The 114483-nt window shown below is 67.8% G+C and carries 100 protein-coding genes, 3 tRNA genes, 3 rRNA genes and 7 pseudogenes (2 of these 113 running past the window's edge); 26 read left to right on the plus strand and 87 right to left on the minus strand.

What is annotated here, in order from left to right; genetic code table 11:
- The 3 genes from JOE64_RS12445 to JOE64_RS12455 all read left to right on the plus strand — a co-directional run.
- On the plus strand, positions 1-129 hold the 3' end of the coding sequence (locus JOE64_RS12445; RefSeq protein ID WP_204964552.1) for a CobW C-terminal domain-containing protein. Its footprint begins 894 nt before the window's first position; 129 of the gene's 1023 nt are visible here — the last part of the coding sequence; its start codon lies off the left edge, out of view; the stop codon is at positions 127-129.
- 99 nt (positions 130-228) lie between these two features.
- Positions 229-399, plus strand: a complete 171-nt coding sequence (locus tag JOE64_RS12450) for a CsbD family protein (RefSeq protein ID WP_204964553.1) — start codon at positions 229-231, stop codon at positions 397-399.
- Between the two features lie 153 nt (positions 400-552).
- A complete protein-coding gene (locus tag JOE64_RS12455; RefSeq protein WP_271202482.1) occupies positions 553-999 on the plus strand; it encodes a DUF1622 domain-containing protein in 447 nt (148 codons plus the stop codon).
- On the opposite strand, the gene JOE64_RS12460 is transcribed toward JOE64_RS12455, so the two are convergent.
- The 11 genes from JOE64_RS12460 to JOE64_RS12510 all read right to left on the minus strand — a co-directional run bounded on the left by JOE64_RS12460 (position 996) and on the right by JOE64_RS12510 (position 12554).
- The gene (locus tag JOE64_RS12460; RefSeq protein WP_204964554.1) at positions 996-1283 is read right to left on the minus strand and encodes a PTS sugar transporter subunit IIA; all 288 of its coding nucleotides are present in this window, start codon (positions 1281-1283) and stop codon (positions 996-998) included. The two genes, JOE64_RS12455 and JOE64_RS12460, sit on opposite strands and share 4 nt — an antisense overlap.
- Positions 1280-1810 carry a hypothetical protein gene (locus tag JOE64_RS12465; RefSeq protein WP_204964555.1) on the minus strand — a complete coding sequence of 177 codons (531 nt, stop codon included), beginning with the start codon at positions 1808-1810 and terminating at the stop codon, positions 1280-1282. The genes JOE64_RS12460 and JOE64_RS12465 overlap by 4 nt, the downstream gene beginning before the upstream one ends.
- 73 nt (positions 1811-1883) lie before the next feature.
- Positions 1884-2840, minus strand: coding sequence for an NAD kinase (locus JOE64_RS12470; protein WP_204964556.1), 957 nt, complete (start codon positions 2838-2840; stop codon positions 1884-1886).
- A complete protein-coding gene (locus JOE64_RS12475; protein WP_204964557.1) occupies positions 2837-3676 on the minus strand; it encodes a TlyA family RNA methyltransferase in 840 nt (279 codons plus the stop codon). Before JOE64_RS12475 ends, JOE64_RS12470 begins: the two co-directional genes overlap by 4 nt.
- Positions 3673-3837, minus strand: a complete 165-nt coding sequence (locus JOE64_RS12480; RefSeq protein ID WP_204965121.1) for a hypothetical protein — start codon at positions 3835-3837, stop codon at positions 3673-3675. The genes JOE64_RS12475 and JOE64_RS12480 overlap by 4 nt, the downstream gene beginning before the upstream one ends.
- Before the next feature lie 69 nt (positions 3838-3906).
- On the minus strand, positions 3907-4947 hold the full coding sequence (locus JOE64_RS12485) for an HAD-IIA family hydrolase (protein WP_204964558.1): 1041 nt from the start codon (positions 4945-4947) through the stop codon (positions 3907-3909).
- Between the two features lie 3 nt (positions 4948-4950).
- Positions 4951-5793 (minus strand): hypothetical protein, encoded by an 843-nt coding sequence (locus tag JOE64_RS12490; RefSeq protein ID WP_271202483.1) that lies wholly within the window; start codon positions 5791-5793, stop codon positions 4951-4953.
- A gap of 689 nt (positions 5794-6482) precedes the next feature.
- Positions 6483-6599, minus strand: a 5S ribosomal RNA gene (gene rrf / locus JOE64_RS12495).
- A 107-nt stretch (positions 6600-6706) separates the two neighbouring features.
- Positions 6707-9810 (minus strand): 23S ribosomal RNA (locus JOE64_RS12500).
- A 376-nt stretch (positions 9811-10186) separates the two neighbouring features.
- Positions 10187-11709, minus strand: a 16S ribosomal RNA gene (locus JOE64_RS12505).
- Together the 16S, 23S and 5S rRNA genes form the textbook arrangement of a ribosomal RNA operon.
- A gap of 476 nt (positions 11710-12185) precedes the next feature.
- The gene (locus tag JOE64_RS12510) at positions 12186-12554 is read right to left on the minus strand and encodes a hypothetical protein (RefSeq protein ID WP_204964559.1); all 369 of its coding nucleotides are present in this window, start codon (positions 12552-12554) and stop codon (positions 12186-12188) included.
- 452 nt (positions 12555-13006) lie between these two features.
- On the opposite strand from JOE64_RS12510, the gene JOE64_RS12515 reads away from it, so the two are divergent.
- Positions 13007-13327 carry a hypothetical protein gene (locus JOE64_RS12515; protein WP_204964560.1) on the plus strand — a complete coding sequence of 107 codons (321 nt, stop codon included), beginning with the start codon at positions 13007-13009 and terminating at the stop codon, positions 13325-13327.
- Between the two features lie 39 nt (positions 13328-13366).
- Here JOE64_RS12515 and JOE64_RS12520 read toward each other — a convergent pair whose 3' ends face one another.
- Entirely contained in the window at positions 13367-15250 is a 1884-nt protein-coding gene (locus JOE64_RS12520; RefSeq protein WP_204964561.1) for a DUF2207 family protein, read from the minus strand.
- A 122-nt stretch (positions 15251-15372) separates the two neighbouring features.
- On the opposite strand from JOE64_RS12520, the gene JOE64_RS12525 reads away from it, so the two are divergent.
- Entirely contained in the window at positions 15373-15804 is a 432-nt protein-coding gene (locus tag JOE64_RS12525; RefSeq protein WP_204964562.1) for a MarR family winged helix-turn-helix transcriptional regulator, read from the plus strand.
- A 19-nt stretch (positions 15805-15823) separates the two neighbouring features.
- On the opposite strand, the gene JOE64_RS12530 is transcribed toward JOE64_RS12525, so the two are convergent.
- Positions 15824-17341 (minus strand): L-serine ammonia-lyase, iron-sulfur-dependent, subunit alpha, encoded by a 1518-nt coding sequence (locus JOE64_RS12530; protein ID WP_204964563.1) that lies wholly within the window; start codon positions 17339-17341, stop codon positions 15824-15826.
- Between the two features lie 115 nt (positions 17342-17456).
- On the opposite strand from JOE64_RS12530, the gene JOE64_RS12535 reads away from it, so the two are divergent.
- Complete coding sequence (locus JOE64_RS12535; protein WP_204964564.1) at positions 17457-19355, plus strand: amylosucrase; 1899 nt, start codon at positions 17457-17459, stop codon at positions 19353-19355.
- 96 nt (positions 19356-19451) lie between these two features.
- Here the strand turns inward: JOE64_RS12535 and JOE64_RS12540 are convergent, their stop codons facing one another.
- From JOE64_RS12540 to JOE64_RS12560, 5 genes are all read right to left on the minus strand, one after another.
- Positions 19452-20582 (minus strand): Gfo/Idh/MocA family protein, encoded by a 1131-nt coding sequence (locus JOE64_RS12540; protein WP_204964565.1) that lies wholly within the window; start codon positions 20580-20582, stop codon positions 19452-19454.
- Positions 20579-21403: a sugar phosphate isomerase/epimerase family protein gene (locus tag JOE64_RS12545; RefSeq protein ID WP_204964566.1), complete on the minus strand. Its 825-nt coding sequence runs from the start codon at positions 21401-21403 to the stop codon at positions 20579-20581. The genes JOE64_RS12540 and JOE64_RS12545 overlap by 4 nt, the downstream gene beginning before the upstream one ends.
- A 163-nt stretch (positions 21404-21566) precedes the next feature.
- A tRNA-Arg gene (locus JOE64_RS12550) sits at positions 21567-21639 on the minus strand.
- Between the two features lie 71 nt (positions 21640-21710).
- A complete protein-coding gene (locus tag JOE64_RS12555; protein ID WP_204964567.1) occupies positions 21711-22343 on the minus strand; it encodes an asparagine synthase in 633 nt (210 codons plus the stop codon).
- A gap of 99 nt (positions 22344-22442) precedes the next feature.
- Positions 22443-22826, minus strand: coding sequence for a DUF5684 domain-containing protein (locus JOE64_RS12560; protein WP_204964568.1), 384 nt, complete (start codon positions 22824-22826; stop codon positions 22443-22445).
- 158 nt (positions 22827-22984) lie between these two features.
- Between JOE64_RS12560 and JOE64_RS12565 the strand changes: the two genes are divergently transcribed.
- On the plus strand, positions 22985-23188 hold the full coding sequence (locus JOE64_RS12565; protein ID WP_204964569.1) for a hypothetical protein: 204 nt from the start codon (positions 22985-22987) through the stop codon (positions 23186-23188).
- Positions 23189-23266: 78 nt separating this feature from the next.
- Here JOE64_RS12565 and JOE64_RS12570 read toward each other — a convergent pair whose 3' ends face one another.
- From JOE64_RS12570 to JOE64_RS12645, 16 genes are all read right to left on the minus strand, one after another.
- The gene (locus JOE64_RS12570; RefSeq protein WP_204964570.1) at positions 23267-24217 is read right to left on the minus strand and encodes an aldose 1-epimerase family protein; all 951 of its coding nucleotides are present in this window, start codon (positions 24215-24217) and stop codon (positions 23267-23269) included.
- Between the two features lie 5 nt (positions 24218-24222).
- On the minus strand, positions 24223-25725 hold the full coding sequence (araA, locus tag JOE64_RS12575; protein WP_204964571.1) for an L-arabinose isomerase: 1503 nt from the start codon (positions 25723-25725) through the stop codon (positions 24223-24225).
- 20 nt (positions 25726-25745) lie between these two features.
- Positions 25746-27377: a xylulokinase gene (locus JOE64_RS12580; RefSeq protein WP_204964572.1), complete on the minus strand. Its 1632-nt coding sequence runs from the start codon at positions 27375-27377 to the stop codon at positions 25746-25748.
- Positions 27374-28096, minus strand: coding sequence for an L-ribulose-5-phosphate 4-epimerase (locus JOE64_RS12585; RefSeq protein ID WP_204964573.1), 723 nt, complete (start codon positions 28094-28096; stop codon positions 27374-27376). Before JOE64_RS12585 ends, JOE64_RS12580 begins: the two co-directional genes overlap by 4 nt.
- Complete coding sequence (locus JOE64_RS12590) at positions 28093-29166, minus strand: ABC transporter permease (protein ID WP_204964574.1); 1074 nt, start codon at positions 29164-29166, stop codon at positions 28093-28095. Before JOE64_RS12590 ends, JOE64_RS12585 begins: the two co-directional genes overlap by 4 nt.
- Positions 29163-30230, minus strand: coding sequence for an ABC transporter permease (locus tag JOE64_RS12595; RefSeq protein ID WP_204964575.1), 1068 nt, complete (start codon positions 30228-30230; stop codon positions 29163-29165). Before JOE64_RS12595 ends, JOE64_RS12590 begins: the two co-directional genes overlap by 4 nt.
- Positions 30227-31810 carry a sugar ABC transporter ATP-binding protein gene (locus tag JOE64_RS12600; RefSeq protein ID WP_204964576.1) on the minus strand — a complete coding sequence of 528 codons (1584 nt, stop codon included), beginning with the start codon at positions 31808-31810 and terminating at the stop codon, positions 30227-30229. Before JOE64_RS12600 ends, JOE64_RS12595 begins: the two co-directional genes overlap by 4 nt.
- A 113-nt stretch (positions 31811-31923) precedes the next feature.
- Positions 31924-32931, minus strand: a complete 1008-nt coding sequence (locus JOE64_RS12605) for an ABC transporter substrate-binding protein (protein WP_204964577.1) — start codon at positions 32929-32931, stop codon at positions 31924-31926.
- A 192-nt stretch (positions 32932-33123) separates the two neighbouring features.
- Positions 33124-34143 (minus strand): LacI family DNA-binding transcriptional regulator, encoded by a 1020-nt coding sequence (locus JOE64_RS12610; RefSeq protein ID WP_204964578.1) that lies wholly within the window; start codon positions 34141-34143, stop codon positions 33124-33126.
- The gene (locus JOE64_RS12615) at positions 34140-34367 is read right to left on the minus strand and encodes an LPXTG cell wall anchor domain-containing protein (RefSeq protein WP_204964579.1); all 228 of its coding nucleotides are present in this window, start codon (positions 34365-34367) and stop codon (positions 34140-34142) included. The genes JOE64_RS12610 and JOE64_RS12615 overlap by 4 nt, the downstream gene beginning before the upstream one ends.
- Positions 34364-35425 carry a DUF916 domain-containing protein gene (locus JOE64_RS12620; RefSeq protein WP_204964580.1) on the minus strand — a complete coding sequence of 354 codons (1062 nt, stop codon included), beginning with the start codon at positions 35423-35425 and terminating at the stop codon, positions 34364-34366. Before JOE64_RS12620 ends, JOE64_RS12615 begins: the two co-directional genes overlap by 4 nt.
- A gap of 74 nt (positions 35426-35499) precedes the next feature.
- On the minus strand, positions 35500-36141 hold the full coding sequence (locus JOE64_RS12625; RefSeq protein WP_204964581.1) for a hypothetical protein: 642 nt from the start codon (positions 36139-36141) through the stop codon (positions 35500-35502).
- A 225-nt stretch (positions 36142-36366) separates the two neighbouring features.
- Positions 36367-39309, minus strand: coding sequence for a beta-xylosidase family glycoside hydrolase (locus JOE64_RS12630; protein WP_204964582.1), 2943 nt, complete (start codon positions 39307-39309; stop codon positions 36367-36369).
- A 116-nt stretch (positions 39310-39425) separates the two neighbouring features.
- Positions 39426-41798: a family 43 glycosylhydrolase gene (locus JOE64_RS12635; protein ID WP_204964583.1), complete on the minus strand. Its 2373-nt coding sequence runs from the start codon at positions 41796-41798 to the stop codon at positions 39426-39428.
- Between the two features lie 631 nt (positions 41799-42429).
- A complete protein-coding gene (locus JOE64_RS12640; RefSeq protein ID WP_204964584.1) occupies positions 42430-43464 on the minus strand; it encodes a zinc-binding dehydrogenase in 1035 nt (344 codons plus the stop codon).
- 55 nt (positions 43465-43519) lie between these two features.
- The gene (locus JOE64_RS12645) at positions 43520-44359 is read right to left on the minus strand and encodes a sulfurtransferase (RefSeq protein ID WP_204964585.1); all 840 of its coding nucleotides are present in this window, start codon (positions 44357-44359) and stop codon (positions 43520-43522) included.
- A 139-nt stretch (positions 44360-44498) separates the two neighbouring features.
- Here JOE64_RS12645 and JOE64_RS12650 point away from each other — a divergent pair, with 139 nt between their 5' ends.
- Positions 44499-46151 carry an MFS transporter gene (locus tag JOE64_RS12650; RefSeq protein ID WP_204965078.1) on the plus strand — a complete coding sequence of 551 codons (1653 nt, stop codon included), beginning with the start codon at positions 44499-44501 and terminating at the stop codon, positions 46149-46151.
- Here JOE64_RS12650 and JOE64_RS12655 read toward each other — a convergent pair.
- Together JOE64_RS12655 and JOE64_RS14840 are read right to left on the minus strand one after the other, a co-directional pair.
- A complete protein-coding gene (locus JOE64_RS12655; protein ID WP_204964586.1) occupies positions 46126-46725 on the minus strand; it encodes a PadR family transcriptional regulator in 600 nt (199 codons plus the stop codon). The genes JOE64_RS12650 and JOE64_RS12655 overlap by 26 nt on opposite strands.
- Positions 46726-46804: 79 nt before the next feature.
- Positions 46805-47878 (minus strand): FUSC family protein, encoded by a 1074-nt coding sequence (locus tag JOE64_RS14840; RefSeq protein ID WP_204964587.1) that lies wholly within the window; start codon positions 47876-47878, stop codon positions 46805-46807.
- Between the two features lie 80 nt (positions 47879-47958).
- Between JOE64_RS14840 and JOE64_RS12665 the strand changes: the two genes are divergently transcribed.
- Complete coding sequence (locus tag JOE64_RS12665; RefSeq protein WP_204964588.1) at positions 47959-48657, plus strand: GTP pyrophosphokinase; 699 nt, start codon at positions 47959-47961, stop codon at positions 48655-48657.
- A 59-nt stretch (positions 48658-48716) separates the two neighbouring features.
- Here JOE64_RS12665 and JOE64_RS12670 read toward each other — a convergent pair whose 3' ends face one another.
- The 3 genes from JOE64_RS12670 to JOE64_RS12680 all read right to left on the minus strand — a co-directional run bounded on the left by JOE64_RS12670 (position 48717) and on the right by JOE64_RS12680 (position 52608).
- Entirely contained in the window at positions 48717-49757 is a 1041-nt protein-coding gene (locus JOE64_RS12670) for a Gfo/Idh/MocA family protein (RefSeq protein ID WP_204964589.1), read from the minus strand.
- Positions 49758-49783: 26 nt separating this feature from the next.
- Positions 49784-51058, minus strand: coding sequence for an L-lactate MFS transporter (locus JOE64_RS12675; protein WP_204964590.1), 1275 nt, complete (start codon positions 51056-51058; stop codon positions 49784-49786).
- A 185-nt stretch (positions 51059-51243) separates the two neighbouring features.
- A complete protein-coding gene (locus JOE64_RS12680) occupies positions 51244-52608 on the minus strand; it encodes an O-acetylhomoserine aminocarboxypropyltransferase/cysteine synthase family protein (RefSeq protein WP_204964591.1) in 1365 nt (454 codons plus the stop codon).
- A gap of 100 nt (positions 52609-52708) precedes the next feature.
- Between JOE64_RS12680 and JOE64_RS12685 the strand changes: the two genes are divergently transcribed.
- The 3 genes from JOE64_RS12685 to JOE64_RS12695 are packed head-to-tail and all read left to right on the plus strand — an operon-like array spanning position 52709 to position 54915.
- Positions 52709-53296, plus strand: coding sequence for a flavin reductase family protein (locus tag JOE64_RS12685; RefSeq protein WP_239531769.1), 588 nt, complete (start codon positions 52709-52711; stop codon positions 53294-53296).
- Between the two features lie 9 nt (positions 53297-53305).
- A complete protein-coding gene (locus tag JOE64_RS12690) occupies positions 53306-54508 on the plus strand; it encodes a trans-sulfuration enzyme family protein (RefSeq protein ID WP_204964592.1) in 1203 nt (400 codons plus the stop codon).
- A 50-nt stretch (positions 54509-54558) separates the two neighbouring features.
- On the plus strand, positions 54559-54915 hold the full coding sequence (locus tag JOE64_RS12695) for a DUF7882 family protein (RefSeq protein ID WP_204964593.1): 357 nt from the start codon (positions 54559-54561) through the stop codon (positions 54913-54915).
- Positions 54916-54924: 9 nt separating this feature from the next.
- Here JOE64_RS12695 and JOE64_RS12700 read toward each other — a convergent pair whose 3' ends face one another.
- On the minus strand, positions 54925-55242 hold the full coding sequence (locus JOE64_RS12700; protein WP_204965122.1) for a hypothetical protein: 318 nt from the start codon (positions 55240-55242) through the stop codon (positions 54925-54927).
- Between JOE64_RS12700 and JOE64_RS12705 the strand changes: the two genes are divergently transcribed.
- Positions 55237-55521, plus strand: coding sequence for a DeoR/GlpR family DNA-binding transcription regulator (locus tag JOE64_RS12705; protein WP_271202595.1), 285 nt, complete (start codon positions 55237-55239; stop codon positions 55519-55521). The two genes, JOE64_RS12700 and JOE64_RS12705, sit on opposite strands and share 6 nt — an antisense overlap.
- Before the next feature lie 36 nt (positions 55522-55557).
- On the opposite strand, the gene JOE64_RS12710 is transcribed toward JOE64_RS12705, so the two are convergent.
- Positions 55558-55884, minus strand: a complete 327-nt coding sequence (locus JOE64_RS12710) for a DUF7882 family protein (protein WP_204964595.1) — start codon at positions 55882-55884, stop codon at positions 55558-55560.
- A gap of 4 nt (positions 55885-55888) precedes the next feature.
- Complete coding sequence (locus JOE64_RS12715) at positions 55889-56164, minus strand: hypothetical protein (protein ID WP_204964596.1); 276 nt, start codon at positions 56162-56164, stop codon at positions 55889-55891.
- A gap of 137 nt (positions 56165-56301) precedes the next feature.
- Between JOE64_RS12715 and JOE64_RS12720 the strand changes: the two genes are divergently transcribed.
- The gene (locus tag JOE64_RS12720; protein ID WP_204964597.1) at positions 56302-56457 is read left to right on the plus strand and encodes a hypothetical protein; all 156 of its coding nucleotides are present in this window, start codon (positions 56302-56304) and stop codon (positions 56455-56457) included.
- Between the two features lie 30 nt (positions 56458-56487).
- On the opposite strand, the gene JOE64_RS12725 is transcribed toward JOE64_RS12720, so the two are convergent.
- Positions 56488-57597, minus strand: a complete 1110-nt coding sequence (locus tag JOE64_RS12725) for a fatty acid desaturase family protein (protein WP_204964598.1) — start codon at positions 57595-57597, stop codon at positions 56488-56490.
- A 135-nt stretch (positions 57598-57732) separates the two neighbouring features.
- Between JOE64_RS12725 and JOE64_RS12730 the strand changes: the two genes are divergently transcribed.
- Genes JOE64_RS12730 through JOE64_RS12740 form a run of 3 tightly spaced genes read left to right on the plus strand, consistent with a single transcriptional unit; the run spans position 57733 to position 60131 of the window.
- Positions 57733-58653: an ROK family protein gene (locus JOE64_RS12730; RefSeq protein WP_204964599.1), complete on the plus strand. Its 921-nt coding sequence runs from the start codon at positions 57733-57735 to the stop codon at positions 58651-58653.
- A 21-nt stretch (positions 58654-58674) separates the two neighbouring features.
- Complete coding sequence (locus JOE64_RS12735; protein WP_204964600.1) at positions 58675-59274, plus strand: short chain dehydrogenase; 600 nt, start codon at positions 58675-58677, stop codon at positions 59272-59274.
- Positions 59275-59279: 5 nt separating this feature from the next.
- A complete protein-coding gene (locus tag JOE64_RS12740) occupies positions 59280-60131 on the plus strand; it encodes a PhzF family phenazine biosynthesis protein (protein WP_204964601.1) in 852 nt (283 codons plus the stop codon).
- A gap of 36 nt (positions 60132-60167) precedes the next feature.
- On the opposite strand, the gene JOE64_RS12745 is transcribed toward JOE64_RS12740, so the two are convergent.
- Positions 60168-60740 carry a TetR/AcrR family transcriptional regulator gene (locus tag JOE64_RS12745; protein ID WP_204964602.1) on the minus strand — a complete coding sequence of 191 codons (573 nt, stop codon included), beginning with the start codon at positions 60738-60740 and terminating at the stop codon, positions 60168-60170.
- A 110-nt stretch (positions 60741-60850) separates the two neighbouring features.
- Here JOE64_RS12745 and JOE64_RS12750 point away from each other — a divergent pair, with 110 nt between their 5' ends.
- A complete protein-coding gene (locus JOE64_RS12750) occupies positions 60851-63367 on the plus strand; it encodes an MMPL family transporter (RefSeq protein WP_204964603.1) in 2517 nt (838 codons plus the stop codon).
- A 56-nt stretch (positions 63368-63423) separates the two neighbouring features.
- On the opposite strand, the gene JOE64_RS12755 is transcribed toward JOE64_RS12750, so the two are convergent.
- From JOE64_RS12755 to JOE64_RS12770, 4 genes are read right to left on the minus strand one after another with little or no spacing between them, the layout of a single operon-like run.
- Positions 63424-65100, minus strand: coding sequence for a glycoside hydrolase family 13 protein (locus JOE64_RS12755; RefSeq protein WP_204964604.1), 1677 nt, complete (start codon positions 65098-65100; stop codon positions 63424-63426).
- Between the two features lie 58 nt (positions 65101-65158).
- Positions 65159-66067, minus strand: coding sequence for a carbohydrate ABC transporter permease (locus JOE64_RS12760; RefSeq protein ID WP_204964605.1), 909 nt, complete (start codon positions 66065-66067; stop codon positions 65159-65161).
- A complete protein-coding gene (locus JOE64_RS12765) occupies positions 66067-66969 on the minus strand; it encodes a carbohydrate ABC transporter permease (RefSeq protein WP_204964606.1) in 903 nt (300 codons plus the stop codon). The genes JOE64_RS12760 and JOE64_RS12765 overlap by 1 nt, the downstream gene beginning before the upstream one ends.
- The gene (locus JOE64_RS12770; RefSeq protein ID WP_204964607.1) at positions 66966-68282 is read right to left on the minus strand and encodes an ABC transporter substrate-binding protein; all 1317 of its coding nucleotides are present in this window, start codon (positions 68280-68282) and stop codon (positions 66966-66968) included. The genes JOE64_RS12765 and JOE64_RS12770 overlap by 4 nt, the downstream gene beginning before the upstream one ends.
- 151 nt (positions 68283-68433) lie before the next feature.
- Here JOE64_RS12770 and JOE64_RS12775 point away from each other — a divergent pair, with 151 nt between their 5' ends.
- Both JOE64_RS12775 and JOE64_RS12780 read left to right on the plus strand, forming a co-directional pair.
- Positions 68434-69576 (plus strand): ROK family protein, encoded by a 1143-nt coding sequence (locus tag JOE64_RS12775; RefSeq protein WP_307821667.1) that lies wholly within the window; start codon positions 68434-68436, stop codon positions 69574-69576.
- 120 nt (positions 69577-69696) lie between these two features.
- Positions 69697-70038, plus strand: coding sequence for a hypothetical protein (locus tag JOE64_RS12780; RefSeq protein WP_204964608.1), 342 nt, complete (start codon positions 69697-69699; stop codon positions 70036-70038).
- A gap of 24 nt (positions 70039-70062) precedes the next feature.
- On the opposite strand, the gene JOE64_RS12785 is transcribed toward JOE64_RS12780, so the two are convergent.
- The 19 genes from JOE64_RS12785 to JOE64_RS12875 all read right to left on the minus strand — a co-directional run bounded on the left by JOE64_RS12785 (position 70063) and on the right by JOE64_RS12875 (position 90168).
- On the minus strand, positions 70063-70281 hold the full coding sequence (locus tag JOE64_RS12785) for a hypothetical protein (protein WP_204964609.1): 219 nt from the start codon (positions 70279-70281) through the stop codon (positions 70063-70065).
- Positions 70268-70612, minus strand: a complete 345-nt coding sequence (locus tag JOE64_RS12790; protein ID WP_204964610.1) for a DUF7882 family protein — start codon at positions 70610-70612, stop codon at positions 70268-70270. The genes JOE64_RS12785 and JOE64_RS12790 overlap by 14 nt, the downstream gene beginning before the upstream one ends.
- A 161-nt stretch (positions 70613-70773) precedes the next feature.
- Positions 70774-71874: a DUF998 domain-containing protein gene (locus JOE64_RS12795; protein ID WP_271202593.1), complete on the minus strand. Its 1101-nt coding sequence runs from the start codon at positions 71872-71874 to the stop codon at positions 70774-70776.
- A gap of 88 nt (positions 71875-71962) precedes the next feature.
- Positions 71963-72712, minus strand: a complete 750-nt coding sequence (locus tag JOE64_RS12800) for a YidC/Oxa1 family membrane protein insertase (RefSeq protein WP_204964611.1) — start codon at positions 72710-72712, stop codon at positions 71963-71965.
- A gap of 84 nt (positions 72713-72796) precedes the next feature.
- The gene (locus JOE64_RS12805) at positions 72797-73087 is read right to left on the minus strand and encodes a hypothetical protein (protein ID WP_239531770.1); all 291 of its coding nucleotides are present in this window, start codon (positions 73085-73087) and stop codon (positions 72797-72799) included.
- Between the two features lie 280 nt (positions 73088-73367).
- The gene (locus JOE64_RS12810) at positions 73368-76109 is read right to left on the minus strand and encodes a beta strand repeat-containing protein (protein ID WP_204964612.1); all 2742 of its coding nucleotides are present in this window, start codon (positions 76107-76109) and stop codon (positions 73368-73370) included.
- A gap of 588 nt (positions 76110-76697) precedes the next feature.
- Positions 76698-77249 (minus strand): PIN domain-containing protein, encoded by a 552-nt coding sequence (locus JOE64_RS12815; RefSeq protein ID WP_271202592.1) that lies wholly within the window; start codon positions 77247-77249, stop codon positions 76698-76700.
- A 57-nt stretch (positions 77250-77306) separates the two neighbouring features.
- Complete coding sequence (locus JOE64_RS14845) at positions 77307-77831, minus strand: helix-turn-helix domain-containing protein (protein WP_204964613.1); 525 nt, start codon at positions 77829-77831, stop codon at positions 77307-77309.
- Positions 77832-77943: 112 nt separating this feature from the next.
- Positions 77944-79065: a DUF3322 domain-containing protein gene (locus JOE64_RS12825; RefSeq protein WP_204964614.1), complete on the minus strand. Its 1122-nt coding sequence runs from the start codon at positions 79063-79065 to the stop codon at positions 77944-77946.
- A complete protein-coding gene (locus JOE64_RS12830; RefSeq protein ID WP_204964615.1) occupies positions 79062-82415 on the minus strand; it encodes an ATP-binding protein in 3354 nt (1117 codons plus the stop codon). Before JOE64_RS12830 ends, JOE64_RS12825 begins: the two co-directional genes overlap by 4 nt.
- Positions 82412-83071 carry a DUF4194 domain-containing protein gene (locus tag JOE64_RS12835; protein ID WP_005052813.1) on the minus strand — a complete coding sequence of 220 codons (660 nt, stop codon included), beginning with the start codon at positions 83069-83071 and terminating at the stop codon, positions 82412-82414. The genes JOE64_RS12830 and JOE64_RS12835 overlap by 4 nt, the downstream gene beginning before the upstream one ends.
- Positions 83068-84519: a DUF3375 domain-containing protein gene (locus tag JOE64_RS12840; RefSeq protein WP_204964616.1), complete on the minus strand. Its 1452-nt coding sequence runs from the start codon at positions 84517-84519 to the stop codon at positions 83068-83070. The genes JOE64_RS12835 and JOE64_RS12840 overlap by 4 nt, the downstream gene beginning before the upstream one ends.
- Before the next feature lie 65 nt (positions 84520-84584).
- The gene (locus JOE64_RS12845) at positions 84585-85106 is read right to left on the minus strand and encodes a DUF1877 family protein (RefSeq protein ID WP_204964617.1); all 522 of its coding nucleotides are present in this window, start codon (positions 85104-85106) and stop codon (positions 84585-84587) included.
- 478 nt (positions 85107-85584) lie between these two features.
- On the minus strand, positions 85585-86811 hold the full coding sequence (locus JOE64_RS12850) for a Dyp-type peroxidase (RefSeq protein WP_204964618.1): 1227 nt from the start codon (positions 86809-86811) through the stop codon (positions 85585-85587).
- Entirely contained in the window at positions 86811-87365 is a 555-nt protein-coding gene (locus JOE64_RS12855; protein WP_005052829.1) for a copper chaperone PCu(A)C, read from the minus strand. Before JOE64_RS12855 ends, JOE64_RS12850 begins: the two co-directional genes overlap by 1 nt.
- Positions 87362-87937: a copper resistance CopC family protein gene (locus JOE64_RS12860; RefSeq protein ID WP_239531771.1), complete on the minus strand. Its 576-nt coding sequence runs from the start codon at positions 87935-87937 to the stop codon at positions 87362-87364. Before JOE64_RS12860 ends, JOE64_RS12855 begins: the two co-directional genes overlap by 4 nt.
- Before the next feature lie 74 nt (positions 87938-88011).
- Entirely contained in the window at positions 88012-88548 is a 537-nt protein-coding gene (locus JOE64_RS12865; RefSeq protein ID WP_204964619.1) for a hypothetical protein, read from the minus strand.
- 548 nt (positions 88549-89096) lie between these two features.
- On the minus strand, positions 89097-89681 hold the full coding sequence (locus JOE64_RS12870; protein WP_204964620.1) for a PIN domain-containing protein: 585 nt from the start codon (positions 89679-89681) through the stop codon (positions 89097-89099).
- Between the two features lie 25 nt (positions 89682-89706).
- Positions 89707-90168, minus strand: coding sequence for a helix-turn-helix domain-containing protein (locus tag JOE64_RS12875; protein ID WP_271202591.1), 462 nt, complete (start codon positions 90166-90168; stop codon positions 89707-89709).
- Between the two features lie 339 nt (positions 90169-90507).
- On the opposite strand from JOE64_RS12875, the gene JOE64_RS12880 reads away from it, so the two are divergent.
- A complete protein-coding gene (locus JOE64_RS12880) occupies positions 90508-91761 on the plus strand; it encodes a hypothetical protein (RefSeq protein ID WP_204964621.1) in 1254 nt (417 codons plus the stop codon).
- Positions 91762-92175: 414 nt separating this feature from the next.
- Here JOE64_RS12880 and JOE64_RS12885 read toward each other — a convergent pair.
- Positions 92176-93365, minus strand: a protein-coding gene (locus JOE64_RS12885; protein WP_204963088.1) for an IS3 family transposase whose coding sequence is annotated in 2 segments (ribosomal slippage) — positions 92176-93084 and positions 93087-93365 — 1188 coding nt in all. Because the reading frame shifts where the segments join, the coding sequence is not laid out codon by codon here.
- Positions 93366-93424: 59 nt separating this feature from the next.
- Positions 93425-93634, minus strand: a pseudogene (locus tag JOE64_RS12890) (transposase); the annotation flags it as partial.
- Between the two features lie 253 nt (positions 93635-93887).
- Between JOE64_RS12890 and JOE64_RS12895 the strand changes: the two are divergent.
- A pseudogene (locus JOE64_RS12895) lies at positions 93888-94827 on the plus strand (DDE-type integrase/transposase/recombinase); the annotation flags it as partial.
- A 186-nt stretch (positions 94828-95013) separates the two neighbouring features.
- Here JOE64_RS12895 and JOE64_RS12900 read toward each other — a convergent pair.
- Positions 95014-95145, minus strand: a pseudogene (locus tag JOE64_RS12900) (IS3-like element ISPfr13 family transposase); the annotation flags it as partial.
- A gap of 419 nt (positions 95146-95564) precedes the next feature.
- Here JOE64_RS12900 and dld point away from each other — a divergent pair.
- Positions 95565-97280: a D-lactate dehydrogenase gene (gene dld, locus JOE64_RS12905; protein WP_204964622.1), complete on the plus strand. Its 1716-nt coding sequence runs from the start codon at positions 95565-95567 to the stop codon at positions 97278-97280.
- A 182-nt stretch (positions 97281-97462) separates the two neighbouring features.
- Here the strand turns inward: dld and JOE64_RS12910 are convergent, their stop codons facing one another.
- The 5 genes and pseudogenes from JOE64_RS12910 to istA form a co-directional block, all read right to left on the minus strand.
- Positions 97463-97609 (minus strand): hypothetical protein, encoded by a 147-nt coding sequence (locus JOE64_RS12910; protein WP_006822818.1) that lies wholly within the window; start codon positions 97607-97609, stop codon positions 97463-97465.
- Between the two features lie 94 nt (positions 97610-97703).
- Positions 97704-97904 (minus strand): annotated as a pseudogene (locus JOE64_RS12915) (ATP-binding protein); the annotation flags it as partial.
- 36 nt (positions 97905-97940) lie between these two features.
- A protein-coding gene (locus JOE64_RS12920) for an IS3 family transposase (protein ID WP_204964087.1) occupies positions 97941-99193 on the minus strand; the annotation gives its coding sequence in 2 pieces (ribosomal slippage) (positions 97941-98911 and positions 98911-99193; 1254 coding nt in all).
- Between the two features lie 51 nt (positions 99194-99244).
- Positions 99245-99847: pseudogene (gene istB, locus JOE64_RS12925) on the minus strand (IS21-like element helper ATPase IstB); the annotation flags it as partial.
- Positions 99847-101049 carry an IS21 family transposase gene (gene istA, locus JOE64_RS12930; protein ID WP_204964623.1) on the minus strand — a complete coding sequence of 401 codons (1203 nt, stop codon included), beginning with the start codon at positions 101047-101049 and terminating at the stop codon, positions 99847-99849. The gene istA and the pseudogene istB, both read right to left, overlap by 1 nt.
- Positions 101050-101354: 305 nt before the next feature.
- Between istA and JOE64_RS12935 the strand changes: the two genes are divergently transcribed.
- Positions 101355-102245 carry an NAD(P)/FAD-dependent oxidoreductase gene (locus JOE64_RS12935; protein ID WP_204964624.1) on the plus strand — a complete coding sequence of 297 codons (891 nt, stop codon included), beginning with the start codon at positions 101355-101357 and terminating at the stop codon, positions 102243-102245.
- Between the two features lie 315 nt (positions 102246-102560).
- On the opposite strand, the pseudogene JOE64_RS14935 reads toward JOE64_RS12935, so the two are convergent.
- From JOE64_RS14935 to JOE64_RS12965, 7 genes and pseudogenes are all read right to left on the minus strand, one after another.
- Positions 102561-102741 (minus strand): annotated as a pseudogene (locus tag JOE64_RS14935) (IS256 family transposase); the annotation flags it as partial.
- Positions 102742-103006: 265 nt separating this feature from the next.
- Positions 103007-103732, minus strand: a complete 726-nt coding sequence (locus JOE64_RS12940; protein ID WP_271202486.1) for a GntR family transcriptional regulator — start codon at positions 103730-103732, stop codon at positions 103007-103009.
- A 39-nt stretch (positions 103733-103771) separates the two neighbouring features.
- Positions 103772-104689 carry a PfkB family carbohydrate kinase gene (locus JOE64_RS12945; RefSeq protein ID WP_204964626.1) on the minus strand — a complete coding sequence of 306 codons (918 nt, stop codon included), beginning with the start codon at positions 104687-104689 and terminating at the stop codon, positions 103772-103774.
- Entirely contained in the window at positions 104686-105528 is an 843-nt protein-coding gene (locus JOE64_RS12950) for a carbohydrate ABC transporter permease (RefSeq protein WP_204964627.1), read from the minus strand. Before JOE64_RS12950 ends, JOE64_RS12945 begins: the two co-directional genes overlap by 4 nt.
- Position 105529: 1 nt before the next feature.
- Positions 105530-106411, minus strand: coding sequence for a carbohydrate ABC transporter permease (locus tag JOE64_RS12955; protein ID WP_204964628.1), 882 nt, complete (start codon positions 106409-106411; stop codon positions 105530-105532).
- 62 nt (positions 106412-106473) lie between these two features.
- On the minus strand, positions 106474-107760 hold the full coding sequence (locus JOE64_RS12960; RefSeq protein WP_204964629.1) for an ABC transporter substrate-binding protein: 1287 nt from the start codon (positions 107758-107760) through the stop codon (positions 106474-106476).
- 35 nt (positions 107761-107795) lie between these two features.
- Positions 107796-108800, minus strand: coding sequence for an SIS domain-containing protein (locus JOE64_RS12965; RefSeq protein ID WP_204964630.1), 1005 nt, complete (start codon positions 108798-108800; stop codon positions 107796-107798).
- A gap of 273 nt (positions 108801-109073) precedes the next feature.
- On the opposite strand from JOE64_RS12965, the pseudogene JOE64_RS12970 reads away from it, so the two are divergent.
- A pseudogene (locus JOE64_RS12970) lies at positions 109074-109460 on the plus strand (transposase); the annotation flags it as partial.
- Positions 109461-109793: 333 nt separating this feature from the next.
- On the opposite strand, the gene JOE64_RS12980 reads toward JOE64_RS12970, so the two are convergent.
- The 5 genes from JOE64_RS12980 to serS form a co-directional block, all read right to left on the minus strand.
- Positions 109794-109885 (minus strand) — tRNA-Ser (locus JOE64_RS12980).
- Positions 109886-109966: 81 nt separating this feature from the next.
- Complete coding sequence (locus JOE64_RS12985; RefSeq protein WP_271202487.1) at positions 109967-111268, minus strand: LCP family protein; 1302 nt, start codon at positions 111266-111268, stop codon at positions 109967-109969.
- A gap of 52 nt (positions 111269-111320) precedes the next feature.
- Positions 111321-111405 (minus strand) — tRNA-Ser (locus JOE64_RS12990).
- A 118-nt stretch (positions 111406-111523) separates the two neighbouring features.
- Entirely contained in the window at positions 111524-112435 is a 912-nt protein-coding gene (locus tag JOE64_RS12995; protein WP_204965086.1) for an HAD family hydrolase, read from the minus strand.
- Positions 112436-112479: 44 nt separating this feature from the next.
- The gene (gene serS / locus JOE64_RS13000) at positions 112480-113760 is read right to left on the minus strand and encodes a serine--tRNA ligase (RefSeq protein WP_204964632.1); all 1281 of its coding nucleotides are present in this window, start codon (positions 113758-113760) and stop codon (positions 112480-112482) included.
- A 79-nt stretch (positions 113761-113839) separates the two neighbouring features.
- Here serS and JOE64_RS13005 point away from each other — a divergent pair, with 79 nt between their 5' ends.
- On the plus strand, positions 113840-114483 hold the 5' portion of the coding sequence (locus JOE64_RS13005) for a diacylglycerol/lipid kinase family protein (RefSeq protein ID WP_204964633.1). 379 nt of this gene lie beyond the right edge of the window; the window shows 644 of its 1023 coding nt (coding positions 1-644); it begins with the start codon at positions 113840-113842; the stop codon falls past the right edge of the window.

A 114483-nucleotide genomic window follows, 5' to 3' on the forward strand; every position in this document is an offset into this window, starting at 1 on the left:
GCCACGCTCGACTCGGCGCTCGTCACCGACGCTGAGCTCGAGGAGGGCCCGGAGTGCTGGCGGAGGATGCCCGATCCACTGCCCGTGTGGCCGCCGTTGCCGCACGAGAGGTCGCCCCGCGAACGGTGACCGCCGCCGTAGCCCGTCGCCGTCGAATCGTCAACCCACTCACTCCCCACCGCGGAGCGACGTAACGTCGATCCCGCAGTCCAGAGAAAGGAAGATGCCATGGGTTTCGACGACAAGATCAAGAACGCGGCAGAGGATCTCGGCGGCAAGGTGAAGGAGGGCGTCGGCAAGGTGACGCACAACGAGCGCCTCGAGGCCGAGGGCGAGGCCGACCAGGCCAAGGCTCAGGTCAAGAAGGCCGGCGAGGACGTCAAGGACGCGTTCAAGTAACCGGCGGCAGACACAGCGAAGCGCCCCCATCCCGGCTCGGATGGGGGCGCTTCCGTGCGCGGCAACGCGCGCGCCGTAGAGTAATCGCATTCGCACACAGGAGACCCCATGACCCCGTCCGCACGAGCACACCGTCTTCTCGGACGCTGATCCGTGGCCGAGTCGATCGAGCCGATCTTCACGGCGATCGCCGTCGCCTTCGAGATGGTGGGGGCGCTCGCCATGGTCGCCGGCTTCGTCGTCGCCCTCGTGCTGGCGCTTCGATCGCTGCGCCGTAGCGGCGACGGGCACGCCGCCTACTCCCTGCTGCGCACCACGCTGGGCGCCGCCATCCTGCTCGGACTCGAGGTCCTCGTCGCGGCCGATCTCATCCGCACGATCACCTCGAAGCCCTCGATCGAGGATGCCCTCATCCTCGGCCTGATCGTCCTCATCCGGACAGTGCTGTCGATGTCGATCCAGATCGAGATCGACGGCGTCCTGCCGTGGCGGCGAGCGCTGCTGACCAGCGGCGGGCAGGTGCTCGCGCGCACGATCGCGCGTGAACGAGCGAGCGTGCGCAAGGACCCCGAGCGCGGCGCAGCGACCGCGCGCGACTAACCCGCCTGCGCTCCGGCGCTGTTGACGAGCACGACCGGCGTGATCGGGTCGAGTCCGGCCGCGCGGATGGCCGCGAGGTTGACGCTCACGAGAGGCGCTCCCGCCTCGACGCGGTCGCCGACGACCACGTGCGGCGTGAACGGCGCTCCACCGAGCGCGACGGTGTCGATGCCGATGTGCACGAGCACTTCCGCTCCCTGCGCCGAGGTGATGCCGAAGAAGTAGGCGCCGATCGCGATGGGAAGGGTCAGCAGGCCCGGCGCGCCGGTCGAGAAGACCTTCACACCGCCGGCGCCCACCACGGCGCCGGCGATCGCGCCGGAGATCGAGGCGACGAGGAAGGCGCGCTTGCGCGGCAGGGTGATGCCGTAGATCGCCGGTTCGGTGACGCCGAAGATCGCGGCGAGCCTGGCCGAGAACCCGAGAACCCGAGGGCCTTCGTCTTCTTCTCGCGCAGGCGCAGGGTCACACCGAGCGCGGCGCCGGCCTGGGCGAGGACGGCGGGGATCTGGCAGGTCGTCGAGGACGAGGCCAGCACGTGCGTCGTCGAGAGGATGATCAGCAGACCCTTGAGGATGCCCGTCGCCGCCAGCACCCCGAGGATGGGCGCGAAGATCGACGAGATGACGTCGATCACACGCGAGAGCGCGCTGACCTTCTGGCCGCTGCCCGCCGACGGGTCGGCGACACGGTCGCCGTCGGTGAGCGAGGTCGGAAGCCCCGCGTACACCTTCGAGACGTTGTTGCCGACGACCACCTGGAACTGCCCGCCGTTCTCCATGACCGTGATCACACCGGGAAGCGCGGTCACCGCATCCTTCTGCGCCTTCGATCGGTCGCGCAGGGTGAAGCCGACCGGTCCGTGGCTCTCCGGGCGCGCTGCCTCAGGCCGAGGGAACCTCGCCCGCGCGCAGGTCGCGAGGCTCGACGGGGCCGCGCCAGCCGGCGACGGGCAGCTGGAACTTGCGCACCAGCCGATCGGTGAACGGGGCGGGGTGCAGGCGCGCGAGCCGCACATGCTCCTCCGAGCGGCGGGCGATGACTCGGGCACCCGGCGGCAGGTCGTGAGAGCGGCGACCGTCGCACCAGAGGATGCCGGTGCCGTCCGTGCGGGCGAGCACATCGATCGCGACCGTCGCCTCGGGGCCGACGACGAGGGGGCGGGCGAACAGCGCGTGCGCCGACAGGGGAACGACGGCGATCGCTTCGACGGTGGGCCAGATGACGGGCCCACCCGCGGAGAAGTTGTAGGCGGTCGACCCGGTCGGGGTCGAGATCACGACCCCGTCGCAGCCGAAGCTCGACAGCGGACGGCTGTCGATCTCGAGGACGACCTCCATCATCCGCTCGCGAGCCGCCTTCTCGACGGTCGCCTCGTTCAGGGCCCACGTCGAGTAGATGACGGTATCGGCCTCGTCACGCACCTCGACGTCGAGCGTCATCCGCTCTTCGACGTCGTATTCGCGGTCGATGACCCGGCGCATGGCGTCGTCGATCACGTCCGCCTCGATCTCGGCGAGGAAGCCGACGTGGCCCATGTTGATCCCGAGGATCGGGGCCGTCCCGGTGCGCACGAGCTCCGCCGCGCGCAGGATCGTGCCGTCGCCGCCCAGGACGATGGCGATCTCCACGGCATCCACCGACACGTCCACTCCGAGCGTCGCCAGCGGTCCGACGTCGCCGAGCTCGTGCCGCAGCTCGTCGTCGCCGTCGGGCAGCACGGCGCGCGCTCCCGCCGATTGCACGGCGGCGATGACGCGCCGCGCGGCGAGGACCGTGTCCGTGCGCCGCGCATGCGCGACCACCAGGATCTCGCGCGGGTCGGTGCTCTCGATGGTCATCTCGCTCCCGCCACTAGGTTCACGGTCTCCAGGTATTCTGTCGGATTGCCGGCTTCCGCCGTGCTGTCGACGTCTGGAGATCGCCCGGGTCGCAGATGCACCAGGTATTCCTGGTTCCCATGCGTGCCCGCCAGCGGAGACGCGATCACGCCCCGTGTTCGAAGGCCCGCGTCCCACGCCGCCCAGAGCACACCGGCGACCGCGTCGGCGCGCGCCGCGGGGTCGGTAACGAGTCCCTCGCGCACTCCCGTGCGCCCCACCTCGAACTGGGGCTTCACGAGCAGCACGATGTCGCCGTCCGGTGCGACGACCCCGGCCACGGCGGGGAGCACGTGGGCGAGGGAGATGAAGGAGAGATCCCCGGTGACGACGGATGGAGCTTCCTCCACGGGCTGCGCGGGCCCCACAGCCTCGGCCAGGGCATCGCGGGTCATGTGACGCACGTTGAACCCTTCGACGACCGTGACGCCGGGGTCGGCGGCGATCTCGGGAGCGAGCTGGTCGTGGCCGACGTCCACCGCGAGAACGCGTACGGCTCCGCGCTCCCGCAGCACCTGGGTGAACCCGCCTGTGGAAGCCCCCATGTCGAGGCAGAGCCGTCCGGCGATCCGGACGTCGAATGCGTCGAGTGCAGCGATCAGCTTGTGCGCGGCGCGGCTCACGTAGTGATCGGATGCCGCGACGGTGATCTCCTGTATATCGGACACACGGGTCGACGGCTTCACGACCGGCGTGCCGTCGACCGAGACCAGGCCGGCCTCGATGAGCTGCGCGGCATGGGTGCGAGAGCGCGCGAGCGATCGGGCGGCGACCGCGGCGTCGAGTCGGGAGGTCACGCGGAAGCGTCCCGCGGTCCGGACTCCAGTCGACGCGCGAGTTCGTCGTGAAGTGCGGCATAGGCGTTCGCGCGCTCGGCGAGAGGCTGCTCCTCGATCACTTCGAGAGTCGAGAGCAGATCGTCCCGGCGCGCATCCGCATCAGCGGCATCCATCGACATGTCTCCACGATACGCGGCGCCGTCGACGCGCCGTGCCCGCGCGCCGAAGGGCGGCGTCGGCGGGCCTTCTCAGGGCCGGTGGAACGGATCGGCGTACAGCCGCTCGGGCACACGGAATCCGTAAATCGCGCGTCCGGTCGCCCAGATGGCGGCCGCTCCGGCACGGACCAGGTCGATCGGACGGTCCCCTTCGCGCACGATGTGGATGTCGGGTCCGTCGATGCGCACCGACGCGCCGCCCACGCTGGTGACGTCGCCGTCGACGATCGTCTCGGGGTAGGGCTCGTGGAGCTCGCGGAGATCGCCCACGATGAACGTCGGACGCGAGGTCGTCGGCGCGGCCAGCACGTGTTTGGGACGGTCGATGCCGGTGAGGACCAGGACCGAATCGATCCCTGCCCCCTGGGCGCCTGCGATGTCGGTGTCGAGGCGGTCGCCGATGAACAGCGGATGCCGCGCACCGAACCGCGCGACGGCTTCGTCGAAGATGGGTCGCTCCGGCTTGCCCGCCACGACCGCGAGCCGTCCGACGGCGGTGTGCACCGCCGAGACGAGCGTGCCGTTGCCCGGAGCGATCCCCCGCGCCTGCGGGATCGTCCAGTCGGTGTTGGTGGCGATCCAAGGAATGCCGCCCTCGTCCTCGGGCGTGGCGAGCGCATACGCGGCCTCGGCGAGATGCACCCAGCCGAGCTCGGGGGCGAAGCCCTGCACGACGGCCGCCGGCGCATCGTCGGCGCTGCGGGTGACGGCGTAGCCTGCCTTCTCGAGCTCGTCGACCAGGCCGTCGCCGCCGACGACGAGGATCGTCGCTCCCGGCGCGACCCGCTCGCGCAGCAGCCGCATCGCCGCCTGGGGGCTCGTGACGACGTCCTCCGGACGGGTCGACGACAGCCCGAGTTCGCGCAGGTGCGTCGCGACCGTGCTGTCACGACGTGACGCGTTGTTCGTGATGAATCCGAGCCGACGCGTCTCCCCCGCACGGTTCAGGCTCTCGACGGCGTGCGGGAGGGCGCCCGGGCCCGCATAGACGACGCCATCGAGGTCGGCCAGGACGACGTCGACGTCCTCGAGCGGGGTCACCGCAGCCGTGCGTCGGGAGAAGAGCGCCATCGGTCAGGCCTCGCTCTCGCCACCGGATGCGGGCGAGTCATCCACGCCCGTCTCGAGGAGGATCTCATCGACCTCGTCCTGGACGCTGGGCACCGCCGACGAGGTCGAGTCGTCCGAGAGGCGGGGCGCAGACGCGGGCATCGCCTCTGGGGCTGCTTCCCCGTCGGCCTCATCCTCGTCCTCGTCGTCGAGCGGGATCTCTTCGACCTCTTCGACGACGAGGGTCTCGAGATCGGCCTCGCTCATACCGAGTGCCTCTTCGGCGACGTCGGCACGGCGCTGCCACTGAACGGCCTCGTCGTGACGTCCGAGCTCTTCGAGCACGGCGGCACGGGCGGCGAACAGGCCGGGGCTCCAGCTGAAGGCGCGCTGCGGGTCCAGTTCGGGGATGTCGAGTTCCTGCAGCGCGCGTTCGTTCTCGCGAAGGTCGAGCCGAGCGCCCGACATCGCGATGGCGAGCTCGACACGCACGTCGACGGGGAGGCTCGCCCGATCCACCGCACGACCGACCTCGAGCGCGCGATCGGGGCGCCCCACGCCGCGTTCGCTGTCGACGAGCAAGGCGATCTGGTCATCCCGACCGGAGATGCGCCGGTAGGTTCGCAGTTCACGCACGGCGAGCGGGAAGTCACCGTTGGCGTAGGCGGTGATGGCGACGGTCTCCCGTACCACGGCGATCCGCCCGGCGCTGCGGGATGCCGCCAGCGCATGCTCGTGCGCCCGTGCCGGATCCTCGTCGATGAGGCGCGCGGCCATCGCCAGGTGGCGGGCCACCTGTTCGGCGTTCTCTTTACTGAGGGTCTTCAGCTCGTTCCGCGCTGCCGACGGCAGGTCCTGCGGCGTCACGTCATCGGGCAGCGCCGGCCCCGCCGGCCCACGGCGCTCGGATCCCTGAGGGGGTCGCGACGTGCGACGCTCGCCATCGCGCGGTGCGTACGCCTTTCGCTCACCGTCTCGAGGGGGATACGGCTTCCGTTCGCCGTCACGAGGCGCGTAGGGCTTCCGCTCACCGTCACGCTTCGGATACGGCTTCCGCTCGCCATCACGCGACGCATACGGCTTACGTTCACCGTCACGAGGCGCGTAGGGCTTCCGCTCACCGTCACGCTTCGGATACGGCTTCCGCTCGCCATCACGCGACGCATACGGCTTACGTTCACCGTCACGCTTCGGATACGGCTTCCGCTCGCCATCACGCGACGCATACGGCTTACGTTCACCGTCACGAGGCGCGTAGGGCTTCCGCTCACCGTCACGCTTCGGATACGGCTTCCGCTCGCCATCACGCGACGCATACGGTCTACGCTCGCCATCGCGCGGCGCGTACGGCTTACGGTCACCATCGCGCTTGGGCTGCGAGCGATCGCTGCTCCGCGATGACGGGGTGCGACGAGGAGAGCGCTCGGCATCGCCCCGTTCCGGTCGATCCTGCTCACCCATCACAACACTCCTTCGCATACCGTCAGAACGCATGCTGACAGACCCTGTTAACGAGAAATGGCCACCCATCGATGGGTGGCCATTTCACGAAAGAAGTCCGGCGGTGTCCTACTCTCCCACAGGGTCCCCCCTGCAGTACCATCGGCGCTGTGAGGCTTAGCTTCCGGGTTCGGAATGTAACCGGGCGTTTCCCTCACGCTATGGCCGCCGAAACACTATTGATGTTTCAATCATGCACACAACGATCATGTAGATCTGTTGCGTGGTTCTCGACCGTACATCGAGAACCACTCAGTGGACGCAAGCACCAAAACGGTGTGTTATCAAGTCATCGGCTTATTAGTACCGGTCAGCTTCACGCGTTACCGCGCTTCCACATCCGGCCTATCAACCCAGTAGTCTGGCTGGGAGCCTCTCGCCCGAAGGCATGGAAATCTCATCTTGAGGCCGGCTTCCCGCTTAGATGCTTTCAGCGGTTATCCATCCCGAACGTAGCTAATCAGCGGTGCTCTTGGCAGAACAACTGACACACCAGAGGTTCGTCCAACCCGGTCCTCTCGTACTAGGGTCAGATCCTCTCAAATTTCCTACGCGCGCAGCGGATAGGGACCGAACTGTCTCACGACGTTCTAAACCCAGCTCGCGTACCGCTTTAATGGGCGAACAGCCCAACCCTTGGGACCTACTCCAGCCCCAGGATGCGACGAGCCGACATCGAGGTGCCAAACCATGCCGTCGATATGGACTCTTGGGCAAGATCAGCCTGTTATCCCCGAGGTACCTTTTATCCGTTGAGCGACAGCGCTTCCACAAGCCACTGCCGGATCACTAGTCCCGACTTTCGTCCCTGCTCGACCTGTCAGTCTCACAGTCAAGCTCCCTTGTGCACTTACACTCGCCACCTGATTGCCAACCAGGTTGAGGGAACCTTTGGGCGCCTCCGTTACTTTTTGGGAGGCAACCGCCCCAGTTAAACTACCCACCAGGCACTGTCCCTGAACCGGATTACGGTTCGAAGTTAGATATCCAGAGTGACCAGAGTGGTATTTCAACAATGACTCCACAAGAACTAGCGTCCCTGCTTCACAGTCTCCCACCTATCCTACACAAGCCACACCGAACACCAATACCAAGCTGTAGTAAAGGTCACGGGGTCTTTCCGTCCTGCTGCGCGTAACGAGCATCTTTACTCGTAGTGCAATTTCGCCGAGTTCGCGGTTGAGACAGTTGGGAAGTCGTTACGCCATTCGTGCAGGTCGGAACTTACCCGACAAGGAATTTCGCTACCTTAGGATGGTTATAGTTACCACCGCCGTTTACTGGGGCTTAAATTCTCAGCTTCGCCTTGCGGCTAACCGGTCCTCTTAACCTTCCAGCACCGGGCAGGCGTCAGTCCGTATACATCGTCTTGCGACTTGGCACGGACCTGTGTTTTTAATAAACAGTCGCTACCCACTAGTCTCTGCGGCCTCCAAACGCTTTCGGAGCAAGTCCTAATACGCCGAAGGCCCCCCTTCTCCCGAAGTTACGGGGGCATTTTGCCGAGTTCCTTAACCACGATTCTCTCGATCTCCTTGGTATTCTCTACCTGACCACCTGAGTCGGTTTGGGGTACGGGCAGCTAGAACCTCGCGTCGATGCTTTTCTTGGCAGCATAGGATCACCCACTTTTTATCCGCATCGTGTCTCAGCCTGCATGAGTGACGGATTTGCCTATCACTCGGCCTACACACTTGCACCAGGACAACCATCGCCTGGCTTGGGCTACCTTCCTGCGTCACACCTGTTAATACGCTAACCGCACCAGAATGGGGTCGTGCGCTAGGCCCAGAGCTTCACCCCGAAGGGATCCATCACTGGGATTCAGACACTTAGCACTACTGGATTAGCTTGGGCGGTTCTTCGCCGGTACGGGAATATCAACCCGTTGTCCATCGACTACGCCTGTCGGCCTCGCCTTAGGTCCCGACTTACCCAGGGAAGATTAGCTTGACCCTGGAACCCTTGGTCTTTCGGAGGACGTGTTTCTCACACGTCTTTCGCTACTCATGCCTGCATTCTCACTCGTGTAGCCTCCACGGCTGGTTCACACCGCCGCTTCGCTGGCCACACGACGCTCTCCTACCCATCAACACGGCTGGACCACGAAGGCCTACCAAAAATGTCAATGCCACAACTTCGGTGGCGTGCTTGAGCCCCGTTACATTGTCGGCGCGGAATCACTTGACCAGTGAGCTATTACGCACTCTTTCAAGGGTGGCTGCTTCTAAGCCAACCTCCTGGTTGTCAAAGCAACTCCACATCCTTTCCCACTTAGCACGCGCTTTGGGACCTTAGTTGGTGGTCTGGGTTGTTTCCCTCTCGACTATGAAGCTTATCCCCCACAGTCTCACTGCTGCGCTCTCACTTACCGGCATTCGGAGTTTGGCTGACGTCAGTAACCTTGTAGGGCCCATCGGCCATCCAGTAGCTCTACCTCCGGCAAGAAACACGCAACGCTGCACCTAAATGCATTTCGGAGAGAACCAGCTATCACGAAGTTTGATTGGCCTTTCACCCCTATCCACAGCTCATCCCCTCAGTTTTCAACCTAAGTGGGTTCGGTCCTCCACGACGTCTTACCGTCGCTTCAACCTGGCCATGGATAGATCACTTCGCTTCGGGTCTAGGACACGCGACTGAATCGCCCTATTCAGACTCGCTTTCGCTACGGCTACCCCACACGGGTTAACCTCGCCACGTATCGCTAACTCGCAGGCTCATTCTTCAAAAGGCACGCTGTCACACCTACCAGGGGTGCTCCAACGGTTTGTAAGCAAACGGTTTCAGGTACTATTTCACTCCCCTCCCGGGGTACTTTTCACCTTTCCCTCACGGTACTTGTCCGCTATCGGTCATCTGGGAGTATTTAGGCTTATCAGGTGGTCCTGACAGATTCACACGGGATTTCTCGGGCCCCGTGCTACTTGGGATACTCTTCGCGCCAAGAGAAGCATTTCGACTACGGGGTTGGCACCCTCTATGACCTGGCTTTCAATCCAGTTCGTCTATACCTTCTTGTAACGCCGACATCTCGGCAGAAATGTCTGAAAAGTCCCACAACCCCGAATACGCAACTCCTGCCGGATATCACACGTACTCGGTTTAGCCTGTTCCGGTTTCGCTCGCCACTACTAACGGAATCGCGGTTGCTTTCTCTTCCTGTGGGTACTGAGATGTTTCACTTCCCCACGTTCCCTCTACCCGCCCTATATATTCAGGCGGGAGTCACTAGGTCGGCACGCCGCCCAGCGGGGTTTCCCCATTCGGACACCCTCGGATCACAGTGTGCTTATCCACTCCCCGAGGCTTATCGCAGATTGCTACGTCCTTCTTCGGCTCCAGATGCCAAGGCATCCACCGTTTGCTCTTAAAGACTTGAAATCACATGAGTTTGAATCGTCAAAAAATTGACTAATGATCTTTAAGATCATCTTCACGAGATGAAAAAATCATCTCGAAGATGCTCGCGTCCACTGTGTAGTTCTCAAAGTACGGGCGGTACCCTCCCCGCTGCCAGCCACTGCCGACACCAGAAAAGGCCCTGAGGTTGGTCACCGCTCAAAGCGGCATCCGGTCCCTCAGGACCCAACAGCGTGCATGTCCCGGATCACTCACCCCCAGCTTTCCAGACCCGAAGGCCGTACTAACTCGAAGATCACTCCCCGACACCTCGTCAAATGTTCCACCCATGAGCTCCCTGCAGAGACATTCGCTCTGATCAGGGCTCTGTCACTCCGAAGAGTGCAGTGCTCCTTAGAAAGGAGGTGATCCAGCCGCACCTTCCGGTACGGCTACCTTGTTACGACTTAGTCCTAATTACCGATCCCACCTTCGACGGCTCCCTCCACAAGGGTTGGGCCACCGGCTTCAGGTGTTACCGACTTTCATGACTTGACGGGCGGTGTGTACAAGACCCGGGAACGTATTCACCGCAGCGTTGCTGATCTGCGATTACTAGCGACTCCGACTTCATGAGGTCGAGTTGCAGACCTCAATCCGAACTGGGACCGGCTTTTTGGGATTCGCTCCACCTTACGGTATCGCAGCCCTTTGTACCGGCCATTGTAGCATGCGTGAAGCCCAAGACATAAGGGGCATGATGATTTGACGTCATCCCCACCTTCCTCCGAGTTGACCCCGGCAGTATCCCATGAGTTCCCACCATTACGTGCTGGCAACATAGAACGAGGGTTGCGCTCGTTGCGGGACTTAACCCAACATCTCACGACACGAGCTGACGACAACCATGCACCACCTGTTCACGAGTGTCCAAAGAGTTCTACATTTCTGCAGCGTTCTCGTGTATGTCAAGCCTTGGTAAGGTTCTTCGCGTTGCATCGAATTAATCCGCATGCTCCGCCGCTTGTGCGGGTCCCCGTCAATTCCTTTGAGTTTTAGCCTTGCGGCCGTACTCCCCAGGCGGGGAACTTAATGCGTTAGCTGCGTCACGGAATCCGTGGAATGGACCCCACAACTAGTTCCCAACGTTTACGGGGTGGACTACCAGGGTATCTAAGCCTGTTTGCTCCCCACCCTTTCGCTCCTCAGCGTCAGTTACGGCCCAGAGATCTGCCTTCGCCATCGGTGTTCCTCCTGATATCTGCGCATTCCACCGCTACACCAGGAATTCCAATCTCCCCTACCGCACTCTAGTCTGCCCGTACCCACTGCAGGCCCGAGGTTGAGCCTCGGGATTTCACAGCAGACGCGACAAACCGCCTACGAGCTCTTTACGCCCAATAATTCCGGATAACGCTTGCGCCCTACGTATTACCGCGGCTGCTGGCACGTAGTTAGCCGGCGCTTTTTCTGCAGGTACCGTCACTTTCGCTTCTTCCCTGCTAAAAGAGGTTTACAACCCGAAGGCCGTCGTCCCTCACGCGGCGTTGCTGCATCAGGCTTCCGCCCATTGTGCAATATTCCCCACTGCTGCCTCCCGTAGGAGTCTGGGCCGTGTCTCAGTCCCAGTGTGGCCGGTCACCCTCTCAGGCCGGCTACCCGTCGACGCCTTGGTGAGCCATTACCTCACCAACAAGCTGATAGGCCGCGAGCTCATCCCTGACCAAAAAATCTTTCCAACCGTTGAACATGCGATCACGGTTCGTATCCAGTATTAGACGCCGTTTCCAGCGCTTATCCCAGAGTCAGGGGCAGATTGCTCACGTGTTACTCACCCGTTCGCCACTGATCCACCCAGCAAGCTGGGCTTCACCGTTCGACTTGCATGTGTTAAGCACGCCGCCAGCGTTCATCCTGAGCCAGGATCAAACTCTCCATAAAGAAAAAATGCATACACCACCGGGAAAACGACGATGCAGCGAGTTTGAACTGACCAAAGAGATACTCATTGCTGACTATCCGTTGCCGACACCGAAGTGCCGGACTTTGATCCAAAGGAATCTCACCCAACCAAAAGGTCGAGTCGAGGTTATTTGGCATTTGACAAGTGCACGCTGTTGAGTTCTCAAGGATCGGATGCTCCTACCGTTCGGCCTCTCGGCCTCCCCTGCAGGGCAACTTCTCTATCTTATCTCATCTGTTCTGCTTGTCAAATCGGTGCTTTCGACTGAATGTCACACACACGATGACCTGCATTACATGAAGGAGATCGGCTGCCCAGCCTTTCGGCTCTGCGTCCGGCGCGCCGGGCAACTCGAATAGCTTATAACGACCGCGGCGGATGTCAAAACCGCGGTGCGCTTCGGCGTGTCGCGCACGTCGCGACGCCGTGACCGAGGCGACAAATCAGCGGTGTCTCAGCGGATCAGGAACCCCGCGCTGAAGGCGACGACGGCGTAGGTGACGAACGGCGCCATCACCAACACGACGACTCCCGCGATCACCAACGGTCGGGCGCGCGGCCCGCCCCAGAGCGCCAGGACGACGGCGAGCGCACCGACGATGACGACGCAGATCGTCGCGACCAGACCGGTACCCGCACGCCGCGCGGGAGAACAGTGCAGCGGCGGAGGATCGATCGCCGGGCAGACACCCGAGCCGAACGGCACCGCTGCCAACCAGATCAGGCATGCGGTGGCGCACGTCATGAGAACGCTGGCACTGATCAGCCCCCGCGCTCCGGCCGCCCTGCCCCGGCTCACTGTCGCGCCCTCGTCGAGTGCCATGCGACGACCGTACCGCGGCATCAGTGCCTCCCCCTCGGTGACGGCGACGCCAGCGAAGCGCGTGACCGCGGACAGCCGGATCCTCTCAGGGTGCCGCACGGCCGCGCTCGGCGTGCGCTCCTTCGCCATCGGACAGCAGGGATCGACGAAAGTATGAAGTCACGAAAAGGTAACGAAATCTCCTTGTGGACCGTTACCTGGCCGTTATAGAGTGCTCGCACGGTAGTTGTTTTGCTGTGGCAGCTACCGGCATGTGATTGCAGGACACTCTTGGTGCAGGGACAAGGGCCGGTCGGAAGCCTCTCCGACCGGCCCTTACTCTGTGCCCGCGCAGGAGCCCGGCCTCGACGTCCATCGGAACTCATCGACGAGATCACCGAGCCGCTGCGCGGCATCCTGGGAGAGAGGGCCGCGCCGCTCTCGGCCTGTGACCGCTGTGATGGAATGTCCCCATGCCCGACAACGCGCTCTCCCTTCAGCTCGACGGCACACCCGAACCACCGGCGGCTTTCCTGCAGGTGCTCTACCGACTCACGGGCCGATCCACGGTGGAGATGCGCCGCAGCATCCTCGCCGGCGAGCCGTTCTACACCGTGCCACTGTTCGGCCCCGAGCACATCACCGTCGTGCCGCGCCTCGAGAAGACGATCGACTACCTCACCGAACAGCGTGTCCCGTTCCGCCTCGTCGAATGGATCGACGGCGAACGCGACGAGATCTCGCTCGACACCCTGCGCGAGATCCTCGAGGTCACGAACGGCCCGCTCGCCTGACCACTCGGTGCGGGGGTCTGCGGGATCCCGACCGGCGGCTCAGACCCCGCCGCCGCCTCCGCCACCGCCGCCACCACCGGCAGAACCACCGCCTCCGGAGCCGCCCGACGTCGATGACGACGATGAGGCCGCCGATGACAGCGATCCGATACCCGACGAGAACGACGACGCGTCGAACGCACCCGTCCCGTAGTACCAGTACGGACCGGTCGCTCCGACGGCGGTGTAGAGCACGGCGAGCTGTGTCGACCACTCCTTCTCCTGGTCGAACACCACGGCGTACGGCAGCAGCTTCTCGTAGAGCGCCAGCTTCTGATGCGGGTCGTTCGCGTCGACGGGAACACGCTCGGCGCCGGAGGGCGACTGCAGCACGCGGATGCGGTCGGCTTCGGCCCAGCGGATGAATTCCTCGAGGCCCCGGAGGTGGTCCCGCGTCTCGGCGCCACGCGCGCTCAGCGGGCGCCGCATGAGCACGCCGATGACCATAGCCAACACCAGGAAGGACGCGATGATCGCGACGATCGGCAGCGCCTCTCGGGTGCCGACGGCGATGGACACCAGACCGAGCACCGTCGTCGCGACCGCGGCGAGCGCGGCGACGAGGATCGGCCACAGGCGCGTGCCGGGCCGGACCGGACGACGCAGCCCCCGGGCGGTGAGGTCCTTGTCCGCTGCCGCCAGGATCTTCTGCGCGGCGGCCGAGAAGCGCGTGTCCTGCCGGCCGAACTGGTACCGCGATCCGGGTGCGCCGCCGGGGAACAGCCCCTCGAGCAGCATGCGCCCGTCACCGTCGGCGCGGGTGGGGTCGACGAGCTCGGCGGTGAGCTTGGCCTTCCCGGTCCACGACCGTTCGCCTTCGACGATGCGGATCGAACCGACGACGGCCTGTTCGAGCACTTCGGCGGGGATCGCCTTCGATGGGCGCCGCAGCAGGACGGCGCTCTGCAGGGCATCCACGTCACGCGGCGGGTTGTACTCCGCGATGATCGTCGGTCGTCCCGGCTCATCCACGAGCCCGCGTCGGCGGGCGCGCACCGCAAGCGTGCCGGCTCCTGCGGCGCCCAGCGCGGCGACGAGTCCCTGAGCCCACCCGAACGGGGTCGCGAGATAGGACGAGTCGAACACCGCGAACGTCCCGGGCGCGAAACCGACCGCCATCGTGAGGGTCTCGTGCGGCCCCAGTGATCCTGCGCGTGCGGCGATGACGGTTCCGCCGTCGCTGTCCGTCGCGGAATCGATCGAGGCACAGGCATCCGTCGCCCCCTGCCCGCCCTGGTAGCACGACATGCGGCCGGTCACCGCGTCGGCGAGGTCGGCGGGAACGTGCAGGCGCGCGCTCACCGACCCGAATCGCTGCGCGAAGTCGACGCCGTTGACATCCCAGTAGAACTCGAGCCCGGTGTCCGGAAAGTCCCACGTCACGTTCTGCAGCGTGTAGGTGATCACGTACGTCTGCGGCCCGTGCACGTAGTGGTCGGCCCGCGAGACCACGGTGAAGTCGCCGTCGTCGTCGTCCGTCTCGGAGGGGCGGGGTACCCCGTTCTGATCGGTGAGCGAGACGAGCGTCGCGTGCAGCGGCTGACCGTTGTACCGACCGGGGATCGTCCGACGGATGCCGCGGTTCTGATCCGTCTCGGGGAACACCGCGACGATCGTCTCGACCACGCGCAGGTGACTGCGGCCGTCGGCGTCGCGGCTGAGCGTGTAGTCGGCGTCGAACGAGTCGAAGGAGAAGTCGTCGACGTCGCCCGACACAGCGTTCACCGCGGATGTCCCTGCGGCCCGCTCCCCCACGATCGCCGTGCCGATCGTGTGCGCGCGCTGCGAGACGGGCGCCGACGGCGCGGCGGCCGAACCGGTCAGCACGAGGACGGCGAGAAGGCCGGCGCCGATCAGCGCCGAGATCGACCGTATCCGGCTCATACTCCCAGACTAGGGTCCCGGCGGCGACCGGCACGCTGCGGCACCCGGTGTGGCTTGACGAGGTTCCCTGCACGCCCCGCAAGCCCCCGACCGGCACGTCGACGCGCGACTACAGTGGCCTGATGACCGATCGCCGTCTCGCCGTCGCCGCCTGGGAGAGCCTCTTCCGCGCGCAGCACGAGGTGCTGCACGACATCAGCGGCGACTTCCACGACGACGACCTCGCCCAGGCGGAGTACGACGTGCTGCTCACCGTCACCCGCGGCGAGGCGCGCTCGGCCCGGCTGCGCGATGTGACGGCCAACATGCTCATCAGCCAGCCGAGCGTCTCGCGTCTGGTCGAGCGGATGGTCGCGCGCGGCATGCTGACCAAGTGCCCCGACCCGCAGGACGGCCGGGGCTCGATCGTCACGGCGACCGACCAGGGCATCGCCGCCTTCCGGCGCGTCGCGACGGTGCACGGGCGGTCGATCGCGGAGCGCATGTCGGTGCTCTCCGACGACGAGCTCGCCCTGCTTCAGCAGCTCACCGCCAAGCTCCGCGGCACCCTCTGACCCACCCTCACCGGGGTGGTCAGCACTCGACGACGTTGACGGCGAGACCGCCTTCGCTGGTCTCCTTGTACTTCGTCGACATGTCGATGCCGGTCTGACGCATCGTCTCGACGACGGCGTCGAGCGACACGAAGTGCTCGCCGTCGCCACGGAGCGCGAGCCTCGCCGCAGTCACCGCCGTCGCCGCCGCGATCGCGTTGCGCTCGATGCACGGGATCTGGACGAGCCCACCGACCGGGTCGCACGTGAGGCCGAGGTGATGCTCCATCGCGATCTCGGCCGCGTTCTCGATCTGGCGATTGGTCCCGCCCATGACGGCGGTGAGCCCTCCGGCCGCCATCGCGCAGGCCGATCCCACCTCGGCCTGGCATCCGCCCTCGGCTCCCGAGATCGAGGCGTTCGCCGCGAACAGCGATCCCAGCGCCGTCGCCGTGAGGAGAAATCGTCGGATGCCGCGCCGCCGATTCGCCTCTGCGATCACCGCCTCCGACTCGCGTGCGTCGTCCGTCTCGAGACGCCCACCTCCCGACGCGGCGACCGCGCCGGGCTCGGGTGCATGCAGCCCCAGCAGAGCAGAGCCCACGAGCTCGCCGTACGGCGTCACCGCGGTCGCCGAGCCGAGGCCCGCGTCGGCGAGGAACCGCCACCAGTACATCGCGACGGCCGGCACGATTCCGGCGGCACCGTTCGTCGGTGCCGTCACGACGCGACCCCCCGACGCGTTCTCCTCGTTGACGGCGAGCGCGAAGGCGCCGAGCCACTCCTCCGGCAGCTCACGGGCACCGGCAGCCTCGGCCTGCTCCAGCTGTGCCCGGATGGCTCCGGCCCGGCGCCGCACCCTGAGCATTCCCGGAAGGGTGCCCTCCGCGTCGAGCCCCGCCTGTACGCAGGCGGCCATGGCATCCCAAATCGCGTCGAGTCCCTCGGCGACCTCGGTCTCGCTGCGCAGCGCCTCTTCATTGCGGCGCGCGGTCTCGGCGATCGTCAGCCCCTCCTCGTCGCATATCGCAATGAGCTCCGCTGCGCTGTCGAACGCCACGGGGAAGGCGAGCGAGGCGACGCTCGGGGCCTCACCTTCGCGTCGGATGAATCCGCCCCCGACGGAGTAGTAGGTCTCGACCGCGATCACCTCGTCGCCGCCGTCGAACGCGCGCAGCGTCAAGGCATTAGGATGCCCGGGCATCCGCGTGCGGGGAAGAAGAGCGATGTCCGAGCGACGGAACGGGACGCGCCGGCGGCCCGCGAGAAGAAGGCCGTCACCGTCGGTCCACCGCGTCCAGGCGTCGCGGACCTCGGCGGGGTCCACCGTCTCCGGATCCCGGCCCTGCAACCCCGCGACCACCGCATCGGGCGTCCCGTGCCCGATGCCGGTTGCGCCGAGCGAGCCGTACAGTTCGCAGGCCACACGTGCGAGAGCGGGGAGGTCCACGACCCGGCGCGCGAAGTCTGCCGCGGCCCGCAGCGGACCGACGGTGTGGGAGCTCGAGGGGCCCACACCGATGGAGAACAGCTCGAACGCCGAGACGTACGCACTCACCCCTGAAGCGTACGCCGCGCCCGATCGGCTGGCTCCGCACCGCGGTCGCGGAAACGGCGCATCCCCCGTGCGGACGCTTCCCGCTCTAGGCTGGCACGAGGCGGAAGGAGCCCCGATGACCGTGCTGACCACGCTCGAGACCGACCGTGCCGCCGCACTGTCGGCCGCCGACGCCGCCGGACGCGTCGACGACGCGTTTCTCACCCGATTCGAGGGAGAGTTCCCGCGTCTGCACGCGCTGTTCTCGCGTCTGTACGGGGACCGTGAGGACGGACAGGAACAGCTCGCCCGGACGATCGCCGAAGCCAGTGCCGCGTGGAACGCGCGCCCTCTCGAGCTCAGGGCCCGCGACGCGCAGCGAGCGGCCGATCCCGACTGGTTCCAGTCCGAGCGGATGCTCGGCGGCGTCTGCTACGTCGACCGGTTCGCGGGGAACCTCGCCGGCATCCACGATCAGATCCCGTACTTCCGCGAGCTGGGACTGACCTATCTGCACCTCATGCCGCTGTTCGCGAGCCCCGCTGACCACGGCGCCGATGCCGATGGCGGGTACGCCGTGTCGAGCTACCGCGAGGTCGCGCGCAGCCTCGGCACGATGGAGCAGCTGACCCGGCTGGCGGCGGACCTGCGGACGGCGGGGATCTCGCTGGTCGTCGACTTCATCTTCAACCACACCAGCAACGAGCACGAGTGGGCGCAGAAGGCGGTCGCCGGCGACCCCGACTTCGAGGACTTCTACCTGATCTTCGACGATCGCGAGATGCCTGACGCGTACGAGCGGACGACGCGGGAGATCTTCCCCGACGACCATCGCGGCTCATTCGTGCAGCTCGATGACGGCCGGTGGATCTGGTCGACCTTCTACCACTATCAGTGGGACCTCAACTACGCGAACCCGGCGGTGTTCCGCGCGATGGCCGGCGAGATGCTCTTCCTCGCGAACCGGGGCGTCGAGGTGCTGCGGATGGACGCCGTGGCCTTCATCTGGAAGCGCCTGGGCACCTCGTGCGAGTCGCTGCCCGAAGCGCATCTGCTGCTGCAGGCGTTCAATGCCGTCCTCGCGATGGCGGCCCCGGGCATGGTGTTCAAATCCGAGGCCATCGTCCACCCCGACGAGGTCGTCAGCTACATCTCCCGCGACGAGTGCGAGCTCTCGTACAACCCGCTGCAGATGGCTCTGACGTGGGAAGCCCTGGCCACCCGCGACGCGCGGTTGCTGCAGGATGCCCTGGAGCGTCGCCACGCTCTGCCCGCCGGAACCGCCTGGGTCAACTACGTGCGCAGCCACGACGACATCGGCTGGACGTTCGCCGATGAGGATGCCGCGGCGCTCGGCATCGACGGGTACGCGCACCGGCAGTTCCTGAACCGCTTCTACACCGGTCGACACGAGGGCGGGTTCGCCCGCGGCGTCGCCTTCCAGGAGAACCCCGAGACGGGCGATGCCCGGGTCACCGGCACCACCGCCTCGCTCGCGGGGGTCGAGGCGGGCGACTCCGGAGGCGAGGACCGCATCGTCTTGGCGCACGGCTTGGCGCTGTCCACAGGCGGCATCCCGCTCCTCTATCTCGGCGACGAAGTCGCGCAGCTGAACGACTACTCCTATGCCGACGACCCGGTGCGCCGTGGCGACACCCGATGGGTGCACCGCGGCAACCGTCCGCGCGACGCGTACGCGGACCGCGACGACCTCGGCACACCCGCCGGCCGCGTGTACCGACGCCTGACGAAGCTCGTCTCGGTGCGTCAGACGACGCCGGAACTCGCCGGGAACCACCTGATCGGGTTCCGCACGCCGCACGCCTCGGTCGTCGGCTACCAGCGACCCGGCGACGGTACCACCGTGCTCGCCCTCGCCAACGTGGGCGACGCCGCGGTGCAGATCGACCACGGCACCCTCGCGGGCTTCGAGCGCGTCGCGTTCGATCTGCTGAACGACATCGAGCGCGACCTCGAGCAAGGGATCGCGCTGGCGCCGCACGCGTTCGTCTGGCTGCGCGTCACCCCGCGCTGACACCGCCCCGGCGGACGGCCAGGACCGGGCGCCCTCGCCAGGCGGGGGTCGGCGCCCACCGGATGATGCGGCCCGGCAGGCACCGACCCGAGCGGATCAGCCGAGCGTCCGCGCGAACGGGTCGAAGCCATCCGGCAGCAGCGGCACGGGCGCGACGGTGCTCTCGATCTCGAAGTACCGGCCGCTCGCGGCGGAGTCCTGTGCGGAGAGCATGACGTCGAGCACGTGGTAGCCGAGCTCGCCCGTGGCGACGTGCGGCCGGTCCGCGGCGATCGCCCGCGCCATGTCGAGCACGCCGAGCCCGCGACCGACGACGGCGCCCTCGCGCTCGATCTCGATCCACTCCTGCTCGGTCTTCATGCCGTCGCGCAGCACGCCGAGCGGGCGCACGTAGGCGATGCGGCCGTCGAACTGGTTCGGGTCGGGCAGCACCATCGTGCCCTCCGAACCGTGGATCTCAACGATTCCATGACGCTCCAGCGCCGAGTCGAAGCTGAGCAGGTGCGTGCCGTGCTGACCGCCCGCGAAGCTCGTGAGCACCTGCACGGTCGAGGGAACCTCGACGGGGAAGGTCTCTCCGGCACGGGGCCCCGTACGGATCGTGCGCTCCAGGCGCGGGCGCGAGCCGCGCGCGTCGACGCCCGCGATCGGCCCGAGCAGGCTCACGAGCGCCGAGAAGTAGTACGGCCCCATGTCGAGCAGCGGGCCCGCACCGTGCGCGAACAGGAACGCCGGCTCCGGATGCCAGAGATCGGGCCCCTGGGTCTGGAACGCCGTCTGCACGAACAGCGGCTCACCGATGACGCCCGCCTGGATCGCTCGCTTGGCGGACTGGAAACCGGGCCCGAGCAGAGTGTCGGGCGCCGACCCGATGCGCACACCCGCGGCATCCGCCTGCGCGAGCAGTGCCCGCGTCGCATCCCGATCCAGCCCGATCGGCTTCTCGGTCCACACGTGCTTGCCGGCGGCGACCGCGGCCCGCGAGACGGCGACGTGCACCTGCGGGATCGTGAGGTTCACGACGAGGTCGACATCGGGGTTGCCGAGCACGTCCTCCGGCGTGCCCCAGGCGGGGACGCCGTGCTCCGCCGCCTTCGCCTGCGCCCGTTCGGGCAGCAGGTCGCCGACGGCGACGACGGAGACATCGGGGAACGACCCGAGGTTCTCGAGGTAGGTCTGGCTGATGACACCGGCACCGATGATGCCGACTCCGAGCGGACGGCTCATGCGACGAATCCGCCGTCCTTCAGGAAGGCCAGGCTCGCCGCGATGTCGGCGAAGACGTCGCCGGGCGCCCGGTCGTACTCGATCACCGCGTGACGGATCCCCGTGCCGGCCGACAGTGCGGCGGCGAGCGGCACGTCGCCGGTGCCGGCATGACGCTGGTCGAGGCTGTCCGAGCCGAAGGGCTCGGCGCCCGGAGCCCAGGGGTTCGAAGCCGGGACGACACCGTCCTTCACGTGCACGGCGGTGACACGGTCGCCCAGAGCAGAGACGAGCTTCGGCACGTCCTGACCGCCGGTGAGCGCCCAGAACAGGTCGAGCTCGAGCTGCACGCGCTCATCCGTGAGCGAGACGAAGCGCTCGTAGGCGCTCTGTCCGTCGAAAGAGGCGATGAACTCCTGCGCGTGGTTGTGGTAGCCGACCGTGAGGCCGAAGGTCGCCGCCTGGCCGGCCGCACGGTTCAGCCGCTCGGCGATGTCGGCGACGCCGTCCTCGGTGAGCCAGCGCTCCGGCGCGACGAAGGGGTCGAACACGGTCTGGATGCCGATACGTGCGGCCGCCTCGAAGACGACCTCCGGCGCGGGGGTCGGGATCGAACCGTCGGGCGTCCACAGCTCGTCGGTCAGCAGCGGCGCGTGGCCAGTGGGGGCGGCGAGCCCGCTCGCGTCGAGCGCGGCGCGGATCTGGTCGGGGCGGCCGACGAAGTCGAACGCCTCGACGTTGCGCAGGCCGAGCTCTGCCAGCCGGTCGAGCGAGCCCTGCATGTCTGCAGAGAAGTCCTTCGCCAGCGAGTAGAGCTGGATCGAGGCCTCGGGAAGGGTCATGATGCGTCCTCCGGGTACGTCGTCGTGGGGAAGCGCCGCCGCGCTGCGCCCGACGATACCGAAGAAAACCTCCAAGTGGAAGTTTTTGTGTCGAGGTATGACGAAACGACGAAAGCCCTCGGTTCTCACCGAGGGCTTTCGTCGCTACTGTCTCAACACAGTGTGCGCCCGAAGGGACTCGAACCCCTAACCTTCTGATCCGTAGTCAGATGCTCTATCCATTGAGCTACGGGCGCAGTCTGCACCTTCCTTCCGGAAGGCCGTGGATTAGCTTAGCGCACTCTGCGGCATCCGACGAATCGAGCAGCTATTCGAGCTCTCCCGGGTCGACGGCGCCGGGCGCGCGAGGGCCGCCGTCGACGATGTCGGGCAGCTCGCCGCGCTCGCGCAGCCGCTGCTGGGTGGCCGCCGAACGGCGGTGGGCACGCAGTTTCGGCAGATCGACGAGACGCAGTGCCTGCATCCGCGCCGTGCGCATGCGCGCATAGTCGGGTTCGAGATCCGGGCGCGATGCCTCGATGCGCAGCGTGCGGTCGATGTTCTTCGCGACCTCCGCCCACGCAGCGTCGCGAGCGTCCGCGATCAGCCGGTGCAGTTCGTCGTCGTCGGCCGCCCGAGCACGCAGTTCGTGGGCGACGTGCAGGGACTGCTTCTCCCGTCGGCGCAGATTGCGCACGTCTCGACTGCGGTAGTCGTGCGTGCCTCCGGAGTCGGAGTGCCGCGTGCGGGCTCTGCGACGCTCGTGCACCGTCCGCTCGGCGTCGGCTTCGGCCTCGAGTGCGAGCGCCTCCAGCGCCGAGCGGGCCTCGGGCAGGTAGCGCTCGGCGTCGAAATCCTCACCGTCGGCGAGGATGTGCACGAGGATCGTGTTCTTGAGGATCAGCCGAGTGGCCGCGGAGGCGATGTAGAGCCCCTCGGCGACGACGTCGCGCGTGCGCATACGCGGTCGCCTACCCGGTCGCTGATCGGCCACGACACCTCCTCATGTCGATCCTAGGCAACCAGATCGCCCAGGATCGAGGGGCAGCGTCAGGCCGTATCAGACCGGGCGCGTGTACCGATCCGAGCCGAGACCGATCACGAAGTAGCCGATCGGAGCGACCAGCCAGAGGAGCACGAACGAGAACAGCGCACCGTGCCCGAATCCGCGCCCGATGCGGATCGCGACGATGATCGAGAACACGACGTTGACGAGGGGGATCAGCGCGAGAAGCCCCAGCCAGGCGGAGAAGCCGGCGATCTTCACCTGGACGAACCAGTTGACCACCGGGATCAGCGCGAGGATACCCGCGTACCCGGCCTTCGAGAAGGCCTTCCACATCGCCACGGCGAGCAGCACATAGTAGGCGAGGAAGAGGACGAGGCCCGTCCCATGCCCGAAGGCCGCCTGCCAGCTCTCGATCGATCCCCAGGAATCCGTCACCGGGCCAGCATAGAGGTCCGGCGTCCGCCCGCACAGAGCCTCCGCAGCGGCGCTCAGGGCTACCACGGCCGGCGCCCGGGCGGCAACCCCTTGTCGCCCGGAGGGGCGCTGCGTAACGTCGAGAGCGATTCAGTCCCCGAACGTTGAAGGAGCGGACCATGGGTTTCATCGATGACGCGAAGGATGCCGCCGAGACGGCCGGTCGCAAGATCAAGGAGGCCTTCGAGGACACTGCCGACCGCATCGGCGACAAGGTCGACGAGGTGAAGGCCGATGCCGACGTCAAGAAGGCCGAAGCCGAGCGCGACTCCGTCGACAAGCGCAACGAGGTCAAGGCGGAGCTTCGCGGCGACGACAAGTAAGTCGTCGTCGCCACGCGACGGCACGACAGAAGGGCCCCGGAGATCGCTTCCGGGGCCCTTCCGTCATGTCCGCCGAGATCAGACGGCGCGAATGCGCCAGGAGGCCTCGGCAGAGGCTTCGGGCTGCAACACGATGAGGCCCGCATCGAACGAGTACCGCTCCGCGTTGAACGCGTCCGGAGCGCACGTCATCGGCTCCACGGCGAGGCCGACGCGGTGGGACGGGTCCGAGACGCCACCCGGGCGGTCGGCGGTGTGCACCTGCACCCACGGGCACGCGTCGTCCCAGATCATCTCGACCCCCGTGCCGGACGGGTCGGTCACGCGAACGGTCGCCAAACCCTCGCCATCGCGGACGAGTCCGGTGTAGGCATGATCGATCTCGACGGCACCGAGGGTGCGCGGCGCGCGCCAGTCGAAACGGTTCGCGTCGAAGGACGCGACCTCGTGCACGTCGATCGGCGACAGCCTGTCGGGTGTGACTTCGAGCACCGTCTCCGCCGGAAGCTCGAGCGTCCAGCTGTCGAGGGGCCCGGGCCCGGCCACCAGATACGGATGCGGGCCGGTGCCGAACGGCGCGGCATCCGCGCCGACGTTCACCCCGCGGACGGTCTGGGTCAGACCGTCCTCCCCCACCCGGTAGGTGGTCTCGACGCGCACACGCCACGGGTAGCTCGCCTGCGGCTCGATCGTCGCGGCGAGGGTCACTTCGTCGTCCGTGTGCGACAGCACGACGAAGTCGAGCCAGCCGGCGAAGCCGTGCAGCGCGTGGCCGCGATCGGGTTCCGTGAGCGCCAGCTGGAACGTCGCCCCGCCCGACGCGTAGAGTCCATCGACCACGCGGTTCGGCCACGGAGCGAGCAGCGCCCCCCGGAAGTTCGGGCGGACCTCGTCGGCCGCGAACGGCACGACGAGGTCACGCCCGTCATAGGTGAGGCTGCGCAACGATGCACCGATGCTCGCGATCTCGGCGCGGTAGGCGCCGGAGCGGATCGTGTACTGCGTGCCGGAGCGCGGGCGGTCGGTCATTGTCGTCAGAGTCCCTGTGCGAGTCGGTAGTACGCCTGGTTCCAGCGGATCTCGCGCTGGAAGTCGCGGACCGTCGTCTGCTCGTCGATGACGAGCAGCTCCGTGCGCGCGATCTCCGCGAAGTCACGGAAGACCTCAATGCCGACGGCCGTCGTCATCACCGTATGGTGAGCGGCGCCCGCCGTCAGCCAGCACGCCGCGCTCGTCGCGAAATCGGGTGCGGGCTTCCACACGGCGCGTCCCACGGGGAGGTTCGGCAGGTCGGGCGCCTCGACGGTCTCCACGACGTTCGCGACCAGCCGGAAGCGGTCGCGCATGTCGCTCATCGCGACGACGACGGCGGGGCCGGGGTCGGCGGTGAAGACGAGCCGCACCGGGTCGTCCTTTCCGCCGATGCCGAGCGGGTGGATCTCCAGCCGGGCCTTCGACGCGGTCAGGGTCGGGGCGACCTCCAGCATGTGCGCGCCCAGGATCTTCTCCTCGCCCGCGACGAGGTCGTAGGTGTAGTCCTCCATCAGGCTCGCGCCGCCGGGAAGACCCGCGCCCATGACGTTGGCGATGCGCACGAGGATCGCGGTCTTCCAGTCGCCCTCGGCGCCGAAACCGTAGCCTTCGGCCATGAGGCGCTGCACGGCGAGGCCGGGCAGCTGCTTCAGCGACCCGAGGTCTTCGAAGCTCGTGGTGAACGCGCCGAAGCCGCCCTCCTCGAGGAACGACCGCAGACCGAGCTCGATCGCCGCACCGTCGCGCAGCGACTGGTGGCGCTCTCCCCCGGGCAGGAGCTCCTCGACCACGTCGTACTCGGCGAGGTAGACCTCCACGAGCGCGTCGATGTCGGCCTCGGATGCCGCGGCGACGGCGTCGGCGAGCTCGTTCACGCCCCACGTGTTCACCTGCACGCCGAACCGCAGCTCCGCCTCGGTCTTGTCACCTTCGGTGACCGCCACGAAGCGCATGTTGTCGCCGAAGCGCGCCAGCTTCAGGGTGCGCGCCGCCTGCCATCCGGCGGCAGCACGCTGCCACTGCTCGATCTGGGTCAGCACCGCCGGGTTGGAGACGTGTCCGACGACGGTCTTGCGGGCGACCCCCAGACGCGTCTGGATGTAGCCGAACTCCCGATCGCCGTGGGCGGCCTGGTTGAGGTTCATGAAATCGAAGTCGATCTCTGCCCAGGGCAGCTCGACGTTCGCCTGCGTGTGCAGGTGCAGCAGCGGCTTCTGCAGCGCGTCGAGGCCGCCGATCCACATCTTGGCGGGGCTGAACGTGTGCATCCAGGCCATGACGCCGATGACGCTGTCGTCGGCGTTCGCCTCGAGCGCGAGGCGGCGGATGCTGTCGGCATCCGTCAGCACCGGCTTCCACTCCACACGCACCGGAAGGCCCTCGAGGCCGGCGACGACCTGTTGGGACTGCTCGGCGACCTGCCGGAGGGTTTCCTCGCCGTACAGCCCCTGGCTGCCGGTGACGAACCAGACGGTGTACCCGTCGAGAGAAGTGCGCAGAGTCATGGTGGTCCTTTCCACAGAGTTCAGAGAGCGGTGACGGCGGCGCGCTCGATCGCGAGGCCCGCGCGGTACCGGTCGAGGTACGCGGCGAAGCCCGCCGCGTCGGTGACGTCGGGCGCGACGACGGATGCCGCAGCATCCGCGAAGACGACGTCGTCGAGATATCGGTGCAGCTCGGGGACGAATGCCCGCTCGCCCGTGACAGCGACCGTGCGCCGGAAGGCGGCGAGCACGGCGACGCCCCAGGCGCCTCCCTCCGAGGCGGTGTCGCCGACGGCGACGGGCGCCTGCAGAGCGGCCGCGAGGAAGCGCTGCGCGACTCCCGCGGTGCGGAACATGCCGCCATGCGCATACATGCGATCGAGAGCGACGCCTTCGGCGGCGAGCACCTGCATGCCGAGGGCGAGCGTCCCGAAGACGCCGTAGACGTGGGCACGCATCACGTTCGCGAGGTCGAACACCGAGTCCGGCGTGCGGACGAACAGCGGCCTGCCCTCGGCGAGACCGGCGATCGGCTCACCGGCGAGGTGGTTGTAGGCCAGCAATCCCCCGGCATCGGCGGCGCCTTCGAGCGCCTCGCGCAGGAGCACGTCGAAGACGGCATCCGAGTCGAGCGGCGCTCCGGCGGCGGCGGCGAACCGCGAGAACAGCCCCGCCCACGCCGCAAGCTCGCTCGCACCGTTGTTGCAGTGCACCATCGCGACGGCATCGCCCGCGGGCGTCGTCACGAGATCGAGCTCGTGGTGGATGCCCTCGAGAGGACGCTCGAGCACGACCATCGCGAAGATGCTCGTGCCGGCGCTGACGTTGCCCGTGCGGGGAGCGACGGCGTTGGTCGCCACCATGCCCGTGCCCGCGTCGCCTTCCGGCGGGCAGGCGAGGGCTCCGGCGTGCAGAAGTCCCGTCGGGTCGAGCAGCAGCGCCCCCTCGTCGGTCAGCGCACCGGCGTCGCCGCCGGCCGGGAGCACCTCGGGCAGAAGCGCACGCAGCGGCGGGACCGACTCGGGCGCCAGAGCGTCGAACAGCGCAAGCAGACGCTCGTCGTAGTCGCTGCCGTCGGCCGCGATCGGGAACACCCCCGATGCGTCGCCGACGCCGAGCACGCGGCGGCCCGTGAGCCGCTCGTGGACGTAGCCGGCCAGCGTGGTCACCGACGCGATGCGGCCGATGTGCGGCTCCTCGTCGCGCACGGCCTGCCGCAGGTGCGCGACCGACCAGCGCAGCGGGATGTTGAGTCCGAACAGATCGGACAGCTCCGCCGCAGCCGGGCCCGTGTTGGTGTTGCGCCAGGTCCGGAACGGCACGAGGAGCTCTCCGTCGGCATCGAACGCGAGGTAGCCGTGCATCATCGCGGACACCCCGATCGCCCCGATCGTCTCGACGCGCACTCCGTGCCGGTGCTGCGCGTCGTCCACCAGAGCCGAGAACGCCGCCGCAGCACCCGCCCAGACCTCGTCGAGCGGATACGTCCACAGGCCGTCCTCGAGACGGTTCTCCCAGGAGTGCGCCCCGACCGCGAGCACGTGCGAGGGGTCGTCGGCATCGATCAGGCAGGCCTTGATGCGCGTCGAGCCGAACTCGATACCCAGCGCCGTCCGCCCGTCGCGGATCAGCTGCGCCGTCCGCGGGTCCGCGGCGCTCACCTCGCCCGTCATCGCCGGTCGTCCGTGTTCTGTCCGTAGACGTTCTGGTAGCGGTTGTAGAGCGCGTCGATCGATTCCTGCGGAATCGGAATCAGCTCGCCGGCCTGGCGTGCGAGGTGCACCGTGCGCGCGACGTCTTCGCACATCACGGCCGCCTTCACGGCATCCTTGGCGCTCGTGCCGATCGTGAACGGTCCGTGGTTCTGCATCAGGACCGCACGCGAGCGGTGCCCGCGCAGCGTCTCGACGATCCCACGACCGATCGAGTCGTCGCCGATGATCGCGAAGGGACCCACCGGGATGGGTCCGCCGAACTCGTCCGCCATCGCCGTGATGACGCAGGGAATCTCCTCGCCCCGCGCCGCCCATGCGACCGCGTAGTCCGAGTGCGTGTGCACGACTCCGCCGACCTCGGGCATGTTCCGGTAGACGTACGCGTGTGCCGCGGTGTCGCTGGACGGGCTGCGGTCACTTCCCGGCGTTCCCGGGACGACCGCGCCGTCCAGATCGCACAGGATCATGTTCTCGGGCGCGAGGTCGTCGTACGAGACACCCGACGGCTTGATGACGAACAGGTCGCTGCCGGGAACCCGACCGGAGACATTGCCTCCGGTCCAGACGACCAGGCCGTAGCGGACGAGTTCGCTGTGGAGGGCTGCCACATCGGCGCGGACGGCGTCGATGCGCTGCTGCAGGTCGGCGTCCGAGACGCTCGCCGTCGCGGCGGTCATTCTGCTCTCCGTCGCGTGAGGGCCCGCTGCAGGAGCACGAACACCAGCAGGATGCTGCCCGTGATGATCGTGAGGTACTCGGGCTTGATCGATCCGTCCTTCGTGATGATCATCCACAGCGCCGCGAGCACGAGCGATCCGACCACCGATCCGAGGACGTAGCCGACACCGCCGGTGAGGAGCGTGCCGCCGATCACGACGGCCGCGATCGCGTCGAGCTCCCAGCCGATGCCGGTGACGTTCTGCGCCTTGCCGCCGACCTGGGCGGTGTAGACGACGGCCGCGAGGCCGGCCAGCGCACCGCTGAGGATGTAGATCCACACGCGGGTGCGGGCGACGGGCAGACCCATCAGCTGAGCCGAGGACTCGGCGCCGCCGATCGCATAGACGGTTCGTCCTGCGCGGGTGCGGTGCATGAAGATCACCGCACCGATCACGACGAGAACGGCGATGAAGAATCCGGGGGTCAGGACCAGGTCGTTCGTCTTCGGGCCGTCGATCAGCTTCCAGTCCGTGGCGAACATGTGGATCGGCGCGTCGTCGGGAGCGTGCACCGGCACGGTCGAGAGCATCGAGGCCAGGCCTCGGGCGAGGAACATCATCGCCAGCGTGGCGATGAAGGGCTGCACGTTGAAGTACTGCACCAGCACGCCGGACACGAGTCCGAACAGGGCGCCGAACACGATCATCAGCACGATGGCGAGCCATCCGTTGACACCGGCATCCATGAGCATGACGCCGGATACCGAGGTGAAGGCCACGACCGCTCCGACCGAGAGGTCGATGCCGCCCGAGATGATGACGATCGTCATGGCGACGGCGAGGATGATCGTCGGCGCGAAGCTGACCAGCAGGCTCGACATGGTGCCGAGGTGGAACACCCGGCCGTACGCGATCTCCGCGTAGACGAGCATGCTGATGAACAGGACGACGGCGGCGAGCGTCGGGATCAGCGACTGGCTGCGCCCCCAGGCGCGAGTCCACCGGGAGCTCGTCGAGGTCAGGGCGGCGGTCGGCGCTCCGGAGAGGTCGGCTCCGCGACGTTCGCGGGTGGTGGATGTGCCGCTCATGCGACGACCTCCTTCGGCTGCATGTTCTCAGCCAGCGGAGCCGCGGGCTTCTGAGGTCGCTTGCGCCCGAGCGCCAGCGACCGGATGCGCTCGGACTGCAGGAGCACGAGCACCACGATGACGATCGCCTTGAAGGCGGGGGTGGCCGCGGCGGAGACTCCGAGGAAGAGCACCGTCTTGTTCAGCGTCGCGATGACCAGCGCACCGATCGTCGATCCGACAATCGAGAACTTGCCGCCGGCGAGGGATGTGCCGCCGATGACGACCGCCAGCACGGCATCCAGCTCCATCTGGTAGCCGGTGCCCGACACGTCCACCGTCATCACTTCCGACACCGTGAAGAGGCCGCCGATCGAGGCGAGACCCGCCGACAGGACGTACACGGTGATGAGGATCGGCCGGGGGCGGATGCCCGCCATGCGGCTGGCGTGCGGGTTGATGCCGATCGACTCGATCATCAGGCCGAGCGCGGTCTTGCGCATCAGCACTGCGATGAGGATGACGATCACCAGCGCCAGCACGAAGCTCAGCGGCAGACCGAGGAACTGACCGTTCGCGAGGGTGCGGAACGGCTCGTTCTCCGAGTTCGTGTTCTGACCCCCGGTGATGACGCGGGCGATGCCGCGACCGGCCATCATCATGACGAGGGTCGTGATGAACGGTTGCAATCCGATGACTGCCACCAGGAATCCATTGACGGCGCCGAGGACCAGTCCCAGCAGGATCGCCAGGCCGATCGCGGCGAACATCGCGCCAATCGAGTCAGGCTGACGAAGGCCCGAGAGGGTGACCATGGCGACGGCGCCTCCGACCGCCATCACCGAGCCGACCGACAGGTCGATACCGCTCGTGGCGATGACGAAGGTCATGCCGAGCGCGATCATCATGATCGGCGCGGAGACCCGGAGGATATCGAGCACGTTGCCCGACAGCTGTCCCGTCGCGGGGTTGACCCCGATTGCGAGGTACGAGGGGTCCTTGATGGAGTTGATGGCCAGCAGGAGCGCGATGCCGATCACGCCCCAGAACCAGGGGGTGCGCACGATGTTCCGCAGCGCGTTCATTCAAGTTCTCCTTCGACCTCGTCGACGAGCGCGTCCGTGCGCGCCTCCGCCTTCTCGCCCGAGTCGGCGGCGATGATCGAGACGATCCGCTCCGCCGTGACATCGGGTCCGTTGACGACCTCGCCGACCTTCTGGTGGTCCTTCATGATGAGGATGCGCTCGGACAGGCGCACGACCTCTTCGAGCTCGGACGAGATGAACACGACGCTCATCCCGCCTTCGGCGAGCTCGGCAACCGTCTCCTGGATGTCCGCCTTGGCGCCCACGTCGATTCCGCGGGTCGGCTCGTCCAGCAGCAGCAGCTCCGGGTCGGTGGCCAGCCAGCGACCGAGGAGCACCTTCTGCTGGTTACCGCCGGAGAGCAGCCGGATCGGCCGATCGGGGTCGTTGGGACGCACGCTGAAGCGCTCCATGTAGGTCTTGACCATGCGGTCGACGTCGCGCGCCGGCACGCGGCGCATCCACCCGCGCTGGGCCTGCACGGCCAGCATGATGTTCTCGCGGATGCTGAGGTCGCCGACGATGCCGTCTTCGCGGCGGTTCTCGGTCGAATACGCGATGTGGTTCGCCAGACCCGAGACCGGCGACGAAATAGTGGTCTTCTTGCCCTTGAGGCGCACGGTGCCCGCATCGGGCTTGTCGGCGCCGAAGATCAGGCGGGCGAGCTCCGTGCGTCCCGAGCCGAGCAGACCGGCGAAGCCGACCACCTCGCCCTTGTGGATCTCGATGTCGGTGGGAGTGAGCGAGCCCTTGCGGCCCAGCTCGTCGGCCGCGTAGACCGGTGTCTGGGTGCGGTCGCGCTCGTCGACCTGGCGGTTCGAGCCGAGAGCCCGCAGCGCATTGATGTCCTTGCCGATCATCTTCGAGATGAGCTCGGTGCGGTCGAGGTCGCGCTTGAGGTATTCGCCGACGAAGCCGCCGTTGCGCAGCACCGTGATGCGGTCGCTGATCGCGTACACCTGGTCGAGGAAGTGCGAGACGAACAGGATCGCAACGCCCTGGTCGCGCAGGCGCCGGATGACGCCGAAGAGCATCTCGACTTCGGCGGCGTCGAGGCTGGAGGTGGGCTCGTCGAGGATGAGCACCTTCGACTTCGTCACCATGGCGCGGCTGATCGCGACGAGCTGCTGCAGGGCGATCGAGATCGACGAGAGCGGCGCCCGCGTGTCGAGGTCGCCGAGGCCCATGTCCGCGAGCACCTCGTGTGCCCGCGCATGGGTCTTGCGCCAGTTGATGCCGACGAGACCGCGGGTCTCGTGCCCCAGCATGACGTTCTCACCGATGGTGAGGTTGGTGCACAGGTTCACTTCCTGATACACCGTGGAGATTCCGGCGGCCTGAGCGGATGCGGTTCCGGAGAACCGGCGCTCGGTGCCGAAGACCAGGATCGACCCGGAGTCGATCTGGTAGACGCCGGTGAGAGCTTTGATGAGCGTCGACTTACCGGCGCCGTTCTCACCCATGAGAGTGTGGACCTCGCCGGGCAGCAGGCGGAAATTCACTTCGTCGAGCGCTTTGACGCCCGGGAAAGTGATCGACGCACCGCGCACTTCGACGATCGGGAGAGGTTCGTTGGCCACGTGCTGACTTCCTCGATGATCGGTATCGGACGGGTCGGCAGCCAGTCGGAGGACGGGGGCGCCTCGAGGGCGCCCCCATCCGCCTTACCGTGAGCCGGCTCGGGTGGTGTGACTCAGAAGCCGAGTCCGCTGTCGAGGGCCTTCTTGGCAGCCTCGGGCGAGTCGAACGTGGCGCTCTTGACGATGATGGTGGAGTCGACCTTCTCGCCGGCGAGGGCCTTGTTGACGGCATCCACCGCGTCGGTTCCGAAGAACGGGTTGTACTGGGCGACGAAGCTCAGGTCACCCTTGGACAGCGCCTCGAGAGCACCCTTGGTGCCGTCGATGGTCGCGATCTTGACGTCCGTGCCAGGCTTGAGGCCGGCGGCGGAGACGGCCTGCGCCGCACCGATGCCCATCTCGTCGTTCTGCGCGAAGATGAACTGGATGCCGTTGTTGTTGGCCTTCAGCGCGGTCTCGACGACCGACTTGCCCTCGTCCGTCTTCCAGTTGGCGGTCTGCGCGCCGACCTTGTTCCAGCCCGCCTTGCCGGCGATGGCCGAGTCGAAGCCCTGGTTGCGCTCGTTGACGACCGACAGACCGGGGACACCCTCGAGCACGAAGTAGTTCGCGCCCTGCGGGAAGGTCGTGGCTGCCCACTGGCCGACCGAGGTGGCCACCTGGACGTTGTCGGGCGCGATGCGGGTGACGTAGAGGTCGCTGTCCGCGTCGACGCCGCGGTCGAGCAGGATCACGGGGATGTTGGCTTCCTTGGCCTTCTTCAGCTGGTCCTGCCAGCCCGAGGCCTCCGTGGCCGTGAGCAGGATGACGTCGACCTCGTCGTTGACGAAGGTCGAGAACGCGTCCAGCTGCGACTTCTGGTCGCTCGGGCTCGCGGCCGGAGCGTACTTGAGGTCGAAGCCGGCCTCCTTGGTGAACGCGTCCTTGATCGCCTGCTCGTTGGCGTTGCGCCAGCCGCCCTCGGGGCCGACCGCGACGAAGCCGACGGTGACCGTCTTGCCGTCCTTGCCGGCGTCGCCGGACGATGCCGGCTCGCCCGAACCCGACGAGCATGCCGTGAGCGTCAGGGCGCCGACCGCTGCGAGACCGACCAGTCCCAGGAACCTCTTGTTGTGTCCCATCTCTTCTCCTCCTTGAGATACTCCCGACGCCGTTCGTCGATGAGATCGAATTTCCGGTCGCCTACCGAGGCCACCGAAGGGTGCAGTTAGATTGTGCGCGCTAACACTTCAGATAGCAAGCAAAACTTTCCGACTCGTTACCATCTTGTTACCGCGCACATTTGTGACGGCGCGAGGCGTTCGCGCCATGGGTCAGCGGCGCGGCGGCGCCGTCGAGGCGCGCACGACCAGGACGGGCTCGATCACGTCGTGATGGACGTCACCGTCTCCCCCGATCGCCGCGAGAATCTGCCTCAGAGCGAGCTCGCCGAGCGCCGAGAAATCCTGCTGCACCGTCGTCAGCGGGGGCAGGAAGTGGCGCGAATCGGGCAGATCGTCGACGCCGATGACACTGATGTCCTGCGGAATGCGCAAGCCGCGCTCGGCGAGCCCGTGCATGAGGCCGAGCGCCATCTGGTCGTTCGCGGCGAAGACGGCGGTCGCATCGCCGAAATCATGCGTCCGCCCGTACTCGTAGCCGAAGTCCGAGGTCCAGTCCCCCACCACGGGAGCGATGACGTCGAGACCTGCCAGCGCGAGGGCATCCGCCCACCCCTGCTGACGCTCACGCGCGTCGTACCAGTCCTGGGGTCCCGCGAGATGAAGGATCCTGCGGTGGCCGATGCCGATCAGATAGGTGACCGCCTCGACAGCGCCGGCGCGCTGATCCACGGCGATCGTGTGCCACACGGGGTCGGGCTCGGCCTTGATCACGATGGTGGGCAGTCCTCGGTCGTGCTCGCGGAGGACCCGCAGCGAGGATGCCCGGGGCGCAATGACGCAGAGCGCCTCCACACCTTCGGTGGCGAGTTCCATCAGGCCGTCGTCCATCTGGGACTGGGCGCCGTCGGAGACCGAGAACGCGCTCACCCCGTAACCCTGATGACGGGCCGCGCTCTCGAGGGCGCGCAGAGTGCTGTTCGGTCCGTACTCCACAGGGCCGTCCACGAGCACACCGATGCGCATGGCGCGGCGGGTCGCGAGCGCCCGCGCGATCGAGCTGCGCGTGTAGTTCATGTCCTCGATCGCGCGGAGCACGCGCTCACGCGTCGAGTCTCGGATGTTGGGGTGACCGTTGAGCACACGGGAGACCGTCATGTGCGACACGCCCGCCTGCTTCGCGACGTCGTAAATGCTGGGCCTCTGCCAGCCTCGCGTCGCCTGATCGGTCATCCAACCCCGTTTCGTCGAGACCCATGGTAGCCCCGGACGACAGCGACACCCGCAATGACGAGCGCTGCACCCGCCGCCAACAGCATCCACGCCGGCTCGCCTCCGGTCACCGGAAGCGCCCCCGAGCAGCCGGTACCGCAGGGCACCGGCAGAATGTCGACGAAGACGCGGACGCCCTCGCTGTTGTACTCGGTGGTGTCCGCGGCAGCGGTGAGCCAGGTCATGATGATGTCTCCTGTTCGGCAGTGCGGCGCCCCTCTTCACGGGCGCGATCGAGCATGGCGGTCAATCGGCGTCGCGAGCGGCGACGCGATCCGACCAGTGCCCAGACGACGAGCGCGAGTCCGACGAGGACAGCGATCTGAGGCCAGGGCACCGCGATGACCGACGATGTCCAGCTCGCCGGGGCGACCTCGGGGCGCTGCCCGTCGAAGGTCACCGCCGTCGGCTGGAGCGTCACCGCGACCGGGACCGAGAACAACGGCCAGGCCCCGGGAACGGAGACGCTGAGAGTGCGGTGGTCGCCGGGGAGGAGTTCGGGCGCCGACTCCCCCTCGGCGGGGAAGGATATGGATTGCCCGCCCGCCTCGACCGTGCCGGCGACGAGGATCCGGGCGTTCCCGGTGTTCTGGACGTCGAACGACACCGTGACCGACCCTGGGCGGAAGGGGTTCCACGACATCTCGTAGGACGCCGAGCCGTTCGTCAGCGCCGCGGCGGGAGCCAGCTGGCCGTTCACCCGCGTGAGCACCCGGAAGCCGATGCGGCTTTCGACGCCGACGCTCGCTCCCCCGTCTGCGGTCTGGGTGGACGTGATAGAGGCGGTGATGCCGGCGGCATGGTCTCCCGGTTCGGCGCGTTCGGGAACGGAGATCGAGTAGGGGACGACGACGGTGGCACCGGCGGCGACCGTCACCGACGGTGGCAGCGAGATCCAGGTGCCCGAATCGACGGACTTCTTGTCGGACGAGAGGGTATCGAAGCGGCCAGACCGCGTGAAATAGCCGTCCGCGGCGGCGAGCGCGAAGCTCACCTCGTGATCGCTGGAGTTGCGGATGGCGAGGTGGTCATCCGCACTCGCTCCAGGATCGAGCTGATACTCCGCGAACCTCCGCCCGTCGGGCCCGTTCGCGTCCGACGGCGTGACCGACCAGCGCACCGGCGCATCGGCCGCGTCGTCCGCCAGCACGGCGGGTGCCGGCAGCACCAGGAGCCCGAGCGCGGCCGCGGCCAGCGCCGCCGTCAGACGTGCGGCGACGGCGCGAAGGGGGAGGTGGGGCATCGGAACTCCTGAGAGGGAACGGGCCGGAGCCGCCGCGAGGACGGCTCCGGCCCGAGGGGCATAGACCGACGGGCTTACTGCTGGGCGTCTTCCCAGAGCGTAAGCGTGATCTTGCCCGAGTACGCGCCCGGCGCGACCGTGGCCGGCGTCTTCAGGAAGAGGTCGGCGTCCGCCTTCCACTCGCCGGTCGGCCGCACCTGCTGCGAGTCGAGCGACAGCACGAACAGCTCGTCGCCGACGAGGCCGACGTTGTTCGGCGTGCTCGTCGATCCGCTCGTCGGGTCATCCAGCGTGGTCACGACCTCGTCGCCCTCGCTGACAGCACCGTCCGAGTTGTCGGAGAGGAGCTTCGGCGTCCAGCCCAGGTTCCCCGCAGCGATCTTCTGCGTGACGCCCGGAGCGCTGAACTCGGACGACTGACCGGTCACGTACCAGAAGACGCCGTCCGGCACCTGCTGGCGGTCGTCGGTCACCGTCACGACGGGCAGCTTGCCGTCGAACTGACGGAGCGTCGTGTCGGCCGACGCGACCTCGGTCAGCGTCGTCGAGGTCGCGGCCACCGACATCGTCAGCGCACCCTTCGCCTCGATGTTGACGTTGACGTTGACGTCGTCGTTCTGCACCTCGGCGGCCATCGCCGCGCCGGCGCAGCCGACCAGCATCGCTCCGCCGACCACGCCCGCCGCAACGCGGGTCCAGGTTGCCCTGTTCTTCATCGGATACTCCATTTCTTCGAGCGGCCTCAGCACCACCCGATTGGTTTCGGCGCGCAGGGTTCCGCCCGCCCGATCTGATCGACGTGCACGGGGGTGCACACGCCGGGTCGGCGGGAGAGAGGGGGCATCGTGCGTCGTCGCATCCTCTTGGTCCGCCGTCGGTCCTTGCCTGAGCAAAATGTTATCGTGAACTGTTAGCGCAAACAAGGCTGATTTTCCGGTCTTCTATCGTCCACAGGTGTGGGCTTCGTAGGGAGCCGTGACGGTCGTTTTGACCGCCTTGCCCCCGACCTCTCCGGAGGCCTCCACACTCGCGACTCCGGCCGGCACGGACACCTGCCGCGTCGACAGGGCGACCGAGCTCGCGGCACCCGCCGCGACCGAGACGGTGCGGTTTCCGACCGGAGTCGACACCGCCGCCGTGACCGGAACATCGGACGCGTTCTTCACCGTGACGGCGAGCACCGACTTGCCGGCCACGCACCGCGACGTCGTGGTCGCCGTGACGGTCAGTGCCGGCGGCGTGCTCTCGGCGATCACGGCGAGCTCGGCGAGGGATCGCTCCAGCGGTCGCGCCACCGCCTCGACCTGGTTGAGCGTCGAGAACGGGTGCTGCGCCGCGGCATCCCGAGCGGCGATCGCCTTGCCGTAGGTGTGCTGGAACGACGCCCAGGCGGCCGCGGGATAGTCGGACTCCTTAAGTCCCGCGGCGCGAGAGATCGCGGCATCCAGACGAGCGCCTGTGACGGCGACGCCGTCGGCGGTGAGCACCTTGCTGAGCGAGTAGTGGTCGAAGTCGACCCCGCCGCCGGTCTGCTGCGTCGCGTACGAGAAGAGCCCCATACGGTAGCCCATGAAGTGCGACAGACTCCAGTCCATCGAGAGCGGACCGGTCCGCTGGCCGAGCTGCTGCCACGTCTGACCGTCGAGGCTGTAGTAGTAGCGGATCCACATCTGGCCGCCGTTGGTCACCGAGTCGACGTCGGCCTTGAGGTGGACGACACGGCTGTCGCCGAGCGGGACCGTCGACCCGGAGACGAACGCCTCGGTCGCCGCGCGATCGAGCGTCGCCTGGAAGGGCTGGCCTCGGTAGACGATGCCGAGCGTGTACTGACCGTCGACCTTCTTCACCCCCGCGTAGGCGAAGCTGCGCGTGTAGGTCGCGAGACCCGCGACATCGCCGTCCTTCATGCGCGACACGTCGATCGTGGTCTCGACGGACTGCTTCGGGCCGAAGGTGCGCTGCGACAGGGTGTTGCGGGCCTCCTCGAACCAGGTCAGGTCGTCCTTGCCCGAGAGCTTGGCGTACTTGTACTGCCCCGTGACGACCTTGCCGTTGGTCAGGCTCAGCCATCCGGGACGCTCGGTCAACGACCAGTACCGGTTGTCGGGTGCGTGGTTCCACTCCCACGCCGGGTCGAGGTCGGAGCCGTTGTAGGCGATCTCGTCGGCCGACGGCGCCTCGGTGGTCAGCGGACGCCCCCGCAGCGACAGGTCGTCGACCAGGACATCCATGACGTGCGCGTCGGGCGAGGCCTGCACGTTCGTCGCGCTCGTCCACGGGGTCTCGAGGAAGATGCGCATCGAATCCAGAGGCTGCGAGGACGGCACGGTGAAGCTGCCCTTGATCTGCGCCCACTGGCCGTTGGTCGCGGTCACGTTGGCGAGGTTCGTGTACGTGCCGTTGCCGTACCGCGCGGTCAGGATGAACTGCTTCGTGGCGGGAGAAGTCGCCTTGTCGTACTTCACCCAGGCGGAGATGTCGTACGTGACATCGTGCTGGACCTTGCCGGACACGTCCTGCGCGATGCCCGACCCGGTGGTCTTGCGGTCGGAGATCAGGACGGCGGACGATCCGTTGTGCCCGTTCGGCGAGGCGGTCAGCGTCGCGTTGTCGTTGACGATCCAGCCCGTCGTGCCCGCGTCGAGGTTCGCGTTCGCGAACAGCTCGACGCCCAGCAGCGACTGATCGATCGCCGGCTGCGCCGGGATCTGCCACTTCTCATCCGACCATGCGCGATGCGGTGCGTCGTTGTCGAAGTCGTCCGACGCGACGACCGACCGCGAGCGCTCGAGCTCGGTCTGCGCCGGGGTGAGGGAGATGACCTTGTCGAAGGTGCCGTTGTAGGGCACGTTGCCGTTGTTGCCGAAGGTCGGCCAGCCGTCCTTCCAGGTCGCCGGGATCAGCGCGGGGATGCGGCCGACCGGGAATGTGTCGCGGAAGAAGAATCCGTACCAGTCGCTTTCCTGACCGGCGCGCGGGACCTCGAACAGACCGCCCTGCGCGAAGCCGTTGGAGTTCAACGCGCTGCGCGCCTCATACGTGTTGGCGCCACCGACCGACTGGTAGCGCCCGAGCAGGTCCTTGGAGCGGAAGACGGCTTCCTGGCGGCCCTGGCCGCTCGGCCACGTGATGATGAAGACGTAGTAGTAGTCGCCGATCTTGTAGACCTGCGCGCCCTCGAACAGTCCGCCGACGAAGGACTGGTCGGCGTAGTCGCTGGCCCGGAAGATGTTCGGGTACTCCGCGACGATGCTCGAGAGGTCTTCGCTGAGCTTGACCGCGCTCGTCCCGCCCGAGCCGTAGAAGATGTAGGGCGTGCCGCCGTTCGCGTCGTCGAAGAAGAGCGAGGGGTCGTGGAAGGCGCGACCGAACGCGTGCGACTCCCACACGCCGTTCTCGATGTCCTTGGTCGTATAGAGGTAGGCGCCACCGAGGTTGTTCGTGTTGAACAGCACGTAGAACGTGCCGTCGTGGTACCGCAGGGACGACGCCCACTGGCCCTGACCGTACGACTCCTTGCCGTTTCGCAGCGACGAGGCATCCGAGATGCTGATCCGGTTGAACACGTAGTTGACGGTCTCCCAGTTGACACCGTCGTAGGACTTCATGATGGGGGCACCGGGGCTGAGGTGCATCGTCGTGGACACCATGTAGTAGATGTCTCGGCCCTCGGCATTCTCTGCTGCGGGGACCATCGCGACGCTGACGTCGGGGACATCGGCGTTGATGACGGGGACGGTGTAGGTGCCATCACCCTTGTCCGTGGAGGTGTAGCCGGAATCGGGAGCGGTGCTGTCCGCCGCCGACGCGGCTGTCGTGGTGAGCATGCTCCCCGCGAGCGCGGCTACCACCGCGATCGCCGCGAGCGGGCGTTTCTTCGACATGTCGTCGCTTTCTTGTGGGGTCGTTGTGGGGTCGTTTGTCGGGTGTCGTTCGAGGCCGTGAGAGAGGAAGGCGCGAGGACCCGGGGCGACCGCGCGAGCGGCCGCCCCGGGTTCGCTCAGCCGCAGGACCGAGCGGTGTACGGAGCGCTCACGCTCACGCGCGAGCCGTCGGCCGCCGTGGCGACCACCTCGGCCTGTCCGGCATCGAACGATGCCGCGCGCGTCGACACGGCCGCCGTGGCGGTCTTGCCCGCGCCGACCGACAGCGTCCGCGTTCCCGCCGGCGTGGTGATGGCCGCGGTGACCGGCGTCGCCGGGTCGCCCGTGACGGAGACGGCCAGCACGACCTTGCCCGCGACGCAACGCGTCGTGGCCGTCGCCGTGACCGCGAGCTGCGGCTCGGGCTGGGCGGCGGCGAACGAGAACGTGTCGAGCTCGAACAGGTCGCCCGTTCCCCCGGTGTAGGTGAAGTAGACGTCGTGCGTTCCGGTGGCGCCGGTCAGCGTCGCCGTGCTCTCGGACCATTCACCGATCGGACCGTCGACGGAGATCGTGCCGAGGACGGTGCCCGTGGCGCTGCCCGAACGGACCTCGATCTTGCCCCCGGCCTGCAGCGGCTTGGCCTTGACCGTCACCGAGGCCGCGCCCTTCTCACCGAACGCCACCGACGACAGACCGGTCCAGTCACCGGCGTCGATGTCCTTGACGACGAGGTTGGGCGCGGTGGAGCCGAACTGCGTCGACCCACCCGCGATCTTCTCGGTCGCGATGCCCTTGCTCCAGCCGAAGGTTTCGGCTTCGAACACGCGGAACGGGTCGAAGTCGTGCACCTGCGCCACGCCGGCGTAGTCGCCGACGACCTGCTTGATCGTGCCGTCCGCGTTGAACGCCATCTCCTGGATGTGCGGGCTGCGGTAACCCTGCGTCGTGTTGCCGTTGATGCGCTTGTTCAGGGTCGGGGCGTGGTACGTGAAGTAGTACTTGCCGTTGAACTCGAACACCGACTGGTGGTTGTTTCCGCCCGTGCCGGCACCGAAGAACTGGCCCTGGTTCGGGAAGAGCACGCCCGCGTACGTCTCCTTCGGGAAGTTGGTCGGGCTGTCCGACATCAGGTAGCCGATCTCGCCGCCGCCCGGGTAGTTGGCCTGGGCCTTGGCCTGGTTGCCGCCGAAGTCGTTGCCGCCGAAGTGGGACGAGTAGGACAGGTAGTACTTGCCCTCGCGCTCGAACACCTGAGCGGCCTCGAACGACACCGGGGTGTCGACGACCTGGGCCGAACCCTTGGTGCTCACCATGTCGTCACCGAGCTCGATGACGCGGATGTTCTTCGGGTTGTTGAACCGCTCGGACGCCGGCATCGACGTCGACGCCGGACCGCCGCCGAAGTAGAGGTACGCCTTGCCGTCCTTGTCCACGAGAGGCGCGGGGTCGAACTTCCAGGCCACCGACTCGGCGCCGGGCGTCGAACCGTCGATCAGCGTCGAGCTGCGCTCACTGGTCCACGGCCCGAGCGGGCTGGCACCGGTGATGACGTTGGACGATCCGCCGCCGTTCGCGTAGTACAGGAAGTACTTGTCCTGACCGTTCACCTTCTTCTTGGCGAAGCCGGGCGCCCACGAGTTGTTCGTGAACGGGGCGACACCCGCCGAGCCGGCCACCTGGATCTCACCGTGGTCGGTCCAGTTGACCAGGTCCTCGGAGGAGATCAGCGTGATCTGGTTGATGCTGCCGTAGTTGATCTGCGGCGAGACCCCGGTCACCGGGTCGGGCGCGTAGCCCTGGGTGTCGTTGGTCATGAACATGTAGACGCGCCCGTTCTCGGCATACCCGAACCCGTCCGCACCGAACTTGTGTCCGATCAGCGGGTTGTGCTCGCCGGGAAGCTTGCCGACGACCTCGATCGTCTTGGACGGAGCAGCGGGCGGGGCGGCGCCCACCAGCGACACGTCGTCGAGCACGAAGTCCATCAGGTGCGTGTCGGGAGCGCTTGCCGGGTCGGACGTCCACGGCGTCTCGAAGAAGATGCGCGCGGTCGCCGTGCTCTGCGCCGACGGGATCGTGAAGTTGCCCTGGATGTGGCTCCACTGACCGCGGGTCGCCTGCACCGAGGCCAGGTTCGTGTAGGTGCCGCCGCCGTAGTGCATGGTGGCGAAGAACTGCTTGGTGGCCGGGCTCGCCGCGTTGTCGTATTTGACCCACGCGGACACGGTGTAGGTCTTCCCTGACTGCACCTTGCCGGACAGGTCCTGCATGGGACCTGTGCCGGTCGTCTTGCGACCGGTCGTCTGCACAGCCGACGCCCCTGCGTGGGGATCGGAGACGACGGCGAGCTGGCCGCCGTCGGTGGCGTTGCCGTTGTTGACGAACCACGAGCTGATGCCGCTCTCGAATCCGCCGTTCACGATCAGTTCGGTGTCCGCGGCCGTCGCGGGGGGTGTCACGGCGGACCACGCGAGAGCGACGCCGGCAATCGCCGCCGCGAACGTCATGGTCCTGCGCCTTCTCGTGCCGTCGGGACGGCTCTTGGTCGATGGGCTCATTGCTTCCTCTTCCTGTCTTTCCTGGGATGGGATGGGGTGGGGGACCCGGTGCGGACTCGGGGAGAGGGGGAACCGCACCGGGGCCGCGCCGTGGTCATCGGCAGGCGGCGGCGTCGTACGCGACCGGGGCCTGAGTCGTGGCGCCTCCTTCCGTCGTGCTCGTCGTGATCTCGACGTCGTCAGCGGGGATGCCCGGCGCGCCCGCGGCATCGCGCGGGCGAGACCGATATCGGTCTCGCCTCGCGGATGGCCCGGCGTCGCAGCCGGGCGTCGCGATCGGCCTCATGCGTCATCACTCCTTCGTGGGGTGAGCGCAGCGATGCGCTCGGTGTTGCGGCGAGGCCCGGGGAAACCTACGGGGGTGCAGCCAATCGAATCGCGGGGACCTCGACCGCGGTCGCGCGCTGCGACAGCGCCGCGGGGGCGGCGCAGGTACCTCCTTGACGTCAGCGATGGGGAGTTAGTTAGCGCTCACATTGCGCCCTGCGGCAAAGATACCAACAACACAACTCCGACACAAGAAACTCTCAGAAAAGTCCGGCGCGCCGATTTGCGCGGCGCGCCGACGAGAGGTCTCCCCTTAGGGGCGGAGCATCACCTTGAGCGCCTCGCGGCGATCCATCAGCTCGTAGCCGCGCGCCGCGTCGTCGAGGGAGAGTTCGACGTCGAAGACCCGACCTGGATCCACCTCGCCCGACAGCACGTCGGGAAGCAGCCGATCGATGTAGTGGCGCACCGGCGCGACACCGCCGGTGATCGTGACGTTGCGGGCGAACTGCTCGCGTCCGATCGGCCCCTCGCGGTACTGCGGCACCCCGACGCGCGCGATCCGCCCCCCGGCGCGGACGATCCCGAGCGCCTGCTCGAGCGCCGGGAGGTGCCCGACCGCCTCGAGCACGACGTGGCATCCGTCGCCGCCGGTGAGCTCTCGCACGGCCTCGACGCCCTCGTCTGCGCGGGTCGCCACGACATCCGTCGCGCCGAACTCGCGGCCGAGGTCGGTCCGAGCGGCATGCCGGCCCATGAGGATGATCCGCTCGGCACCCAGTCGCCGGGCCGAGAGGACCGCGAGCAGCCCGACCGCCCCATCACCGATGACCGCGACGGTGGTCTCGGGGCCCGCCCCGCCGGTGAGTGCGGCGTGGAACCCGGTGCCGTAGACGTCGCTGAGAGTCAGCAGGCTCGCCAGCAGCCCACTGTGCTCGTCGACCGGAACGGGGTAGAGCGTTCCGTCGGCCAGAGGCGCGCGCAGCAGCTCGGCCTGTGCACCGGCGGAGCCGAGCCGGCTCGCGAGCCCGGCCCGGCGGCACGAGGTCTGCAGGCCCTCACGGCAGAAGTCGCACACCCCGCACGAGAACACGAACGGGACGATCACGAGGTCGCCGGGTCGCACGGTGACGACCTCGGCGCCGACCTCTTCGACGACACCGAGGTACTCGTGGCCCATCGACGTGCCGTCGGGGTTCGGGGCCATCGAATGGTAGGGATGCAGGTCGCTGCCGCAGACGCACGTTCGGACGAGCCTCACCAGGGCATCCGTGGGCTCCTCGATCCGAGGGGCGGGAGCATCGATCACCCGGACATCGCCGGGGGCGAACATGTACGCGGCACGCATGCCTCCAGTCAACACCCTCGGCGGCACGCCTCCTGCCGCCCGCGAGCGGAGACCGTCAGGGCTGGTCGCCGGTGGCGACGGGCCGCCCGGGCGTGTTCGCCCACTGGCTCCAGGAACCGGGGTACAGCGCCGCCTTGTGGCCCGCCACGGCGAGCGCGAGCACCTCCTGCGCGGCGCTCACGCCTGAGCCGCAGTACACACCCACACGACCGCCCCCGACACCGAGCGCGGCGAAGCGCGCCTGCAACTCGTCCGGCGAGCGGAGAGTCCCGTCCCCGTTCACGTTCTCGGACGTGGGCGCGCTGATCGCACCGGGGACGTGTCCCGCACGCGGATCGATCGGCTCAGTCTCACCCCGGTAGCGCTCGCCGGCCCGGGCATCCAGCAGCACCCCGTCGGGGCTCGCGGCGAGCGACGCCGCCTCGTCGATCGTGAGCTGGGGCATCCGTCCGGACTGCAACGTCACACCGCCCTCCACCGGGAGGATCTCGCCCTGCTCCAAGGGAAGACCTGCCGCGCGCCACACGGCAAGTCCGCCGTCGAGAACCCGCGCGTCCACTCCCGCGTCGCGCAGCATCCACCATGCACGGGCCGCCCCGTAGCCCTGCCAGTCGTCGTAGACGACGACCGTGTCGCCGTCGTCGATCCCCCATCGGCGGGCGGATGCCTGGAACGCGGCAGCCTCGGGCAGGGGGTGCCTCCCGTCGAACGGGTGGCCGTGAGCGGCGAGGTCGTCGTCGAGTCGCACGAAGACCGCTCCGGGGATGTGCCCGGCACGGTAGTCGGGGTGGCCGTCCGGGCCGCCGAGCCGCCAGCGCACGTCGAGGACGACGGGCGCCGCGCCCGCGCGCAGCGCGGCATCGAGTTCGGCGGCGGTGATGAGGTGATCGGTCATGATCCGACGGTACGCCCGGCGTCCGCGCGATGGGGCGCCACGACCCTGCGGCCAGCGCGCACCGCCGATCGAGCATATTGTCAGACCACAACTGGACAGAGGTCGCCCACGGGTGCATACTTTCAGCATGACTGAAGGTATGCCCGTTGCGGTCGCCGGCGAATCCGACGCACCCTCCCGCCGCGCGTGGATCGGGCTGGCGGCGCTGGCCACCGGGCTCGGCATGATCGTGCTCGACGGGACGATCGTCGGCGTCGCCCTGCCGACGATGATTCACGACCTCTCGCTCGATCTCACAGACGCGCAGTGGGTGTCGAGCCTGTACGCGGTGCTGCTGGCCGCCCTCCTGCTGTCCACGGGGAAGCTCGCGGACCGGTTCGGGCGCAAGCGCCTGTTCCTCGCCGGCGTCGCCGTCTTCGTCGCCGGCAGCCTGTGGGCGGCCACAGCCGAGTCTGCGGGAATCCTGCTCGCCGCCCGCGCCGCGCAAGCGGTGGGCGCCGCGCTCATCATGCCCTCGACACTGTCGACCGTGAACGCCGTCTTCCGCGGGAAGTCACGAGCGGCCGCCTTCGGGGTGTGGGGCGCCGTCATCTCCGGCGCCGCCGCGCTGGGTCCTCTCGTCGGCGGCATCCTCACGCAGTATGCGTCATGGCAGTGGGTGTTCCTCGTGAACCTTCCGCTCGGGGCGGCGGTGTTCGCCGTCGCCGTCTGGGCGGTGCCCGAGACGCGTGGTTCGGGCTTCCGGCGCGGAGCCGACGTCGACGGCGCCCTGCTGGCGGCGATCGGTTTCGGCGCACTCGTCTTCGCTGTGATCGAAGGGCCCACGCTCGGCTGGTGGGCTCCCGCGGCCGACCTCGCCATCGGCGGATGGGGCTGGCCCGCCACCGCCCCCGTCTCGATCGTCCCGATCTGTCTCGCCGTCTCGGCCGTCGCCCTCACGCTGTTCGTGATCTGGGAACGCCATCGCGAACGTGTGCAGCGCGACGCGCTGCTGGATCTGCACCTCTTCTCCCTGCGCACCTTCTCGTGGGGCAACGTCACCGCCGCGACCGTGGCGGTGGGCGAGTTCGCGCTCATCTTCGTGCTGCCGCTGTACCTCACCGCCGCCCTCGGCCTGTCGGTGCTGCAGACCGGTCTCATCCTGGCCGCGATGGCGTTCGGCGCGTTCGCCTCCGGAGCCGCCGCACGGCATCTGGCCGCGCGGTTCGGCGCCACTGGCACCGTCGTCATCGGCCTCTCGCTCGAGGTGATCGGCGTCATCGCCCTCGCTCTCGTCGTGAGCGGGGTCACCCCCGGCGGAATCATCGCCCTCCCGCTGGTCGTCTACGGCCTCGGCCTCGGCCTCGCCTCGGCGCAGCTGACCGGCACCGTGCTGCGCGACGTACCGGTCGCCGTCAGCGGCCAGGCATCGGCGACCCAGTCGACCGTCCGTCAGATCGGAACGGCACTCGGCACAGCCTTCGCCGGGGCCACTCTGTCGATCTCGCTCGCGATCGCCCTGCCGGGCGCGCTGGAGCAGGCAGGGTTCACCGGCCCTGCCGCGTCGCAGCTCGCCGACGCGACCCGCGCCTCGGCGGGGACGATGATCTCTCAGCTGCGCGCGCACGGCGCTGCCAGCAGCCTCGGGACTCAGACGGATGCCGCCGTGGCGGCCCTGTCCGCCGGGTTCGCAGACGCGACGCGCTGGTCGATGCTCGTCGCCGGCGTGTTCCTGCTGCTCGGGCTGGTGGGCGCACTGCGACTGCGCTCCCTCGACCGATCCTCGACTACGTCCGCGCTGCCTTCTCGCTGAGACGCGGCCGACCGCGGGCGGGCTTGTGCGCCGAGAGCGCCTGCACGCCGACCCCCGGCGGCATCTCCCGCAAGCGGGCGGCAACGTGATCGAGCCAACGCACCTCATTCTCGGCCGCGAAGATCGCACTCGACCGCGGCAGCCATCCGAGAGCGCCGTCGGGAGCGTTCGCGTCGCCCGCGTTGCACGCGGCCAGCTCGTCGACACGGGCCTGCGACACCGCGCGCTGTTCCCGCACGATCTCCGCGACATCGATGCCCGGCAGCGTCGCGGCCACGGTGATCTTCAGGACCAGCTCGTCGCGGGCGGCATCCGCGCGTGCCACCGGTCGCTGCAGCCATCCGCGAGCCTCCGCCGCACCGTCGGCCGTGATCTTCCAGTAGACGTGCCCCTCGGCATCCGTCTCGCCTTTCTCGACGAGGCCGTCGCGCTCGAGGCGGTCGAGGGTGTTGTAGATCTGGCCGACGTTCAGCGGCCACGCCGACCCGGTGCGCCGGTCGAACTCGGCGCGCAGCTGATAGCCATAGCAGGGCCCCTGATCGAGGATCGCGAGAAGGCTCTGACGCACTGACATCCGTGTCCCCTCCCTCTGCATGCCGGGTATGTGTATTCCGAGTATAGAGAGCGCCCGCGCGGCTCGGCCCGCGCAGCGGTCAGTCGTCGTGCAGGCGCACGGTGAGCGCGGCTGCCGTGCCGATCGCCGCTCCGACGACGGTGTCGACGACCCGCTCGAGCGCGAGCGGCACGGTCGCCGCATGCCCCGATGCCGCACCGATGAGCAGCAGGACGAGCGGCGTGATGAACACCAACGCCAACGCGTAGTGGCGCACGACGACCAGCTCGATCACGAACTGCAGGGCGCCGAGCACGATCCCCAGCGCCCAGATCGGCAACGGCAGGAACGCGAGCACCAGGTAAAGCACTCCCCCGCCGATCGTTCCTACCGAGCGATGGATGCCGCGGGTCGCCGCGGCCCGTCGACCCAGAGGCATCCCGGCCACCGCGATCCCCGCGCAGACCACCCAGTAGGAACGGGTCGGGTCGACGAGCATCGCGGCGCAGACGCCGAGCACCGCGACGATCGCGCTCCGTGCCGTCAGCGACCGCGCGACGCCGCCCCATCGCGCGGGAAAGAGCTCGGCGAGCGGTCGCGGCTTCTCAGCGCGATACCGGGGCAGCGCAAGCGGCGCCGCCACCAGGACGCACGCGAACACACACGAGCCCGCGACCACGACCAGGTACGTGAGGGGATCGACGGCCCTGCCCCCATCGTGCAGGGCGGTGATCTGCGCCGACAGCCCGAAGACCAGCACGAAGAAGACCGTGCCCGGCGGACCGAGCGAGCGCCGGCCCGCGACGGCGGCCGAGACGATCGTGACGATCACGACGCCGGCCAGCACGACGGGCGTCCCTCCCGCGGCGGCGAGCGTCCCCGCCGCCGCGCAGGCGATCAGCGCCAGTGCGATGAGAGGAGCGAAACGTGCCCGCTCGCGCGGGCGCAGCCATCCGCCGTAGATGACGGTGAACGCGCCGGATGCCGCCAGCAGCGCGATGTCGGAGCGACCGACGGCGGCGAGGAGCACGATCGGTGCGGCCATCGCGAGGCCCGCCTGCAGCGCCAGCGGCCAGCGACGCCCCGTCGGTGGGCCGAAGCTCGTGAGGCTGTCGGCGACGTGTCGCAGTTCCCGGTGCATCCGCGCGCCGAGGGGGACATGATCGGGATGCACGCTCCCATTCTCCCTGCATCCGCTCCTGTCGCGGCGACCCTCTCAGCATCCGCCCAAGCGCTCTGGCTACGGTCTGACACATGAGCACCCGTGGCGGAGATCTCTCCGTGTCGTTCGGCGGCGACGTCGCGACATTCTCGACCGAAGAACTCCGTTCGATGCGCGACGAGCTGCAGCGGTTCCTCCTCGAGTACCAGTTCGGACTGCGCGAGGTCGAGACGAAGCTGGTCATCCTGCGCGACGAGTTCCAGCTCACGCACGACTACAACCCGATCGAGCACGTATCCAGCCGCGTGAAGACGGCCGACAGCCTCGTGGACAAGATCGCCCGCAAGGGCATCGAGCCGACCTTCGATGCGATTCGCACGGGCGTCACCGACATCGCCGGGATCCGGGTCACGACGAGCTTCACCCGCGATGCGTATCGCCTGTTCGACCTGCTGACCGGACAGGACGACATCTCCGTGCGCCTGGTCAAGGACTACATCTCCGATCCCAAGCCGAACGGATACAAGAGCCTGCACGCGATCGTGGAGGTGCCGGTGTTCCTCTCCACGGGCAGGGTCGAGGTGCCCGTCGAGGTGCAGTTCCGCACGATCGCGATGGACTTCTGGGCCAGCCTCGAGCACAAGATCTACTACAAGTACGACGGCGCCGTCCCCGACGGGCTGCTGGCGGAGCTCAAGGATGCCGCCGACTCGGCCGCCCTGCTGGATGCGCGGATGGAACGCCTGCACGAGCAGCTGCACGGCCCGAATCACGTCGTCCACGCCATCTGACGCACGCCCCTCTGCGGCGAACGGAGAGGCGTGCGTCAGGGCGTCAGGGCGTCAGGGCGTCAGGAGAGAGTGATGCTCTCGCCGTTCTCGGCGGCGGCCTTGACCGCGTTCAGCACGTCGAGCGTGCGGATCGCGTCCTCCGGCGTCACGATCGGCTGCTCCTCGCCCCGGATGACCCCGGCGAAGTGCACGAGCTGCAGACGGTGCGGCAGGCCCTCTCGCACTCCCTGGATCTCGCACGTGAGCGGCGCGGTCCAGTCCGAGACGCCGTCGGCGTAGGTGAAGAGCTGCAGGCGCGGCAACGAGAGCGATCCGCGCGTCCCCATGATGAGGTACGCGTCCGTGTCGAAGGGGGCGAAGAACGGGTTCTCCCGCGCCGTCGCCTCCCAGTTCCACGGCGACGCCGCGGCATCCGACAGCGTCAGCGAGCCGAGCGCGCCGCCCGCGAACCGCACGTTGACGACGGCGGAGTCCTCCACCTCGAAACCGCGGGCCGCATTCGCCGCCATGCCCTGGATCTGCTCCGGCTCGCCGATGAGATACCGCATCAGGTCGACGTCGTGGACCATGTTCACCAGGATCGGGCCGGCGCCCTTCTGACGCCGCCACGGGATGTCGTAGTAGGTGTCGGGCTTGTAGATCGCGTAGTGCATCGACACCGTGACGATCCGCCCCAGCACGCCCGAGTCGATGATCTCCTTCGCCCGACGCACCTTGGGGTTGTGCCGACGGTGTTGACCGATGAGCACCTTCGCGCCCTGCTCGCGGGCCTCGGCCGCGAAGGCGCGTGCGTCGTCGAGGTCGTCGCTGATGGGCTTTTCGACGAGAACGGGGATGCCCCGGGCGATGACGTCACGCGCCATCGGCAGATGCAGACGGTTCGGCGACGCGATGATCACGCCGTCGGGTCGGACGGCGTCGAGCATCTCGACGTGGTCCGCATACCAGGGGACGCCGAGCGATGCGGCATACGCCTCGGTCTCCGGCATGGGGTCGGCGAGCGCGACGAGCACCGTCTGCGGATCGTCCTGGACGTAGCGGACGTGGTCGCGGCCCATGGCGCCGGCGCCGATGATAGCGATGCGGAGCTGTTCGTTCATGGTGGATTCCTCTCCTTCGGGCGGGGTCACTCGACGCCGACCGATGCCGACGGGGCAGGCACCACGGAAGCGGTGCCGCGGGTGCGGGACGCGGTCGCCTTCAGTACGAAGACCAGGACCAGTCCGACGGCGCAGATCGCGGATGCGGCGAAGAAGGCGTTGCGGTACCCCGTCTCGTCGGAGAACAGCGAGGTCGCCAGACGCGGTCCGATCCAGGCGCCGATGGCGTAGCCGAGGAACATGATCCCGTAGTTCACGCCGAGGTTCTTCGTGCCGAACGTCTCTCCCGTCAAGGGCGGGTAGATCACCAGGAGCGCGCCGAAGGTGAATCCGAGCATCACGATGCAGACGACGAACAGTGCCGGGGCGGTCGCGATCGTGAGCAGGAGCATGGCCGCCAGCGTGCCGGAGAGCATGATGAGCAGGCTGCGGTAGGGGCCGATCCTGTCGTACAGTGCGCCGAAGCTGAGGCGCCCGGCGAAGTTCGCGATCGTCGACACCGACACCATCAGTGCGCCGAAGGCGGCCGCGGCCATCGTTCCCACATCGCCGATCTGCTTCTGCGCGATGGCCGAGACGGCCCCCACCAGCATGGTGCCACCGGTCGCGGCGGCGGCGAACAGCGCGAGCATCAGGTAGAAGCGACCGGACGACAGCATGCCGCGCCAGTCGACTCCTCCGTCGGCGGTCGCCGCCGCCGGAGCACCCTGGGGGGCGTAGCCGACGGGAACGGGGCGCACGAACAGCCCGCCGAGGCTGATCGCGATCCAGAACACGACCCCGAGGGTCATCAGGGCGCCGGTGAGCCCCATCGCGCCCAGCAGCGCGTTGGCGGCGGGAGCCAGCAGGGCCGGCCCGATGGCGGCGCCGCCGAGCAGCAGACCGGAGGCCTTGCCGCGCATGTCGGGGAACCAGCGCTGCGCCGTCGTCAATGCGGGGTTGTAGACCAGGCCGTTGCCCATTCCGGCGATGACACCGTGGACGAGATAGAGCATCGGCAGCGCGGTGACCAGACCGGTGAAGAACCAGCCGATGCCGAAGAGCAGACCGCCCAGCAGCAGCACCGCACGCGGACCGACGCGGTCGCTGATCCGGCCCGAGAAGATGCCCGTGACGGCCATCACCGTCTGGAAGATGGAGAACGACAGTGTCACGTCGACCGGTGTCCAGTCGTTCTTCTGCGCCAGCGGGTTGAGGAAGACGCTGAAGAGCGCGATCGACGAGACGAAGAACAGCACGATGAAGGCGGCTCCGAGCACCCCCCATCGCGCGGGATTGTTCGGACGGGAGACGGAGGACATGCTCACTCCTCGGGGGCGACCTCGCGGACGCCGACATCGCGGTCGGCGCCAGGACGGGCGACCGTCGCCCGCCCTTCCACCCTCGCGAGACTCCCCCACCGGGTTTCCCCGATCGCACCGGGAAAATGGCCCGGTGCGGTCATGAATCAAATCTCACACTGTGCTCTCGCGGAGCACAATGCGCCTCACGAGCGGCGCAGCGCCTGATCGAGATCGGCGATGAGGTCGGCCGGGTCTTCCAGCCCGATCGACAGGCGCACCGTCCGTGGCGAGATCCCCGCGTCGGCGAGCTGTGCGGGGCTGAGATGGCTGTGGGTCATCGACGCCGGGTGCGCGACGAGCGAGCGGGCGTCGCCGATGTTGGCGACGAGCTTCACGAGGCTCAGCCCGTCGACGACGCGATGCACGCGCGCGAGGTCGGCCGCGGCGTCACCGGTCGAGGCCACATCGAACGAGAACACCGCGGGGATGCCCTGCGGCAGGTAGGTCCGCGCCGCATCAGCCCAGGGGTTGCCCTCCAGACCCGGGTGGTGCACGACGGCGACGTCGGGGTGCCCGTCGAGGAACCGCGCGACGGCGAGGGCGGATGCCGCATGACGCCCCATCCGCAGGTCCAGCGTTTCGAGTCCCTGCAGCAGCTGGAACGAGTTGAACGGCGACAGCGACGGCCCGAGGTCGTGCACGTACTTCGTCTTGATGAGGACGGCGAGCGCCTGGCCGTCCGCACCGAACCGCTCCCACAGGGTCACCCCGGGGATGCGGGCGTAGGGACGGGTCAGCTGGGGCCACCGATCGGGCTCGGCACCGAAATCGAACGATCCGATGTCGACCACCACCCCGCCCATCGAGGTGCCGTGGCCGCCGAGGTACTTGGTCGCCGAGTGCACGACGATGTCGGCGCCGTGCGCGCCGGGGCGCTGCAGATACGGCGTCGCGACCGTGTTGTCGATCACGAGCGGCACACCGGCGGCGTGGGCGATATCGGCGACCAGCTGCACGTCGAGGACCTGCGCGGTGGGGTTGGTGACGGATTCGGCGAACAGGGCCCGCGTCGTCGGGCGGATCGCGGCACGCCAGGCCTGCGGATCGTCCTGGTCGACGAAGTCCACCTCGATGCCCCACTCGGCGAACGTCTCCTGAAAGAGGTCGACCGTGCCGCCGTAGAGCTGCTGCGCCGCGACGATGTGCTCGCCGTTCTTGGCGAGGGCGAGGAGCGCAACGGCGACCGCGGCCTGTCCCGAGGCGACCGCGACCGCGGCGGTGCCCCCCTCGAGGGCGGACACACGCTCCTCGAAGACGAGCTGGGTGGGATTCGCCGCGCGGCTGTAGAGGTTTCCCGCCTTGCGCAGGGCGAAGATGTCGGCCGCGTCCTGCAGCGAGGCGAACTCGTACGCGGTGGTCTGATAGATCGGCGTCGCGACGGCGTTCTGCGGCGTGCCCGGAGTGTAGCCGCGGCGCACCTGCTCGGTCGCGAAGCCCCGAGAGGCGCCCGAAGGCGTGCTCGAGGAGGTGGCGGGTGCGGCGGCGCGGTCGGGGTTCGTCGCGGTCATGTCATCCATTTCATCGGATGACGCTCGACGCCGCGGTTCGTGTGTCGTCGTGTTGCACCGCCCCGAGCCCGGAGCACGTCGGCGCGCGTACCGTAGAGGGATGACCTCCACGCCCGCCGCCTCGTCGCCCGATCAGATCGTGCCGCACCTCTCGCCGTCGGCGGGATTCTCGGGCTCGCTGTCGGCAGACGAGTTCAAAGCACTGTTCCGCGGGCACCCGGGCGGCGTCGCCGTGATCACGGCCGACGCGGGCGAGGGCCCCGTGGCGCTCACCGCGACGAGCGTCGCGAGCGTGAGCGCCGATCCGCCCCTGCTCATCTTCTCGGTCTCGTCGCTGTCGTCGTCGGCGGCGGTGCTCGCCCGGGCCGAGACCGTGGTCGTCCACCTGCTCGACGCGCAGGACCTCGACCTCGCCCGTATCGGGGCCACGTCGGGCATCGATCGTTTCGACGGCACCCGCCCGTGGTCGCGGCTGGTCACCGGCGAAGCCGTCTATCACGACGTGCGTGCCTGGGTGCGCTGCGCGATCATCGAGCGGATGGATGCCGGCGGCTCCACCGTCATCGCCGCGCACGCCTTGCAGGCACAGCTCGAACGCGACGTCTCGCCGGGAGAGGCGGGCGACGCGCTGGTCTACCACAACCGCGCGTGGCACCGCCTGGGCGAGCACTCGCGCATCGACTCCTGACGCACCAGCATGACGCGGCCCGACAAGCACGACCCCGCCAGCCTCGCCTTCGCGACGCAGGCGGTCCATTCCGGCAACCGCATCGATCAGGGCACGGGCGCCATCCGGACCCCGATCGTGATGGCGAACTCCTACGCCCTTCCCGACGACCCGTCCGAGCTCGGCTGGTCCGACACGGACGTCCCGATCTACACCCGCAACTCCGGCGTGAACCAGATCGCTCTGCAGCAGAAGCTCGCGGCGCTCGAGGGCGGTGAGGATGCCGTCGCCCTGGCATCCGGCGTCGCGGCGCTGCACGCGGTCTTCTTCACCCTCCTCCGCTCGGGCGACCACGTCGTGGTCGGCGACGTGACCTACGAGGCGACCTGGCGGCTGTTCTCCGAGCTGCTGCCGGAGCGCTACGGCATCACTGCGACTTTCGTGGACTCGGCCGATCCGGCCGCGGTGCGCGCGGCGATCCGCCCCGAGACGAGGCTCGTCCACGTCGAGACGATCGGCAACCCCACGACGAAGGTGACCGACATCGCGGCCGTCGCACGCATCGCGCACGATGCCGGCGCGCTGCTGTCGGTCGATTCGACGTTCACCCCTCCGCCGCTCTACCGCCCCCTCGCCGACGGGGCGGACCTCGTCGCCCATTCGCTGACGAAGTACATCAACGGTCACGGCGACGCGATGGGGGGCGCCGTGATCGGGCGACACGACCTCATCGCGCGGATCAAGGCGGACGCGATGGTCGACGTGGGCGGTGTCATCTCGCCGTTCAACGCCTGGCTCATCCAGCGTGGCTCGTCGACCCTGCCGCTGCGCATGCGCCAGCATCTGAGCACGGCGGAACGGCTCGCGCGGGTGCTCGACGACGATCCTCGGATCGCCTTCGTCGCCTACCCCGGGCTGCCCTCGCATCCGCAGCACGAGATCGCCGCCCGCCAGTTCGGCGGTCGCGGCTTCGGGGCGATGCTGGCGTTCGCCGTCGAGGGCGACACCGACGCGCAGAACCGCTTCGTCGCGGCGCTGCGCGTCATCACCTCCGCGGTGTCGCTGGGCCACGACGAGTCACTGATCGTGCACATCGGAAGATCGGGCGCGCGCACAGCCGCCTACCCCGAACCGTTCCGACAGTACGGTCATCTGCGGTTCTCCGTCGGGCTGGAGGACCCGTCCGACCTCGAGGCCGACCTGCGCGCGGCCCTGGATGCCACCTTCGCCTGACACGGGCGAGCGGCCCGGAGGCATCCTCGGGTCGGATCTACACTTCTCGCATGGGCACCATCTATTACGGAGGCTCGGCGACGCCGATCCACATCGATGATCGGGCGCTGTCGCATCTCAAAGTCGTCATCGCGACCAAGCTCCGCCGCGGCGAGAGCTTCACCGTCTCATGGCCGCATCCCGACGACGAACCCGGCGGGCGCAGCACCATCTGGGTCCATCCGTCCATCGCGCTCCGATTCGTCTTCGACGACCCCGAGCCGGTCGAGCTGAACCGCTCGTGGATCGAGACCCTCGCACAGTCCGCGAACTCCTCGGGCGGCATCATGCTGGTCGCCGAGCAGATCGAGGCGGCACCCGCGGAGCCGGCCGACAACGCGCCGCAGACCGTCGACGTCGCCGACTGACCGACGCTCTCAGCGGTTCCTCGGCCCGGCGAGCGGCGCGAGGAACCCGCCCACGAAGCTGTCGCCGAGGCCGATCGTCGTGGGCGTCGACGTGTCGACGACGACGGCCGGCACCCCGACGGCGCCCGTCTGGAGTGCCTCGACGGCCTCGACCACGCGCCGACCGGCGGCGTGGCGGGGCAGTGCCGCGGTGTCCTCCAGATCGTGGACGTCGAAGACGTCGCCGAGTCGGTACCGCGTCGCAGACAGCGCGACCGCGCTCTCGAGCGACGCGCGATGCCGGTGCGCGTCCCTCCCCACCGCGACCGCCCAGTACCGGGTGTGCACGACGTCGACATCCGCTGCGACCTCGCGCTGGTCGCCGTGGGGGCCGTGGATGCCTCCGGGTACTCCACCAGCAACCTCGGGGACGCGACGATGATGGCCGAGATGATGGAACGCGCCGAGCGCACCGCGATCCTCGCCGACTCCAGCAAGCTCGGGCGCCGACTGTTCGCACAGGTCGCGCCGCTGCGCGGGGCCGACTACCTCGTCACCGACACGCCGCCGGCAGGCGAACTCGCCTCGGCCCTTGCGCAGGCCGATGTGACAGTCGTCACCGGCTGACCCGGTCGACCCCTGTCGGGGCGGCCCCGTGCCGGATCAGCCGGTGAGCACCTCGCCTGCGGTGACGCCCTCGGGTTCGGGGACGATGTGCAGGCCACCGGTGGAGTTCGCCGCCTGGGTCAGCGCCTCGAGCCAGGCGCGGTTCAGGGCCGGCTGACGGCTGCCGTTGTACTTGTACACCAGCGACGCGTTCGGGTGCAGCCACACGGTCGTCCGACCGTCACCGAGGCTCGGCTCGTTGCGCCAGGTGAAGGGGAACGGCTCGCCTCGCCGCAGCTTCTGCGTGATGACGACCTGAAGATGCGCCAGCACGCGATCGTCGAAATCCACCTTGACGCTGCCGTCGTAATTGAACCTGCCCACGCCCCTACCGTAACGCGTCCGCACGACGGGTGATCTCATCGCACGCCAGCTCGGCTCCCCCCACCGGCGCCGACAGGGCGACGGGAGCATCGACGACTGCCATCAGTCCCGCGCCCCCGATCAGCAGCGAGCAGAGCGTCGGGTTGCCGTCGTGGAAGCTGGGGAACTCGACGATGTCGGCGCTCCCCCTCTCGAGGAGGACGCGCGCGTAGGACAGCACGGCCTCGGCGACGTCATCGGTCGTCAGGATCCGGTGGCCTTCGATCAGGATGTCCTTCATGGCTGCGCCTCGTCATATCTGCTCGGTCGGATGCCTCCACTGAACCGGATGCCGTCGTGCGAGGCGAGGGGTTGACAGACGCGATCGCGGCTGTCAACCCCTCGCACGTCGGTCGAGGCGCGAGCACACTGGCATCCATGACACTCGCGATCATCCTTCTCGTCGTCGGCATCGTCCTGATCCTGCTCGGCGTCTTCGTCGAAGCGGCGAAGTTCCTGCTGTGGATCGGCCTCGTGATCCTGATCATCGCCGTGATCGCCTGGCTCATGCGCGCGATCAAACGCAACGCCTGATCGGCACCGCCACCGGCGGCGCCGGAGCCGTCATGCCCGGCGGTACTCCGAGACGACCGGGCACGCGAACGGGTCACGTGCGGCGAGTCCCACGCGGTTGAGGTAGTCGACCACGATCGCGTACGAGCGCCAGAGGCTCGTCTCGGTGTAGGGAACTCCGTGCGTGCGGCAGAAGTCGCGAACGACGGGTCGCACCTGCGCGAGGTACGGGCGCGCCATGCTGGGGAAGAGGTGGTGCTCGACCTGGTAATTGAGTCCGCCCAGCAAGGCTGAGGCCCACCACCCCCCGCGGATGTTGCGCGAGGTACGCACCTGCTTGCTGAAGAAGTCGAGCCTCGCGCCCTCGGCGATGACCGGCATGCCCTTGTGGTTGGGAGCGAACGATGCCCCCATGTACACGCCGAAGACAGCCAGCTGAACGCCCAGGAACGCGAAGGCCATGCCCACCGGCAGCACGAGGAACAGCGGCACGAGCAGAATGGCGAAGCGCGTCGCGATGAGGCCGAGCTCGAGAGCACGCCCCTTGATCGGCTCGCGCGAGAACAGGTGGCGGATGCCCAGGGCGTGCAGGTTGAGCCCCTCGAGGGTGAGGAGCGGGAAGAAGAGCCAGCCCTGGCGGCGCGTGATCATGCGCCGCAGGCCCCGCGCCTGCGCGGCATCCTCCTCGAGGAACGAGATGGTGTCGACGGCGATGTCCGGGTCCTTGCCGACCCGGTTGGGGTTGGCGTGATGCCGAGAGTGCTTGGCATCCCACCATGAGTAGCTGATGCCGACGACACCGGCGGCGAGCACACGTGCCAGCCGGACGTTGGCAGGACCCGATGACAGGATCTGCCGGTGCGCCGCCTCGTGCGCGAGGAAGGCGGCCTGCGTGAGGACGACACCGAGCGCCGCGGCGATGAGCAGCTGGAACCAGCTGTCGCCGAGCAGCACGAACCCGGTGATGCAGCCACCGAGCGCGAGCGCGAGAGCCGCACCGACCGCGCCGTAGAAGATCGGGGCCCGACGCAGAAGCCCCATCTCCTTCGCCACCTGCGAGACCTGCGTGTACGCGCGCGCCAGCGGCGGGAAGGTCTCCGCGGTCGCGTAGGTCTGACGTACCGGTCCGAGGGTGGAGGAGGCGGGTGCGGCCATGGGCATGGCTCCAGACGATCGGCGCGGAGCCGGGACCGACCCGCAGGGCGAAGCAGGCGGCGGATGCCGATCGCTGTGGCCGACACTACGCTGAGACCCATGCCCCGATGGGCATGCCGGTTGCACTCGAAGGGGATGGACATGTCACTCGCGCTCGCGATCGACCTCGGCGGCACGAAGGTCGAAGCGGCCCTCGTCGATGAGGAGGGACGCATCCTCGCCGGCACACGCACCCGCGAGGCCACCGGCGCCGCCGCCGCATCCGATCGGTCCGTTCTCGAACGTGCCCTCAGCGCGGTCATTGCACGGTGCCGCGCGCTGCCGGAGTGGTCGCAGGTGACCGCCGCCGGCATCGGTTCGGCCGGCCCCATCGACATCGGCGCCGGGACGATCGCCCCCATCAACCTGCCCGCGGCGCACGGCATGCCGATCGTCGCGTTCGTCGCCGAGCAGTCGGGGCTGGAGAACGTCGCCCTCCGCCTCGACGGCACGTGCATCGCCCTTGCGGAACTGTGGCTCGGCGCAGCCCACGGCACGTCGGACGCCATCGTCTTCGTCGTCTCGACGGGCGTCGGCGGCGGGATCGTGTCGGGTGGACGCCTCGTCGCAGGGGCATCCGGGAACGCCGGCCACATCGGTCAGGTGGTCGTCAGCGAGATCGTCGACGGCGATGCGGCCGCCTCCACCGTCGAGCAGCTCGCGTCGGGCCCGCACATCGTCGCCTGGGCCCGCGCGCAGGGCTGGGCCGGTTCGACCGGCGAAGAGCTCGCCGACGCGTATCGCCGCGGCGACGAGCTCGCCCGCGCCGCGGTCGCCCGCTCGGCGCGAGCGATCGGAGTGGGACTCGCGGGCGCCGCGACGCTGCTCGACCTCGAGCTCGCCGTCGTCGGCGGCGGCTTCTCGTTCGTCGCCGACGACTTCACCGAGCAGATCGAGGCATCGGTGCGCGCCGCGGCGGTCAACGCGTACGCGGCGAACCTCCGTGTCGTGCGCGCCGGTCTCGGCGGCGACGCCCCCCTCATCGGCGCCGCGGCGCTCGTGCACCGCAGCGACTTGCTCTGAAGCCAGGCCACAGGAGACCCCATGACCAAGCGCATCCTCATCATCGGCGCCGGCGGCACGATCGGTCGCGCCGTCTCGGCCGCGGCGAGAGACCTCGGACACGAGGTCATCGCGGCGTCCCGCTCGACGAGCCCCGCGGTGGACCTCGGGGACGAGGCATCCATCGATGCCCTGTTCGCCGCGGTCGGCACGGTCGACGCCGTCGTCTGCGCCACGGGAAGCGTGCCGTTCAAGCCGTTCACCGAGCTGGAGGTCGCCGACTACCGCCGAGGGCTCGAGAGCAAGACCCTCGGCCAGATCGCCGTCGTCGTGCGCGGCGTCGCCGCCGTCGCCGACGGCGGGTCGTTCACCCTCACGAGCGGGATCCTCGGCGGCGTTCCCATCGCGACCGGAGCAGCCGCCTCGGCCGTCAACGGCGCCCTCGACGCGTTCACGATGGCCGCCGCGACCGGGCTCCCCCGCGGCATCCGGATCAACACGGTCAGCCCGAACGTCCTCGTCGAATCCCCGGGGTCCCACCGCAGCTTCCCCGGTCTCATCCCCGTGCCCGCCGCCGTCGTCGCGCAGAGCTTCATCCGTTCGATCGACGGCGTCGAGACCGGCCGCATCTTCCCCGTGTGAGCGGCATGACCGACACGGACGTCCTGCGCTACGCCGCCTTCACCACCCGGCCGGACGGCGGCAACCCCGCCGGTGTCGTGCCGGATGCCCGGGGTCTCAGCGACAGCGAGATGCAGCGGATCGCCGCCGAGGTCGACTTCGCCGAGACCGCGTTCGTGACGAGCGTCGGGGCGGGGCGGGCGCGCATCCGCTACTTCTCCCCGATCGCCGAGGTGCCCTTCTGCGGGCATGCCACGGTCGCCGCCGCGATCTCCCTCGCCGAGGACGGCCGAGCCGGCGATGACGGCGTCATCGAGTTCGTCACCCCGGTCGGTCCGGTCCGCATCGAGGTCGCGCGCGACGACGACGGCCTGCGCGCGACCTTCACCAGCGTGCCACCGACGGTCCGCGCACTACCCGAGGCCGACCTCGACGAGATCCTCGGGCTGCTGGGCCTCGCGCGCCAGGACCTCGACCCGGATCTGCCTCCCCGCATCGCCGACGCCGGGAACCCCCACCCGCTCATCGCGCTCGCCGCCGAGAGCGTCTTCGACGGCTTCGGCTTCGATCCCGACGCCGTCCGCGCGCTGATGGATGCCCGCGGCTGGCCGGCCACGATCGCCGTGGTCCATCGAACCGACGCCACGCGGTTCGCCGCACGCAACCTCTTCCCCGTCGGGCGCATCACCGAGGACCCCGCCACCGGCTCGGCCGCAGCCGCGCTCGGCGCGTATCTGCGGGTGCAGGCCGCCGTGCCCGTCCCCGGACGCATCGAGATCGCGCAGGGCCGTCACGTCGGCAGGCCCGGTGTGCTGCACGTCGAGATCCCCGCCACGGGAGGCATCCGCGTCTCGGGACACGCCGTCCGAATGGGCTGAGTCCCGCTCCCGCTCGGCCCGGGCTCCCGCTCGGCGTCAGCGACCGAGGATCGCGTCGAGCAGGCGGTCCGCGTCACCCGGCTCGACCGGGGTGCGGCTGAGCGCACGCAACAGCACGGCGCCGATCAGCGCCTCGGCGATCTCCTCGAACGGCGCGACGGGCGTGAGATTCGGCGCCGTGCCGGCGGCGCGCGCCAGACGGCCGGAGACCGACTCGGATCCGGACAGGCTGTCGCGCAGACGCCGGCCGACCTCGGCGTTGTCGGCGGCCGCCGCGATCAGTGCGCGCAGCAGCCCCTCGCCTTCGGGACGCTCCAGCAGGGCGAAGATGCGCCCCAGCCAGTCGCGCAGGTCCGCACGGATATCGCCGGTGTCGGGAAGATCGAGACGGCCGTCCAGCATCGTCCCCTCGAGCAGGCACTCCGCGAGGATCGCGCCTTTCGACGGCCACCACCGGTAGATCGTCTGCTTTCCGACGCCGGCGCGCGCAGCGATCTGCTCGATGGCGAGGCTCTCGTACCCGCGCTCGGCCAGAAGCTCCGCGGCCGCCTGCAGGATCGACCGACGCGCGGCTTCACTGCGGACGGGGCCGCTGCGGGCGAAGGCCATGAGAGCTCCCGAAGAACGATCAGATAAGACGAGACGGTCCGTGTTATCTTAGCCGGGCTGTCGAGGACGAGGAGTTCCCCGTCGGCGCGCTCTCGCGAGTGAGGAGAGTCATGGCCGAGCTGCTGCACCGCTGGGGAACGTTCGCCGCCCGACGCGCGTGGACGGTGATCGTGGGGTGGGTCGTGATCCTCGCCGTCACGGTCGGCGGATTCCTCGCCGGGTTCAGCGGCCTGGTGTCGAGCTTCGACATCCCGGGCACCGCCTCCGGCAAGGTCATCGACGAACTGCAGCAGAAGCTCCCCGCATTCAGCGGGGCATCCGGAACCGTCGTCTTCCACACGACCGACGGCGCTCCGCTCACCGACGAGCAGCGGGGCGAGATCGCGGCGCTCGCGACATCTGCGCGGACCCTCCCCGACGTGTCCGACGTCATCGACCCCTTCCAGACCGAGGCGCAGCTGGCCGAGCAGCGCAGCAAGATCGCCGACGGACGCGCCCAGGTCAGCGCCGCGCGGGCGCAGCTCGATGCCGGGCAGTCACAGCTCGATGCCGGCTCGGCGCAGCTCACGGCCGCTCAGCAGCAGCTCGACGCCGCGCGGGCGCAAGCGCAGGCCGTCGGCTTCCCCACCGACCAGCTCGACGCCCAGCAGGCCCAGCTCGACGCGCAACGGTCGGCCCTCGACGCGCAGCAGGCGAAACTCGCCGACGGACGCGCCGCGCTCGAGACGCAGAACGCTCAGCTCGAACAGGGCGCGGAACTGCTCTCGTATGCGGATGCCATCCGCGTCGTCTCCGCGGACGGCTCGACGGCGATCGTGAACGTGCAGTTCACGGTGCCGCGCCTGGAGCTCGCCGACAGCTCGAAGAAGGCCGTCGTCGCTCACTTCGAGGGCTCCCCCATCGCCGGGACGGAGGTCGCGTTCTCGACGGAGATCTCACAGGGCGTGCCCCAGATCCTCGGCGTCGGCGAGGCGATCGGCGTCGCTCTGGCGGCTGTCGTGCTGATCGTCGTACTCGGTTCGCTCCTCGCCGCGGCCTTCCCGATCGTCACCGCGCTGCTGGGTGTCGCGATCGGCGCGATGGGGCTCCTCTCCTTCTCGGGGATCGTGCAGATGGCATCCGTCACACCGATCCTCGGTGTGATGCTCGGCCTCGCCGTCGGCATCGACTACTCGCTATTCATCCTGTACCGACACCGCAGACAGCTTCTGGCGGGCGGCGACGTCATCGAGTCGATCGGGCTCGCCAACGGCACGGCGGGCAACGCCGTCGTCTTCGCGGGGACGACCGTGATCGTGGCGCTCCTGGCCCTCAACGTCACGGGCATCCCGTTCCTCGGACTGATGGGCACGGCGGGTGCCGTCAGCGTCGCCGTCGCGGTCCTCATCGCGATCACCCTCACCCCCGCACTCCTCGGGCTCGCGGGCACCCGCATCCTGAGCCGCCGCGCCCGGACGCGCGCAGAGGACGCGGCCGCGTCGCACGAGGCAGCCCCGGCGGCGACCGCCGGCGTGCATCCGATGTCCACGGTGCGCGCCGTGCTGACGGCCGTCGTCGCGATCGTCGCTCTGCTGGTGGTCGCCACGCCCTCGCTCTCGATGCGGCTGGGTCTTCCCGACGGCGGCTCCGAGGCCGAGGATTCGACCGGCTACCGCGCGTACACCCTGACTCAGCAGGCGTTCGGCGAGGGCGTCAACGGCCCGCTGCTGATCACCGCGACCCTTCCCGAGGGGCTCGACGACGCCGGCGTGCGCTCGGCGCAGCTCAGCGTCGCGCGGGAGCTGGCCGCGCAGACCGATGTGGTCGCCGTGGCGCCCGTCGCCGTCTCGGACGACCACCGCCTCGCCGCGTTCCAGATCGTGCCCGCCGAGGGGCCGAACAGCGTCTCGACCGAGACGCTCGTGCGAGACCTGCGGGCCCTCCCCCCGGTCGACGGCGACATGACGCTCGGCGTCGCCGGTCAGGCCGCCATCAACATCGACATCTCCGAGGGGCTCGCGAACGTCCTGCCGCTCTACCTGGTCGTCGTGGTGGGGCTGTCGTTCCTCATCATGGTGATGGTCTTCCGCTCGCTCCTCGTGCCGCTCGTGGCGACCGGCGGGTTCGTCCTGTCGCTGTTCGCCACCTACGGCGCGGTGACCGCCGTGTTCCAGTGGGGATGGCTCGGCGGACTGTTCGGTGTGCACAACCCGGGCCCGATCCTGAGCTTCCTGCCGGTGATCCTCGTCGGCATCCTCTTCGGCCTCGCGATGGACTACCAGCTCTTCCTCGCGACAGGCATGCGCGAGGCCTGGGCACACGGCGCGCCGGCCCGCCTCGCGGTTGCCCAGGGCTTCCGTGCCGGGCGCACGGTGGTCGTCGCGGCCGCCCTCATCATGGTCGCCGTCTTCTCGGGGTTCATCACCTCCGAGTCGGTCATCATCAAGTCGATGGGCCTCGGCCTCGCCCTCGGCGTGCTCTTCGACGCCTTCGTCGTGCGGATGCTGCTGATGCCCGCCATCATGCACCTGCTCGGCGGCTCGGCGTGGTGGCTGCCCCGGTGGCTCGACCGCATCGTCCCGAACGTCGACGTCGAGGGGTCGGCTCTCGAGCGTCGCCACCCCGTGCACCACGCGGCGCACGAATAGAACACCGCGAAGGGCGGGGTGTCACCCGTTCCGGTGACACCCCGCCCTTCTTTTCGTCACTCGGCGCGCAGCCAGACGGTCGTCTCGCCCGGCACGATTCCGGCGGCATCCGCGGTTCCGCTCGCGAGCAGCACGTCGCCGCCCGGCAGCGCGTAGGGCTCGGTTCCGAAATTCGTGACGACGTGCCACCCACCCGGACGGACGAAGTGGAGGACGTCGGGGCGGCCGGTCTCGATCCACTCCAGGCGCTCCTCGCTCTGCAGTTCGGAGCGCAGTGCGAGGGCGCGGCGGTACAGCCAGAGCGTCGAGTCGGAATCGCCCTCTTCGACCTCGACGGCGGAGTCGGCGAACCAGGCCGGCTGCGGCAGGTGCGCCGATCCGTCGCCGAACCCGTACGAGGGGCCGGATGCGGTCCAGGGCAGCGGCACGCGGCATCCGTCACGCCCATACTGCTCCTGGTTCGTGCGGAAGAACGTCGGGTCCTGCCGCTGGTCCGCCGGGATCTCGGCGACCTCATGGAGGCCGAGCTCCTCGCCCTGATAGAGGTAGGCAGACCCGGGGAGGCCGAGCAGGAACAGTGTCGCCGCGCGCGCTCGGCGGATGCCGCCGGGGCGATCGATCACGGACTCGTCGGCCCCGGATTCGGCCCAGCCGCCGCCGTGGCGGTTCGGCACCGGGCCCTCGACCTCCGGCATCGGCAGGGCATAGCGCGTGGCGTGGCGGAACACGTCGTGGTTGGAGAGCACCCACGTGCTCGACGAGCCCGAGCGGGCGGCGAGCGCGATGTTCTGGGTGACGATGTCGCGGAACTCCTGCGCGTCGAAGCCGGCGCGCAGCAGATCGAAGTTGAACGACTGCCCGAGGCTCTCCGGGCTCGCGTACTTCGGCACACGGTCTGAGGCGACCCAGGCCTCGGCGACGGCGGTGCGCGGCGGATCGTACGAATCGAAGACCCGGCGCCACTCGGCGTAGATCTCGTGCACGTCGTCGCGGTCGAGCAGCGGGTGATTGCCGTCGACCGGCAGCGCGGCCAGCTCCGCCGTCGACGGCAGCGGTTCGCTGAGGTCCTTCGTGAGCATGTGTGCGACGTCGATGCGGAATCCGTCGACCCCCCGGTCGGACCAGAAACGGAGCGTCCGCAGGAAGTCCTCGCGCACCTCGGGGTTGCTCCAGTTGAGGTCGGGCTGCTCGATCGCGAAGCTGTGCAGGTACCACTGCCCGTCCGCGACGCGCTCCCACGCCGATCCGCCGAACGCCGCGGTCCAGTCGGTGGGCGGCTCGGCTCCGTCGGGGCCGGCGCCCTCGCGGAAGATGTAGCGCTCGCGGGCGGCCGACCCGCGCCCGGCGACGAGCGCCTCTTGGAACCAGACGTGCAGGTCGGAGGTGTGGTTCGGCACGATGTCGACGACGACGCGGATGCCGCGGGCGTGGAGCGCCGCGGTCATCGCGTCGAAGTCGGCGAGCGTTCCGAGCCGGGGGTCGACGTCGCGATAGTCGGCGACGTCGTAGCCTCCGTCGGCGAGCGCGGACGGATAGAACGGGCTCAGCCAGACGGCGTCGATGCCGAGCTCGGCCAGGTAGTCGACGCGCGACAGGATGCCGGGGATGTCGCCGATCCCGTCGCCGTTCCCGTCGGCGAAGCTGCGCGGATAGATCTGGTAGACGACGGCCTGTCGCCACCAGGTGGGCGAGGTGTCGGTCGCGCGGAGCTCGGTCAGCGGCTGCGGGGTCATCGGAAGGTTCTCCTCCAGGTTCGGGGTTTCGGGGGGGGCGGCGAGATCGGAACGGAGGTCAGCCCTTGACGGCGCCCTGTGTGACGCCTTCCATCACCCAGCGCTGCGTGAACAGGTAGACCACGATCGCGGGCGCCATGGCCATGAGGTACGACGCGAAGGACACGTTGTAGTTGTTGCTGAACTGGGTCTGGAACAGGTTCTGTCGCACCGGAAGGGTCTGCAGAGCCGGGTCGGAGATGATGAGCGAGGGCATCATGAAGTCGTTCCAGGCGTAGAGGAAGGCGAAGATGCCGACCGTCGCGCTCATCGGGGCGAGGAGTGGGAAGATCAGGCGCCAGAACGTCTGCCACGTGGTCGCGCCGTCGATGCGGGCGCTCTCTTCGAGCTCGAGCGGGATCGATCGCAGGAACGCGGTGAACAGCAGCACGCTGAAGCTCAACTGGAACATCGTCGCGAGGATCACGACACCGAACGGGTTGTCGAGGCCGACACGCCCGGTGAGCTGGATCTGCGGCAGAGCGACCACGGGGAACGGGATGAACATCGCCGCGAGCAGGTAGAAGAACGAGTACCGGAACAGGCGCCGGTCCCAATTACGGACGATCGCGTACGACGCGAAGGCCGCGAGGATGATCGTGAGCACGACCGTCCCGGCCGTCACCAAGAACGAGATCGTCACGCCGACGGGGAACTTCGTGAGGTTCCACGCCTGGACGAACCCGTCCAGGCTGAACGGCGCCGGCAGTGAGAACGCATTGCCGTCGACGGCCTGGCCGGTCGTCTTGAACGCCATCGAGATCGTGACGTACAGCGGCAGCAAGACCGTGACCGAGCACAGCATCAGGATGATCGTCGTCGACCAGTTCATACGCTCGGTCGGTCGGCGCTTGCCGCGGTTCTTGCGGGATGCGGGATCGACGGCGATCTCGGACGCCTCGAAGGCGAGGGCGGGCTGGCTGGTCATCAGAACTGGTTCCTTCCGCGCGTCAGCGACAGCTGCAGGAGCGAGATGAGCACGGCGACGATGAAGAAGATGGTCGCGTTGGCCATCTGGTAGGCGTAGTCGCCGCCGTTGAAGCCCGCGATGATCGTCATCGCGATGCTGCGGGTGGCCGTCCCCGGCCCTCCGTTGGTCAGACCCACGATGATGTCGTAGGCGTTGAGGAAGTTCTTGAACCCGAGGATCACGTTGATGACGACGTAGCCGGCGACGAGGGGCACGGTGATGCGCAGCAGCTGCTGGGTCTTGGACGCCCCGTCGAGGTCGGCGGCCTCGTAGACGTCGCCGGGCACCGAGAGCAGGCCCGCGATGTAGATGAGCAGCGTTCCGGGGATCGCCTGCCAGGCAGTCACGATGACGATCGCCACCCAGGCCAGGTCGGGATTGGCCAGGAGGCTCGTCTCGAGCCCCGGGATGCCGATCGCCGCGCCGGCGGCGGGCAGCGAGTTCGAGAAGAGGAAGTTGAAGACGTACGCGATGATGATGCCCGAGATCACCATCGGGATCACGAAGATCGCGCGCAGCCCCGTCTTGAACCGGATCCGCGCCGTGAGCCCCACGGCCAAGAGGAACGCCGCGATGTTGACGACGATCACGGTGGCGATGGCGAATCCGAACGTGAACAGGTAGCTCTGCAGCACCGCCGGGTCGCTGAAGAGGGCGATGTAGTTGGTCAGCCCGATGAAGTTCCAGTCGCCGATGCCGATGGAGTCGGTGAAGCTGAAGAAGATGCCGATGACCCCGGGAACCGTGATAGCGAGCGTGAACAGCACGAGGCTGGGGAGCAGGAACAGATAGTAGATCGGCTCCACACGGCGGCGGTGACGCGCGGGCCGCCCGTTCGTGACGATCGTCGAGGTGGTCATCGTCCGGACTCCTTCGTCTCGGCAGCGTCGGGCTGGCTGCTGGCGGATTGGCGGAACGCGATCCGCGCCCAGTCCTGGTCCATCGTGCGCAGGATGCCGCCGGGGTCCGCCCCCAGCACCATCGCCTGCGCGTAGTTGAAGACGGGGATCGTCTTGGGAACGAGCACCGACGGCCCCTGGTAGACCTTGGCCTGGTCGTAGTAGGGGATCATCCCCGCGATGCGGGGATCGTCGGGCGCCGCGGCATCCTTGGTGGGCGTGAAGCCGAGCTGCGATGCGTTGTACGCCTGGATGATCTGCGGCTGGTACAGGTACTCGAGGAAGTCGCGCGCTGCCTGCTGGTGGTGCGATCCCTCGGGGATCATCGCGGCGAGGTCCATGTTGACCCGCACGGCGAGGTCCTTCGGGTCATCCGTCATCGGCAGCGGGAAAGTGCCCAGCTGCAGGTCGGGCGAGGTCTTGGCGATCTCGCTGAACGCCCAGGGACCCTGCAGATACATCGCGGCCTTGCCCTGCGCGAACGCGAGGTTGCCGTCGCCGTATCCGCGGCTGTCGGCGTCGCTGTTCACGTACGTTCCGGTGAGCTGGAGCATCTTGCTCATCGGCTCCGCGAAGTCCTTCGAGAACGACACGGCTGCGTCGGGGCCGGCGTCGGCGCCCTCGGCCTTCAACCGGGAGAAGAAGTCGACGACGTCGAGCGAGCCGCCGGCAGCGTAGTCGTACCAGCCCTGGCCGATGGTCCAGTCGTCTTTGAAGGTGGCGTAGAAGGGAGTGACGCCGGCGTTCTTCAGCGTGTCGCACACCGCGAGCAGTTCGCTCCAGGTCGTCGGCACCTGCAGCCCGTGCTGCGCGAAGATCTCCTTGTTGTAGATCACCGACGAAGCCATCACCGAGTAGGGCAGGGCGCTGATCCGGCCGGCGCAGCTGCCGTACTGGTCCATGAGCGGCTGCAGGTCTTCGCGCGTGCTCGACGCCGCCGTCGTGCCGGTCAGGTCGCTCAGGGCGCACCTCTCGACGAACCGCGCGACCTCGAAGTTGTAGTTCGCGAGCATGATGTCAGGCGGGTTGCCGCGCACGAAGCTCGCCGAGACCACGTCGACCCCGGAGGTGTCCATCTGCACCGTGACCCGGTCCTGCGAGGCGTTGTAGTCGGACACCACCTTGTTCATGAAATCGAGCGCTTCGCGCTTGCTGAACGTGAACCGGATGACCTCGCGGCCGTCGCCGGAGCATCCGGTCAGCAGCGCCGCGCCCAGTCCGATCGCTGCGATCGCCGCGACCCACCGTCGCGTCCGTCGTGTTCGTGCAGACACCGTCGTCCTTCCGCCTGTGATTCACCGATGATTAGATTTACTGGCCGAATCAACTTCCTTCGGGCAGTATGGCATTGCACGAACGAAAGAGTCAACCATCGTTTCCCTGACACCCGCGCCGCAGCCGTCGCGCCCCACGAGCGTGAGCGCCGTGCTCGCGCACGCCTGGGATGCCGAGGCGTTCACCGCCACCGACATCATGGAGGCGACCGGGCTGACGCGGTCCACCGCCATCGAGTCCACCCAAGACCTCATCGCCCGGGGACTTCTGAGCGAGCTCCCCAACGCCCGCGCCGTCGGCGACTACCGCAAGGGGCGCCCGGCACGGCGGTTCGCGCTGCGCACCGACGCCGCGACGCTCGTCGGCGTGGACGCCGGCAACGAGCACCTCATCGTGCGGGTGACCGACCTGCGCTCCCAGGAACTCACGACCCATCACCGATCGTTCGAGCGCGCCGACGACGAGCCGACCGCACGCCGGCGCGCGGTCGTCGCCGCCGTGAACGCCGCGGTCTCGGAGACCGGTCGGACACTGGAGGACGTCCTCGCACTCTGTATCGGAGTTCCTGCGCCCGTCGACAGCGCGGGGCTCTCGCCGCGGCATCCGCACGGATTCTGGCAACGCATGAATCCCGACCTCATCCATGCCTTCGACGGCATACCCCTCGTGGGAGTGCACAACGACGCGTCGCTCGCGGCGATCGCCGAGGGCAGCGTCGGCGCGGCGATCGGATGCCAGGACTACATCGCGCTGCTCGCCGGCAGCCGGATGGGCGCCGGCGTCGTCACCGACGGTGCCGTCCTGCGCGGCTCGCACGGAGGCGTGGGCGAGATGGTCGCCTTCGACCACGTGCAGGGAGTCGGCAACGCTGAAGGCCTCGGCGTGCGCATCGCGACCTGGGCGGCCGACCTCGTCCGCCACGGCGAGGCTGTGCCGACGGGGGCACTCGCGCGCCTCGCGCCGGAGCAGATCGACGCCCCCGCGGTGCTGAGGCTCGCCTCGTCGGGCGATCCGGACGCGCAGCGCGTCGTCGATCGCGCCTCGACCACCCTCGCCCGTATCGTGAGCGTCCTCGGGAGCATGTTCGATCCGCAGCGCGTGGTCGTCTCGGGAGCGGTGGCCTCCGGGTTCTCCGATGTCGTGGCGGCCGCGCGCGCGGCCCTGCCGACCGATCTCGATCTTCCCGCCCCCGAGCTCTTCGTCTCTCGCCTCGGCGCCGACGTCGTCGTGGTGGGAGCGGTGGCCGCGGCATCCGCTCTCGCCCGCGATCGCGCTCTCGACGTCATCGGCTGAGCGAACGGCGACGCCGTCCACGCCGCGGCCGCTCCGTTCACGTCTTCTTCTTGCCGCGGGTCCAGGCGTGACGTGTCAAGCCCCCCTAGTGAACAGCCGTTCGACCCGTAGCTTTCGAGAATGAAACATGTGACCTTCGCCGACAAATCCCTCCTCATGGGCTCCGACGCGGCGGAGGCTCTGCTCGAGTACGCCCGACTGCTCGGCGATCACGCGCGCACCGACGCGGTGACGCTGCGTTGCCTCAGCCCCGAGGGCAACACGGTCGAGGCATCGTTCCTGCTCAACGAGAACACGGCGCTCGTCGTCGAATCGACGAACACCGACGTGCAGCCGCCCGACAACACCGACCTCGTCCTCGAACTGCGTGACCGCATCGGCGCACTCCAGCGACCCGTCCGCGCCACAGAAGAGGCCCCGTGGCCGGCGGACATTCCCGATGACCTCACCGGGGAACTCTGACGACGATCGCGGCGCGACGTGGGGTCAGTCGTGCTCCGGCATCGGATCGGGGATCGGGATCACCGCGATGGGAACGCCGCGAGTGATCCACAGATACGCGTCGCGCTGAGCGCCCTCCCCGTCGTTGACGAGGAGCCATCCGCCGCCCTCGGTGGACTGCTCGATCTCGGCCCGCACCTCGGCCAGAGAGCGCCCGCCGATGCTATAGACGTTGCCGCCGTAGTGGACGTCAATTCGTTTCATACTCGCCTCGCAGAGAATCGACGATGCTCGATCCTTCCGGCGGCTCGGGCACGGCATACAGGCCTGTGGGTGAGTTCGCGGTGTAGAGCAGCGCCTCGATCCACGCGCGGTTGATCGTCGGGCGCCGGCTGCCGTAGAACTTGTACGCGATCGAGACGCTCGGCTGCACCCACACGATCGTGCGGCCGTCGCCGATGCTCGACTCGTCCTTCCACGTGAAGTGGAACGCTTCACCGCGGCGCAGCTTGGCGCCGATCACGAGCTGGAGATGAGCCAGCAGTCGATCGTCGAAGTCGACCCTGATCGACGAGTCGTAGATGAACTTGCCCATTCCGGTCCTCTCATCACCGGAGTCGTGTCCCGTGCGGCGAACTCTTCCGGCGGGGTTCCGGCGACGTGACAGGCTTTCACACTCCCGTCATCCGGTGAGAGGGGGTTGACAACGGATGCCTCGGGCGGTCGCTTTCACACAAGCGGACTCGCCTCGGTGCGTCACGACGTGACGCTCTCATCCGCATAGGCGCGGGTCCCCCGCACGAACACGAGAAGCCATGCGAAGAGCAGCCCCGCGATGACGAACTCGGCTCCGGTGAGGTTGTAGTACCCGATCGGCACCCACAGCGCGACGGCGACCAGGATCCCCGCGATGGCGACGGTGGAGAAGACCGCCACCTCGTGCCGCATCCCGGGGACCAGCGCGGCCAGGCATCCGACGAGCACCGCGAACAGGACGACCATCCCGGATGCCGCACCCACATGCACCGGGAAGGCGACCGCATCGGGGACGAGGCCCGCGATCATGAGGCAGATCCCGATCCCGGCGAGCAGCCAGGCGAACAGCCGCGCTCGCGCGGGCGCGTTCGCGACATGGGCCCGCAACCCGGTCTCGAGGTCGTGGGCGACGAGGTTCGCGAGTGCTGTGACCACGGCGCCCGTCGTGATCAGGGCAAGGTTGAACTGGTAGCCGGCGTAGCCCGCCTCGTTGCCCAGTCGGGAGAAGTGGAACTGCCACCACTCGGCGTCGGGCGAGCTCACCATGCTGGCGAGCGTGCCGAGGAAGAGCACGAGGGTCGCGAGCATCGCCACACCGCTCGAGGTGAGCCGGGCACCGAACACGGATCCGCCGTACGCGACCGCGCCGCACGCTGCTCCGGTGAGGGCACCCGTTCCGAAAGGGTCGATCGTGAGACCGCGGAAGCCCAGTTGGAAGAGCTCGGCGACCGCGATCACGAGGAGTGCGGAAAGCATCATCATCGCCGCGCAGAGCGCCAGCAGATCGGTCGCGCGCTTCGGCCACGGCAGAGCACGTCGCCACGCCAGGTGTCCGCGCCGCCGCTCGGTCACGAACGCGAACGAGAACGCCGCCGCGGCGGCGACGGCGGCGAGAAGCCCCGCAAGACTTCCCACCGAGGCCTCGCCGCCGAGAGGCAGCCTCGACCCGTGTGCGATGGCGAACGCCGCCGCCGCGCCCCCGACGGCCGAGACGAGCGCCCATCGGATCGCCTGCGCCTCGAGGCGTGGCGACAGCCCCTCGTCACCCGGTCTCGCGGGGCGCACCGCCGCCGTGCCGCGCAGGCCCGCTGACCGGTTCACATCTCGGAGCCTACCGCCGCCGCGACAGCCTCCGCCCGCCGCGGAGGCGGTCGAAATGCGCCCTCGTCCGAGGGCGATGGCGGGCCCGTCACGGTGTCGATGGATAGATGCGACGCAACACGAGCCGCTGCCCGAGCGTCCACACGACCGTCGTGGCGAGGTAGAGCCCTGCCGCGAGCGGGACGAGGACCGCGATGACGGCGGTCGCGAACTGCAGCACGCCGAGGATGCCCGCGAGGGGTACCGGCGACCTCGAGGAACCGCTGGCAGGTTCGGGGAGGGTGACGCGGAACAGGCGCCGAGTCAGTTCGCCGACGAAGGCGATCACGAGCACCAGGCATCCGATCACGAGCCACGTCGAGGCCGTCGCGGCGCCCGCTGCCACCGCCCCGGCGAGGCTCGTGCCGAGCGGCACGCCGAACGGCGCCTCGGCGAGGAGCTCGTTGGGGTGCCCGGCGATCGTCGGGTGAAGGAACACGGAGTACAGCAGCCCCACGAGGGGAGCCTGGATGAGGATCGGAAGCACGCCCGCGAACGGCGACGCACCCTCCGACCGGTAGAGCTGCACCGTCTCGCGCTGGAGTCGCTCGGGGTTGCCGCGGTGCCGTTTCTGCAGGTCGCGCAGGCGCGGGGCGAGCCGGGCGCGCACCTGCTCCGCCTTCGCCTGCGCGATGCCCGCGGGGGTGAGTGCCGCCCGCACGACGAGCGTGACGAGCACGATTGCCATAGCCGCCGAAGCGGCACCGGTCACGGGGGCGAGGAGGGAGGTCAGGGCCATGAGGCCGGTGTAGGTGAGATCGAGCAGGGTCGAGACAAGGGGCAGGGTCGTGAGGTCCACGGGGCATCCGTTCGTCGGAGCGATCAGGGTCGGCTGATCGGCCGCGAAGGGATGCCGGGGCGATGACACCCAGGCGGATCGACGCTACGCGGCCGCGACCGCCCGACCGGGTCCGCGTCGGCGCACGTGTCCGGGCGCGGCGGGATCGCTCTGCGTGAGCGGGGCGCGCAGCTCCGCGCGGCGCGTGGGATGGATGCGGGCTCCGAGGCCTCGGGCTGCGACGCTCGCCGCGATCACCGCGACGACGAGAAGCGCCACCGCAAGCACCAGGACGGCGACGGCCGAAAGCGACCCCGTCGCCGCAGGGTCGGCGAGGGCGAGCAGCCCGAGCATGGCGAGCATCGCACGCACGAGGCCGCTGATCGCGTCGATCATGTCGCCTCCCGCGGATGCCTGTGTGCCGTCGCCGTCTTCCTCAGCGTACCCGGCTCCACGACCATGGAGTCCGGACTTCCCTGTGCCCTCCCGGGACGTCGTTTCCGGGCCCGGGGTCGAGTACGGGATGGGTGAGGGCCTCCGGCTGCGAAGCGGAGCTGTCTGCTTCACCGCTTCACACGACCGGGAGGCCCTCACATTTCGCGTCGACGCTGCCCTTACTCCTCGTGCTCGGCTGCGGCCGGCGCGCCTGATCGCACGACCCTGCGGTCGCGGTCGGTCACGGTCGCGGCCGCTGACGGGCAGGGCTCCTGCGGGCGAGGAGGAGGGCGGCGCCGGCGAGGAGAAGGACGAGCGCCCCGATGCCGGTGGCGCCGAGCGCTCCCCCGTCGAGACCGGTGGTCGCCAGCCCGGGCGCGGATGCGGCCGGCGGAGACGGGACCACCGCTGCGGAGGAGGGCACTGCCGCGGGGATCACATCGACAGTGACCGTCGCGGTGAGGGTTCCCAGGGTTGCGGTAATGACGTGGGGGCTGGTATGGGGGAAGGTCACGGTGGTGCCGTCGATGATGTCGGTGCCGATCGAGGAGGTGAGTACGGCCGCTCCGGTGTCGACGGGGTTGCCGGCGGTGTCTGCTCCGGTGACGATGAAGGCGAGGGTGCCGCCCTGGTCGATGGTCGTCGCCGACGGAGTGATCGTGAGTGTCGCGGCAGGACCGGCGACGACCTCGACGGTGGCGGTCGCGGTGACGCCTCCGAGGACGGCGGTGATGGTGCGGGTTCCGGCGCCGGAGAAGGTGATGGTCCGGCCCTGGATGGTGTCGGCGGTGTTCATGGAGGCGAGGGTGCCGCTGCTGGTGTCGACCGGGTTGCCGGCGGAATCCGCGGCGGCGATCGTGAACTCGACCTTCCCGCCCTGGGTCACGGTCGCGGCGGCAGGGGTGAGGGTGAGGGTCGCGACCGGTCCGGGGGTGACCTCGATATCGGCGGTGGCCGTCACGTGCCCGAGGCTGGCCGTCACGGTGCGGGTGCCGGCACCGGAGAAGGTGACCGCCCGCCCGTCGATGGCATCCGCTCGCGCGGTCGAGGACAAGGCTGCGGCGTCCACGTTCACGGGATTGCCCGCGGCGTCGGCGCCGGTGATCGTGAATACGGTGGTGTTGCCTTGGGTGACCGTGGCGGTGGCGGGTGTCACTGTCAGCGTGGCGAGCGGGCCGGCGACGACCCGGATCCTGGCACTGGTGGACACGCCATCCAGCGTCGCGGTGACGGTGTGGTCACCGGCACCGGAGAAGGTCACCGACGTGCCGGTGATCGTGTCGGCGCGGGCGCTGGAGGAGAACACGGCGGCCGTGGTGTCGACGGGGTTCCCCGCGACGTCGGTCCCGGTGATCGTGAACCCGATCGTGTCACCCTGAGTCACGGTCTGAGCGGTGGGAGTGATCGTGAGTGCCCTGAGGGGGCCCGCGGTGACGGTGATCTTCGCGGTCGTGCTGACACCGTTCACGGTCGCGGTGACGGTGTGCACGCCCGCGCCGGAGAACGTGATCGCGTGCCCGTCGACCGCGTCCCGTGGCGACGCGGTCAGGGTCGCGTCGCCGACGTCGACGGGGTTCCCTGCCGCGTCGGCGCCGGTGACGGTGAACGCGGTGGTACCACCCTCGACCACGGTCGCGGTGGCGGGCGAGAGCGCCAGGGTCGCGAGGGGGCCGGCGACGACTCGGACGGTGGTGGAGGTGCTCACCCCGTCCAGCGCGGCGGTGACGACGTGGTCGCCGGCGCCGGAGAACTGGATTCTGTGCCCGCCGATCGTGTCGGGTCCGCTGGAGGTGAGGATCGCTCCCGTGGTGTCGACAGTGTTGCCGGCAGCATCGGCGCCGGTGATGGCGAAGGCGATCGCGTCACCCTGTGTGACCGTGCGGTTCGTCGGAGTGATCGAGAGCGTGGCGGCCGGGCCGGCCACGATCGAGATGGTCTGGACGGCGGTTCCGGGGAGGTAGTCGTCGTTGCCTGCCTGGTCGGCGTTGATCACGCACTCGCCGACGCGGATGAGGGAGACCGTTGCTCCGGTGACGGAACACCTTGCCGACGTGGGGGTGGTGAACGTGACCGGGTTGCCCGACGCGCCTCCGGTCGCGCTCACGTGATAGGTCGACCCCGCTGCCGGATGGGCGGGCGCGGGCGAGGTGATCGTGACCGTCTGCGCAGCTCGACCGATCGTGATGGTCTGGGGGGCGCTCGTCGCGGGCGGGTCGATGCCGTTTGCGGCTCGGACCGTGAAGGTGGCCGCCCCGGCGTGGGCGGGTGTTCCGGTCAGCTGTCCGGTCGTCGAATCCAGCGTCAGTCCCGAGGGGAGGGATCCGGAAGCCACCGTGAAGGTGGGGGCTGGGGCCCCGGAGGCGGTGAACGTGTACGTCGGGTAGGGAGTGCCGACCGTTCCGGTCGACGAGGGGCTGGCCGCAGTGAGCAGCGGGGGCACTCGGGTCGTGTCCACGTAGGTCCGAAAAGCGAGAGAGTACTCGCGCCGGATGCCGTGGTCGATCTCATACCCCCCGGGGTAGCCACCCCCCGCGGCAATCGACACGGTCGATTGAGGTGTCAGTTTCAACGCGTACTGCTGGCCAGCGGTCACTGTGAAGGTTGTCGTGAAGGAGGTTGCGTGCCAGCCCGCGGTCGTCGTCTCGGGCAGCCGGCCCGACCCGAGCACCGTCGTGGTCGGCCAGCCGTTCGCCACCGTCACGACGGACACGTCGATCGCCCCGCCGTAGAAGTTGCTGCCGCAACACGTCTGCCGGTTGATTTCGGCACCGGTGAACACTCCCGAGACACCGGCAGTGAACACCTGGTACGTGCCGTCGGACGGCTCGCGGAAGCTGGCTCCGTCCCACGATTCGCTGCTTTGATCCAGGGTGCCCGCCGGGGTGGCAGCTGAGGCCGGCGACGCCGGACCTGCCACACTGATCCCCATCACGATCACCGCACCCGCGAGGATGGCGCCGCACCGCGTCAGGAACCGACGCATCTCTCCCCGCGCCTTCGGGCGCCGGGTGGCTTTCGCCGGCTCGGTTGACTGCTCTCGACCCATGCGAACTCCCCGTTCATGCCGTCCCTCGCCCGTGGATTCGAGAAAGATCGGGGTTGACGTTAACAGGGCGAGTCACAGGAGAGCCATCTCATTCCCGTCGGACCGTAGTGACTCCGCGGAGCAATCGCCCGGAAGCACCTCGAGGCGGATCTATCCACGGGCCCCCAGTACCGGCAATCGCGCATGAGTCTCGACCGGCGCATCACGCGTCGGTCGACGGAAACGAGCCGGCGTCGGACACTCTCCGAGCCCTCGAGACACTCCGGATCGCGCGATCGACAGAGATCGAGCAACAGGAGGATGAAAACCTGCTCCAACCAGGGAAAAACTGGCGGAGACGGAGGGATTTGAAATCGCGCCGATGGCAACTGGACCCAGCTGAAACCGCATGATTCCGCGTGTTCTGAGGTCACAGACGTTCTCCTCGATCAGGTCAGCGCGGTTCGATTCGTGGCAGAAACGTGGCGGGTGTTCGGCGCGAAATCAGGTGGCTGCACCCCGCTCTTCAGTCATGCGAACTGGAGGCTACGCGGACGCAGCTTCGACCATCATCTCGACGGCTTCGATCATGCCGTATCGGTCGCGCAACGTGTCCAGGATCTCCTCGACGGTGAGCGCTGCACCGTAGCGGCCGGAACGACTCGCGATCTCCCGCACCGCGGCGAGCGCATGCCTGGGGTTGAGCGCGACAGTGTCCTTCGCGAACTCCCTGGCGCTGAGCACCTGGATGCCCGGCGGAATCTTGGCTGCAGGGAAGTCCTTCAGGTTCTCGGTGACGATCGCTCCGGCTCCCGCGATGACGGCCGTAGCGACCACGTGCTCGTCATTCGGATCGGGAAGCCCGAAGGTACCTTCGAGCGGTTCCCAGCCTTCGACCTCCGCGTCGGCGAACTCTCGCCGCATCGCGGCGATGAGGGTTGCTGCGCGGCTGGCAGCCTCCGCTACGGGTATCCCCCGCTTCACGAGCTTGACTTCCTCGTGGAACTCGAGTTCGTCGAGGATCGCCGAGCTCCAGGTCGGTCGATACGCGCCCTCGACCGCGAGCGAAAGGAGGAAGTCGGTTGCAGGCTCGGCCACAGCACGCTGGTGTCGAGGGTCGCCGTGAACACGACCCCATCCTGTCAGTCTGCGAGGTCAGAGTCGGGCTGCCCGCCTTGCGGCGACCGCCTTCCTCGCCGCTCTGAGGTCCTCGAGCGTCTGCTCGATGTTGTCTTCGTCGACGGCGTCGCGCGTGGCGGCGAGCATGTCGTACTGACGCTCCCGCCGGCGCTCTCGGTACTCGAGCAGATCCGCGAGGAGAATGCGTCGGTGCGTTCCCGCCTTCTCGAATGGGATCTCACCCTCGTCGAGGAGCTTCACAATGGTCGGGCGGCTCACGTTCAGGAGATCAGCTGCCTGCTGGGTGGTGAGCCGTGTTGCCTGGGGTACAACTGACACGGCAAGCCCGCTCTGCATCGCGTCCACGATCTTGCGGAGAGCGAGGTAGACCTCTTCCGGAAGCTCGACCTGGTCGCCTGGACGCGCGCCCGCAAGGAAGTACCTTGGCTCGGGAAGAGCCCGGCCGGCGGCCTCATGGGCGGTGAGGAAGTCCAGCACAGGGGCAAGCTCGACTTCCCTGCTGGGAAGGTACGTCTCTTCAACGACGGCAGCGCGAGACACGGAAATCACCTCAATACACGTAAACGCAGGAGGTTGCGTTTGTTGCGATTACGGTAGCACGCGTCGCTGACAGGCCAATAGGAGCGCGCTGGGGCAACGATCAGATGCCTCGTCAGGACACCCCGAGCCGTTCGAGCGCGTAACTCCACGGGAGGCGCTCCTGCTCGAGGCGTATGTTGCCCTCCGCGCTCAGCGACTGAAGAGTCGCGCGCTCATCAGGCTTGAGCAGCTCGAACACGCCGACGTTCGGATCCGGATCGGTCCCCCACAGATCACGGTGAGCGAACAGAGTATCCATATCCATCAACGCCGACGTTGCGTCCACACCCCTGGCTCGAAGTCGGTTGAGTATGGCGAATCCGTGCGAATCGAGATCGCCCCAGTAGGTGACCGTCTGCGCCCACGGGAGGCGGGCGACGAGATCGACGCGGTGACCACCACCGTGCACTGCTACAGCTCGGGGCACATCCGGCATCGCGAGCAGGGTGGCGAGGTTCTCGAACACGAACACGCGCTCGGGTCGGATCGTGCTTGCCGCAAGGTCGTCGACGGGCGCCGACACATCGGTGAGCCCCTGGAACGAGAGCGACGGATCGAGAGCACGGATCCGTATGAGCGGTGACGGCTCGCGAAGGCCCAGTCCGGGCGCTCCGGTTCCCGCCCGATGCAACGCCTCGACGAGTCCGCGGCGAGATTCGATCCATTTGGTGTGGATGCCGCGGATCGGCAGTTCCCGCACCAGGTGGCCCGATTCCGGGTTCTCGCGCAACCAGGCCAGCACATGGACGAGCCTGGCGAAATCGGCGCCATCGAGATCGCTGATCGCGCGGCCATGGGCGCGGAGCACACCGCTGGCGTCGGAACCGGCCAGGCCCCTCAACTTGTCAAGTCGCGCCATCAGACGTCGCCAACCCTCCGCCTCGCCCGCCGCTCGAGCGATCGAATCCGAACCGCGCAGCACCGCGCGAACGGGGACTTCCTGCGACCCGATGCGTGACCAATGGCGGACGACCCACTCGAGCTCGATACCCGAATCCTCGCTCACACCGCGCCAGGCGTCGACCCACCGTCGAACCAGATTGAGATCGTCCAGCGCCTCCCGCTCCGTTGGCGGGCGTAGCGGAACGTCGAGCACGACATCGGTCTGCTGCTCGGCGGCCCAGGTGCGTGCATCGCGGTCGAAGAGCTTCTTCGCCCGCGCGCGCAGGTCAGACGGTGTGACAAGCGTGGTCACACGCGCGACTCCGCGTGCGGCGGGGTGGCGACCTCAGGTTCACCGACCGAGAACACCACGTTCGCCAGCCGTGAGGCGTCGCGGTCGGCGTTCGATACCGACGTGATCGCACCCACGTACGGCTCGAGCGTCTGCAGCAGCTTCTGCGGTGTCGCGAGGATCATGTGGAATCCGAACTCGCGGAACACCTCCATCGCGTTGCGCGTGTATCGGCTGTCAGCCTTGTCGAACGCCTCATCGAGCACGATCGACCCGAACCTCGGAACCTCGTCCTCTTCTTCAGTCAGCTGGTACCGCAGCGCTGCCGCGAGGCAGAAGATGACGAGCTTCTGTCGCTGACCACCCGACAAGCCCTCTGCGGAGTCATACACCCGCACAACGCGGCCGGCGACGTCCTTCTCCCGCGCGAGGAAGCTCACGTGAAGCCTCGTGTCGAGCACCCGGTTGCGCCAATCGATGTCGACGCGGTCCTTGGATCCGAGTCGACCGATTACGCGCTGCAGCACGGCGAATCGTTGCTCGGCACCGGCGGCCGACTCGTCGGCCCAGTTGCCTTCAACGATGCGACGGAGGTCCGTGAGGAACTCGTCGACCTCCGGGGTCCGCGTCGTCTTCACATCGATCTCGAGGAAGCGGTCCGCTCCCTCGAACGGGGACCGCCCCAGGGATGCGTTGACGGGGAGGATTCGCTCACGGATGAGACCCGGGGCGTCGCGGAGGTCGCTGAGCAAGTGTGCGACGACGTCCTGCGATCGTTCCCGCAACAGCTTGCGGAACTCGGACTCCTTCTCGGGCAGGCCGCGGGCGATGATGCCTTCGCGCAGTTCCCGGTAGCCGTAGCGGTCGCGGATGTCAGCAGTCAGCTCTGCGGATGCAGCGGGCCACCCGAGCCGAAACTCGGCGGCGCGCCCGGCGAAGCTGGCCTCAGCATCCGCTGCGCGGCTGGCCGAGGCGTCCTTCTCCTTCGAGAGTGCCGACTGCACCTTTCGCGCGACTTCGTCCACCGTCTCCAGGCTCACGGAGCGTCGCTCGGCTCGGAACCGGCCTTCGAGGGCGTCGGCGATCCGCTCCTCGACCGGTGCATATGGGGTGGCCTCGAGTTCGGCGACGTGTGCCGCGATGCTTTCGACGTGACTGCGGGCGACAGCGTGGGCTCCGAGCGCTCGTGCGTGCTTCGCGTTCGTTTCGTCCAGTCGCCGGGTCGCTCGCTCCGCGGCCTCCTGTGCTTCGCGGAGAGTCCCCGACTCGCTGGTGAGCACCCGGAGATCGTCGCGCTGGGCCGCGGTGACCGCCATCGCAGTTGCGAGGTCCACTTGGTCCCAGCTGAACGTCGATACGCGTGTGAAGACGTCGCGCCGACTGACCGCGTCCTGACGAAACGAGTCGGCCTCGGCGTCGCGGGCGGATGCTTCCTCCATCGCCGCCATCGCGTCCCGCCGACGCTCAAGCAATGCCTCGAGCCGCGCGTGGGTGTCGCCGCCCAGCACCCATCGAGTGGCATCACCGACCTCGTGACGGTCGTCCTTCTCATACCTGCGTGAGTTGCGCTTGACCAGGCCGCCGATCGTGACGCCACGCTCGACGTCATCAAGCTCGTCGGGGTGCGAAACGCAGGCGTAGTCGAACTCGGAGGCCATGCGCTTGCGGACGTAGGACGCGAAGGGCCCATCGCTCACCGCGAGGCGATGAACGAGCGAGCGGGCATCCTTGGGGCGACGCGGCTCGTCGACGGCGTGCGGGACCGCTTCGATGACGAGCCGGACACCGAGTGTCCGCGAGTCGGCTGCCCGACGTGCGGCGACAAGATGTTCGTCCCGCACGAGGAGCGTCGACGCAAACGGAGCGAGCACTCGCTCTGCCGCGCCGCGCCAGGCGGAGTGCTGCTCGGCGACCGAGATCAGCTCGCCCGCAAAGGGGAATGTCGATGCCGGCACACCGACAGCGTCCGCGAGGAATCGTCGTGCGCTCAGAAGCTTCTCGTCGAGGTTGCTCCGGTGATCTCTCAGCGCCTGTATCTGCCTGGTGACTTCGTCCAGCGCCTTACGCGCCTGACTCGCGGCGTCACGGACCTCATACGACACAGCGGGGATGTCGCGCGCAACCTCGGTGACGGCCGCGGCAAGGAGCTCCGCAAACTGCTCGGGGTCTTCGGGCATTGGTGCGCCGATGCGCATCAGCTCTGCGGTCAACTGAGCTCGATATTGCCTAGTGACGTCCTCGGCACGCTGCGCACTGTCGATCCGCTCCTGCAGAAGCTCGACGCGCGCGCCGCCCTCGTCCCGGACCCGCGCCTTCGCGGTTTCCAGCGCCTCTGCCGCCAACCGCTGCTCTCGCGCGGTGTCGCTCAGGTCGCTCTCGGCGCGCGCCAGCGCGGCGCGTGCGGGGCCCGCGGCTTCCTTCGCGAGCCGCAACTTGAGTCCCGCTGTGAAGGGCTCGACCCCCTCGTGCAGATCGGAGATCGCCGCCATCTCAGCGCCGGCCAAGTCGAACGCGGTGATCGCCTCGTCGACCTTGCGGAGCGCATCAGCCTGCTTCCTCAGGTCGACCACGTGCTTGTGCGCGGCATCGAGCTCCGTGAACTGCTCAACGGCGGTCTCGGCCCGCGCGAAGGTCCCTGGCTGGTCGAGCATGAACCCGCGGAACAACGCGTCGAGGGTGCCGAGGTTCTTCGCTGATTGTGTCTTGTGGAGAAGCTGAAGCGTCGCATCTCCGCGGAAGCCGAACTGACGGATGATCCGCTCGTGAAAGCGTCCGTGTCTCCCGCCGGTGGTGATCAGCGCGTCGGGGAAGGCCTTCGACATGCGACGCGCGTCAATTCCGCCTTCGACGTGCGGCTTCACGTCGAGAAGCTTCACGTGACCGCGGGTGAAGATCCGTGCGTCCTTCAACGCGGTCGGTTCGGTGCGCGTGCCCGGTGCGTGGAACACCCGCAGCAGGACGACCGGTTCATCGCGGAGATTCTCGTAGCGCAGCAGGATGCCGCTCCAGGTTGCCTTCGAGCGCAGGTAGGTCGTGGTGGCCCGATCGGCAGTCTCGTCAGCTTCCTTGCTCCAGGCGCCACGCACATAGCTCATCAGCGTCCGATCGCTCTGCCGGGAAGCACCATCCTGAGCCGCCGCGTTGAGGCGCAGCCACCTGTCGGGGGTGAGGACGGCGGCAATCGCGTCGAGTAGCGACGACTTGCCCGATCCGGATGCGCCGGTGAACAGGTGGCCGGCGCGCGCGACATCCACGGAGACGTGGCCGGCGAACGTGCCCCAGTTGACGAGTTCGATTTGGGCGAGTCGCCACTGGCCGGGCCTGGTCGGATCGACCTCCGGCTCGTCGGTGGGGAAGCTCAGCATCGTCATTCTGTGTCATCCTCGGCATCCGTCGACGGGGCAGCGGATTCTCCTCCGCCCTCTCGGGCGATCCGGTGGTACTCCGATGTGATCGCGCGGATCTGGTCGGCATCGACGAGCAGTCGGAGCACGGGCGAAATCTCGGCACGGTCATCGCCAACGGCGTGCAACACGCGGAGCTTGTTCTGCATCTTGTTCCACGACGAGTTGACGCGGCTCGCGAAGTCCTTCTCATCACGGTCCGGGGTGCGGAACACGGCGAGCTGCTCGAACACCTCCGCCTGCCCGACGATCACCCGACCGCGACCCTCCTCGCTCAGCAGCGTCTGGCGCAAGACAAGCAGCATTGCGGTGTCGAGGAACGTCAACGCCTCAGACCGCACTGCCTTCGGGGCGTCCTCGGACGGAGCGTTGCGGACGAAGGCGAACTCGTTGTCCCGATCGATGACCAATTCGAGGAACAGATCGGCGAGCCGGGAGCGGAGGACAGCCTCGTCGGTGAGCAGCACCGCCCACAGCTGCGCCTCGCGCGCTCCGGAAAGATACGGGCCACGCACCAGACGCAGCAAGACGCGCCTCGTGCGATCAGGGAGTTCGCCGGCGTCGCCACGCCAGAGGCCTCCGTCCTCGTCGGGGGCGACATCCGCCGTGGTCGACTCGGTCATGCCACCGCTCCTGTGAATCGGTGCGCGGCCACAATCGCCGCACGCGGAACTCCGTCGGCGCCCTGCCAAGCGAGTACCTCGGGCTCATCGTCAACGGTGCCCTGCTCGGCGGCGATCGAGAGAAGTCCGATCACGCTGCCGACCCCCTGCGTCGCGGGGTATCGAGCAAGGACATCTGCGACGGTGCACGAGGGCACCTCGGCGAGCAGGTCGTTGACGTTCCGGGTGAGTTCGTCGAAGTCGATCTCGGTTTCGCGAGCGATCGCCCGCAGCTCCTCGAGGCTCGCGAGGGATGTCGTCTGCGTGACGATCTCTTCGGTGGCGGCGAATTCGGCGGGGTCGTGAAGGTCGATCGCCCCGACGCTCGACAGCGCAACGGCCGAGAGATCCAGCGTGAGAAACGTCGGATGCCACGGACGCGTGTGTGCGGCGGCTTGCACCCCCGCGTGCTGAGCCTCCCGCAGAAGAGTCCGCAGGACCCGGTCGCGCTGGTAGTCCTGCGACTGCACGTAGCGGCGGAGCGCCCGGGCGAACAATGTGATGACATCGTGGATCTCCGCGCTTCGTCCCTTGAGCGTTGCGAGGAAGGCGCGCAGTGCCCGGCGCTCATCCGAGGTGAGATTACGAGCGAATCTGCGGTCGAGGATGCGACGGATGTCGGCCTCGAATGCGGCACCGAGTGCAGGGTCGAGCACGAGCTGGGAGAAGGCAGCGAAACTGCGGCCTGCATCCGAGTCGGAGATGTGGTCGATTCCGCGGAAGACTTCGTCGACGACTGACGCCTGAGAAACATCGGACTCGACGATCTTCGCCCTCAGCGACGCATTCAGCGTCTCGAACTCGGCACGCACCCGAGCAAAGTCGTCCGGCACGTCCGCCGCCTGCGCCAGCACGTCGCGAACGCGCTCGAGCGCCCGGTCTTCATCGATCGCGGACTCGTCACCGGAACGCAGGCTCTCGATCCGCCGCTCAATCGACTCGATCTCTTCCTCGAGTAGCGCGATGCGCGCTGACACGTCAGGATCGGTGTCGATCGCGAGGCGACGGACCTGCGCCGCAAGACTCGCAAGCCGAGACTCGGTCACACTCGAACGCGGGGCGGCACGCCCCTGCAAGAAGCGGATCCCGGCGATCGCATCCGGGGAAAGCTCGAGCGTCTCACCCCGCGCTTCCGATGACGGCCGACGCACCAGGAAGCCGGCCGATCGCCACTCCCCGCAGTACCCCTTCGCAGTCAGCGGCAAGATCAGCCCCTGCGCACGGAGCCGCTCGAGGTCGGCATCGATCCGCTCGTACAGCTCCTCAGCGTCGACTCGGCGCTCGTCTCCGCCCAGGTGGGTGCCGAGAAGACCGGCGACCACGGGTGCGCTGTCGGCTCGAAGCAGCTTCCACGCCGCATCGCGCTCCGCAAGCTGGGCGAGCTCGAGAACCTGGGCGACGGCGGGCACGCGTCCATTCTGAAGGAACACACCGACATCCGTTGACGCGGCGGCGGCGGATAGCTCGGGCTGAGTCACCCGATGAGGTAGACCATCCCGCGACCGTCTGTCGCGAGCGCCTCGACGAATTCCTGTGCCCGCGTGAGGTAGTCGAGAACGTAGCGGAGCTCGTCGTCATCGTCGGCTCCGCGCCGGCTGCGCCAAGTGCTCGCCCACGTTCGCACCCGGTCCTCGTCGATCGCACAGAGGTCGTCCCGAATCGCCGGCACCTCCGCCGGAAGGATCGTCCTCACCCAAGGGTCCCAACCCATGTCGTGCATTGTCACGTTCCCCTCGAACATCCGGTAGCACAAACCGGCGGCGGGGCTTCCGGACCCCGAGCGCGTGAGGGACCGCAAAGCGGTCCATGCCTTGTCGAGATAGAGCATGTCGCGCTTCGGCGAGACCTGCTCGAACGTCGCGACACTCACGCTCGCGTGCGGCTCCAGGCCCCATGCGTCAGCAAGCGGGTCACTGGAGAGGATGCTCTGCGGGTCATCGACCGCCTGCTGAGCGCGGTCGGCATCGAAGGCATATGCGTAATAGCGGATTCCCATGCGGCCAGCATGCGGACGAAGTCGCAGCCACGATCGCCGCATCCGACGCCGTGGGGAGAACGCGCCCGAATCCGCCGCTGTGGAGGCACGGAGGCCTTCGCATGGCCCCGCCCCTGGAGACCGAGGTATAAGCGCTCTCCGCCTCGCGCTCACGCACCCCAAACGGCGAGTCGAACAACCGCACGGCGAGCAGAAAGCTGCGTGCGACAGCACATGCTCGCCAGAATGCTCAGCACCACCTGCGTCGGCAACGGACAGGAGTGGGAGATTTCGTGGCAGAAGTGGATAAAAATAGCCCCTGATCAGGGCGTTTGAGGGCGGAGACGGAGGGATTTGAAATCGCGCCGATGGCAACCGAGGCCAACGGATACCGCGTGATTCCGCAGGTTCTGACGTCGCCGGCATCCGCTTCGATCAGGCCAGTTCGGTTCGATTCGTGGCAGGAACGTGGCGGCGATTCAGAGCCTTCACGTCGCGGTCACGCGAGGAGCGTCTCCCCGATGTATCCGCCCTCGGCGCAGCCCGGAGGCACGGCGAACACGGCCGATCCGATGGGAGTGGTCCATTCGTTGAGCAGGTCGAGGTCGTCCAGTCGACGCTGGATGGGCGTGAACTGCGCATCGACGTCGGCCTGGAACGAGACGAAGACGAGTCCGGAGTCGGAGACGTCGGACCCGGCGGGTCGCTCGTCGTAGTTGTAGGCGCGTCGGAAGATGCGCTGCGTCGTGTCGTCGGGTCGTGCACGCCGCATGTGGGAGAACTCGGGGATCACCGGGAAGCCGACCGAGGTCTTCGCCTCGAAGTCGGGTTCGTCGTGCTCTTGGGTGCCGGTAAGCGGCGCACCGTTGGAGAGCGTGCGCCCCACGGACTGCTCGCGGCCGGAGCGATCCAGCTTGTCCCACTTGTCGAGGTTCATGTGGATGCGGCGCACGACCATGCCGGTCCCGCCCGTGAGCCAGCCCTCGCCCGCCCAGACGACCGTGTCGAACTCGGTCGTCCCGGGCTTCGGATTCGATGTCCCGTCGACCTGACCGAACAGGTTCCGCATCGTCGTGCCGGGGGCGACGGATCCGTAAGCGCGGCGGAAGCCCTGCTGCGTCCACCGGACCGTCGTGAAACTGCGCGCATCCTTCAGCAGCATGCGCGTCGCGTGCGCGACGGTGAGCGGATCGTCGGCGGCCACCTGGATCAGCAGATCGCCGTGGCTGAACTCGTCCTGCAGCCGGTCCACGGCGAACGCCGGCAGCGGCTGCAGCCAGGCCGGCGCCGTGCCGGCGGCGCGGGCGACGAAGCCGGGACCGAAGGCGAACGTGACGGTCAGACGGGCAGGCGTCAGGGCGAGCTCTGGTTCGGAGTCGGCGAGGGCGCCGCGACCTTGAGTGAGCCGCTCGGCGTCGTCGGTGAGGATGCGCATGAGGCGTCGCAGGCCATCACGGTCGACCTCGTCGCGGAGGTCGAGGGCGACGAAAGTGCCGTGCGCCTGGGCATCCGTGTCGATGCCCGCCTGATGGATGCCGTGGAACGGCACGATCTCGGAACCGTTCAGCGGCGTGGACGGGGCGGCGGCAGTGGTGCCGGAGGGTGTGGTGAGGGCGAGGTCGATGCCGACGGCAGCCGCGGCGCCGACACCGGCGACAGTCCCTCCGAGGAGGAACTGCCGCCGGGTCGACCCGGATCGACGTGCGCCCTTGTCGGGCGCGCCCATCAGTTGCTCGGCGTCGGGGTGGGCGTCATGTCCATGTCCATGTCGCCGCCCTCGTAGTTCTCATTGGCGCCCGAGTAGTCCTTGACGGGCGCCGTGAACTCGTAGGTCGAGTCGTCGGAGAACGTCAGCGTGAAGGTCGTCTCGTCACCCGCCGCGAGCGGCGCAGTGAGATCCATCAGCATGATGTGGTTGCCACCGGGCTCCAGGTCGAAGCTGCCGCCGGCGGGAATGACGAACCCGCCCTGCTTCTCCTGCATGACCATCTCCCCCGCGTCATTCGCGACGGTCTCGTGGAGCTGGAGCATGGTGGATGCCGGGGATGCGGCCGACACGAGCGTGATGTCGTGGTCGGACCTGTTCTCGAGGGTGCCGAACGCGGCGGACATGCCGGACTCCGCCGACTTGACCCATGCGTCGGTGATGGTCACGGACTCGCCGTCCGTCGCAGCAGTCGTCGCGGCCGGAGCCGCCGTGGATGCACACCCGGAGAGGGCGAGCGCGGCGGCGGCGAGCAGGACGCCCAGTCGGGCGGTGGTCTTGGTGCGGGTGTTCATGTGGAGCGGGTGCCTTTCTTGCGGCGGAGAAGTTGGATGAGGGTGAAGACGGCGACGGCGACGATCGCCCCGCCGATTCCGATCAGCAGGATCCGCAGGACCCCCTGATCCTCGTGTGCGCCCTGCTCCTGCATGGCAGCCTGTGGCCCCGTCTCGTCGGTGGCCGCGCCGGTGGCGGCGGGTGTCCGTTCCAGCGGCGACGCATCGCCCACCGTGAAGGGCACCAATCCGCTGATCGGATGACCGTCCTCCGACACGACTCGCCAGCGGATCTCGTACCCGGCGTCCGGCATCCCGGACTGCAGACCGACCGTCACAACACCGTCGGTGACAACCGGCTCGTCGGCGACCCAGTCGCGGCCGGCGCCGTCGGCGACAATGACGGCTGCGCCGATCGTCAGGACTTCCGCCGAGAACGTCAGCGCCACCTCGCTCGGCGCGCTCGCGAGCTGCTCACCGATGGATGGCGTGCTGGCGATCAGTTCGTCGTGCGCGGCCGCGGGTGAGGCGAATCCGAGCACGCCCACGACTGCAGCGAGGACGGCGATAGCGAGAGAACGGGAACGGGACAAGGGGGTACCACCTGTCGATCGCGCGCCCGTCGGGCGCGCATGCGGGCGCCTCCCGCGTGGGCGGGAGGGCAGGATCAGAGCGCGATCGAGAGGGGTGGCCCGCGGCGCCGCTGCACCGTGAGATATGCGGCCGGAAGAGCGGACGGTGCGACACTGGTGCACGCGTGCCGCACGGGGGAAGGCCAGGAGATGTCGAAGGCGCCGCGCGAAACCGTTCGCTGCGCCCACGCGCGCAGCTCCCGCGCGAGCTCGAGCAGCACACGGACGGCGCGCTCTCCGTGGTACAGCGCGACGATCGTGACCACCGCGGCGATGCCGTGACCGATCCACATCCACGGGTCGGCGCACAGCGCAGCCACCGTGGGATCGGCGCCTTCGGGCAACGCCGTCATCGCGCCGTGCATGTGATCGTGCATCGTCATCGACGTGACCCCCGCGGACGGAGCGCCCATCACGAACAGCGCGTGGAAGAACAGCTGACTCGCCCCGACGCTCAACGCCAATCGCACACGAGAGAGATTTCGGCCCGCCAGCAGGCTGCTCACTGCGACGGCGAGCACCCACGGCGCGAAGATTCCGACCCAGCCCGGAACCACACCCCCTGCGATCACATGCGAAAGCAAGGCAGTGAAGGTGGCGATGGAAGCGACCACCGCACCGCGCGCAACGCGTGGTGCCCGAGATGCTCGCATACCTTCAGTCTGCCAGCAGATCGGCATGAGTCCGACCGTCGGATCACGACGCTTCCTCGCGACGATCCACCGCACCGGAGACGGAGGGATTCGCGGTCTCGGTCTAGCTCTCAGGTGACCGAAACCGCGCAGAGGACGAGCGCGCATCGAGCAGAACGCTCAGAAACTTCCCGCATGACCGCAAGACTGCTCAACGTCGAACATGTCGCGATCGTGGCAGGAATGGCGCATTTCATGGCAGAAGCGAAGAAAAACAACCTTTGACCAGGGCTTTGTGGCGGAGACGGAGGGATTTGAATTCGCGCCGTTGGTAATCGAGGTCAACTGAAACCGCGTGATCCTACGGGTTCTGACATCGCCGGCATCCGCTTCGATCAGGTCAGTTCGGTTCGATTCGTGGCAGAAACGTGGCAGTGATCGACGGGCGTTGCTGTGGCCGCGGGCCGCCTTCAACGCGCGATCCGAGCCTACGCCGACTCGGCTTCAGTCATCATGTCGACGGCTTCGATCATTCCGTACCTGTCTCGCAGAGTCTCGAGAATCTCGCCGACGGCGAGCGTCGCGCCGTAGCGGCCAGACCGGCTCGCGATCTCGTGCACCGCGGCGAGCGCGAGCCGCGGGTTGAGCGCGACAGTGTTCTTCGCGAACTCCCTGGCGCTGAGCACCTGGATGCCCGGCGGAATCCGGTCGGCGGGGAAGTCCTTGAGATTCTCGGTGACGATCGCGCCGGCTCCCGCGATGACAGCCGCAGCGAGCACATGCTCGTCGTCGGGATCGGGCAGCCCGAAAGTACCCTCGAGCGGTTGCCACCCATCAACTTCTGCGTCGGCGAACTCTCGGCGCATCGCGGCAATGAGGGTCGCGGCGCGGCGGGCAGCCTCCGCTACAGGCATCCCACGCTTCACAAACTTGGCTTCCTCGTGGAACCGGAGTTCGTCGAGAATCGCCGAACTCCATGTGGGTCGGTAGGTGCCCTCGATGGCGAGGGAAAGAAGGAAGTCGCGCTGCAGGCTCGGCCACAGCACGCTCGTGTCGAGAGCGGCCGTGAACATAGCGCAATCCTGTCAGGCGACGATCTCAGGCTCGGACGGCCCGCTTCGCTGCGACTGCCTTCCGGGCCGCTTTGAGGTCCTCGAGCGTCTGCTCGAGGTTGTCTTCGTCGAGGGTGTCGCGCGTGGCGGCGAGCATGTCGTACTGGCGAGCGCGGCGTCGCTCCCGGTACGCGAGGAGATCCGCGAGGATGACGCGGCGGTGCGTGCCGGCCTTCTCGAACGGGATCTCACCTTCGTCGAGCAGCTTCACGACTGTCGGGCGGCTCACGTTCAGCAGATCCGCCGCCTGCTGGGTGGTGAGCCGTGTCGCCTGCGGCACGACGGACACCGCCAGCCCGCTCTGCATCGCGTCCACGATCTTGCGGAGCGCGAGGTAGACCTCTTCCGGAAGCTCCACCTGGTCTCCTGGGCGTGCGCCCGCGAGGAAGTACCGCGGTTCGGGAAGAGCTCGACCGGCGGCCTCGTGAGCGGTGAGGAAGTCCAGCACAGGAGCGAGCTGGTCGCCACGTGACCGGTCGGCCAGGATTGATCGTCCGCTTTCAGCCGATAGATGACAAGGCGGCCATCGGCGTCGTCCACCAGACCGGCCTCATCGATGACGTCTTCAAGGCCGCCGCCACGAAGGTAACCGTGCGCCATGTCCGATCGCCCGACCAGATGCTCTCCCAGCGCCTCGAGCGCCGACCTGGGCGGATCGGTGTTGCTCCTCGGGGGTCCGGCACATTCCGGCCCCCTTACTCGCGCCTGCCTGCGCGTGCCACTTGAGAGAAGCGGCCGCCATCCGGGCAGATCGCGGATGAGGATCGCGCGGTGGCATCCTGGACTGATGTCTTTGGCTCGCGACATCCCGAACGTCCTCGCCTCGTTCCGCACGACCAGACGCGACATGTGGGACTGGGGAGCAGTGAACAGCTACGCGTTCGAAGCCGAACTCGGGGCGTCGCTGCTGGCGGACATGGCCGACGACTACGGCGCCGAGGGTGTGATCCCCGTCGTGCAGAAGGCGATCGCGAGCACCCTCCGGGTCCTCATGCGCTCAGACGACTCCGGCGGACTCATCCAACTCGTCATCCGGCAGCTACTGAACCTGCACGCCGAGCTGTGCACGCAGAGCCCGCCCGCCCCGGCGGCGCTGAGCGGGTGGATCCAGAAACAGCAATTCGGCGAACTCGGCGAGTACTTCTCGGTCGACGTCGTCGACTACGCGGACGCCCTCGGCGCCGCGGGCATCGCAAGGTTCGAAGCGCACCTCGACAAGCGGCGCCACGCGCTGACCACACCCTTCGACGGGCGCCCAGACGCGGAGTTCACCCACGATGACGAGTGGCACGCCCGCCACGCCGTCCTCTACAACCTGCAACGCCTCGCCGTCCTGCACGGTGACGAGGAGGCGATCGTCCGCACCCACGGCGGAGACATGCCACGCGCACACCTGCACGCCGCCGCCGCCGAAGCACTCCGCGAGGCAGGACTGCCGGCCCGCGCGACCGTCATCGCACACGAGGGCATGACCCTCCCCGGCGGAGCGCACCAACAGCAGGAGTGCGGCGAGCTCTGGGCGGCGCTGGCCATCGAGACAGGTGCAGACGCCGCGGACGCGGCATCCGAGGTGTTCGAACGATGGCCCACAGCGAGCAACGCGGAAGCGTTGCAGGCAGCCTCAGGACAGAACTGGCCAGCGATCCGCGAGCACGCGATCGAGCGGATGCGCGAACGCCCCTGGGAGCTGATCGCGTACCTGACAGATGCCGACGACCTCGCGCGCGCATGGACCGAAGCGCTCCGAGCATCCGCGAACAGCAAGTCTCTCCACGCGTCGCAGTGGGACGACCTCGTCGGCCGATACAGCAAGATCGACCCCGTGGCCGTGCTCCCCGTCATGGCGCAGCTCATCGACGACCGCCTCATCGAGGCGAACACCCGCGCCTACCCCGGCGCCGTGCGAAGGATGACGAAACTACGCGCCGCGGCCCGCGCCGCCGGACGCCCCGAGATCGCCGACGACTACCTCGCTGACGTACGCCGCCGCAACGCCCGGCGCCCGTCCCTGATCAAGCGAATGGATGCCGCCGGACTCTGACCCATCAGACCCGTCGCGATTGCAACCGCTCGGAGGAGACGGAGGGATTTGCACTCTCCGGCTCGCGCTCACGCGGGAGAAACGGCGAGTCGAACGACCGCGCGGCGAGCAGAAAGCTACGTAAGACCGCACATGATCGCCAGAATGCTCAACACCAACCACGACCGCAACGCGGCAGAAATGGCAGATTTCGTGGCAGTACCGGAACGAAACAGCCTCTGATCAGGCATTTTCAGAGCGGAGACGGAGGGATTCGAAATCGCGCCGATGGCAATCGAGCTGATTGAAGTCGCGTGAACTCCGGCATTCTGAGCTCGCGACCATCTGGTTCGATCAGATCAGTTGGACTCAGTTCGTGGCAGAAACGTGGCAGGGTCTGCCCCGAGTCTTGTTGACAGTCGGGGTTTGGGGTGATCAGGCCGCTTCTGCGTCCTTGTAGATCATCTCAAACTCGGCGGGGGTGAGTTTGCCGAGGCCGCGCTGCCGGCGCCTTCGGTTGTACTTCGTTTCGATCCAGGTGACGATCGCGAGGCGGAGATCGGCGCGGGTGTCCCAGCGTCTCGTGTTGAGTACGTTCTTCTGGAGGAGACTGAAGAAGCTCTCCATACTCGCGTTGTCCCCGGCGCCGTAGGATCTGCCCATGGAGCCGACGAGCCCGTTGTTGCGGAGCAGGTTCTGGGTGCGTTTCGCGCGGAACTGGCCGCCTCTGTCGGAGTGGCAGATCGTGCCGTCAGGTGAGCGCAACGCGATCGCGTTGCGCATCGCCGCGCGGGCGAGAGATGACTTCATGCGGGTGTCGATGGAGTAACCGACGATCTTGTTCGACCAGACGTCTTTGATCGCGCAGATGTAGAGCTTGCCTTCTCTGGTCGGGTGTTCTGAGATGTCCCAGAGCCAGACCTTGTTCGGCCCGTCGGCGATGAACTCGTGCCGGATGACGCCGTGCTCGTCGACGACCGCGAGGAGGTCATCATGCGGCGCAGGTCCCGTGCTGCCGGGTTTGCTGCGCTTGCGGTGGTGCGACGCGTGGATGCCCGCGATCCGGCAGAGTCGGTGCACCCGGTTCTCGCTCGCGGAGATCCCGTGCTCGGACTCGAGCTCATCGGTGAGGAACCTGTAGCCGAGCGTGACGTCGTCGGCATGGAGGTCGTAGAGCACATCGATCAGGTGCGCGTCGTCCCAGTCCCGCTGGGAGACCGGGTCTTTGAGCCACTGGTAGTACCCCTGCCTGGACAGGCCGAGGACCCGCAACGCCACCGCGACCGGCACCCGCACGGGAGCACCGGCCGCAGCCATCTCGTGGACGAGCGGGAAGACTATTTTCCCGGCAGGTTCGCCTGCGACAGATACGCCGCGGCCCGCCGCAGCACCTCGTTCTCCTGCTCCAACAACCGGATCCGCTTATTCGCCTCACGCAGCTGCTTGCGCTCGTCGTCGGTCAGGCCGGCACGCTTGCCGTCCTCGACGTCGGCCCGCTTCATCCAGTTGCTCAACGAGCCTTCGGAGATACCGAAGTCCTTCGCGATCTGCGCCAGCGGCGCCTGACCCTTCCGGGCCACGGCCACGACATCATCGCGGAACTCTCGGGGATAAGGCTTTGCCACAAGAACATCCTTCCAGCGAGGACGAATCCTCACAGTTCAGATGTCAACCAAACTCGGGGCAGACCCCGGTGCCGGTAGTCGTTGCGCTGGGTGACACGGTCGCTGGAGCGTTGGCCCCATTCCGCGCCGACGACGGCGTCGGCGTCGGCGTCGGCGGACAGCAACGCGTTGATCATCGTCTGCAACAGGGAGCGCATCAGATCAGGCGACGCGTCGGTCAAGGCTTCAGCGAGCACGCTCGCAGGGTCGACAATATGAGGAGCAGTCATCGTGATGATGCCTTTCGAGTGGAGGTAAGAGACTTCTCGAAGGATCACACGGTGACCGCGCCTACGTCGCGAACGACGAGCCGGCCACCGCGGGCTACACCACGCTACGGGGCACTACTCAGCAGAATCCCGCAGAACCGCAAGATTGCTCAACGTGTCATGTCTCAGGACATCGGTAACGGATCGGCATCAAGACATCGGTGACGCTTCGGGTTCGTTAGGTGGTGACACTTCTCGGGCATATCCGTGAGGGATGAGCCCGGTTCAGCCCGTCGATCCCCGTGTCCGTCTCGCTATCGCGCAGTGGCCACCCGACGCGCCGCGTGGAGCGGTGAGTACGTTCTGCGCCGAGCACTCCATCTCGCGGAAGACGTTCTACGCGATCCGCAAACGCGCGCTTGTGGAGGGTCAAGCGGCGGCGCTCGAACCGCGCTCTCGGCGCCCGAAGTCGAGTCCCACGACAATCGCCGACGACGTGAAGAGGCAAGCCGTCGCGGTGCGCGCCGCGCTCGAAGCGTCTGGTCTGGACCACGGACCGATCAGCGTGCACGACAAAATGCTCACGCTCAAGATGACCCCGGTCCCCTCGATCGCGGCGCTCGCACGAATCTTCCGGGAGACCGGAGTCGCCCGGAACGAACCCCGCAAGAAGCCGCGGGCCGCCTACCGCCGGTTCGTCTACCCGGCGCCGAACGCATGCTGGCAACTGGACGCGACCGAATACGTCCTCGCCGGCGGCCGCAAGTGCGTGATCTTCCAGCTCATCGACGACCACTCCCGCTACGCCGTCGCCTCCCGCCGCCATCGGCGAGACCTCCCGCGACGCGATCCGCGTCGTCCGGAAAGCAATCAAACGCCACGGCGTCCCGCAAAGACTCCTGTCGGACAACGGCGCCGCGCTGAACCCGTCCCGCCGCGGAATCGTCGGGCAACTCGTCGAGTACGTCACCCGACTCGGGGTCGAGCCGATCACCGGGAAACCCTACAAGCCGACCACGCAAGGGAAGAACGAACGGTTCCACCAGACACTGTTCCGCTACCTCGACAAGCAGCCCATCGCCGCGAATCTCCGCGAGCTGCAGGCGCAAATCGACCAGTTCGACCACATCTACAACACCGAGCGCGGACACCAGGCGCTGCCGGGGAGGATCACGCCGTTGCAGGCGTGGGAAGCGACACCGAAAGCGGCGCCACCCCGCCCCCGACCGATCAAGCGGAAGCCGAACGACCCCCTGCCGCCAGCACCGTCACCGAACGGCCGGGTACTCGACGGGATCCGCGTCGCGACCGTTCACCCGAACGGATCGATCAAAGCCCGCGGCTGCATCTTCAACGTCAGCTACCCGATGCGCGGCAAGGACGTGTTCGTCGTCTACGAAGGACTCCGCACCGACGCACTCCTGCCGGGCTACGGCCGCGATCACCTTCGCGTTCGACGGGTACTCTGACCGGTGCTCCAGCACCAGCCTCACGGCCCGCTCACGCAGAGCGGGGTCAATCTTCTTCGGCATGACGCCATCCTCTCAACTCGAAAAGATGCGGCACCAAACCTGGGACGGTTCAAGCGGCGCTAGACGAGTCTGATTGCTGCGTCGATCTATGGGGTGAGGGCAGTGGCCGACATCGCGGTCCGAACTATCGCGGTCCGAACTATCGCGGTCCGAACCTACCGGAGTCCGAAAGTACCGCGGTCCGAAACTATCTGATGCGCATCTTCTACAATGAGGATGCGCGTATGCACATGCATACGCACACGCACACTCCTTGGACGCCGTAGCGAGCTTCCGGGCAGACGGTCGCAGACGTCGTCCCCCTGGCTCGTTTCCCCGCCCATCAAAAAATGAACGACCGCGGACTAGCTCGGATCAAGGCGACATCCCCTCAGCATCATGACGCGCTTGTGATGCAACTGAATATAGGAAGCTTGGAGATGACGCAACCAGGACAGACCACCACGACTTCGCACGAAGCGATCGATGCGTTCAAGAGAATCGTCGGCGACGAACATGTACTGACCTCTGAGCGTGCCACGAGGCCATTCAGCAAAGGCTATCGATTCGGCGGAGGACCAGTCTTCGCCGTGGTGCGCCCCGGCACGCTGGTCGAGATGTGGCGGGCGCTGCAGGTATCCGTCGACAACAACCTCATCGTCATCCCGCAGGCATCGAACACGGGCCTGACTGGTGGATCCGGCCCCGGCTTCCAAGACTACGATCGCCCCATTGTGATCATCTCGACTCACCGCATCGATGAGGTGCACCTCATCAACGACGCGCGCGAGGCGATCTCGCTCGCGGGCACCCCGCTGACACACCTGACCGACGCGCTCGCCAAGCACCAGCGCGAGCCGCACTCGGTGATCGGGTCGACATCAATCGGCGCCTCGGTCATCGGCGGCATCGCGAACAACTCGGGCGGCAGCCAGATTCGCAAGGGTCCGGCATTCACGCGCGAAGCGATCTTCGCCCGCGTCAACGACGACGGCAAGGTCGAGCTGGTCAATCACCTGGGCATCTCGCTCGGAGACGACCCTGAGGTCGCACTCGACCGTCTACAGCGCGGCGAGTGGTCTCCCGAGGATGTCACCCCAGCTCCCGAAGACTCGAACGAGACCGAGTACGCCGAGCACTTGCGCAAGATCGTGCCTTCGCCTGCTCGCTACAATGCGAACCCCGAGTACCTGTTCGAGGCATCCGGCTCGGCCGGCAAGCTGATGGTGTTCGCGGTGCGCACCCGCACCTTCCCCCGCGAAGTGCACCCGACCGTGTTTTACATCGGCACGAACAACACGCACGAGCTCGAAGAGATCCGTCGGTTGTTCCTCGAAGCCGACATGCCGCTGCCTATCTCTGGTGAGTACATGGGCCGCAGTGCCTTCGACTTGGCCGAGAAGTACGGCAAAGACACCTTCGTCTTCCTGAAGTTCATGAGTCCAGCGCTGCAGACGCGCATGTTCTCGTTCAAGACGTGGGCCAACGGCTTGTTCTCGAAGATTCCCGGCATTGGTCCGACCTTCGCCGACACGGTATCGCAAGCCATGTTCAGCGTGCTGCCCAACCAGCTGCCCAAGCGCATGATGGAGTACCGCAACCGTTTCGAGCATCACCTGCTGCTCACCGTCAGCGAGTCGCAGAAGGCCGCGAGCGAGAAGATGCTCAAGGAGTTCTTCGCAGAGCCCGAGCACACTGGTGAGTTCTTCATCTGCACGTCTGATGAAGAAAAGAGCGCGTCGCTCAACCGGTTCGGCGCGGCCAGTGCCGCCACTCGCTACGCCGCGTTGAAGCGCCGGCACATCGCAGGGCTCATCCCCATCGATGTGGCCCTGCGTCGCGACGATTGGAACTGGCTCGAGGTGCTGCCGGAGGAGATCGACGACCAGCTTGAGGTCAAGGCGTATTACGGGCACTTCTTCTGCCATGTGATGCACCAGGACTATGTCGCCAAGCAGGGCGTGGATCCCGAGGCGCTGCACGACCGCATCCAGCACCTGCTGGAGGAGCGCGGCGCGAAGCTGCCCGCCGAGCACAACTACGGTCGCATCTACAAGCTGCCGGAGTCCATGGAAGAGCACTTCAAGGAGCTCGATCCGACGAATACGTTCAACGCCGGTATCGGCGGCACGTCGCCGCACAAGGACTGGGCCTAAGTCCCCAAGGTAGCGCGACGCCGTGAGAGCCTGAGCGATGTCTTATCCATCTCGGGTGGACCTAGGGCTCGACTCCCTAGGTCCACCGGGACGGATGAGTCGAGACATCGGTCAGAGGCTGGGCAGGCCATAGAATCGCGTGGCGGCGAGGGCCGCGCCCGGTCCGAGAACGGGTCATCGCCTCACGCCGTCAGCTGACCCGCGACGGCCGGCACACCGGCGAAATCCTCGCCACCGGCCACATCGACGAGCCCGGAGGCTATTGCTGAAACACATTGCCTGAACATATTGGTGGAGCTGAAGGTGTGTAGGTTCAGGACATCGTTCATAGGTGAGTCGGGACATCGTTCATAGTGGTCCGTGTCGGCGGCGCTCGAACTCTGGACGCTTTCGGCGCTCGAAAAGTGAACGGTTGCGGGCAGTCTAGCTAGGTGTTTCGTCGGTGGTGGTGCGGATGCTGGGGAGGCTGTCGATGCCTCTGCCGCGGAGTCGGTAGCTGGCGCCTTTGAGGGTGAGGACGTCGGCGTGGTGAACGATGCGGTCGATCATCGCGGCGGCGACGGCCTGGTCGCCGAAGACCCCTCCCCAGCTGGAGAACGGCAGGTTCGAGGTCAGGATCAGTGACTCGCCCCGGCGTGTCCGGAGAGCGTTTTACTGGTGTCAGCCGGCTTTTCCGACCGGTTCGTTGCGAGCGTAGTCGAGCTGCTCGACCTCAAGGGGTGTGAGGTCGTCGATGGAGCCGTGGGTGCGCTCCGTGTTGAACCACAGCACCCAGGACGCGGTTGCCGCCTCGACCTGGTCGATGTCGCGCCAGGGCCCGTCGTGGTGGATGAGCTCGGACTTGTAGAGCCCGATCTGCGATTCCGCGAGGGAGTTGTCGTAGGCGTCGCCGACGGACCCGACCGAGGGGTCGATGCCTTCGTCGACGAGCCGGTCCGTGAAGGCAATCGAGGTGTAGACGCTGCCGGCGTCGGTGTGGTGCGTGAGCCCGGCGAACCCGGTGACGCCTTCGCGGCGGCGGGTGAACAGAGCCATGTCGAGGCAGTCGAGCACGAGCGGAGTTGTCATCGAGGTCGCCGCTCTCCACCCGATGATGCGGCGGGAGTGCGCGTCGAACACGAACGCGACGTAGACCCATCCGGACCACGTCCAGACGTAGGTGAAGTCGGCGACCCAGAGCTGGTTCGTGCGGAACCGGGCGAAGTGCCGGTCGACGAGGTCGGCGGGCCTGGTCTCCCGCAGATCCGCATCCACGGGACGCTTCCGTTTCCCGCGGACGACACCGGCGATCCCGAGCTCGCGCATGAGGCGTTCGACCGTGCAGCGGGCGATGTCGTGCCCGTCGCGACGCAACCGCAGCCAGAGCTTCCGGGCCCCGAGCACCTTCCGGTGCGTCTGCCACGTGGTCAGGATGATCGGCTTCCACCTCTCGTCCGACACGATCCGCGGTGACGGACCGCGATCTCTCGCGTCGTAGTAGGTCGATGGGGCGATCTTCACGCCGTGCTGGGTGAGCACGGCGCAGATCGACTCGACACCCCATCGGAGCCCTCCGTCGGCGCGGTCCTTGTGCGCGTCGATGAAGCCGACTATCGCTTGTGTGGCCGGTCGAGTTCGGCCGCGAAGAAAGCCGAGGCCGCCTTCAAGATCTCGTTCGCCCGCCGCAGTTCCGCGTTCTCCCGCTTTAGTCGCTTGATCTCCACCGCGGCGTCGGTCGTGACTCCGGGCCGGTCGCCCGCGTCGACCTGCTGCCTGCGGATCCAGGTGCGGATCGTTTCTGGCGACCCGACGCCGAGCATCTGCGCGACAGCGGTCATCGCGGCGTACTCGCTCGGATAGTCGGATCGCACCTCGGCGACCATACGGACAGCGCGCTCACGAAGCTCGCGCGGGTACTTACTGGGACGTCCCATGAGACAGATCCTTCCAAGGAATCCTGTCTCCGGACACGCCGGGGCGAGTCACAGCGACGCGTGCTCGTAGCGACTCGAGACGAGTTGGAAGAACAGGTTCGCGGCGTCTTGTTCGAACGGGAGGTAGCCGACTTCGTCGACGATGATCAGTCCGTAACGCCGCAGCCGGGCGAGCTCTTTCGGGAGGTTGCCTTGCCGGTGGGCGTCGGTGAGGCGGGTGACCCAGTCGGTCGCGGTCGCGAACAGCACTCGGTGCCCGTGGCGGGCGGCGACGATTCCGAGCGCGGTCGCGAGGTGGGTCTTCCCCGTCCCGGGAGGGCCGAGCAGCACGACGTTCTGCGCTTCGAGGAGGAACCGTCCTGAAGCGAGCGCGGCGATCTGCTGCCGAGTGGCCGGTTGCGCGTCCCAGTCGAAGTCTTCGAGGGTCTTCCGGGCGGGGAACCCTGCCGCTTTGAACCGTAGCTCCGCGCCGGAAGCGTTGCGGGCGCTCACTTCGCGTTCGAGGACGGCGGCGAGGTAGTCCTCGAACGACCACCCCGCATCCCTGGCCTGGTCCGCCATTCGTGCGGCGGCTTCGGTGATCCGGGGTGCTTTCAGCGCGCCGGCGAGGTAGGTGATCTGCTTCACCGACTCGCTGGTCTTCGAGGTAGTCATCAGGCGACTCCTTCGATCCCGAACGCCCGGTCGTAGTCCGCGAGATCACGCGCCAGGTCATCAACGGGAGCAGGACGTGGGGTCTGGAACTGTTGCCGCAGCCGTTTCGCGGCCTCCAGATGTGCGGGATCGGTGATCGTGGAGCCGCGCGCCCAGACGCGCGCGTGGTCAGCGACCAGCCTGCCCTCCAGGCGCACCCGAACACGGTCGAGATCGGCGATTACGTCGACAAACCGGCCTATCGCGGCGGGATCGACGGAGTAGTCGCTCGCGTCGAGGCGGACGTAGTAGTCCCGCCCGAGGCGGACTCGTTCTCGCCAGCCCAGCTGCAGCGGGATCGGCGGCAACGGGAGCATCCGCGCCCGGTCGTGGCCGATCAGATCGACCGGGCGTGCCTTGATCGTCCGCACCACCCGGCTGTTCGCCCTCTCGAGCCAGTCCTGCAGCTGGGCGTTGAAGTCCGCCGGGGAGGTGAAGCTTCTGCCCGGCATGAACGACGTCTCGAACCAGCCGTTGCGGCGTTCCACGATCCCTTTCGATTCCGGGTCGTAGGGCCTCAGCTGCACGACCTTCGTCGCGAGGGTCCCCGCGAACGCCGCAACACCTTGCGCGAGGCGGCCGCGCTGCCCGATGCCGGACTCGTTGTCCCAGATCAGCCGCCGCGGGACCGCGCCGAGCCGTTGGATGAGATCCCAGTGCCCGAGCAGCAGATCCTCCGTCTTCCTGGTCGGGATCATCCGCGCAGTCACGAACCGCGAATGCGCCGCGACGATCACCAACACCGGCAACAGCGCCGTCGTGCCGTCCTCGAGCGGGATCTTCCGCGGCGGGAACCAGAGATCACATTGAGCCGCATCGCCCGCCGCCCACGAGAGCCGATCCGCCGGGTCGACTGAGTGATGCTCAGGTCGCAGTCTCACGACATTGTCCCGGAACCAGCGGATCGAGCCCTCCCAACCAACCCGCTCCGCGAGCACCGTCGCCGGCATCCGCGGATGCTCGGCGAGCAGCGTCCGCACCCGCGCCTCGAACGGCGTGAACGACGTCGGCCGCGGCGACCGCTCATACTTCGGCGGCCCGTCGGAGTTCACCGCCTTGATCACGGTCGTCCGCGAGATCCCCAACCGCGCCGCGATCTGCGCTTTCGGCACCCCGTCCGAAGCCAGCCTCCCGATCAGCGCCCAGTCTTCCAAAGTGATCACTCTCCAATCGTTGAGTGTCCACTTTTCGAGCGCCGCTATCGATCAGTTCTCAAGCGCCGCCGGCACCCACCGCCTACATGCGGTGCGCGGCCCTACGCTCGGACGCTACCGCGATCCAGCCGAGACGCTATCTGCCTGCAGCCTACGAACCTTGATGACGAAACAGTGGTCGGCCTTATCTCGGCGATGCCGGCCAGGTGCCGTGGGAGCATGCCGGCCGATGCCTACCGCAGTTCGGAGCCATCGCGAGGACCCCGCCGCGCCGGTCTGCGATGTTCTGAACTCACGGCAGGTCTTTGAACAGGATGGCCTGGCGCTCTCTACCCTGCCTGCATGAACTTGTTCACTCGGCGATCACGCAAAGAGCCTCCGCCGCTCATGATGCCAGTGCCGCCATCCGCGCCGCCCAAACCGCAGCCCGCGGCAGTCGTCAGGGCAGGGGGACGGTACTCGCGAGCCGTCGCGGCAGAGGGCGCGATCTTCAATCCCGGCGAGGGCTGGGTGGATCTGCCGACCGTGATCTCTCTCCTGGCCACGGAAGCGACGGCCCGAGGGGGGCGTCGATCGTCGAGGATGCGGGCCGCTCGCACCCGCTCATCGAAGGAGGACGGGCCGTCGGAGTGCGCACCGCCGGCGGCGATGAGGTGCGCGGGGACGCGCTTCTGCTCGCGACCGGACCTTCCGTAGCCGGGCAGCTCGGCGAGCTCGGCATCGAGATCGGCACGTCCAGTCCGCCGGCCTTCGTGGCGTTCACGACCCCCGTGGACACCGCTCTGACGACGACGCTGAACACCCCGCATGTGGCGATCCGCCGCACGGTCGATGGCGGGCTCGCCATGGACTCCGGGTGGTCGGAGCGTTCCATCGAGGTCGGCGACGACGGCACGCTGCGGATCCCGGACGACGTCGTGCCGAGACTGCTCGATGAGGCTCGACGCGTGCTCTCCGGCCATCCTGAGCTGACGCTCGCGCGCATCGGATCCGGGTACAAGCCGGTGCCCGCAGACGGCGAGCCGGTGTACGGCCGGATCTCCGAGATCCCCGGCCTGTACGTGGCGTTCAGCCACAGCGGCGCCACCCAGGGTCTGATCGCCGGCGAACTGGTCGCCGACGAGATCGCCACCGGGTTCGTCTCGCCGCTGCTGTCCGCGTTCCGCCCCGACCGATTCACATCCGCCGCGACGGCTCCCGCCTGATTTGGAGGCGCCTTCCTGCTGTCGGCGCCGGAATCCAATGCGACGTCGGTGCGTGCGTCCTTAGTACTGCCCCCGGCCGTGATGTCGACCGGACTGGAGGCTCGAGATGATCCAGTCGAACTGGACGCTCGTGGCGTCGATCTTGATGCCTATGAGCTAACCGGCTGCCTTCCACAACGTGGCCTCGACACCGAGGAACTGACCGTTCTCCTCGGAGCCCATCGGTGGGCGATCGAATCGACCGCCATGCTGCGCTTGTCGGGGAGGGCCATGGGAACGAGCGCCTGGACGTCCTTATTCACCGCGAGTGTTCCCTGTCGTCCGGTCCGTCGTGCGGTCGTGGAGGACTGCTGCCCGATCCGCACGGTCGCGTCCGCGTCGATCAAGTCCCGCAACCTGGCTTGCAGCATTCGCCGGACACGTCCGAATGTGCGAGGTCGGGGTCGGCGAGGATTACTGCGATCAGCGTCGTCGAAGCAGACCGGATGTGGGGCATCGTGGGATCTCTTTTTGCTTTTGGCGGAGACACGCGGACTCTTCCCCTACGATGCCCCATCTACATCAACACCCCCGAGGATCAGCAGGAGTTGGACACCACGCTAAGAGACGCTCCCACGGCAGGAATTGCCTATCCGCAGTCCTGAGACAGCCCCGATCGACGGCGTCCGCCAGTCTACATGGATCATCCGTCCTGGGAATGAGGCCCCCGAAATGGCCGTAATCGTTCAGGTCGGCACCAGGAGACCGCAGCAGTCTCGCTGCTAGGCGTCAGCTCGGGCAACGACGTTGAGCGAAACCCGACTTGGCACGATCTTGACCTTCGATGTGTGGACCACTTCGCCTTGCGTGCCGAGAGCGACCTTCCGGACGAGCAGAAGGGGGTCGCGGAGGGGGCGTTCGAGCCAGCCCGCGGTCAGCGTGTTCGTAAATCCAACGCTGATTTGACGATCGATCTCTGAAAACTCGACGCCATACTGCTCACGAAGCACCCGGTAGGTCGAGGTGCCCGCTGTGATGTGTGTGTCGAATCCGGGGTACCTCGTGAGCGAGTACCTGCTGTCGTCTATCGAGAGAGGCACGCCGTCAAGTGCGAACACGCGGATGAGGCGGAAGATCGGATCACCCACCTCCACTTCAAGAAGCGCGGCGCGCTTGTCATCCGCGGGGATTATCTCGGATCGCATGATCCGGCTTTCCTTGACGCCCTTCCCTACGACTTTGTCTGCGAACCCGCTTACGGACATCGTGCCCATGATTTGGTGCCGCGTCGACACAAATGTGCCACGTCCCTGTTGGCGGCGCACGAATCCAAGCCGCTCCAGATCTGCGACAGCGCGCCGGATGGTGATTCGACTCACTCCGAATCGCTCGCAGAGCTCAGGCTCCGCTGGGAGCCGCTCACCTTCGGTGAAATGCTCTGTCTCGATCTCATGCATGAGCAGGCTGCGTACCTGCTCATGCAGAGGTGTGGACCCTTGTGTGTTCACGGGGCGCTTCCCCTCCTAAACGCGATACCGTCGCTGCTTCTACGCGCTTTTATGCCGTCGCAGCATCTGCCGTTGCGCGTCCTCGCCCGCCTCAACAGGGTAGCCGAATGCCCCGCGCAGCGTGCAGGCGAGCGCGCCCGCGGTTGCCGCCGTTTCGAGGCACGCAGCGATGTCGGCTCCCGACGCCCGGGCCGCTAGGAACCCCGTGATGAACGCATCCCCTGCCCCGAGCGCATCCACGACCTCGACCGCGCGCACCCCGACCTCGTTGCGGACGCCTGGAGTAAAGGCGTGAGCGCCGCGCGATCCCTGCGTCACGACAGCGCACCCCATGCCGCTACCCAGCGCGAGCTTGGCGAGGTCTTCGATCTGTGTGTCACTGAGCGTCCCGCCGGAGAAGAAGCCGATGTCCACATGTGCGGCGGTACGGCGCACGACATTGACGGGCACGTCGTCCGAGTAGTCGTAAGAGATCCTCGCGCCGTTCTCCGCGAGCCGCGCCAACTCTCCGTCCAGAGCCGAGTAAACCGAAGTGTGCACACGCGTGAACCCGGCGATGTAGGCGAGGTCGTCGGCCCCGAGGCGCAGCCGCAGCCCCTCCTGCACTCCGCCGCGGTTCGAGGCCACGAAGCGGCGGTCGCCGTCGGCGTCCAGCGACACGAACGCCATCCCGTTCGCGCCGTGGACGGTGCGGGCGCGGGAGCGGTCGACGCCGATCTCGTCGAGCACGCCCTGCAGGTGGACGCCGAAGCGGTCGTCGCCGAGGATGCCGAGGAAGCCCGCCGTGCCCCCGAAGAACAGCCGGCTGTAGGCGGCGACGTTCAGGGCGTTGCCGCCGGGATACGCGAGGTCCTCGTGCAGGTAGCAGTCCAGCACGTTGTCGCCGATGCCGAGCAGCGAGGGCGCCGGGGTCGCCGCCAGCGCGGCCTGCAGTTCCTCGGTGGTGTACATGGTCATCCCTTCACGCTTCCCGCCGCCACCCCGGCGACGAAGTACCTCTGCATCATGATGAACACCGCGACGATGGGCAGCGCGGCGATCGTGAGGCCGGCCAGCAGCACGCCCCATTCGGTGGACAGCGAATCACGGAACGACATCAGCCCGGCGGGGATGGTGCGCAGCTCGTCCGCGTCGATGTAGACGATCGCGAACAGGAACTCGTTCCAGGCGAAGTACGCCGTCAGCACGGCGGCCGTCGTGAGCACCGACCGACTCAGCGGCAGGTAGACGTGCCTCAGCACGCCGAGCGAGCGGCACCCGTCGATGGTCGCGGCGTCCACGAGCTCCCGCGGGATCCCGAGGAACATCGACCGGATCAGAAGGATCGCCATGGGCAGCCGGAAGGCGACGTAGGGCAGGATCATCGCCGCGTAGGTGTTCAGCAGTCCCATCGCGTCGAGCAGGCGGTACAGCGGGATGAGGCTGACCTGAGGGGCCACCACGAGCCCGCCCATCGCGACGACGAGGATCGCGTTCGCGACGCGTCCCGGGAGCCGCACCATGCCGTAGGCGCACAGCGCCGCGATCACGACCGTCGCGGCGGTCGAGACGATCGTCACCACGAGCGAGTTGAGGAAATAGGCGGAGATCCCTCGATCCCACGCCTGCGCGTAGTTCTGCACCAGCCAGACCGAGGGCATCCCCCACGGATCCGCGAAGATCTCGGTCGACGACTTGAAGGACGAGATCACCATCCACAGCAGCGGGTAGGCGATCACGATGGCGTACACGAGCAGCAGCACGTAGACCGGCAGCTGCCGCACGCGCTCCACGGGTCGCATCATCGAAGAGCTCATGTCAGGACCTCCCGCTGCGGAACGACAGCATCTGGACGACGGACAGCACGAGGGTGATCAGGAAGATGAGGCTCGCGATCGCCGAGGCGTAGCCCATCTGGTTCTGGAAGAACCCCTGGTTGTACATGTAGGTCGCGAGCACCTGACTGGCGTTGCCCGGACCGCCCTTGGTCAGGATGTACGGCTCGTTGAACACCGTGAACGCGCCGGAGACCGTGAGGATCATGGCGACGAAGATCATCTCCTTCGCCTGCGGCACCGTGATGCTGAAGAACTGGCGGATCCGGCCCGCGCCGTCCAGCGACGCCGCCTCGTAGTACTCCTGGGGGATCTGCTGCAGGGCGACGACGTAGAGCATGCACACGTAGCCGATGCTCTGCCACTGCGAGACGGCGATGACGGATCCGAGGGCGGTGTGCGGATTCGCGAGCCAGGCGGTCTGCAGCGCGCCGAGACCCACGTCCTGGAGCAGCTCGTTGAGAAGTCCGCCGCGCGCGTTGAACACGAAGGTGAACAGCAGGGCGATCACCGTCATCGAGATCACGGCGGGCAGGAAGTACACCGATCTCAGGAACGCGCCCATGCGCCGCCCGAGCAGATGCGTGAGCCACGCCGCGACCACGAGCGCGCCGCCGACCTGGCACACGACCGAGACGACCGCGTAGACGAGGTTGTTGCGCAGCGCCGTCGCGATCACGGGGTCGGTGAAGAGCCGGGTGACGTTGCCGAGGCCGACCGGATCCATCGCGCCGCTGCCGGCGCGGAAGGAGAAGAAACTGAACACTATGTTCGCGCCCAGCGGGTAGTAGACGAACAACCCGATCAGGGCGATCGCGGGGAGGACGTAGAGCGCATTGCCGATGGCGCGCCTGGTCGATGACATAGCGGGGGGATCCCTCCGACGAGAGGTGCCGGGGCGGCCGTGCCGCCCCGGCACCGATGGGGTCAGGACGCGTCGCGCACGCGCTGAGCGGCCTCCTGCACGGCCTTCATCACGCCTTCGGGCGTCTGCTGGCCGCTGAGCATGAGCTGGGTCTCGGACAGGTAGGCCTGCACGATCTGCGGATCGTAGGCGTTGTCCAGCCAGGTCGTCATGGCTGAGGCGTCCACGATGCCCTTCGCCAGCTCCTTCGAGATCTCCGGGACCTTCGCCTCCTCCACGGCCCCCTTGACCGGGCTCAGCTCCCCCGCCTTCTCGGCATAGGCGGTGCCGTTCTGCTTGCTGAGCAGGAACTCGAGGAACTTCTTCGCCTCGGCCGGGTGCTTGGTGTTCTTCGAGATCGCGAAGCCCTCGGGCGCGCCGGTGAGCTCGCCCGCGTCCCCCTTCCCGCCGGCGACCGACGGGAAGTTGAACGTGCCGTAGTCGAAGGTCACGTCCTTCAGGTAGCCGACCTCCGCGCTCTGCAGGTACATGATCGGGGCGTCGCCGGCGATCCAGGCGTTGCGGGCGACCTCGTGCCCGACCGCCGTCATGTCGCTGTTCATGTACCCCGCCAGCTCCTTGAAGCGCTCCAGCGCCTCGACGTAGCCGGGATCCGTGAAGGTGCCCTTCTTCGGATCCTGGTCGGCGGCGAACACCTTCGGATCCACCGTTCGCTGGTTCAGCGTTCCGACGTAGTGCGCGATGGTCCACTGCTCCTGGGCGCCGTACTCGATGGGCGTCTGCCCCGACTTCTTGATCGTCTTGAGCACGGTCATGAACTCGTCCCAGGTCTTCGGCGGCTGCAGGCCGAGCTTGGCGAACGCGTCCTTGTTGTAGAAGAACAGCTTGGACTGCATGCCCACGGGCAGGCCGTACTGGGTGCCGTCCACCTGGAACGGGGTGAGCTGGCTCGGGTAGAAGCTGTCGGCGAACTGCTTGTCCTCCTTCAGCCACGGGCCGAGATCCATCAGGGCGTCGCTCTTGACGAGCTCGCCGACGAAGGATCCGCTCCACGTGAACATCACGTCCGGCGCGTTGGCGGATCCGGCGACGACCTTGATCTTGTCCTTGTAGGCGTCGTTCAGGACGTTCTCGACCTTGACGGTGATGTTCGGGTTCTCCTTCTCGAACTCCGCCACCACGTCGGCGTAGTACGAGTGCTTGGGCTCGTTGGGCCAGCGGTGGAAGAAGCTCAGCTCCACGGTGCCGTCGCCGGATCCGGACGAGCCGGATCCCGCGCAGGCCGACAGCGGGAGGACGAGGGCCGCGGCCGCGAGAGCGGCGATCGCGATCCGGGAGGTTCTGCGCATCGTTGCGTGTTCCTTTCCTGAGGGAGGGATAGGGCTCAGTACTCCATGCGCCACATGTAGCGGCGCACGGACAGGGGGTGGCCGCGGTGGTCGGCGAGGGCGTCGGCGTAGGTGCGGAGCACGACGTTGAACAGCAGGTGGGCGAACACGCCCTGCACTTCGGCGGCCACGCCGTCCAGGCCGAACTCCTTCGCGTCGATGACGAGGGCGCGGTCGGTGTGCTTCGTGAGGAAGTCGACGGCGCGCTGCTCGACCGGGCGCGTCTCGTCCAGGCCCAGCAGGGCGATGAACGGCACATCCACGTCGGTCACCTCGAAGGGGCCGTGGAAGTACTCGCCGGCATGGATCGCGGCGGAGTGCACCCACTGCATCTCCTGCAGCAGGCAGATCGCGAAGGAGTAGGCCGTGCCGTAGTTCGAGCCCGCGGCCATCGTGTAGATGAGCGGCTCGCGGCGGGTCTGGAACGCCCAGGCGTCGGCGGCCTCGGTGTGGGCCGCGCGCGCCGCGGGGACCAGGACGGGAAGCTGCGCCACGGCGGCGTCGATCGCCGGCGACAGCGATGCACCCTCGCGCTCGTCGAGGATGGCCGCGACGAGGCGCAGGATGAGCGCGCCGCCCACGTACGACTCGCTCTTGCCGTCGCCGTGCTGGTAGGCGATCACGTACTCGGCCTCCTGCGCGAGCGGCGAGGCGGGATCGAAGGTGAAGGCGACGGTCAGGGCGCCGCGCGAGCGGGCGTGCGCGGCGGCCGCCACGGTTTCGGGGGTGGTGCCCGAGTGCGAGCAGAGGATCACGACGGTGTCGGCGTCGACGCGGGACGAGCCGCGGGAGGTGAACTCGGCGGCGTTGAGCGCGACGCTCTCCAGCGTGGTGGCGCGGTTGCCGAGGAAGTACTCGTTCGGCTGCATGTTGGCGAACGAGCCGCCGCATGCGGTCAGCACGACGCGCGAGACGGTCTCCCGGTCGGCGATCGCGGCGCGTGCGGTGGCGAGCTGCTCCTCGATGGTGGCGGAGTCTACGAAGGTGGAGGCGACGGTCACGTGAGGCCTTTCTTTGGGGCATATTCGACTGAACTGTCATTATATGACGTTCTATGATGACTGTAGAGCATGGCATGCTCGTTGTCCAGGACATCCACTCGCATGCACCTTGACCAACGCAGCGTGCACGCACGCGGCCGTGACCTGAACCTGGCGGCTCCAGTGGGCGCGGCCAAACTACTCTCGGCGCTGCCGACAGCGTGATCTTCATGTTCCGGCCGGGCGTCTAGGGCGTGTCAGCCAAGGTTGACAATCGGTTGAGAGTCTGGAGCGGTGTCCCAGCTCCAGCTACTTTCGGATGTTCAGTGGTCTCTGATCGAGGGGATGTTGCCAGGACCGACGGGCCTGGGCGGAAGTTCTCGGATGCGAGAACGATGCTCGAGGGCATCAGTTACCGGTACCGGTGCGGGAACGCGTGGCGTGATCTTCCGGAGGCGTTCGGTCCCTGGCAAACGGTTTGGACATGGCATCATCGCCTCGCGACTGAGGGAACGTGGAACGCGATAACGCAGTCGTTGATCGCGCAGGCTGACGCCGAGGGTCTTGTCGATTGGATGGTGTCGGTGGATTCGACGATGGCTCGCGCGCATCAGCACGCGACGAACACGACTCGTCTCACAGGGGGCTGGATCGAATTACATGAATCCGGGCGTCGAGCCGCCTCCAGCTCCGTGGCTCCTACTTTCGGCGCGCCGTCGCGTGGACGAAGACGTCGCCGGATCACACCATTCACGATCTGAGGCACTACGCGGCCAGCTCCTGGCTTCGCCAGGGGATCCCGATCAACCAGGTCGCCGCATGGCTGGGCGACGATCCGAGAACAGTCCTGAAGGTCTATGCTCACGTTCTCGGCGAGGCACAGGACATCGAAGCACTACGCCGCCTGAACGCGCCGCTCCCCTCACACTCCCCTGACAAGGCATCGGGAGACGACGCGACCGGGGAAGAGGAACCAGAGAAGCCCCGCAAATCGGGGTCTGACCAGGAAAAACGTGGCGGAGACGGAGGGATTTGAACCCTCGGTCCCCTTGCGAGGACTCCACCTTAGCAGGGTGGTGCACTAGGCCTGACTATGCGACGTCTCCAGGCATCCGACCGCGAAACGGCGCGGATGCACCCGGCAATCATACCCGGTCCGCGGTGGCATTCCGAACCGTCGAGCGACCCTAGCGCTGTGCGACGGTGCAGGTGACCTGCTTGGCCGTCTGCCCCGTGATGGTGCTGGGCAGCTCCACCGCCGACTGCGACGGCGCCGGCGTGCTGGGCGCTGCCGTCTCTGCCGGAGCCGCCTCCCCCGTGGGCGCCTCGGACGGCGCGGTGGTGGAACCGGGACCGTCGGCCTCGCCGACGACCTCGGTGCTGTGACCGTCGCTGGTGCCGCCGCTCAGCTGCACGGGCTGGTTCGTGGCGAGCGCCTGGAACAGCACGTCCGCGGCATCCGTCAGCGGCACGACGCGCGACCCACCCGACGCGTACGCGGTGGGGTACTGCACGAAGACGATGTCCTCGTAGGGCACGCTGCGCATCGCCATGGCGATCTGCACCATGCGCTGCGGGTTCGCGAGTGACGAGCTCAGCACGACCTGACCGCTGGTCACCTGACGGACCGCCGTCGTGGCGAGGTTCAAGAGCGTGGCGGGGTTGCCCAGCACACCGTCCGACTGGAGCTTGCGCACCATCGAGCTCATGAACTGCTGCTGGTTCGAGATACGACCGAGATCCGAGCCGTCGCCGATGCCGTGGCGGATGCGCAGGAACTGCAGCGCTTCGGCCCCCTGGAGCGTGTGCGTCCCGGCCGCGAGGTGAATGCCGGTGTGATCGTCATCGATCTGGTCGGCGACGCAGACGTCGACGCCACCGATCGCGTCGGACATGTTGATGACACCGGTCCACCGCGTCGCCGCCGCGAACTGGATGTCGACACCGGTGAGCTTCTCGACCGTCAGCACGGTGCACGACAGGCCGCCGTACATGTACGAGACGTTGAGCATCTGCTCGCTCATCGACGAGTACTGCGTGCCGTCCTGACCGGTGCAGGCCGGGATCGGCACGAGCATGTCGCGCGGGAACGAGATCACTGTCACCCGGCGCGGCGCATCGGAGATGTGCACGAGCATGGTCACGTCGTTGCGCTCACCGTCGGTGTCGCCGTTCTCGCACGCACCCGAGAGCGCAGCGTTCGGGCCTTCGCATGAGTCGGTGCCGGCGATGAGCAGATTGACGCCACCCTCGATCTCGCCGATCGCCGGCGGCAGCTGCGCGTCATCCCCACCGATCGACACACCTGCCGCCTCGACGGCGCGCGCCGAGTCCCACACGGTGAACGCGCCGATCGCGCCGACGCTGAGGACAACGACTCCGACGATCGCACCGAGCACGGTGAGGACCTGGACGAAGGGGTTCGGTGAGCGAAGGATGCCGTGCCGCGCGACGGGGGTACGCCTCGACCGGTCGGTGCGTGCGCTCACTGGTGTCCTTTCGAAGGGCGGCGACCCTTCGAAGGCGTCACCGCCATCACAGCGGAGGGTGTGGGATTCGAACCCACGGGACATTGCTGCCCACTGGTTTTCAAGACCAGGTCCATCGGCCGCTCGGACAACCCTCCCGGCGGTGCGCATCACGCAGGATGCGGCACCGTCGAACAGGCGTCGAGTCTAGTCGAGAGACGGCCCCATCTTGCCGCGCCCGCCTGAGCGGGCCCTGATAAGGACCCGTTCGCGGGATCAGAGCGCGCGGAGCACGTCGGCCACGCCGCCCGCGTGGACGGATGCCGTGATCTCCCCCGCCTCACGCCGCACCTCGTCGGGCCCCTGCCCCATCGCGATCGCGCGGCCGCCGTGGGCTTGGGCCCAGCGGAACATGCCGACGTCGTTGCGACCGTCACCCATGACGAGCACACGTTCGGGCGCGATACCGAGCCAACCGCGCACCCGCTCGAGCGCCGTCGACTTGTCCACGCCCTGAGGGGCGATGTCGAGCCAGGCCGACCAGCCGACCGCGTACGACACCTTGTTCAGCCCGATGCGGGCGACGAGGTCCACGAAGTCCTCGTCGGTGTCGTCCGGCGAGACCACGACGACGCGGCAGACCGGCTGCGCGACCAGCTCGGCGAACTCCACGCGGCGAGCGTGCACGAGGTTCCAGTCGTCCATGAACTCGGTGTACAGCCGCTCGCCGTCGGCCAGCTCGACCAGGTACTTCGCGTCGGGCAGGTGATCACGCAGCAGCGCGACCACCTCCGTGGGATCGAAGGTCTCGATGTGGAAGCGTTCGTACGCGATGTCCTCGTCGCCCGTGCCTGCGCCGTCCACGCGCTTCATGATGACGGCGCCGTTGGAGCAGACCGCGTACTCCGGAGCGAGTTCGAGCACGTGCTGGATACCGCGGGTCCCCTCCCACGACCGTCCGGTCGCGAGCATGACCTCGTGCCCCGCGCGATGCGCGTGGGCGATGGCCTCGACGATCCCCGGGCTGAGCGTCTCGTCCTCACGGAGGACGGTGCCGTCGACGTCGAGCGCGATGAGCAGGGGCACCGTGGGGGTGGCGGGGTTCTCGGCCTCTTCGGCCAGGTCTTCGACGAGGTGCGCCGCATCGACCGGGGCGACCACCTCGATCGATCCCGTCGCCGGCAGCATCGCCTCGTCGGAGCCGTCGCCGGCGACGTCTGCGGGTGCGCCGGTCACGCGATCGGCTCCGCCACCTCGAGGCCGCCGAGATACGGGCGCAGCACCTCGGGGATCACGACCGACCCGTCGGCGCGCTGGTGGGTCTCCAGCAGCGCGACGATCCACCGCGTGGTCGCGAGCGTGCCGTTGAGGGTCGCGACCGGCGCCGTCTTGCCGGGAGCGCCGCCCTCGACAGCGGGGCGGTGACGGATGTCGAGGCGACGCGCCTGGTAGGTCGTGCAGTTGCTCGTCGAGGTGAGCTCGCGGAAGGCATCCTGCGTGGGCACCCACGCCTCGACGTCGTACTTGCGGGCCGCGCTCGATCCGAGATCGCCGGCCGCGACGTCGATGACCCGGTAGGCGAGCCCGAGGTCCTGCAGCATCTGCTCCTGGAGTGCCACGAGGCGCAGGTGCTCGGCTTCGGCATCCTCAGGGGTCGTGTAGACGAACATCTCGAGCTTGTTGAACTGGTGCACCCGGATGATGCCGCGGGTGTCCTTGCCGTACGAACCCGCCTCGCTGCGGTAGCACGTCGACCAGCCGGCGTAGCGCTTGGGGCCGGATGCCAGGTCGATGATCTCGCCCATGTGGTAGCCGGCGAGCGCCACCTCGCTCGTGCCGACCAGGTACAGATCCTGCGCCTCGAGGCGGTACACCTCGTCGGAGTGCTTGCCGAGGAATCCGGTGCCGCGCATGACCTCCGGCCGCACGAGCGTCGGCGGGATCATCGGGATGAACCCGGCATCCACCGCCCGCTGCAGCCCGAGCGACATCAGCGCGTATTCGAGGCGCGCCCCGATGCCGGTGAGGAAGTAGAACCGCGCCCCCGACACCTTCGTGCCGCGCTCCATGTCGATCGCGCCGAGCTTCTCGCCGATGGCGAGGTGATCGAGCGGCTCGAAGTCGAACACACGGGGCTCGCCGTGCGTGCGAAGGGTGACGAAGTCCTCCTCGCCACCGGCGGGCACGCCGTCGATCACGATGTTCTCGATACGAGAGAGAGCCTGGTCGGCGGCCTCCTCGGCGGCCGTGACGGCCTGCTGCGCCGCTTTCACCCGGTCGCTGAGCTCCTTCGCCTGCGCGACGAGGGCGGCCTTCTCGTCCTTCGGCGCCTGGGCGACGGTCTTGCCGTGTGCGTTCTGCGCCGCGCGCAGCTCTTCGAACGCCGTGATCGCGGCGCGACGCGCCCGATCGGCGTCGAGAGCAGCATCGACGGTGTCGGGCGACTCGCCGCGCGCCTCCTGCGAGCGCTTGACGAGGTCCGGGTTGTCGCGAAGGAGAGCCAGATCGATCACCAGGTCAGTCTAGTTAGCCGGACTCTCCACAGCGTCGGCCCGGGCCCCACCGTCCACGACCGGGCAGTAGGGTGGCCGCATGCCGCCTGTCGATGCCCCCTCCTCGAACCGGGACGAGGCATCCCCCCGCCGCGCCGCGCTCGTCTACAACCCCACCAAGGTGGATGCGGATGCACTGCGCGCGCTCGTCGCAGCGAGCGCATCCGCCGCCGGGTGGGACGAGCCTCTCTTCTTCGAGACGACGGTCGACGACCTCGGTGACGGCGTCACGCGCGACGCGCTCGACGCCGGCGCCGCCGCCGTCCTCGTCGCCGGCGGAGACGGCACCGTCCGCGCCGTCAGCCAAGCGATGGCCGGCACCGGCGTGCCGTTGACGATCGTCCCGAGCGGAACCGGGAACCTGCTCGCCCGCAACCTCTCCCTTCCCCTCGCCGACCCCGCCGCGATGGTCACGGCGGCCTTCGACGGTGACGTCCACGCGATCGACATCGGCTACGCGAAGCTCGTCCGCGAGGGCGGCGAGCGCGAGGAGCACGCCTTCGTCGTCATGGGCGGCATGGGGCTGGATGCCGCGATGATCGCCAACACGAGCGGCGATCTGAAGAAGCGGGTCGGCTGGGTCGCCTACGTCGACGGCGCGGCGCGCTCGCTCGTCAAGGCCAAGCCGTTCCCGATCATGTACCAGGTGCTCGGCCACCGGATGCATCGGGCGCACATCCAGAG

The organism is Microbacterium dextranolyticum (genome assembly GCF_016907295.1).
GTDB lineage: Bacteria > Actinomycetota > Actinomycetes > Actinomycetales > Microbacteriaceae > Microbacterium > Microbacterium dextranolyticum.

Coding starts and splice junctions, on each gene's coding strand:
- JOE64_RS12880 (WP_204964621.1), top strand. CDS start 90,508: ATGTCTTTGGCTCGCGACATCCCGAACGTCCTCGCCTCGTTCCGCACG.
- JOE64_RS12580 (WP_204964572.1), bottom strand. CDS start 27,377: ATGACGGGCGAGGTGAGCGCCGCGGACCCGCGGACGGCGCAGCTGATC.
- JOE64_RS12535 (WP_204964564.1), top strand. CDS start 17,457: ATGACCGTGCTGACCACGCTCGAGACCGACCGTGCCGCCGCACTGTCG.
- JOE64_RS12595 (WP_204964575.1), bottom strand. CDS start 30,230: ATGAACGCGCTGCGGAACATCGTGCGCACCCCCTGGTTCTGGGGCGTG.
- JOE64_RS12950 (WP_204964627.1), bottom strand. CDS start 105,528: ATGAGCTCTTCGATGATGCGACCCGTGGAGCGCGTGCGGCAGCTGCCG.
- JOE64_RS12690 (WP_204964592.1), top strand. CDS start 53,306: ATGACGCGGCCCGACAAGCACGACCCCGCCAGCCTCGCCTTCGCGACG.
- JOE64_RS12480 (WP_204965121.1), bottom strand. CDS start 3,837: ATGTCGATGGATGCCGCTGATGCGGATGCGCGCCGGGACGATCTGCTC.
- JOE64_RS12850 (WP_204964618.1), bottom strand. CDS start 86,811: ATGGGCGCGCCCGACAAGGGCGCACGTCGATCCGGGTCGACCCGGCGG.
- JOE64_RS12760 (WP_204964605.1), bottom strand. CDS start 66,067: ATGACCAGCCAGCCCGCCCTCGCCTTCGAGGCGTCCGAGATCGCCGTC.
- JOE64_RS12835 (WP_005052813.1), bottom strand. CDS start 83,071: ATGACCGAGTCGACCACGGCGGATGTCGCCCCCGACGAGGACGGAGGC.
- JOE64_RS12510 (WP_204964559.1), bottom strand. CDS start 12,554: ATGGCACTCGACGAGGGCGCGACAGTGAGCCGGGGCAGGGCGGCCGGA.
- JOE64_RS12755 (WP_204964604.1), bottom strand. CDS start 65,100: ATGACCCCGCAGCCGCTGACCGAGCTCCGCGCGACCGACACCTCGCCC.
- JOE64_RS12745 (WP_204964602.1), bottom strand. CDS start 60,740: ATGGCCTTCGCCCGCAGCGGCCCCGTCCGCAGTGAAGCCGCGCGTCGG.
- JOE64_RS12725 (WP_204964598.1), bottom strand. CDS start 57,597: ATGCCCATGGCCGCACCCGCCTCCTCCACCCTCGGACCGGTACGTCAG.
- JOE64_RS12615 (WP_204964579.1), bottom strand. CDS start 34,367: ATGACCTGGCTCACCGCTGCCGCGGACACCACCGAGTACAACAGCGAG.
- JOE64_RS12585 (WP_204964573.1), bottom strand. CDS start 28,096: ATGACCGCCGCGACGGCGAGCGTCTCGGACGCCGACCTGCAGCAGCGC.
- JOE64_RS12790 (WP_204964610.1), bottom strand. CDS start 70,612: ATGGGCAAGTTCATCTACGACTCGTCGATCAGGGTCGACTTCGACGAT.
- JOE64_RS12730 (WP_204964599.1), top strand. CDS start 57,733: ATGTCACTCGCGCTCGCGATCGACCTCGGCGGCACGAAGGTCGAAGCG.
- JOE64_RS12805 (WP_239531770.1), bottom strand. CDS start 73,087: ATGATCGACGCGATCAGCGGCCTCGTGCGTGCGATGCTCGCCATGCTC.
- JOE64_RS12650 (WP_204965078.1), top strand. CDS start 44,499: ATGCCCGTTGCGGTCGCCGGCGAATCCGACGCACCCTCCCGCCGCGCG.
- JOE64_RS12625 (WP_204964581.1), bottom strand. CDS start 36,141: ATGAAGAACAGGGCAACCTGGACCCGCGTTGCGGCGGGCGTGGTCGGC.
- JOE64_RS12555 (WP_204964567.1), bottom strand. CDS start 22,343: ATGCGCACGCGCGACGTCGTCGCCGAGGGGCTCTACATCGCCTCCGCG.
- JOE64_RS12565 (WP_204964569.1), top strand. CDS start 22,985: ATGGGTTTCATCGATGACGCGAAGGATGCCGCCGAGACGGCCGGTCGC.
- JOE64_RS12685 (WP_239531769.1), top strand. CDS start 52,709: ATGACCTCCACGCCCGCCGCCTCGTCGCCCGATCAGATCGTGCCGCAC.
- JOE64_RS12655 (WP_204964586.1), bottom strand. CDS start 46,725: ATGTCAGTGCGTCAGAGCCTTCTCGCGATCCTCGATCAGGGGCCCTGC.
- JOE64_RS12545 (WP_204964566.1), bottom strand. CDS start 21,403: ATGACCCTTCCCGAGGCCTCGATCCAGCTCTACTCGCTGGCGAAGGAC.
- JOE64_RS12675 (WP_204964590.1), bottom strand. CDS start 51,058: ATGTCCTCCGTCTCCCGTCCGAACAATCCCGCGCGATGGGGGGTGCTC.
- JOE64_RS12590 (WP_204964574.1), bottom strand. CDS start 29,166: ATGAGCGGCACATCCACCACCCGCGAACGTCGCGGAGCCGACCTCTCC.
- JOE64_RS12610 (WP_204964578.1), bottom strand. CDS start 34,143: ATGACCGATCAGGCGACGCGAGGCTGGCAGAGGCCCAGCATTTACGAC.
- JOE64_RS12955 (WP_204964628.1), bottom strand. CDS start 106,411: ATGTCATCGACCAGGCGCGCCATCGGCAATGCGCTCTACGTCCTCCCC.
- JOE64_RS12525 (WP_204964562.1), top strand. CDS start 15,373: ATGACCGATCGCCGTCTCGCCGTCGCCGCCTGGGAGAGCCTCTTCCGC.
- JOE64_RS12640 (WP_204964584.1), bottom strand. CDS start 43,464: ATGCGTGCCGCGTACATGTTCGCCCCCGGCGATGTCCGGGTGATCGAT.
- JOE64_RS12630 (WP_204964582.1), bottom strand. CDS start 39,309: ATGTCGAAGAAACGCCCGCTCGCGGCGATCGCGGTGGTAGCCGCGCTC.
- JOE64_RS12750 (WP_204964603.1), top strand. CDS start 60,851: ATGGCCGAGCTGCTGCACCGCTGGGGAACGTTCGCCGCCCGACGCGCG.
- JOE64_RS12695 (WP_204964593.1), top strand. CDS start 54,559: ATGGGCACCATCTATTACGGAGGCTCGGCGACGCCGATCCACATCGAT.
- JOE64_RS12765 (WP_204964606.1), bottom strand. CDS start 66,969: ATGACCACCTCGACGATCGTCACGAACGGGCGGCCCGCGCGTCACCGC.
- JOE64_RS12540 (WP_204964565.1), bottom strand. CDS start 20,582: ATGAGCCGTCCGCTCGGAGTCGGCATCATCGGTGCCGGTGTCATCAGC.
- JOE64_RS12995 (WP_204965086.1), bottom strand. CDS start 112,435: ATGCTGCCGGCGACGGGATCGATCGAGGTGGTCGCCCCGGTCGATGCG.
- JOE64_RS12845 (WP_204964617.1), bottom strand. CDS start 85,106: ATGGGAATCCGCTATTACGCATATGCCTTCGATGCCGACCGCGCTCAG.
- JOE64_RS12680 (WP_204964591.1), bottom strand. CDS start 52,608: ATGACCGCGACGAACCCCGACCGCGCCGCCGCACCCGCCACCTCCTCG.
- JOE64_RS12960 (WP_204964629.1), bottom strand. CDS start 107,760: ATGCGCAGAACCTCCCGGATCGCGATCGCCGCTCTCGCGGCCGCGGCC.
- JOE64_RS12830 (WP_204964615.1), bottom strand. CDS start 82,415: ATGACGATGCTGAGCTTCCCCACCGACGAGCCGGAGGTCGATCCGACC.
- JOE64_RS12740 (WP_204964601.1), top strand. CDS start 59,280: ATGACCGACACGGACGTCCTGCGCTACGCCGCCTTCACCACCCGGCCG.
- JOE64_RS12450 (WP_204964553.1), top strand. CDS start 229: ATGGGTTTCGACGACAAGATCAAGAACGCGGCAGAGGATCTCGGCGGC.
- JOE64_RS12485 (WP_204964558.1), bottom strand. CDS start 4,947: ATGGCGCTCTTCTCCCGACGCACGGCTGCGGTGACCCCGCTCGAGGAC.
- JOE64_RS12780 (WP_204964608.1), top strand. CDS start 69,697: ATGAAACATGTGACCTTCGCCGACAAATCCCTCCTCATGGGCTCCGAC.
- JOE64_RS12735 (WP_204964600.1), top strand. CDS start 58,675: ATGACCAAGCGCATCCTCATCATCGGCGCCGGCGGCACGATCGGTCGC.
- dld (WP_204964622.1), top strand. CDS start 95,565: ATGACGCAACCAGGACAGACCACCACGACTTCGCACGAAGCGATCGAT.
- JOE64_RS12785 (WP_204964609.1), bottom strand. CDS start 70,281: ATGAAACGAATTGACGTCCACTACGGCGGCAACGTCTATAGCATCGGC.
- JOE64_RS12470 (WP_204964556.1), bottom strand. CDS start 2,840: ATGACCATCGAGAGCACCGACCCGCGCGAGATCCTGGTGGTCGCGCAT.
- JOE64_RS12935 (WP_204964624.1), top strand. CDS start 101,355: ATGGCCTGGCGCTCTCTACCCTGCCTGCATGAACTTGTTCACTCGGCG.
- JOE64_RS12605 (WP_204964577.1), bottom strand. CDS start 32,931: ATGGGACACAACAAGAGGTTCCTGGGACTGGTCGGTCTCGCAGCGGTC.
- JOE64_RS12945 (WP_204964626.1), bottom strand. CDS start 104,689: ATGACCATGTACACCACCGAGGAACTGCAGGCCGCGCTGGCGGCGACC.
- JOE64_RS12870 (WP_204964620.1), bottom strand. CDS start 89,681: ATGTTCACGGCCGCTCTCGACACGAGCGTGCTGTGGCCGAGCCTGCAG.
- JOE64_RS12855 (WP_005052829.1), bottom strand. CDS start 87,365: ATGAACACCCGCACCAAGACCACCGCCCGACTGGGCGTCCTGCTCGCC.
- JOE64_RS12665 (WP_204964588.1), top strand. CDS start 47,959: ATGAGCACCCGTGGCGGAGATCTCTCCGTGTCGTTCGGCGGCGACGTC.
- JOE64_RS12645 (WP_204964585.1), bottom strand. CDS start 44,359: ATGACCGATCACCTCATCACCGCCGCCGAACTCGATGCCGCGCTGCGC.
- JOE64_RS12715 (WP_204964596.1), bottom strand. CDS start 56,164: ATGAAGGACATCCTGATCGAAGGCCACCGGATCCTGACGACCGATGAC.
- JOE64_RS12810 (WP_204964612.1), bottom strand. CDS start 76,109: ATGCGTCGGTTCCTGACGCGGTGCGGCGCCATCCTCGCGGGTGCGGTG.
- JOE64_RS12720 (WP_204964597.1), top strand. CDS start 56,302: ATGACACTCGCGATCATCCTTCTCGTCGTCGGCATCGTCCTGATCCTG.
- araA (WP_204964571.1), bottom strand. CDS start 25,725: ATGACTCTGCGCACTTCTCTCGACGGGTACACCGTCTGGTTCGTCACC.
- JOE64_RS12515 (WP_204964560.1), top strand. CDS start 13,007: ATGCCCGACAACGCGCTCTCCCTTCAGCTCGACGGCACACCCGAACCA.
- JOE64_RS12670 (WP_204964589.1), bottom strand. CDS start 49,757: ATGAACGAACAGCTCCGCATCGCTATCATCGGCGCCGGCGCCATGGGC.
- JOE64_RS12570 (WP_204964570.1), bottom strand. CDS start 24,217: ATGACCGACCGCCCGCGCTCCGGCACGCAGTACACGATCCGCTCCGGC.
- JOE64_RS12910 (WP_006822818.1), bottom strand. CDS start 97,609: ATGAACGATGTCCTGAACCTACACACCTTCAGCTCCACCAATATGTTC.
- JOE64_RS12620 (WP_204964580.1), bottom strand. CDS start 35,425: ATGCCCCACCTCCCCCTTCGCGCCGTCGCCGCACGTCTGACGGCGGCG.
- JOE64_RS12520 (WP_204964561.1), bottom strand. CDS start 15,250: ATGAGCCGGATACGGTCGATCTCGGCGCTGATCGGCGCCGGCCTTCTC.
- JOE64_RS12635 (WP_204964583.1), bottom strand. CDS start 41,798: ATGACGTTCGCGGCGGCGATTGCCGGCGTCGCTCTCGCGTGGTCCGCC.